Genomic DNA, 113,777 nt, shown 5'->3' with positions numbered 1-113,777 from the left:
ATCGTCGATCGCCAGCGGTTCGTCCAGCATCGGTTGCAGGCGGGCGAACGCCGCGCGGCCACGCTCGATCAGCGACAGCACCCAGCCGGCCGCGAACATCGGCCAGATCAACTGCCCCAGATACATGCTGAAACTGGTCAGCGCGCCGATGGTCAGCTCGCCATTCCACACCAAATAGCTGCCCAGACCCAGGGTCAGGCCGGTGGCCGCCGTCAAGGTCAGGCCGACTGCCGGTTCATAAGCGGCCTCCCAGCGCTGCGCCGTCAGGCTGGCGGCGGCGGCATGGCCGGCCAGGTCCGAGAACTGGGCGCTGCTGCGCTGTTCCAGTCCCAAGGCGCGCAAGGTGCGCACGCCGGACAGCGTTTCCTGCACATGATCGTTTAGCGCGCTAAAGCGCTTGAGGGAATCGGTGGACGCGGTATGGATATGGCTGGAGATGCGCCAGAACGCCAATCCCATCAACGGGAAGGGCAGCAGGGCGATCAACGCCAGGCGCCAATCCACGCCCAGCAGCATCACGCCCAGCACCATCAGCAGCGACAGGCTGCCGTCGAAACCGGCCAGCATTGCCTCGCCGGCCGCCATCTCGATCGCATCGATATCATTGGTCGCCAGCGCCATCAGGTCGCCGGTACGCTGCTTCTGATAAAAGCCCGGACCCTGCAGCGAAAGACGCCGGTAAAAGCGCGTGCGCAATTCCACGCCCAGCTGATAAGCCGCCGCGAACAGCTTCAAACGCCAGCCCACGCGCAAAAAGTAGATCAGCGCGCCGATCAGCAGCAGCTCACCGATTTCCAGCAGCAAGGCCGAACCGGACAGCTCATGCGCCGCCAGGCGGTCGATCATCATACCGATTTTGCGCGGCACCAAAATAGTCAGCACCGCCACGCCCGCCAGCATAGCGCCGGCCGCCGCGTACGCGCGCCATTGCACACGCACGAAGCCGCCAATAAGCCTCGATAAACTCATGAAGTATCCCCGGGAACAAGCCCGCTAGCATACCTCACCCCACAAAATCCCGCAGACCGCCCAACGTTTGCGCAAAATCAAACAATGTCCAACCCTGGTGTCAGGCACCACGGTCGGACATTGTTTGCGCAAAATCAAAGAATGTCCTACCCCGGTGCCTGACACCAGGGTGGACATTGTTTGCGTTAGATCAAAAGGCAGCCGGCTTATTTCTTCGGCTTGGTGCTGACGGATTTCAGGTTGACGGCCGGTTTGACTTCGGGGAAGGAGGCGGCAGCGGGTTTGGCTGGGCTGATGTCTTCCGGCTCGATGGGGGCGGCTTCGAGCGATGGTTTGGAGGCGGCGGGCTTGGCTTTGATGGCGCTCTTGACGGCGGCGGCAATGTCGCTGGGCTCGTCTTGCTCGCCGGTCTCTTGTTCCGGCTGGGCGACGACCAGCGGTTCGGGCGTGACAACCGGGGCGGCCGCTTGCACGGCCTGGGCTACTTGCGCGACCGGTTCACTGATGACTTCGCTCAACTGGGGGACGGCGGCGGTGACGGCGGCGCTGGCGTCCTGGAACTGGTCCTTGGCCGCTTGCAGCAGGCCGGCCTGGGTCTTGCTGACGATGGCGAACAGTTCGCGACCGTAGGCGAAAAGACGGTCAAAGCCGGGGGCTTGCACCAGGCTCAGCAAGTCGCCGCTATCTTTGGCTTCGAGCAATTGCCTGGCGGCGGCGGCGGAGTTTTCGACCGAGGCTTTGGTGGTGCTCAGATTGAGCGCGATCACCTGCTGGGCGCCGTCGAAGGTGGTGCTGGCGATATGGTTCAGAATATTGAGCTGGGATTCCAGCTGCGTTTTGGTTGCTGCAGACAACTGTTCAGTAATCGAAGACATAAGCTCTCCTGAGACGATTGGAATGGTGCGCTGCAATAAACTGATTTTAGCGGTGATTTTCGGTGCTGGGAAGTTATTTTTCTCATCATTAGTAGCTTAATTTATGCAATGCAGCATAGGTTCTTGGCGCTCGGAAATTCGGCTGCCGATTGCCGGGACCGACAGTCTCTGAAACAATCGCCCCATCATTCATTTACAGGGAACAGCCATGGATCTGGTCATCCGCAACGCCAGCTTGCCCGACGGTCGCCGTCAGATCGATCTCGCCATCGCCGATGGCCGCATCGCCGCCGTGGGGCCGGCTTTGCAGGTGCGCGGTGCGCAGGAAATCGATGCCGGCGGCGATCTGCTGGCGCCGCCGTTCGTCGATGCCCACTTCCATATGGATGCGACGCTCAGTTACGGCCTGCCGCGCGTGAACGCGTCCGGCACGCTGCTGGAGGGCATCGCGCTGTGGGGCGAGTTGAAGCCGCAGCTGACACAGGAGGCGCTGGTCGAGCGCGCGCTGCAATACTGCGACTGGGCCGTGGCGCGCGGTCTGCTCGCCATCCGCAGCCATGTCGATATCTGCGACGAGCGCCTGCTGGCGGTGGAGGCGCTGCTCGACGTCAAGCGCCGCGTTGCGCCTTATCTCGACCTGCAACTGGTGGCCTTTCCGCAGGACGGCTTGCTGCGCAGCCCCAGCGCGCTGGCCAATCTGCAGCGCTCCATCGTCATGGGCGTGGACGTGGTGGGCGGCATCCCGCACTTCGAACGCACCATGGCCGAGGGTGCGGAGTCGGTGCGCATCCTGTGCGAGTTTGCCGCCGCCAAGGGCTTGCGCGTCGATATGCATTGCGACGAGTCGGACGATCCGCTGTCGCGCCATATCGAAACCCTGGCCTACGAAACGCAGCGCCTTGGCCTGCAAGGCCGCGTCGCCGGTTCCCACCTGACCTCCATGCATTCGATGGATAACTATTACGTCAGCAAGCTGCTACCGTTGATGCGCGAGGCGGGCGTGGCCGCCATCGCCAATCCGCTCATCAACATCACCCTGCAGGGCCGCCACGACAGCTATCCGAAACGGCGCGGCATGACGCGCGTGCCGGAATTGCTGGCGGCCGGCATCGATGTCGCTTTCGGCCACGACTGCGTGATGGACCCCTGGTACAGCCTGGGCTCGGGCGATATGCTGGAGGTAGCGCATATGGGGCTGCATGTGGCCCAGATGACGGGACAGGATGCCATGCGCGCCTGCTTCGCCGCCGTCACCGAGACGCCGGCGCGCATCCTCGGCCTGGAGGGCTATGGCCTGGAGCCGGGCTGCCATGCCGATCTGGTGCTGCTCGACGCGGGCGATGCGGTGGAGGCGATCCGCCTGCGCGCGGCGCGGCGTCTGGTGCTGCGGCGCGGCAAAGTGGTGGCCGAGTCGCCGCGCGCGCAAGCGCGGCTGAATCTGCCGGGACGTCCGGCCTACAGCGACTTTCGTCTGCGGCACAGTGCTGGACTTGCGCCGGAAAATACCTGAGAATTTATTATCTCCCCGAGCCATGGAGCGACCTTGAACGATATTCAGATCCGCCCGGCCACGCCGGCCGACTCCGAGTCCATCTGGACCATCTTCCAGGAATTGATCGCCAGCGGCGACACCTATTACTTCGCCGCCGACACCAGCCGCGAGGACTGCCACGACTTCTGGTTCGGCCCCGGCGTGCAGACCTGGGCCGCCACGCGCAGCAGCGGCATCGATGGCGAAGAGCGCCTGCTCGGCATGTACCGCATCCTGTCCAACCAGCGTGACCGCGGCGGCCATGTGGCGACGGCCTCGTTGATGGTTTCGCCGGCGGCGCAGGGCGTGGGCATCGGCAAGCTGCTGGGACGCCACTGCCTGGGCCAGGCGCGCGCCGGCGGCTTCCTCGCCATGCAGTTCAATTATGTGGTGAGCACCAATGTCTCGGCCGTGCTGCTGTGGAAGCGGCTCGGCTTCGCCGTGATCGGCACGCTGCCCAAGGCTTACCGCCATCAGCAGCTGGGTTTTGTCGATGTCTACGTCATGTATAAATTCCTGTCCGACCCCAGCGAGTGGCCGGAACAATGAAGATCCTTGCCACCGCGCGCCTCACGCTGCGCACGCTGGAAACCAGCGACGCGCCTTTCTTTCTTCAGATGATCAACGATCCTTCCTGGATCGAGAATATCGGCGACAAAGGCATCCGCACCGTGGCGGAGGCGGAAAAGAATATCGAGCAGGGACCGGTGCTGATGCAGCGCCGGCTGGGCTATTCGCTGTATCTGGTCGAGCGCAGCAGCGACGGCGTGCCGGTCGGCCTGTGCGGCTTGATCAAGCGCGATGCGCTGCCCGATGCCGATATCGGCTACGCCATCTGGCCCGCATACTGGGGCGAGGGCTATGCCTACGAGGCGGCGGCCGCTGTGGTGCTGCATGCGCGCGACAGCGTCGGCCTGGTGCGCCTGCTGGGCATAACTTCTCCGCAAAATTTACGATCGAATAATCTGCTGAAAAAGCTGGGCCTGAGCTTTGTGAGAGTGGTGCGCTTCAAGGATGACGGCAGCGACACCAATTTGTATAGCCTGGAGTTTCCTTCACGCCACGCTTGATACTTGAATGCTAGTTCCTCCTTGGCTTTTGCCCATCTGCGGCGCATGATGTATTACACAGAGACCGCGTATCCATAAGGAGAAAGGCGGCGTTGCAGTCTGTCCAATAGAGACATTTTGCTCACACAAGGGATACATCATGAAACTCGCCAATCTGAAAATCGGCGTGCGTCTGGGGTTGCTCGGCGGCTTCTTCCTGCTCGCTATTCTGGCGGTGGGCTTCGAGGGTTGGAGCGCGCTGAACTTCATCAAGGAACGCAATGCCGAAGGCATGCAGCGCTCGGTGCTGCTGACCAAGGCGGTCGACACCGCGCGCAGTTCGCAGGTCGAGTTCAAGATCCAGGTGCAGGAGTGGAAGAACATCCTGCTGCGCGGCGGCGATCCGGAGCTGCTGGACCGCTACACCAAGGCCTTCGTCAAGAGCGGCAAGCAAACCGCGGGCGAGCTGCAAAAGCTTGGCGCCCTGCTCAATGAGCTGAAGCTCAGTACACCGCTGGTCGACGAAGCCACGCGCGCCCACGATGAACTGGGCAAAAAATATCTGGCCGCCTTGCAGAAATACGACTCGGCCAATCCCGACAGCGCCAAGGTGGTCGATGGTTTGGTGAAGGGCCAGGACCGCGCGCCGACCAAGCTGATTGATGATATCGTCGCCTTCATCGACGAGCAATCGCGCCGCATGATGGCCGAAGTGGCGGCCGACAGCGAGAAGGCCAATCGCAGCGCCACCATCTCGCTGCTGGTCATGCTGCTGGTGACGGTGGTGCTGGGCAGCGTGATCGTGGTATGGCTGGTGCGCGGCATCACCATACCGCTGACGCAGGCCATCGACATCGCCAAGACGGTGGCGGCGGGCGATCTGCGCTGCGACGTCGACGTGAAAAGCAAGGACGAAATAGGCGACCTGCTGCAGGCGCTCAAGCAAATGAGCCAGAACCTGGCGGATATCGTCGGCCGCGTGCGCAGCGGCACCGAAACCATCGCTGGCGCCAGCAGCGAAATCGCCACCGGCAATATGGACCTGTCCTCGCGCACCGAAGAGCAGGCCAGCTCGCTAGAGGAAACCGCTTCCTCGATGGTCGAGCTGACCAGCACCGTGCGCCAGAATAACGAGAACGCCGGTCAGGCCTGCAAGCTGGCCAGCGTGGCCTCCGAAGTGGCTGTCAAAGGCGGCGCCACGGTATCGGAAGTGGTGCAGACCATGGGCGCCATCAATGAATCCTCGCGCAAGATCGTCGACATCATTGGCGTCATTGACGGCATCGCCTTCCAGACCAATATCCTGGCGCTGAACGCCGCGGTGGAAGCGGCGCGCGCCGGTGAACAGGGGCGCGGCTTCGCCGTCGTGGCCGGCGAAGTGCGCAACCTGGCGCACCGCTCCGCCGCCGCCGCCAAGGAAATCAAGGAATTGATCGGCGACTCCGTCGAACGCGTCGAAGCCGGCAGCCGCCTGGTGGGACAAGCCGGCGTCACGATGGAAGAAGTGGTCGCCAGCGTCGAAAGGGTGACCGCCATCATTGGCGAAATCGCCGTCGCCAGCAGCGAGCAGCAGGAAGGCATCGAGCAGATCAGCAACGCCATCAGCCAGATGGACAGCGTCACCCAGCAGAACGCCGCGCTGGTCGAGCAAGCCGCCGCCGCTGCCGACGCCCTGCAACAGCAAGCCAGCAGCCTGGCCGAAGCCGTCTCCATCTTCAAGCTCCACGACGCCCCCAGCCTCCCCGGCATCCGCACCCTGCGCGCCCTCCCGGCTTGATCTAGCTCAAAAAATGTCCCACCCTGGTGTCAGGCACCAGAGTCGGACATTCTTTGATTTTTCGCAAAAAATGTCCAACCGTGGTGCCTGACACCAGGGTGGACATTTTTTGATATTTATCAAAGAGGGTTAGTGGAGCTCGAGGATGAGGGGGCTGCGGGCGGAGAGGGGCAGGGTGCTGTTCAGCGTGTAGTCTTTGCCGCTGATGATGTCGGTGGCGCGGGTCTTGTTGGCCAGCATTTCGTGGAAGCGGCTTAGCTTGAGCTCGACCTCTTTGGCGTTTTTGTTGAGGACGATCATGAGCCTTTTCTGGCCATCGTAGCGGAAGTAGACGTAGACCTCATCCTCGGGGCCGTAGTGCATCATCTTGCCATGGTGGACCAGGGACTGGGTTTTGCGCCAGTTGACCAGCTTCTTGACATAGGCCTGGGCGGCGCGCTGGTCGCCGCTTAAACCGTCACCCGTGAAGGCGTTCACTTTGTCGCCGGGCCAGCCGCCGGGGAAGTCCTGGCGGTAGGAGGGGTCGTCGCGGCCTTTGACGGTGCTGGGCATGAGGATCTCGGTGCCGTAGTAGAACTGGGGAATGCGCGGGACGGTCAGTACATAGGCGATCGCCATGCGGAACAGGGCCGGATCGCTGTTCAGCGCACTGTATAGGCGCGAGAGGTCGTGGTTGCCTTCGAATAGCACCAGCTGGCCGGGATTGGGATACAAGTGGTCCTGCGCCAGGGTTTCGTATAAATCTTTTAGTCCCTTTTCATCTTCAGGTCCCGCGGCGAGCGCTTTGCGCAGGACGTCGTTGAGGGGGAAGTCCATCATGCTGGGCATGTGGGAGCGGTAGCCGTCGGGATTTTGCTTGCCTTCCTGCCAGCGCGCGACAAAGGGGATGTGCGCGCTCCACTCTTCGCCGACCAGATTGAGCTTGGGGTATTCCAGCATCACGCGCTGCGACCATTGGCTGAGGAAGGCATTGTCGGAGTAGCCGAAAGTGTCCACGCGCAGGCCGGACAGGCCCGCATATTCGATCCACCAGATGCTGTTCTGGATCAGGTACGCCGCCACCAGCGGATTGGCCTGGTTCAGGTCCGGCATGGTGTCGACAAACCAGCCGCTGGTGAAGTTGCGCGCATCCTCTTGCGAGCCGTAAGGGTCTTGCACGGCGGCGCGGTGGTGGGCGGTGGGGGCGTACTTACCCTGGTGGGTGATCCAGTCGCTTGCCGGCATATCCTGCATCCACCAGTGGCGGCTGCCGATGTGGTTCAGCACCACGTCCTGGATCACGCCCATGCCTTGCGCGCGCGCCTGCGCGACGTAGCGGCGGTAGTCCTCATTGCTGCCGTAGCGCGGATCGATACGGTAATGGTTGGTGGCGGCGTAGCCGTGATAGCTGTGCTGCGGCATATCGCTTTCGAGTAGGGGCGTGGGCCAGATCTGGGTGAAGCCCATATCGGCGATATAGCCCAGGTGCTCGCCCATGCCTTGCAGATCGCCGCCATGGCGCCCGGAGCCGTCGCGCCGATTGGCCTTGTCGCCCATGCCGGGCAGGCTGTCGTTGGCGGGATTGCCGTTGGCGAAGCGGTCGGGCATCAGCTGATAAATCGTGTCGGCGTTGCTGAAGCCCTGGCGCTGGGCCGATCCGGGCTGGCGCGGCAGCAGGCGGTAGCTGTATGTCAGCGCTGTTTTGCCGGCGTGCTGGAACGCCAGGTCGAAGCTGCCCGGTTGCACGCTGTCGGCCAGTTCCAGGTCAAGGAACAGGTAATTGGGATTGTCGCTGCGCTGCACGCCTTTCAGGCGCACGCCGGGATAGCTGAGCGCCGGTTCCAGTTCGGCGATGCGCGGCCCGTGCACCATCAACTGCAACCGCTTATGCGTCATGCCCGTCCACCAGAACATCGGCTCCAGATGCTGGATGCGGTAATCCGGCGCGGCGCCGGCCAGCAAGGACAGGGTGCTTAAGAAGGCAAGGGCGTGCAATCGCATGTGATCTCCATCGGTGATGCGGCCGCCCGATTGTAGGCCGCCGTACTGGGCTTGTGACGCTAAAGTGGTATTAATAGGTTAATTGTAGTATCACTACATATTTGCCTCGTATTTCATGTAGCTCAAATACAACGCGCATGCCAAGTGCTCAGAGTGGGCTGATGAGTAAATCCTTGATATTGCGTCGTTCTACTGAGCTTCAATTGACATGGTATCTAGTTTTAGTACAAAATTCTTGCGTAACGTCTATAAGAACGTTTTCTTCCTTGGATCCCGTGTAGTCGAATTCAAATGACCTAGGCTTGAGTTGCGGGAAAATTTCGTACTGTTGAGAGGGGACTTTTTGAAAATGGATAAATTCGCAACTGAGCGCCGCCAGCGCGCCTTCCCACTGAGTCCGGTCGCGGCCGGCTGCGCGCTGTTCGTGACGGCCATGGCGACGGTGCCGGCATTTGCCCAGAGCAGCGGCCAGGCGGCGGTCCAGGAGCCGATCACGTCGGTCAAGGTGTCGGGCATCCGCCGCGGCATCGAAGACGCGATCTCCGTGAAAAAAGATTCCACCTCGATCGTCGAAGCCATTTCCGCTGAGGACATCGGCAAGCTGCCCGATGCCTCCATCGCCGAATCCATCGCCCGCCTGCCCGGCCTGGCCGCCCAGCGCGTCGCCGGCCGCGCCCAGGTGATCAGCGTGCGCGGCCTGTCGCCCGACTTCGCGACCACGCTGCTGAATGGCCGCGAACAGGTCAGCACCGGCGACAACCGCAGCGTGGAATTCGACCAGTACCCCTCCGAGCTGCTGAGCGGCGTGACCGTCTACAAAACGCCGGACGCCGGCCTGGTAGGCCAAGGCCTGTCCGGCACGCTGGATATGCAGACCGTGCGTCCGCTCTCCTTCGGCGGCCGCACCGTGGCCATGAATGTGCGCGGCGAAAAGAATTCGCTGGGCCGCATCGCCAACGCCTCCGCGCGCGGCAACCGCTTCAGCGCCAGCTACATCGACCAATTCGCCAACCGCACCATCGGCGTGGCGATCGGCTATGCCCACTTCGAATCGCCCATCCTGCAGCAGGAAACCGGCCTGTATGAGCCATGGAAGAAGGAAGACCGTTCCGGTATCCCGAGCGGCACCTACATCACCGACGGCATCAAGTCCCTGGGCCGCAGCGGCAAGAATGAGCGCGACGGCATCATGGGCGTGCTGCAGTACCGTCCGAACAAGCAGTGGACCAGCATGCTCGACGTCTACGCCTCGCGCTTCAAGCGCGAGGAAACCGCCAACCAGTTCGAAGTGCATGTCGGCGGCTTCAATGGCAATAACAAGCCAGGCCTGAACTTCCAGAACGTGGTGCTGGATAACGGCACCTTCGCCGGCGGCAGCGCCAGCGGCGTGTATCCGCTGGTGCGCGGCATGTACAACAAGCGCAAGGACGATATCAAGGCGGTCGGCTGGAGCAACAACATCAAGTTCGAAAAATGGTCGTTGTTCGCCGACGTGAACTGGTCCAAGGCTACGCGCGATGAACTGAACCTGGAAGCCAATACCCAGCTGACCAACGCCGCCCTCGATCCCTTCCTCGACACCGTCAACTTGACCCTGCGCCAGGGCGGTTTCCCGACCCTGTCCGGCACCCGCAACTACAGCGACGCCAGCAAGCTGTATGTCGGCCCGACCATCTACGGTTCCGGCTACGGTAAGGTGCCGCGCGTGGAAGACGAGCTGAAAGGCTTCAAGCTGGTCGCCAGCCTGCCGATGTTCGACGCGCTGGAAAAAGTCTTCTCCGGCGTGGACGTGGGCGTGAACTACGCCGACCGCAGCAAGGCCAAGCGCCAACCGGAAGGCGCCATGCTGCTGAAGGATAAGCCTTTCATCATCCCATCCGAATTCCTGTACAACTCCGTGGACCTGGGCTTCTCCGGCACCGGCGTGATCCCGGCGTGGAATGTGCCGGGCGTGGTCTCCAAATACATGATCTTCGCCCCGAACGATACCCAGAGCTATCTGATTTCCAAGGGCTGGGACGTGAGCGAGAAGATCACCACCGCCTACGCCAAAGCCAATATCGAAGCCGAAATCGGCGACATCAGCGTGCGCGGCAACGTCGGCATCCAAGCCCAGCATACCAAGCAGGAATCGGACGCCAAGTTCTGGGACGGTACTGCGCCGGCCGGCCAGCAGGTCAAGCCTGTCCACGACGGCAAGACCTACACCGATTATCTGCCTAGCCTGAACCTGTCCTTCGGCCTGGCCCACGACCAGACCGTGCGCTTCGCCGCCGCGAAACAGCTGGCCCGCCCGCGCGTCGACCAGCTGCGTTCCGCGCTCGACTTCAACGTCGCCACCAACACTTTCAAACCGGGCGGCGAAGGCGGCAATGCCCAGCTCGACCCATGGCGCGCAACGGCGCTCGACCTGTCGTACGAGAAGTACTTCGGCAAGAAAGCCTATGTGGCGGCAGCGGCCTACCACAAGAAGCTGAAGACCTACATCTACACGATGACGCAGAACTACGACTTCTCGAAGTTCACGCCAGGCACGCCGGCGATCACCAACTTCGGCGACTACAAGGCGCCGCGCAATGGTCAGGGCGGTTCGCTGAAAGGCGTCGAGCTGTCCGGTTCCCTGCCGCTGAACATGCTGACCCCAATGCTGGACGGCTTCGGCGTGAGCGGCAGCTGGAGCTATGCCGACTCCTCGATCAAGATCGAAGATCCGGACAGCAGCATCGGCAAGAACATCCCGCTGCCAGGCCTGTCCAAGCACTCCTCGAACCTGACGGTGTACTACGAGAAGAATGGTTTCGAGACGCGCGTCAGCCAGCGCAAGCGCTCCGACTTCGTCGGTGAGATCGGCAACTTCGCCAACAACCGCACCCTGCGTTACGTGGTCGGCGAAAACATCATCGACTTCCAGGTCGGCTACACCTTCAACACCGGCAGCCTCAAAGGCCTGGGCCTGCTGCTGCAGGTGAACAACCTGCGCAACGCCGCCTACGAAACCTACGCCGGCAGCCGCAACCAGCCGCTTGAGTACCAGAAATACGGTCGCACCATCCTGCTGGGCGCCAACTACAAATTCTAAAAACTCTCCCGCAACGCTTCAAAACCTCGCCCCGGCGAGGTTTTTTTTTCACCCACAGCCGAGCCCGTGTCCACCCTGGTGCCAGGCACCAGGGTGGACACGGGCTCGGCTGCTGAGCTTAGGCGGCGAGGAAGGTGAGCATGGCGAACGCGGCGGAGAGGAGGGTGCTGCGGCCGGTCAAGCGGGGAGCGTAGGAGAGCAGGAGGACGAGGGCGATGGCGGCAGCCGTCAGTCCGCCCAGCCAGAGCACGATGCCGTGGCCGATGCTCTCGCCGCGCAGGGCTGCGGAGAAGGCGAGCAGCAGCGCCAGTCCACCGCCCATGCGGAGGCTGCGGCAGACGGCGGCGGGCGGTGTGGCGCCGCGGCCGTGGATGTCGGCGTAATGCCGTTCCATCACCAGCGAGAGGGCGGCCAGGCCGGCGAAGCAGAAGGCGAACATGGCCGCCATATTCAGGATGCCGTTCATGCCGCCTCCTGCATCGCTTTGGTATTCGCGGCGGCAGCGGCGGCCGGGCGGGCGGCTTTTGCCTGGCCGCGTCCCAGACGCCATGCGGCGTAGCCAAGTCCCGCGCCAAGCAGCAGTACGGTTAAGTCGAAGCCGGCCAGCGCCCAGGCGCCTTGCGGCAGCGTGACGCCAAGGTGGGCCTGGCTGGTGAAGAGGTTCACCAGCGGCAGCGCCATGAAGGCAAAGGCGCCGGCGCCGAGCTGGATGCGCCACATGGCGCGGTTCGGCATCACCTGCGCCAGCAAGGCCGCAATGCCCCACACGGCGAAGAAGACGGTGATCTCGCTCTCGGCGCGTTCCTCCATCCCCACCGGCAGCAGACGGTTGGCCCAGAAGTAGGCGGCGTAAGCGATCGGCAGGCCGGCGATGGCGCCGATATTCAGCGCTTCCACCAGACGCGTGCCGAAGCCGATGCGGCCTCCCGCTTTCAGCGTCTTGGCCTGGCGCTGGCGGCTCTTGACTGCCCACAGCAGCGCGCCCGTCGCCACCATCGCGCACCCGGCCAGGCCGGAGATGAAGAACAGGGCGCGCAGCAGCGGCCCGGCAAAGCGCGCCAAGTGCAGGCCATACATCACGCCATGCGTGCTGCCGCCGTCAATCAGCTCATCGCCGGAAGTCGAGAGCAGGGCGCCGGTCTTGCCGTCGAACTGCATGGCCGGCTGTTTGTGCGACAGGTTCTTGCCGGCCGCGCGGGTGATCGACACGGTGGCGTTGGCGTCGTTCGGCGCGGTGATGGAGATCGAACCGGCATGCTGGCCTTGCCAATGCTTCTCGGCCTGCTCCAGCATCGGGCGCAGGGGCGCCAGCGGCGCGGCTTCGCCGGAAGCCTTGCGCGGCTTGCCGGCGCTGGGGAAGACTTCGGCGCTGAAGGTGTCGTGGTCGCCCTTGTATGCAACCGTGGAGGCGGCGGGCATGAACATGAACATCAGCGTCACCAGCCCGGTATAGGTAATCATCAGGTGATAGGGCAGGGCCAGCACGGCGGTGGCGTTGTGCGCATCGAGCCAGGAGCGCTGACCTTTGCCGGGACGGAAAGTGAAGAAGTCCTGGAAGATGCGGCGGTGCGTGATGACGCCGCTGATGATCGCCACCAGCATGAACATGGCGCATACGCCAACGATCCAGCGCGCCGTCAGCGGCGACATATAGTGCAGGTCGAAGTGCAGGCGGTAGAGGAATTCGCCGCCGCGCGTTTCGCGCGCTTCGGCCGCTTCCGCGCCGGTGGCCGGGTCGATCAGCACATTCTTGAAGCGGCGCCGGCCTTTCTTTTCGCCGCCGCCTTCCATCTCCTTGGGCGACCAGCCGATGCGGGTGGCCGGCGCGCGTTCGGTCGGCAGCGTGATGAACCAGCGCGATGCGTCCGGTGCCCTTTGCTGCAAGGCCTGGATGGCCGTTTCGGTGGCCTGTGCCACCGGTACTGGCGTCATGGCCGATGCGTGCAGCTCGGGCTTCATCCACAGCGTGATTTCGTCGCGGAAGTAGGTCGCCGTGCCGGCGCTGAAAACAAGAAACAGCACCCAGCAGACCAGCAGACCGGTCCAGGTATGCAGCCATGCCATCGACTGGCGGAATCCTTCTTTCATGGCAGGCTCCGATACAGTGCGTAGGCGATGCCGCCCATGACGGCAGACGGCAGCAGCAGTCCGAGCCAGGCGCGCGCCGCGCTGCGGGCGGCAAAGGCCCACAGCACGGCGCAGGTCAGCAGGGCAAAGGACAGCAGGGTGGAATTGATGACGGCGTCGGCGCGCGAGGCGCCCATGGCGGGCAGCGCGAGCGCCAGCAGCGATGCGGCGGCGGAGGTGGCCAGGTAGCCCCCCAGCACCGCCGCCAGCGTGCGCGAGGCGATGCCGGCGCGGTAGCTGGCGTTTTCCGAAAGTGTCGGCAGACGCATGGGGAACTCCTTGGCTTGGAATAAAAAAAGGACAGAGAGCTGATTGGGGAGTACTCCCTGTCCCGAAAGGGTGGTCTTTACATGCCTTACCAGATGTAGCGGGCGGTAAGGGCGGCGGTGCGGCGCTGTCCGTAGAAGCAGTCGCCGCGGTTCAGACAGGTGGTGATCTGCACCTTGTCCGTCAAATTCGTTACGTTCAGCGCCAGGCGCCATGGGCCGGATTCATACGACAGCATGGCGTCGAGTAGGGTGGCCGACGGCGTTGCCAGCGTATCCATGCCGTCCCACGACGTGCCCACATAGCGCACGCCGCCGCCGGTGCTGAAGCCGGAGCGTCCGGCCAGCGCGAACTTGTGCGTCACCCAGGCGGAGGCGCTGTGCTTTGGCGTGCCGCTTACGCGCTTGCCCAGATCCGGGCCATTGCTGCGCGAAACGGTGGCATCGGTATAGGCATACGATGCGATCCAGTCCCAGCTATGGTTGATGGCGCCCGTGCTTTCCAGCTCCAGGCCGCGCACCTTCACTTCGCCCACCTGGATGCTGTTGTTCGGATTGGCCGGATCGGTGGTCTTGCGGTTCTGGTCGCGCAGATCGTAGACGGCCAGCGTGGTCGTCATATTGCGGCCGGCCGGCTGCCATTTCAGGCCCGCTTCCCATTGCTTGCCGCGCTGCGGCACGAAGGGCTTGTTGTTCAGGTCCACGCCGCCCAGCGGCTGGAAGGATTCCGCGTAGCTGATATATGGCGACCAGCCGCTGTCTGCGATGTAGAGCAGGCCGGCACGGCGCGTATTGGCCTTGTCGTCGGTACGCGCGGTGGGGCGGCCCTCGATATCGTTCTGCACCGAGTCGTGGCGCCAGCCCAGCTGCGCCACCCACTTCTGCGCGATCTTCATCTGGTCCTGCAGGTACAGGCCTTTCTGATGCAGATTGGTGGTCGGCTGATGCAGCATCGGACCGGGACGGGTGAAGTTGCCGTACACCGGCGCATACACGTCGATGGCCGGAGCCAGGGCGCGTGCCGCAGCCTGGCGCGTTTCCGCGCGCTGCACATCGAAGCCCACCAGCAGGGTGTGTTCGACAGGGCCGGTCTTGAAATGCGATTCCAGCTGGGTATCGATCAGCGTCGAGTCCAGCTCGTTGAGCTGCTGGACCAGATCGCGGTTCACGGTGCGCTGGTCGTCATTGAAGACAGGACGCGCCGGCCGGCCGGTTTTCTTGTCGGCGGCGAAGCTGGTGTAAATGCTGCGGTAATCGACCTCGCTCTCGCTGCGGCGCAGGTTCTGGCGCAGCGTGATGTTGTCGTTGAATTTGTGGCTGAACATATAGGCCAGCATTTTCTGCTTGGTGTTGTAGGCGTCCCAACCCGGTTCGCTGATGAAGGTGTCGGTCGGGATCTGGCCGTACTTGGATGGCAACAGCGTGCCTTGATGCGGGAAGAAGCCGATCATGGAGCCGCTTTCATCCTTCTGATACTGGCCCATCACGGTCAGCGAGGTATTCGCATCCGGCGCCCAGGTCAGAGAAGGGGCCAGCACCTTGCGGTCGTCGGCAACGTGCTTGACCTGGGTATCGCTGTCGCGGCCCACGGCCACGATGCGCGCCGTCCAATGTCCTTGCTGGTCCAGCACCTGATTGACGTCGGCAGAAATCTGCTTGCGGTTATGGCTGCCGATCTGCACCTGCACTTCGCGGCGATCCTGCGCCAGCGGGGTTTTCGACACCATATTCACGATGCCGCCAATGCCGCCCTGGCCATACAGCACGGACGAAGGACCGCGCAACACTTCCACGCGCTCCAGCGTGAACGGATCGGGACGGGCATTGTTGTAGAAGCCGAAGTTGGTTTGCAGGCCGTTCAGCATCTGCGTCGAGGAGCCGCCGCGCGCGCTGATGCTGTCGCCCCGGCTGTCGAAATAGCTCGACACCATGCCGGCGCTATAGCCAACGGTCTGGCGCAGCGTCTGCGCGCCCTGCACCTCGAACTGCTCGCGCAGCACCACGCTGATGGCCTGCGGCGTTTCGATCAGCGGCGTATCGGTCTTGGTGGCGGCGCCGGCGCGTTTCGCGTTGAAGCCCACATCGCCTTCCTCGCGGCGTCCCTCGACCTTGATTACGGCCATGGTGGCTTCGGCGGCTTCGCCGTTTGGCGCGGCGTTATCCGCGCCGCGTGCATGGGCAATGCCGCCGCCAGCGGCCAGCAACAGCGCGCAAGCGGTTGCCAGGGGAGTGAGTTTGATCTGATGCGGGTACGCCATTGCCTTGAAGTCCTGTGATGCGAAAAGGCTGGCGATGCGGAGTGCGGCTGGCTATTCGTGAATGAGAATTATTCTCAATTGTAGCTTGGAATTGTTGGGCTGGCAAGGATGTATCATCGACTTCGTCGTGTACGGAAGATTGCCCTTGGTCAAAATTCCAATCTGCGCAGCAGCTAGAGTGAAGTTTTCAGGACGCAAAGGAGACTGCTATGGCGCGTGCGGTGATCTGCAAAGGTGATCCCACCTCGCATGGGGGCAATGTTCTTGAAGGGAATGAGGATGCCACGATCGACGGCCGTCCTATTGCGCAGCGGGGACATCAAACATGGTGCCCGCAATGCAAAGGGAAATTCCCGATCAAGGATGGACTGGACTTCCATACATTTGCAGGGATAGGTACAGCCGTTGAAGGTATGAAGACGGCTTGCGGTGCGATCTTGATCGCCACTCAGCGTCAGATGAGCATCGAGGATCAGTCCGGCACAGGCAGCGTCGCAAATGACGTCTCTGCAAAGAGTCTGGACGAGCCCGAGGGGCAGGAAACTTCGGCTGCATTGTCGGAATGGGATGCGAACGTTCTTCCCGGCGCATCCTCAGTGATCGATGGCCTGAATTATGCGGCATCCGGCAGTGCTCCCCAAATGCTTCATACGGCCCAAGCGGGAGGGCATTACTATCTTCCTTTAATGCTCGGAAAAATGGTTGGGCTTCCAGATGAGCGTGTCAGCGCTATTGCTGCTTATTCGCAGTTCCCCGATCAGGTATCCGCCCTGGATGGCTACACGAATGGAGTTCGACGCCTGATGTCGAAACAGGATTATGAGCCTGCCCAGATTGGAGAATACTCGGAGCGCGCAATTCATGCCTTGAATGGCCGGACGACAGGGGACAACCTAGCCTTCTATCATAACGAAATTGCTATCTATAAAGACGACGATGCGCGAGTTGGCATTGCGATGCACGGCCTGGTTGATTCGATTTTCCATTCTCGCTCAATTAACGGTGTAAACGTTGCTTATGACGCGCCCCTTGGTCATGGCCTACACGGCAGTGACCCGGATTACATTTCGGAAGACCAAGCGCGAACGGTTGCTGGCCAGTTGATGAGCGCATTCGAAACTGTGGGGGGCGTAAAGCTGAGTGATGCCCAGAGAGCGCAAGCTATGGCTTCTGTGAACGCGGCACTTTATCGTGCCCGCGCAGTTACCAACGAAGAAGTTGAAGGATTCAATCGAATAGAGGAGATGTACGGATTTGGTGCCTCGGACTTCCCGCCAAAACCCAATGAACGTATGGAACTGAATTTTCGTAAGGTGGTAAAGGAAATGCTGGGGTCGGAAATGAAGGTTCTATCGCCACCTGAAGATCTGCCAACCCCACTTTGGCGCGACAAAATTACTCATGAAGGAACCTTGGCAGAGACCAGACTTTTTATTGGTGGTAGCGAAGAAGAAGCGCATATCTTTGCAAAAAGAGGAATGCAGGCAGCGCAAGACATTATGCAGGATTTCTCCCAAACGTCCGCTGCGTTTTCCAAATACAAGAACGTGAAAATCGATCAAATCTATGACTCAAAGGTCTGGTCCCTACGAGGCGTCATACCTGGGTATCGGACTAGCACGCCTTCCTCCAGTGCTAAATTTTGATGGATTGTTTTGCTTTTTCGAAGGAGATGCCGGAATGTCATGCTTATACATGAAAATGGTTACTCTGTACTGCCTTATTTGCTTTATTGCTGGATGCGGTTCAACTGCAGGACGGACGTCAAAAACATACGCGCAGTTATGGGAGGAGACGGTCAGACAGGCAGATACCTTGCTTTCGATTCAGAGGGAATTTGAAAAAACGCATCACTTTAATGGGGAAATCACGCAGACGGCAGTGCGCCAGCTAAGCGGCGAGGGATTCGAGTGTTCCTTAAAATACAAAATGCTTCCTACCTTGGCAAAGGGGAGCATAGACCGTTTCACCGTCGAAAACGTGCCCATGATTTACTGTTCAAAGCTTCATATACGGCAAGGCCCAGATGATACATGCCGTACTTTCTGGGCTGCTTTCGAGGTTAATTGGCAAGAACCTACGCTGCCGCCTGAAGTATTAGAAACGCAGTTTGTCAGCAGCACGATAAAGAAAGAAATGTATTTTTGCCGTTCCACTGATCATGGGTAAAGGTTATGACTCTGTCCGGCACCCAGTGCCGGACAGAGTCTGCTTACTCAAGAATCAGCTCTTCTGATACTTCGCCGCCAGTTGGCGGTTCTGCTCATCGAGCCAGGTTTTCAGCGGGGCGAAATAGTCCAGCAGCGCGCCGCCGTCGATGCGGTCTTCGCCGCTGATGGCTTTCAGCGCTTCCGGCCATGGCTTGCTCTGGCCCATTTCCAGCATCGCCTGCAGCTTCTTGCCCGCCTTCTCGTTGCCGTACACGGAGCAGCGGTGCAGCGGGCCGGTGTAGCCGGCTTCGCGGCACAGGGCGCGGTGGAACTGGAACTGCAGCATATTGGCCAGGAAGTAGCGCGCGTATGGCACGTCGGCGGCGACGTGGTATTTAGCGCCGGCGTCAAAGCCGCTTGCTTCGATCGGGGCCGGACGCTTCACGCCCATATACTGCTCGCGCAGCTGCCACCAACTCTTGTCGTAGTCGGCGGGCTTGGTTTTGCCGGAGTAAACATCCCAGCGCCATTTGTCGACCGAGTAGGCGAAGGGCAGGAAGGCGACTTTGCCCAGGGCGCGCTTGAGCAGTTCGCCGACGTCGGCATTGGCGTCCGGCGCCTGGTCCATCAGGCCGACTTTTTTCAGGTAGTCGGGCGTGATCGACAGGGCCACGGTGTCGCCGATGGCTTCGTGGAAGCCGTCGTTGGCGCCGTTGCGGAACAGGTTGGGCTGCTTCTGGTAAGCGAGGAAGTAGTAGATGTGGCCCAGCTCATGGTGGATCACGGTGAACTCTTCGGTGGTCGGCTTGATGCACATCTTGATGCGCACGTCTTCCTTGGCGTCGATCGGCCAGGCCGACGCGTGGCACACCACTTCGCGGTCGCGCGGCTTGGTCAGCAGCGAGCGTTCCCAGAAGGTGGCCGGCAGCTTCTGCATGCCGAGCGAGGTATAGAAGCGTTCCGCGTATTCGGTCATCTCCTTCGCGCTGGTCTTGCGGCTTTCCAGCACATTGCCCAGGTCGAAGCTGCTGGCGCCGCTGGCTGGTTTCAGGATCGGGTACAGATTGTCCCAGGTCTGGCTCCACATATTGCCGAACAGGTGGGCGGGCACGGGGCCGGTCAGCGGCACCACGTCCTTGCCATAGGTTTCATACAGTTTGTAGCGGGTGTAGGTGTGCAGCGAGTCGTACAGCGGCTTGACCTGCTGCCACAGGCGTTCCATTTCGGCGGCGAAGGCATCGGCCGGCATATCGTACTGCGAGCGCCACATGGCGCCGGTATCGGCGAAGCCCATTTCGCGCGCGCCCTTGTTGGACAGGACCACGTAGTCGGCATAGCGCTGTTTGTACGATGGCGACTGCTTGTGCCAGCCCACCCACATTTCCTTCAGCTTGGCCGGGTCGCGGCTGGTGGCCAGCACGCTTTCCATATCGCCCAGTGCGAGGCAGCCTTCCTTGCCGTCGCCGGTTCCGGGCGGGCAGTATTTGGCCTTGCCGTAGGCGCCTTGCAGCGCGGCCTGCGCGCTGGCGTAGGCTTCGCGCTCCTTCGGATCGGACAGCACCAAATTCAGTTGCAGCAGCTTGAGTTTGCGCTCGGCGTCGGCCGACAGGCGCAGGCCGTTGAAGCGGCGCGCGGCCACGGCGGCTTCACCGGTGGCGTTCAGCGTCTTTTCGCCGAAGTAGGTGGCGAGGGCTTCGGTGTCGTCGGTGATGAAGTTGGCAGCGATCCACTGGGCTTGCGACTGCTCCAGATTGAGCTTGTCGAACTTGGCCTCGGTGTCGGCCAAGAAGCGTTCAGCTTCCGCCACGGTGGCTTTGCCTTTCTTGGCTGGCGTGGCGGCTTGCGCGCCGGCTGCGGCCAGGGCCAGCATCACGGCGATGACGGCGGGCTTTTTCAGGATTTGTTTTGGCACTTCTGTCTCCCTTTTTGCGTGAAAATGCCCGCTAATATAACTCAGTTGTCGCGCCGCGCCTCCTTTGCCGCGGGCGCCAGCAGAATGGTGGCGTAGCGGCCCGTGGTCAGCACCTTGCCGCCTTTGACGGTGTAGCTGGCATCCGAGTAGTGGTCGCGCAGCTTTGAGCCGTCCTTGAAGACGCCCGCGACGCTGACTGGCAGCTGCTTGCCGGTTGGCGCTTCAAGGGCGATCACCACCTTGTCGTCGATGGCGCCGCGCTTCAGCGTGCGCTTGAAGGTATAGGGCTGGTCGGCCAGCTTGGCATGTTCGCCGGCGCCGACGGCGGGATGCCGTTGGCGGAACAGTCCCAGCTTGCTCCAGTGCCGGCGCACCTCGGCGATGCGATAGCCGTCGCGCTGGGCGTTTTGCGCCAGCTCCTGCCAGTTCATGTCCGAGCGCAGCTTGGCGTCGCCCCCGGCTTGCGGCCAATCGAGCCGGCGCGCGGTTTCGTCGCCGTAGTAAATTTGCGCCGCGCCGGGCGCCAGCAGCAGTTTGCTGGCCGTTTCAAAAGGCTTGCTGCGCGATGGGTCGAGCGGATTGCCGTCGTCGTGGGAGTCGATGTAGTTCAGTACGGAGTAGCCTTTCAGCGGACCATGCAGCTGGGCCGAATATTTGCTGAACAGGCTTTCGTAATCCTGCTTGGCGTCGTGCACCAGGCCGAAGTTGATCAGGCTGTCGAAGCCGTTGTCGTAGAAATTCCAGTACTCTCCGCCGCCCATATCGAACTTCTGCGCATGCGCGATATTGTAGTTATAGACCTCCGCCACCATGAAGAATTTACCGTCGCCGAGCACGCGGGCAGGGTTGGCGCGCTTCCAGTCGTTATGGGCCGCTTCCGCGACCGCGCGCAGTTCCTTCCATACGCCGGGCTGGGTGTGTTTGACGGTGTCGCCACGGAAGCCGTCGATGCCGAATTTGCGCACCCAGTCGGCGTGCCACTTCATCAGGTAGTAGCGCGGCGCGCGCGGATAGCCGGTACGGGCGAAGAATTCGTCCAGCTCCTTGACTTCGCGCTCGTAGCGGCCTTCGGTCTTCCACTTGGCGGCCAGGAAGTCGGGCAATTCGACCGGCGTATCGCTTTCTGTGCGAACGTCGGGCAGGTTGGGAACGAGGGTGCACAGCGTGGTGGTCGGCGCGTCCTTGTAGGTGCAGGTGGGCCCGGTGCGCACCCAGCCGGGAGGCCAGACGGTGTCGCTATCCGTCACGGGGCCGGTATGGTTCATCACAACATCCAGCAGCACGCGGATGCCGCGCGCGTGGGCCGCGTCCACCATTGCGCGGAAGTCCTGTTCCGTGCCGAGGTTGGCGTCCACCACCGTCCAGTCGCGCGCCCAGTAGCCGTGGAAGCCGTAAGTCTTGCCCGTTCCTTCATCGGTGCCGGCATGGATTTGTTCGACCGGCGGCGTCAGCCACAGCACATTCACACCTAGGCTGTCGAAATAGCCTTCCTTGATCTTGGCGGTGACGCCTTTCAGGTCGCCGCCCATCATGCCGCGCAGCGGTGCGGCGTCGGCTTTGCGGTCGTAGGCCAGGTCGTTGCTGCGGTCTCCGTTGTGGAAACGGTCGGTGATCATGAAGTACACGGTCGCGTTCTCCCACAAGAAGGGCTTGGGAGCGGCCAGCGCCGGATTGCCAATGGCGGCCAGCAGAAGGGAGAAGGCGAGTGCGTGCAGTTTCATGGTTTCCTTGTTGAGATTAAGTGATGACGGAGGGATTGCTCCGCCCCGTGTGCATAACGATGCTGGCCACGCTGTCGGCAATGGCGATCAGGCCGGCCAGCGCCTGCTGGGTGGGGATGCGGTGCTGCGTGGTGTCGGCTTCGTAGCGTTCCAGGTAGACGCGCAGGGTCGCGCCTTCGGTGCCGGTGCCGGACAAGCGGTAGATGATGCGCGACCCATCCGTCATGATGATGCGGATGCCCTGCTGGCGCGCCAGCGAGCCGTCGACCGGATCGGTGTACTCGAAATCGTCGGCGCTGGCGACGGTGTAGTGGCCGAGCTGCTGCCCCGGCAGATAGGGCAGCTTGATGCGCAGGTCTTCCATCAGCATGTGGGCGTTGTCGGCGACGATGTTCTCGTAATCGTGGCGGGAGTAGTAGTGGCGGCCGAAGCGTACCCAGTGTTCGGCCACGATCTGTTCGACCGGTTGGCGCTGTACGGCCAGCAGATTCAGCCAGAACAGCACCGCCCAGAGCCCATCCTTTTCGCGGATATGGGAGGAACCGGTGCCATAGCTCTCCTCGCCGCACAGCGTGGCCTTGCCCGCATCGAGCAGATTGCCGAAGTACTTCCAGCCGGTTGGCGTTTCGTAGCAGGGAATGCCCAGGCTTTCAGCCACGCGGTCGGCGGCGCGCGAAGTGGGCATGGAGCGGGCGATGCCTTTCAAGCCGTCCTTGTAGCCGGGCGCCACATCGGCGTTCGCCGCCAGGATCGCCAGGCTGTCGGAAGGCGTGACTTCGAACTTGCGACCCACGATCATATTGCGGTCGGCATCGCCGTCCGAAGCGGCGCCGAAATGCGGCGCGTCGGGAGCGGCCATCAGCTCAATCAGCTGGGCGGCGTTGACGGGATTCGGATCGGGATGGTGGCCGCCAAAATCTTCCAGCGGCACGGCATTGATGACGGTGCCGGCCGGCGCGCCCAGCATGCCTTCCAGGATCGCCTTGGCATACGGGCCGGAGACGGCGCTCATCGCATCGAAGCACATGCGGAAGCCGCTGCCGAACAGTTGGCGGATGATGGCGAAATCGAAGAGCTGCTGCATCAGTTCCGCGTAGTCGCCGACGGGATCGATCACCTCCACATCCATCTCTTCGATGCGCGTTTTGCCGACGCGGTCGATGTCGATTTCCGGCGCGTCGCTGATGCGGTACTGGGCGATGGATTCGCTGCGGTGGAAGAATTCCTCGGTATAGCTTTCCGGCGCTGGGCCGCCGTTGGCGATGTTGTACTTGATGCCGAAGTCGCCCTCCGGTCCACCCGGATTATGGCTGGCCGAGAGCACGATGCCGCCCAGCGCGCCGTGCTTGCGGATCACGCAGCTGACGGCCGGCGTGGAGAGAATGCCGCCTTGTCCCACCAGCACGCGCGCAAAGCCATGCGCCGCCGCCATGCGCAGGATCACGCGCACCGCCGCGCGGTTGTGAAAACGGCCATCGCCGCCCAGCACCAGCGTCTTGCCCGATGCGTCGCCCAGCGTGTCGAACACGCTCTGCACGAAGTTTTCCAGATAGTTGGGTTGGCTGAACACGGCCACTTTCTTGCGCAGGCCGGAAGTCCCCGGACGCTGGCCGGGGTAGGGGGAGGTTGCTACCGTGTGGATTGCCATGATCGCTCCGCGTTTGCTCAAAATATGCCGGATGGTGGCACAATTGCAACATCGGTGTAGCGCAATACGGGCGGCGCAAAACGCCGCGCAATCAGGCTGCGGGCGCCGCCGTGTCCTTGACGATCATGGTCAGCAGGCCCGCCAATGCCATCGAGGCGCCGCCCAGCGCCAGGGTGCTGATCGTGTGGCCGCCGAAGAAGTGGGTGGTGACGTAACCCAGCAGCAGGCCGCTGACGATCTGCGGAATCACCACGAAGAAGTTGAACACGCCCATATAGTAGCCCATGCGGCGGGCCGGCAAAGCGCCCGCCAGGATCGCATACGGCATGGTCAGGATGCTGGCCCAGGCCACGCCCACGCCGACCATCGGCGCCAGTAGCAGCTGCTTGTCCTGAATGAAGAAGATGCTGACCAGGCTAAGGCCGCCGATCACCAGGCAGCTCATGTGCACGACCTTGCGGCTGGTGGCGCGCGCGAACACCGGCAGGATAAAGGCCGCCAGCGCGGACACGCCGTTATACACCGCGAACATGGTGCCGACCCAGTTGCCCGCATCCTGGAAGGCGGCCGATTGCGCGTCGGTGGTGCCGAACACATTGTCGGCCACCGCCGAGGTGCTGTAGATCCACATGGCGAACAGGCCGATCCAGGTAAAGAACTGCACCACGGCCAATTGCGCCATGGTTTTGGGCATGCGCAGCAGGCCGCCGAAAATTTCGCTCATCGCGTGGCCCATGCCTTTGCTGCGCTGGCGCTCGGCGCGGAATTGTTCCAGATTCTCGGGCGGCAGCTCGTCGGCCGTCAGCACGGTCCACAGCACGGCGAAAAAGAACACCGCGCCGCCGGCATAGAAGGAATAGCGCACGGTATCGGGAATGCCGCCGTTGACGGGCACATTGCTCACGCCCAGCACATCGCCGAACAGCGTAGGCAGCAGCGAAGCGATCACCGCGCCGCAGCCGATGAAGAAGGTCTGCATCGCGAAGCCGGCCGTCTGCTGCGACGCATTCAGCTTGTCGCCGACGAAGGCGCGGAAAGGCTCCATCGATACATTGATGGCGGCGTCCATCATCCACAGCACGGCCACCGCCATCCACAGCGCGGAGGAATTCGGCATCAGGAACAGGGCGATGGAGGCGAGCAGGGCGCCGATGAAGAAGAAGGGACGGCGGCGGCCCCATTTCGGGTGCCAGGTATTGTCGCTCAGGTAGCCGATGATGGGCTGCACCAGCAGGCCGGTGACGGGGGCGGCAAGCCACAGCAAAGGCAGTTCATCCGGGTTGGCGCCGAGCGTGGAGAAGATGCGGCTGGTGTTCGCATTTTGCAGGGCAAAGCCGAACTGGATGCCGAAAAAGCCGAAGCTCATATTCCACAGCTGCCAGAACGACAGCCGCGCCTTGGTGGTTGAAGGATTCATGCCTGCCTGTCCCCGTTATAAGTATGTATGCGTAAATTTGTAGCAAAATAACATGATGGATTTTGCCTGTCAATCGAACATTTCACCGCAATTACGGGCTGCAGTGGAGTGAAATGTAGTCAAACAACAAATAATTTGACGATTGAATTACAGGCTTACAGCCAATTTGGCGGACAGTTGGCGGCGCGCCGGCACACTCACCTGCAGCAGCTTGCGCGCCGCGTTCCAGCTGAATTTCACGGCGCGGCCATCGAGCAGTACGCGCTGCGGCCTGGCTGCCACATTGTGCACGCTGACGTTGTAACCGCGTTCGGCGACTTGTGCGGCGCGGCCGGTTTCCGTCTCCAGCGACAGCAGCAGCTCGCGGCCCTGCAGGCTGCTGGCGAAGCGCACCAACTCATACTTGCCCTGCTCATAGGCTTGCGCGGTGGCGCCGTCGTCGTCATACAGCTTGCCGCTCGATGCGCTCACCGACTGGTCGTGGTAGTAGTGCAGATCGATCTGGCGCGCGGAATAATCGTTGGTGCTCTGCGCCGGCTTTGCCAGCGGCACGAAAGCGCCGGCGCGCACGAAGACCGGGATATGCTCGGGCACCACGCCCAGCGCCTCGGTGATGCCGCCGCCATGGCGCTGGTCGTTATAGAAGTCGAACCACGCGCTGCCGGCCGGGAAGTACAGCTCCTTGCGCGTGGCGCCCGGCTCCACGATCGGCGCGACGAGGAAGTCCTTGCCCCACAGGTAGGCGCCCGAGATGGAACGCGCCGCGTCGTTCTGCGGTTCTTCGAACAGCATGGGGCGCATCAGCGGCATGCCGCTCTGGCTGTTCTCGAAAGCCGTGGTGTAGTTATACGGCAGCATGGCGTAGCGCAGGCGGATCGCTTCGCGCGCCAGCGACTTGGCGCGCTCGCTGCGGAACACCGGTTCGGCCGGCACTTCCTCCTGGGCATGCGGACGGAACACGGGCTGGAATACGCCGTACTGCAGCCAGCGCGTATATAGCTCGTCATCCAGCACGGCGGAAGCGAAGCCGCCCAGGTCGGAGTGCATATAGCCTAGACCCTGCATGCCCATCTGCAGCGCGATTTCCATTTGCGATTGCAGTCCACCCCAGCTGCGGCCCACATCGCCCGACCATGGAATCAGGCCGAAACGCTGGGAGCCGGAATAGCCGGCGCGCATCAGGATGAAGGGGCGCTCGTTGGGGAAGTCCTTGCGGTAGCCTTCCGCGATCAGGCGCGCCCAATCGTGGCCGTAGATATTGTGCACCTGGTCGGCCGAGCCGGTGGCGTGCTGCAGGGCCGATGGATGCACTTCCGGCTCGCCCAGATCGCCCCACCAGCCCGTGACGCCGTCGCGCTTCAGATCCTTGTAGATATTCCAGAACCATTCGCGGCCCTGTGGGCTATACAGGTCGATCAGACCGGTATTCCCGAAGTAGAAATCGTAGGTGTAAGGCGCGCCGTCCTTGGTGGTGGCCAGTACCTTGCGCTGCACGGCTTCCTCCCAGCGCGAAGAAGTGGTCAGCACGAACGGTTCGGTGATGACGACCGTTTTCACCCCCTTGGCCGTCAGATCGGCCATCATCTTTTGCGGATTGGGGAAGCTGTCCTTGTCCCAGGCCAGATTGCCCATCGTGCCTTTCACCGTTTTGCCGAACCAGTAGAGGTCAAGCACGATGGCGTCGAGAGGGATTTTCTCTTCGATGAACTTGTCCACCGTGGCGCGGGTTTCGGCCTCGGTGTGGTAACCGAAGCGGCTGGCGAAATTGCCGAAGGCCCAGCGCGGCGGCAGCGGCTGGCGGCCGGTCAGGCTGGTGTAGCTGGCCATCACGTCTTCCCACTTGTCGCCTGCGATTACCTGATAGGTCTTGCGGCCGCCGATGGTTTCGTAGCTCAGCGTATTGTCCTTTTTGCTGTCGAAGTCCAGATAGCCGATCTGCGGATTGTCGAAGTGGATGGCGTAGCGCTTGGACGACAGCGCCATCGGGATCGTGAAGTTCATCAGCTCCGAGCGATTGCCGTAGCCATAGTGCGCCTTGTTATACAACTGGAAGCGGTTGCCGCGCCGGTTCATGCCCACGGCGCGCGCGCCGGCGCCGTACAGCGCTTCGTCCTGGTCCAGATTGAATTCGATGGCCTGCATGCCATCCTTGCGGGTATAGCCCAGCTTTTCCGACACCAGGGGCTGGCCCCTGTAGGCATAGCTGATGCGGAAGGGCGACTTCTGCACCGTGACCACGATGCCCGGCGTGGCGAATTCAATGCTGGTCACGCTGTCCTTTAGCGTGGTGGCTAGCGCCTCGGGCGCCAACACCACGGCATGCGAGTTCGTGTCGTACTGCTCGCCCTTCGGAATGAAGGCGGTTTCCACCACGGTGGCGGAGTAGGGGCGGATCAGGTATTTACCGTCGCTGGTGTTGATCTCCAGCGTGTTCTGGTTCTGCGCGAAGCTTTCCAGGCGGCGTTCTGCGTTCTGGGCGAAGGCGCTGCTGGCCAGCAGGCACAGGGCGGCAAGGGCAATCGGATTCTTCTTCATGGTGTTTTATTCGACGAAAACAACCGCCGCGCGGGCGGGAACGGTAAAACGGCCGCTGGCGGCATCGTAGCGGGCTTGCGCTGCGCGCTTGTCGGCCGCGCTGGCGCTGCTGTGCACCGGATGCAGGCGGAAGGACTTGCCAGCCTGGTCCGCGATGCTTTGCTCGGACTTGCCAACGTTGATCAGATAAGTCACGGACTTGAAGCCCGCGCCCGCGTAGCCATTGCCATCGATATGGGCGGCGATCACGGTTGGTGCCTGCGAAGGGCCAGTGTTCAGGAAGTGCAGGCGCTGCTTGATGTCTTCCGCTGTGCGCAGGCGGAACAGGGTGCTGCTGGCGCGGATTTTCAGCAAGTCGCGGAAGGCGTCGCGGGTGAACGCGATATCCTCGGGACTTGGTTTGAGCGCGGCATTCGCCAGCAGCGGACGCAGTAGCGCATAGTCCTTGCCATTGTCGGCGGCGGGCGGCAGGCCGGTGCCGAAGTAGTTGTCGCGGTAAGTCCAGTCCAGGCGGTTGAACCAGTCGCCCGATTCGAAGCTGTTGCGGTCCAGCGATTTGGAGCGCAGCACGTCAAAGCCCGCGTGATAATAGGCCACGCCCTGGCTGAAGGCATTGATGGCTGCAGCCAGAACCTGCACGCGGGCGCGGTCGGCGCTGCTGGTGTTCAGCGGCAGCTTCATGGTGTTGGCGTCGTACAGGGTCTGGTTGTCGTGGTTTTCCACATAGTTGACCACTTCGCCGGGCTGGCTGACGTAACCGGCCGGCTGGCCTGCATAATCGATGGCTTGCAGCTCGCGTACCTCGCCGGTATGGGTTTGCAGCGGATAGCTGCGGATCGAGCCGGCCAGCCCCACCTTCACCAGATCGGATGCTTTCAGCAGGTCGGCCAGCGGACGCGGGCCGGCCATGGCATTGGCGTCATACACCAGGCCATTGATATAGCCCTGCTGCGAGAACATGCGCTCGCCGGAATCGCCCGCGCCACCGCCGCGCACGGCATCGCGCGCACGGTCGCTGAAGGTGCCGATACCGCTGCCGTTCAACGACAGCTGCGATGCCTGCACGAAGCGCGCGCCATTTTCCACCTCGCCGAAATTCCAGCCTTCGCCGATCAGATTGATGTGATGACCGGCCGCCTTGTTGACGCGCGCCTGCAGTGTTTCCATCACGGAGCGCGGCTGGTGGCCCATCAGGTCGAAGCGGAAGGAATCGATGCGGTAATGGCGCGTCCACAGCTCGGCCGAATCCACCATCAGCTTGCCCATCATGCGGTTCTCGGTGGCCGTGTTGTAGCAGCAGGTGGAACGTTCGATTTCGCCTTTGAGGTTCAGGCGGTGGTAGTAGCCGGGCACGATGCGGTCCAGCACCGATTTTTCATCCTGGCCCGCGATATAGGTGTGGTTGTACACCACGTCCATGCCCACGCGCAGGCCGGTCTTATGCAGCGCCATCACCATGTCGCGGAACTCGCTGATGCGGCGTGCGCCATCGGCCGGGTCGCTGCTGTAGCTGCCTTCCGGCGCGTTGTAGTGGTAGGGGTCGTAGCCCCAGTTGTAGCAGTCGCTTTTGTGCGCCGCCATGACCGTGGCTTGCTGGGTATCGCTGTCCGGCACACCTTGCGGGGCAGGGACGGCGCAGCCCTTCTCCGGCACGCTGCCGATGTCGTACACGGGCAGCAGGTGGATATCGGTCATACCGGCCTTGCTCAGCGCTGCCAGATGGCGCATGCCGTTCGAGCTGCTTTCCTTGAAGGCTGCATACTTGCCGCGATTCGGCGTGCTCACGCTGGCGTCGTTGATCGAGAAGTCGCGCACATGCAGCTCGTAGATCGACATATCGGGCTGCGCCTGCACGCGGGCGGGGGAGCGGTGCTGGTCCCAGCCTCTCGGTTTCAGCTTCGGATCATCCAGATCGGCGATATAGCTGCGCTTGGAATCCGTGGTCAGGCTGACGGAGTAAGGATCGGTGACGAGATTGCGCACCAGGCCAGCGCTCGGCGCGTGCACATCCACCAGATAGCTGTAGTACTTGCCGGCATGGCGTCCACGTTTGCTGATTGACCAGATGCCGGTCTTGGCGTCGAAGCGCATCGGTTCAATGCGAGCGGCCTTGCCGTAGCCGGTGTCGTAGCTGCACACGGCGACCTGGCGCGCGCTCGGCGCCCACAGGCGGAAGCTGGTGCTGGTCTTATGGACGGTCGCGCCGAGGTCTTGCGCCTGTTGGGCTGCGGCGTACAGGTCGTCCAGCGCGCTGGCCGTTTGCAGGCCGGTGACGTCGCGCACCGTGCCGTCCGCGTTCTCCTGCACGATCAGTACCTGCTGCTTGAGCAGTTCCGGCAGTTTGGCGGCATCGGCCGCTTGCAGGCTTAGAACCGGCGCGTGGCCCAGATATTTAAAGCGCTGCTGAAGTTCGGCGGATAGCGCCGCATCGTGCGCCTTCAGCGTCAGCGCGCCGTCGGCGCCGCCGACCTTGGCGCCAGGCTTCGCATTCAGCAGGCCTTGCGCCGAGTGGTATAGCTTGAACTGCGCCTTGCTGTCCGCGCCAGGCCATTTAATCAGATGGCGGTCGAGCCAGACGGCGCGCGCATCGAAAGTCTGCGAGGCCTGCAGCATCTGCTGGAATGGCGCATCGCAGCTGGCCAGCTGCATGCCATGTGTCTGCGCCTGCGCGCCAAAAGCGGCCAGCACCAGTGATGCTCCCAACGACCATTTCAGAGCGTGCCGACGCCCGCGCAGTACCTTCTCTGCCATAAACCTTGTCTCCAGCGAATTTGGTAGTTTAGCTACATATTGGCGCTCCGATGAGGCCTGAATCACCTGTATGGTAATCCAATTTATGTAGCCGCACTACTAATTCGTCGCAACAGGGCTATTTCCGGCCGGTGCCGATCTGGTACTTCTTGAGTTTGTCGTAGAGGGTTTTGCGGGGGATCATCAGGTTGTCGGCGGCGAGGGCGACGTTGCCTTCGGCGGCGTCGATGGCGCGCAAAATCAGCTTGCGCTCGAACGCATCGACCTGCATGGGCAGGGCGGCATCATTGCAGGCGGCGTCGTTTTCGGACAGGGTGGCTGCGCTTTGCGCTGATGGTTCGGCGGTGACTACGCGTGGTGTGGGGGCGAGCAGCATCGGCGCGAGGCCCAGCGTCAGGCGTTCCGCGAAATTGCGTAGTTCGCGCACATTGCCCGGCCAGTCGGCGGCCTGCCAGCCTTCCATCTCCTGCGTCGTCCATGTTGGCAAGGGGCGCTGATAGCGCAGCGCTGCCTCCTGCACGAAGTGGGCCAGCAGCAGTGGAATATCCTCGCGCCGCTCGCGCAGGCGCGGCAGATCTATGTTGACTACGCCGATGCGGTAATACAGGTCTTCGCGGAACAGCCCCTGCGCGCTTAGTTGCAGCAGATCGGCCTTGGAGGCGGCGACGATGCGGCAATCCAGCTCCACCCCTTCGTTTGCGCCCAGGCGTTCAAGGCGGCGCTCCTGCAGTACGCGCAATAACTTGACCTGCAAGGCTATGGGCATGGTCTCGATTTCGTCGAGGAAGACCGTGCCGCCGTTGGCGTATTCCAGCTTGCCGATGCGGCGCTTCTGAGCGCCGGTGAAAGCGCCCGGCTCATGTCCGAAGATTTCGCTCTCGAATACCGACTCGGGCAGCGCGCCGCAATTGATCGCTACGAAATTGCCCCTGCGCCCACTGGCCGCGTGCAGCAGCCGCGCCGCCACTTCCTTGCCGGTGCCGGTCTGCCCGTTTATCAGCACATCGACGCCGGCTGGCCCGATATTGCGGATCAGGAGCTTGAGACGTTCGATGGCCTCGGAGCGGCCGATCAGATCCGGCGTATCGGGATGCAGGGCGCGCGCCGCGCGCAGTTGGCGGTTCTCCAGCACCAGGCGGCGGCGCTCCTGGGCGCGGCCGACCGCATCCATCAGCCGCTCGGAAGCGAAAGGCTTCTCGATGAAATCGTAAGCGCCGCCGCGCATCGCCATCACCGCCATGCTCACATCGCCATGGCCGGTCACGACGATCACCGGCAACTCCGCATCCAGCGCCACCACCTGAGCCAGCAGCTCCAGGCCGGAACGTCCCGGCAGGCGCACATCGGTCACGATCACGCCAGCATAATCGGCGCGCAGCAGGGACAAGGCCTCCTCCGCGCTGGCGCAGGCTTGCACGGCAAAGCCGCCTAGCTCCAGTGTCTGCGCGGTTGCCATGCGCAGGGTGGCTTCATCCTCTACCAGGATCGCTTGCAGCGCACTCAAATCGTGCCTCCTTCGGTTTGCAGCGGCAGGCGCATCTCGAATTCGGCGCCGCCTTCGGGGCGGTTATACGCCCTCAATTGTCCATTCATCGCCTGCACGATAGACGATGAAATTGCCAGGCCAAGCCCCAGCCCCTTGCCGGACGGTTTGGTTGTGAAAAACGGTTCGAACAGATGGGCCGCCACCTGCTCGGGAATGCCTTCGCCGCTATCGCTGATGCGCACCACGGCCTGACCGTCCTCGCGGCTCAAAATCAGGTGGACGCGCCGCAGCGGCGACGTCTCCACCGCATCGAGCGCATTGCGCAGCAGATTAATCAGCACCTGCTCGATACGCACCGCATCGCCAGCCACGATCATCGCGCCCGCGCCGGTATCGATGTCGAGCAGCGCCTCGCGGCGCTGGAACTCGCTCTCCAGTAGGAAGGCCGAAGCGCGCACCGAATGCGCCAGATCGACCGCCGCCACATTCTGGTCCTTGCGCGCAAAGCCCTTCAACTGGCCGATGATGGCGCCCATGCGCGCACTGGCCGCGCCGATGTGCACCAGATTACTGGCCGCCTGCTCCGGCTGGCCGCGTTCAAGATAAGTGCGCGCATTGTCGGCGAAAGCGCGGATCGCCGCCAAAGGCTGGTTCAATTCATGCGTGATCCCGGCCGCCATCTGGCCCAGCATCGCTAGCTTCCCCGCCTGCACCAGCTCATTTTGCGTCGAACGCAGCATATGCTCCGTCTGTTGCAGCGTGTGGTACTTGGTTTCCAAATGCTGATTCGTCTCGCTCAGCTGCTGCGTGCGTTGCGCGATGCGGCTCTCCAGCTCCTGCGCCGCCTGCTGCAGCGCTTCGCGCGAAGCCAGGCGCTCCTCCATGCGGCGGCGGCGTTGATGCAGCGCCCACAGCGAAGCCGCGGCAAACGCCAGCAGCAAGGCCGTCGCCAGCGCCCACAGCGTACCCACGCGCGTGACGCGCGACTGGTTTGGGAACAACATCAGCTGCCAACCCAGGCGTCCCACCGGCAGGGTGACGAAGGGGCCGGGCGTCTGCTGCAAGGGCGTGAGGTTCTTGCCGGTGTACTGCTGCGTGTGATTCAACTCGGCCAGCGTGGCCTCGCGCAAGGGATGCAGGCTGTGATACTTCCAATCCTCGCGGTTGCTGAGGAAGACCACGCCATGGCGGTCAGCCAGCGCGATTGGATCATCGCTGCTGCTCCAGGTACGTTCAAACTCCGCCAGACTGATTTTGACCGCGATGACGCCTGCCACCGGGCCGCCCGCGCTGCCGTTCGCATACACCGGCTGCGCGATAAAGTAACCCGCCTCCGACGTGCTGGTGCCGATGCCATAAAACAGCCCCGCGTGTCCGCGCAGCGCCGCATGAAAATAAGGACGATAAGAGAAATTCTTCCCGACGAAGCCGAGCGGCTGATCCCAATTGCTCGCACCCAAAGTCAGACCATTACGGTCCATCAGATACAGCGCGCCAACCTTGGCCTGCTGCTGAATAGTTTGCAGCGTACCGTTCAAGCGCGCGATCGCCGCCGGATCGTTGGGATGGGCCAGCGCATTCGCCAGATCCGGCTGCCGCGCCAACACAAAGGGCAGCGTTTCAAAACGCTGCAGCACCGACTGCAAATCCGGCGCCATCAACTGCAGCTGGCGATGGCCCTGCAGCAGCGATTCCTCACGCGCCCGCAGCGTCCCAAACCAGAACGCCGCCGCCACGGCCGCCACGACCCCAAACAGCCCCACCACCAATAAAAATGAGTTTCTCGCGCGCATCCCGAATTCTACAACGCCACCCCACAGTTTGATCTGCCTCAACAAATGTCCCACCCTGGTGTCAGGCACCAGAGTCGGACATTCTTTGATTTTTCGCAAAAAATGTCCTACCCCCGTGCCTGACACCAGGGTGGGACATTGTTTGATATTAATCAACGGCGGCGAGGCGCATTTCGTCGTTGTGGTGGCGCTGCTGCTCTTCCATCACGAGCTGGCCGAGTTCGCGCTTGAGGGCGTTGAATTCGGCTGAGGCGGGGTCGCGCAGGCGGGGCAGGTCGACCAGAATGTCGCGCTTGACCGTGCCGGGACGGTAGGTCATGACGATGATGCGGTCGGCCAGGTAGATCGCTTCTTCGATACTATGGGTGACGAAGATGATGGTCTTTTTCAGCTCGGACCAGATGCGCAGCAGCTCGTCCTGCAGATTGCGGCGGGTCAGCGCATCCAGCGCGCCGAAAGGTTCGTCCATCAGCATGATCGGCGAGTCCAGGGCCAGCACGCGGGCAATCGCTACACGCTGGCGCATGCCGCCTGACAGGTCTTTCGGATAGCGGTGGCGGAAGTCGCTCAGCGACAGCATGCTTAATAACTGCGATACCGTCTGCTCGATCTTGTCCTTGGCCATGCCTTTGACTTCCAGGCCGAAGGCGATGTTCTTCTCCACGGTCATCCATGGGAACAGCGCGTATTCCTGGAACACCATGCCGCGCTCCGGCCCTGGCCCGGTGATCAGTTGCGCATCGGCCGTGATTTCGCCGCTCGAAGGCAGCGAGAAGCCGGCAATCGCATTCAGCAGCGTCGACTTGCCGCAGCCCGATGGGCCGAGCAGGCAGACGAATTGTCCCTGCGGGATATGCAGATTGATGTCCTTCAGCGCGACCACTTCGCGGCTGTCGGTCTTGAATACTTTGTTGACGCCTTTAACGGTGATATGGCTCATCTCAGTTCTCCAGGCCGCGGTGCCAGCGCAGCAGATGGTTATTCAGTTTGTTCATGCCCACGTCGATGATCAGGCCAAGCAGGCCGATCGAAATCATGCCGGCGATGATCTTGTCGGACCAGAAGTATTCGCGCGCTTCGAGGATGCGGAAGCCCAGGCCATTGTTCACGGCGATCATCTCGGACACGATCACCACGATAAACGCGGTGCCGATGCCGATGCGCACGCCGGACAGGATGTAAGGCACGGCCGCCGGCAGCATCACGCGCACGAACATGGTGCGCTGGCTGACGCCCAGATTGCGCGCGGCGCGGATGTAGATGCCGTCGACCTGGCGCACGCCGGCGATGGTGTTCATCAGCACCGGGAAGAAGGCGCCCAGCGCAATCAGGAACACGGCCGGCGCGTTACCCAGGCCGAACCACAGGATCGCCAGCGGAATATAGGCGATCGGCGGGATCGGACGCAGCACCTGCATCAGTGGATTTAGCCAGGCATACATGCGCGGGCTGGAACCCATCAGCAGGCCAAAGGGCAGGGCCAGGCCGGCGCCGACCGCGAAACCGACCACCACGCGGTACATGCTGCTCAGCGTATCGGTCAGCAGCTCGCCCGACAGCGCCCAGCCCAGCCAGGACATGCCGGCCGCTGGATCGTAAGGCGTCAGCGGCAGCAGGTATTCCACCCACTTCTGCACCACCGCCAGCGGCGATGGCAATACCTGCGGATTGATCCAGCCCAGCTGCGCGCTGGCCTGCCACAGGGCGATGACGACAACGGGCACCACGGCGCCCGCGGCGATTTCACGCCAGTTCTGCTTTGCCATGATGTCTCCGTCTTATTTGATGTTCAGGCTTTTCTTGGCTTCGTCCAGCAGATCGGTCTTGACGAATTCCGTGGCGACCGGCGGCTTGCGCATTTTGCCGATGCCGTGTTTGGCCATGACGTCGGTGGTGATCTGGATATGCTGGGCCGAGATATCGTAGGTGTAGGGCGAATTGCTGATCGCGTCTTCGAAATCGTCCTTGGTGATCTGGCCTTTGAAGATCACTTCGCGCACGTATTTTTCAGCGACCGGTTTCTGGTCGATGAAGGTCTTGGTCGCCTGCATGAAGCAGTTCATGAACTTGACGGCGGTGGCGCGGCGCTCCTTGTAGAATTTTTCGCTCATCACCATGGTGCGTACCGGCTCGCCGATCGGCGTGTCGTAAGGCTTCATCACCTCCACGCCGAAGCCCTTGTTGATCGCTTGCGAAGATTGCGGCTCCGACTGCATGATGGCATCCAGGTTCTTGCCCAGCAGCGCCTGATTCAGGTCGGCGAAAGCCAGGAAGATCAGTTGCACGTCCTTGCCCGGCTGGTCGGAAGCGGTCAGGCCGTGCTGCGCCAGTTCCGCCACCAGCAGCACCTCATGGATACCGCCGCGCGTCACGCCGACTTTTTTGCCCTTCAGATCCTTGATCGACTTGATGCCCGCATCGGGACGCGCCACCAGCCGCGCGCCGCCCTTGGCGAAACCGGCCACCACATAAATCGGCGCGCCGTTGGCGCGGCCCGCGATCGCCGCTTCGGATGCCGTCGCGCCCACATCCAGTTCGCCCGCGAGGATGGCCTGCATCACATCCGGCCCCTTGGCGAAGACATGCTCCTCGACCTTGATGCCGCACTTCGGTGCGATTTCCTTGATATACGAGACGGCGCCGTAATGCGCGAATTTCAGATTACCGAGACGCACCACTTCCTGCGCACCGGCGGTGGTGCAGAAAGCGGTGGCGAGGGATAGGGTCAAAAGGTGAAGCTTGTTCATGCTGGTCTCCAAAGCAGGGTTATTGTTCCCAGCCAGAGAGCAGCTTTCATGCCAGTACTTGTGTATTAGCTAAGTCCTTGATTTATTTCACTTACTGCGATGCCGCAAGAAAAACCGTATCAGATACGCCGTGCGGATTCCCGGAATCGGCACGCCCGTCGTGCGGATTTCCGCCTCGAATGTTTGAGCAAAATCAAAAAATGTCTCACCCTGGTGTCAGGCACCACGGTCGGACATTCTTTGAGAAAGATCAAGGAATGTCCGACTCTGGTGCCTGACACCAGGGTGGGACATTCGTTGAGGGAGATCAAAGGATCAGGATTTGGTGGGGACGGTGCCGTAGCAGGTTTGGGTCTGGCCGTCGTCGCTGCGGTAGTTGTCGACCATGCGGTAGCGGGTGGCGTAGAGGCCGAAGGCCAGCGCGGTCAGCAGGGCGAAGCCGGCGAAGAAGAACATCTGGAAGGCGATGACGCTCATGCCGCTGGTGGCGATGTGGCCCAATACGGCTTCGTTCTTGACGCTGGAGTTGACGATCAGTACCCACAGGTTGCCAACCGTGACGGCGAGCGTCCAGAAGCTCATGATCGAGCCTTTCATCGGCGCCGGCGCCTGGCTGTAGGCGAATTCGAGGCCGGTGGCGGAGACCAGCACTTCGCCCATGGTCAGTACGGCATACGGCAGCAGTTGCCACAGGATCGACATCGGCGTGCCGGCATCCATCGAGAGCTGGATCCAGCCGATGATGATCCATGCCAGGCCGCTCAGTGCGATGCCGGCGGTCATACGGCGCAGCGGGGTCGGTTCGATGCCGATCTTGCGCAGCAGCGGGAAGATGGCGAAGTTGTTGAAGGGGATCAGCAGCATCACCAGCAGTGGGTTCACGGCCTGCATCTGCGCCGGCAGCACTTTGAATTCCCAGCCGAACAGCGACAGCATCGGGCTTTGCATATTGTTCGCCTGAAGGATCCAGGTCGATGCCTTCTGGTCGAACAGGGACCAGAATGGCGTCACCAGCGCGAACACCACCAGAATGCGCAGGACGGCGCGCACGCCTTCCACGGCTTCATCCGGGTGCGCGCCGCGCGCGCGTTCCAGCTGCATGGCGGTGCCGATGCCGCCGAAGGCCAGCAGCAGCACCAGCGCGGTACAGGCGGCGATCACGAAGCCCCAGGAGAAGGACATGCACAGCGATGCCACGGCTGCCGCCGCGCCGATCAGCGCCACGGTCAGGCCGGGGCGCGATTGGCCCGGTTTGCGCGCCAGCAGGGCAGTGCGCGCGACGTTGGTGAAGGAGTCGGGGTTGTGCTTTTGCGGCTGCACGTGCACGTACTTCTTGTTCCCGAGCCAGAAGATCATGGTGGCGACGGCCATCAGGATGCCGGGAATGCCGAAGGCGACGGCTGGGCCGTAGTTCTTCAGGAACAGAGGCATCAGCAGCGAGGCGAAGAAGGAGCCGAAGTTGATCATCCAGTAGAAGGCGTCGTACACGACTTTGGCGCGCTTCTTGTTGGTCTGGTCGAACTGGTCGCCGACGAAGGCGGAAACCAGCGGCTTGATGCCGCCCGATCCAAGCGCAATCAGGAACAGGCCGAAATAGAAGCCTTTCAGATTGTCTTCAAAGATGGCGAGACAGGCATGCCCGGCCACGTACACGAGGCTGAGCCAGAAGATGGTGTTGTACTTGCCGAAGAAGCGGTCGGCCAGCCAGCCGCCCAGCAGCGGGAAGAAGTAGACGCCGATGACGAAGGTGTGGAATACGTGTTTGGCTTCGCTGGCGCGGTCTTCCAGTGGGATGAACAGCAGCAGGGTGCTGATCAGGAAGGGCGTCAGGATATTGCGCATCCCGTAAAAACTAAAACGTTCGCAACCTTCGTTTGCGATGATGTACGGGATCTGGCGCGGTAGCGGCCCGTTGCCTGCGTGCTGGTCAGCTTGTGACATGTAGAAGTCTCCTGATTTTGTCAGATCGGGATGCTATGCGAAGCACTTGGGCTTGGCAACTGGTATGCATGAATGCTCACCAGGCAAAAAATACCGATAATTATGTAGTTTAGCTACCTATATTGATGGCGTGAAAATTCATAAGTATTTGAAATATATATGTATTACTCTGAATTTCGAGTCTTGATGGGTGATTGAGTATCGGGTATTCATCATGTATATTGTCTACAAATCCACTCCCATTCCTAAGGAAGCTAACGTGAGCAAAGCATTGTCCCCGACCTGGTGGCGCGAAGCGATCATCTATCAGGTCTATCCGCGCAGTTATCTCGATACCAACGGCGACGGCGTGGGCGACCTGCCCGGCATCACCGATCGCCTGGAATACATTGCGAAACTGGGCGTGGATATCGTCTGGATTTCGCCTTTCTTCAAATCGCCGATGCGCGACTTCGGCTACGACGTGTCCGACTACTGCGACGTTGATCCGCTGTTCGGCACCCTGGACGATTTCGATAAGCTGATCGCCAAGGCGCATAGCCTGGGCTTGAAGATCATGATCGACCAGGTGATGTCGCATACGGCCGAGGAGCATCCGTGGTTCGTGGAGAGCCGCAAGAGCCGCGACAACGCCAAGTCCGACTGGTATGTCTGGGCCGATCCTCTGCCGGACGGCAATCCGCCCAACAACTGGCTGTCGGTGTTCGGCGGCTCGTCGTGGCAATGGGATTCACGCCGCAAGCAGTATTACCTGCACAACTTCCTGGTCAGCCAGCCGGACCTGAACTTCCACCATCCTGAGGTGCAGCAAGCCCACCTCGATTGCCTGCGCTTCTGGCTGGAGCGCGGCGTGGATGGGGTGCGCCTGGATGCGTGCAACTTCCACTTCCACGACCGCTCGCTGCAAAGCAATCCGCCGGCGCTGGTGCGCGACACCGCCACCGTCAGCGACGTGAACCCGTACGGCATGCAGGCCCATATCCACGATAAGAGCCAGCCCGAGAACGTGGCCTTCCTCGAACGCCTGCGCGTGCTGCTGGACGAATTCGGCGCGGTCGCCATCGGCGAAGTGGGGGCCGACGATTCGCTGGCCGTGATGGCCGAGTACACGGCGGGTGGCAACAAGCTGCACATGGCTTACAGCTTCAATCTGCTGACCGCCGTTTGCACCGCCAAGCATATCCGCACCCAGGTCGAGGACTTCAAGGCGCGCGTCAAGGATGGCTGGGCCTCCTGGTCGGTCGGCAACCACGATGCCCAGCGCGTGATGACGCGCTGGGGCGGCGCGCATCCAACGCCGGCTTTCGGCAAGCTGGTGCTGGCGATGCAGCTTTCGCTGAAAGGCACGCCTTGCCTGTATCAGGGCGACGAGCTGGCCTTCACCGAAGCCGATGTGCCCTATGAGTTGATCCAGGACCCTTACGGCAAAACCTTCTGGCCCGAGTTCAAAGGCCGCGATGGCTGCCGCACGCCAATCGCCTGGACCGAAGCGGCCAACGGCGGCTTTAGCAGCGGCCAGCCTTGGCTGCCCGTCGCGCCGGAGCATATCGCGGCGGCCGCCTCGGTGCAGGAGGCGGACGTGGATTCCATGCTGTCCTTCGCGCGCCGCATGATCGCCTGGCGCCGCAGCATGCCGCAGCTGACGCGCGGCGAGATCGTCTTCTTCGATGCACCGGAACCGGTGCTGGCGCTGCGCCGCGACCTGGAAGGGGAGCGCAGCGTGATCGCCATCTTCAACCTGGGCGCGCAGCCGGCCGGCTTCGCCTTGCCCGAGGCGGCCGGCGCCGAGAAGCTGGAGAATCCCGGTTTGCCGGGCGAAGTGGTGGACGGCCAGGTCAGCCTGCCGCCGCATGGCGCCTGGTTCGGCTACGCCCGCTAGGATGGCCGATGGCCTTTCCGGCGGAGCCGCCTAGGGCCGGGTCCACCTGACGCCGGAGGCGGGCGGCCCATGCGGACGGGCGGGCGTACGGTACGGGAAAGAGCGCCGGCCTGCCGCCATTCATGCTATTGTCGGTAACTGGTGGTATTCCCTTACACCAGAAAGAAAGCCTGACGTTTTTGCCTCGCAGCTGGCCAGCAAAGTTTGTTTTTGCATGCCCTTCCAGTCTGGTCGTCAACCCCGTTCCGGCGCCATTCTTGCCTATGCCGCAGGCCTCAGCCGCCGGCCTGCGCTGTCCGGCTATTGCCACCCTGCGGCTGCCTCAGCGGAGATGCGCCACCATGGAAGCAAGCAAACGCAAGGATGAGCAAATGACCCTGGTCGTCAATGCCGGCCTCAATCTCGATATTCTGTGGGGCTGCGTGAATGCCTGGGCGTATATGCGCAGCCGGAATGTTCCGCGTCCAGTGGCCTTGCGCGTGCTGTCGAAAGCGGGACCGCGGCGCGCTGCGGATGAGGAGCATCCCGCCGTGCGTGACAGCCGGCTGGCGCCGTCGCCCATCGCTGCGGCTCCCACCCAAAGAGAGGCGGCGCGCATGGTGGCGCGGCCCTTTCCCTTGCCCCGTACCAACCACGAGCTGGCCGGTCTGATCGACCATGCCATCCAGCTGATGGCGGTGCGCAACCGCCACTACGCCGAGGCGCTGTTGCGCATTTATTCGGTCGATACGCCCACCATCATGCGGGTGTTGTTCGATCTGCGCCACCGGCGCGCGGCCGGCCGTCACCCGCGCCTTGCCTTGCAGTTGCGCGGCATCGCGCCGGGCGAGGATGGGGCGCCGCGCGCCACGGAAACGCAGCATGGATGAGCCTGATGACTGCGCCGCCCCCACCGGCCGGCCGGATTTGCTGGCCCTGGCCCGCCATTTGCTGATGGCGAGCACGGTGCGCGCCGCCCTTGAGGTCACGGGAGCCGCCCTGGCCGGCCTCAACGCGGACGAAGCCATGATTATGTTGCGCCAGAGGGGGAGCACGCAAAATCTGCGTTTTGCCGGCGCCGCGCGGGCGGCGCCCGCCGAGTTGGACTCCGCCCTGTACCAGCTGGCCTTGCACGCGCTGATACACACCCATGGCTCGCCGTCGCGCGTTGGCTATGGGGACCGGCATCCGGACTGCCACGGGACCGTGCTGCAGCGGGCTGGCGGCAGTACGCTGTTGGTGACGTTGCCGTCGGCGGCGTGCGAGGGCGTGCTTTTGCTGAACTGGCAGAGCCGCCAGCCGGCCGCTTGCCTGGAGCAGACGCGCCAGTTGCTGCTGCAGATCGCGCAACTGGCGGGGGCTTGCCTGGCCGGCTTGAACAGCAAGCAGGGGCGGGAAGACCGTCTCAGCGCCCGCGTCGCCACGCTGCGCGAGGCCGGCCGCCACCATGCCGCGGAAATGCGGCGCAGCGTAGCGCAGACGGCCGAAGCGCGCGATCAAGCCAGCCAGGATAGCATGACCGGTCTACTGAACCGGCGCGGCTTTTTTGCGCAGGCCGAACACGGCTTCATGCAGGCGCGGCAGCAGGCCTTGGCCTGCACGGTGGTGTTTGCCGACGTGGATGGGCTGAAGGTGGTGAACGATGAGCTGGGCCATGAACGCGGCGATGAGCTGATCCGCCACGGGGCCGCCGTGTTTCAGAGCGCGTTTCAGGACGCCGACGTCGTGGCCCGGCTCGGCGGCGACGAATTTGCCGCCTTTGCCTTCGGTGACGCGGCGCCGGAAGCCATCCGCGCCCGCCTCCATGCCCGCGTTACCGCATTCAACCGTGCTGGCCGCTTTCCGCAGGCGGTCTCGCTGAGCGTGGGCGTGGTCAGCTGCGACACCTTTTCCAGCGCTTCCCTGGCTGACTATCTGCAAATGGCCGACGCTGAGATGTATCGGCAAAAACACCGGCACGTGCGTTGTGCCCGCTAAGCCCTGCCAGGAGAGTATATGTGCCCCTCCAACGTTCCCATCCCGTCCGCCGACGCGCCGGACGCGGCGCTCGCGGCGCGCCATGAAATCGGCTACGACGGCCGGCACTATCTGTACCGTGAATACCGTTACGAACACTTTGCCGATGCGCTCAGCTATGCCCGCCTCGACCAGGCGCGGCCGGGCTGCCGGCCTGACCCGGCCTTCGTGGCGCGCTGGGACGCGCCCTGGCAGCCCGATCCCGCCCAGCAAGAACAGATGGCGCGCTGGGGCATCGGTTTTGCCGCCGGCTACTATTTGTTGGACGGCTACCGCTATGAGCACCTGGCCGATGCCCTGAGCTATGCCCGGCAGCGCGCCGCGCCGGTTCCGGCGGCCCATTCCGCCTGAACGCCTCATCTGTCTCAGGCGACCGGCGGCGCGGCGCTGCCCGCGCCCAGCACCAGTCGGCGTGCTTTCCCTCCCCGACGGTTTTTCCGGCGAAGCAAGGTCTTTTTGGCACTATCGTGCTAAAAGTCCGACGCCAGGCAGGCTCTTGTTCTTTTTAACATCGTGCATTTCAGGTATGCTGCCGCCTTCTGCCGTGATTGATTGTCCAGAGAATCGACGATGAAACAAGCCGACGCTGATCTTAAACTGAGCCGCACCGCCTTTGCCGACGGCCCCCGTCTGCTGGCCGACATCGGCGCCACGCATGCCCGCTTTGCGCTGCAAACCGCGCCTGACGAATTCCGCTCCGTGCGCGTGCTGCAATGCGACGACTTCAGCGGCATCGTGCCCCTGGTGCGCAGCTATCTGGAAGACCATCCCGGCCTGAACCTGAACCATGCGGCGCTGGCGCTGGCCAACCCGGTGCATGGCGATTACGTCAGCATGACCAACCGCGACTGGCAGTTTTCCACCGACGAGGTGCGGCGCGAACTGGGCCTGCATACGCTGCTGGTGGTGAACGACTTCACGGCGCTGGCCATGTCCATCCCCGGCCTGAAACCGGCCGATCTGATGCAGGTGGGCAGCGGCACGGCGGCGGCGAACTCGGTGATCGGCGTGCTCGGTCCCGGCACGGGCCTGGGCTGCTCGGGCGTGATTCCCACGGTGGACGGTTTCATCACGCTCGGCTCGGAGGGCGGCCATACCAACTTCGCGCCGGCCGACGAGCGCGAATACTTCATCCTGCAATACGCCTGGCAGACCTGGTCCCATGTATCGAACGAGCGCCTGATTTCCGGCCCCGGCATGGAGATCATTTACCGCGCGCTGGCCAAGCGCAACGGCCTGGCGGTGCGCGACCTGACTTCGCAGCAGATCATCGCCGGCGCCCTGAAAGACCAGGACGCGCTGTGCCAGGAAGTGTTGGAATGCTTCTGCGCCATGCTGGGCGGCGCGGCCGCCAACCTGGCGGTGACGCTGGGCGCCTTCGGCGGTATCTTCATCGGCGGCGGCATCGTGCCGCGCATGGGCGAGTGGTTCCTGGAGTCGCCTTTCCGCGCCCGCTTTGAAGCCAAGGGCCGCTTCTCGTCCTATCTGGCGGAGATCCCGACGTATGTGATCACCACGCCGAATCCGGCCTTCTACGGCGTGGCCACCATCCTGTCCGAACATCTGCGCGGCCGCAGCGGCGCGAACACGCTGATGGACCGCGTGCAAAGCCTGCAAAGCGAGCTGACGCCGGCCGAACAGCGTGTGGCGCAGCTGGTGATCGAGCAGCCGCGCCTGGTGCTCAATGAGCCGATTGCCGATATCGCGCGCCTGGCCGAAGTGAGCCAGCCGACCGTGATCCGCTTCTGCCGCTCGCTCGGCTTCCAGGGCTTGGCCGACTTCAAACTGAAATTCGCCAGCAGCCTGACCGGCGCTATTCCGGTGCGCCACAGCCAGGTGCGCGTCAGCGACAGCACCCACGATCTGAGCGCCAAGGTGATCGACAACACCGTGTCGGCCATCCTCAAATTCCGCGACCAGCTCGACGTGCGTTCGCTGGACCGCGCGATTGCGCTGATTAGCAAGGCGAAAAAGGTGGAGTTCTACGCGATGGGCAATTCGCGCGTGGTGGCGCTGGACGGCCAGCACAAGTTCTTCCGCTTCCGCATTCCTACCTCGCTGTATGGCGACGCGCATCTGTTCACGCTGGCGGCCGAGCTGCTGCAGGCGGGCGATGTGGTGATCGCCATTTCCAATTCGGGCAAATTGCCGGAACTGCTGCAGGCGGTGGAGGCGGCGCGCGCGGCGGGCGCCGATGTGATTGCGATTACCAGTAGCCAGTCGCCGCTGGCGAAGAAGGCCACGGTCTGCCTGACCGTCGATCACGCCGAGGACAGCACCACCTTCCTCTCGATGATCTCGCGCATCCTGCAATTGCTGCTGATCGATATTCTTTCGGTCGGCATTTCGCTCGACGAGCAGAACGCCGCCCTGGTGCTGGAACATAAAGGCAATGGCGGCAGCCAGGAAAGCCGCCGCCTGCTGATTTCCCACCTCGACAGCTGATAAGGCTGCCGGCGCGGTTTAATCGAGCCTGGTCAGCTGGATGGGCTCCGTCTTGTCGAAGACGGCGTCGGCATGCTGCGTGAGCAGGGCTTCCATGCTGGCCTTACCCATAATGAGCTCGCGGTACATCGAGCGGTTCCTGGATTCGGCCGGCAGCTGCATTTCCTTCAGCAGCGCTTCCGCCCGCGTTGGGTCGATCATCTGCAGCGTCATATGGCTCGCATCGGCGGCGGCGATGCGCAGCATCATATAACCGCCGGAACGGCCATCATTGACCAGGGCCAGATAGCGCTGGCCGGCGTGCTCATACAGCTCGGCCTTGCCTTCCTTGTCGTCGTCATACCAGCGCAGCACCAGGGTTTCGCCCTCGATGCGGGCCTGGATCGGGCGGTCTTTGCCTCTCCCGCCCAGCTTCAGGGCCACATTCCATTTTCCAGCCATTTCCTGCGGCAGGGGCAGGCGCTTGCCGGCCGGTTGGTCGACATAGACGCAGGCGGCCAGCAGGGCAGCCATCGATAACATTGCGATATAGCGGATCAGATTTTTCATGTTTGACTTATGGGGTAGGGGCAATATTGCTCTGGCGATAATACCACTCGCGTTCGAAAAAACTGCTTGAGTTCTGTAAAAAAGCGTTTAAGATATATCTCAATTCGACATATCTTAAGGAGTAAGACCATGCATCATTTCTTTCGCGGACAGCATCGCCACATGCACGGCCACGGCCACTACCATCGCGGCGGCGGCGGACGCGGTCCCAAAATGTTCGATGCCGGCGCCATGCGCTATGTGGTGCTGCAGCTGATCGCCGAAAAGCCGCGCCACGGTTACGAAATCATCAAGGAACTGGCGCAGCGCGCGGGTGGGGCTTACACGCCCAGCCCCGGCGCCATTTACCCCCTGCTGTCCATGCTGCTGGACATGGGCCACGTGTCGGCCAGCGCCGACGGCAACAAGAAACTGCACACGATCACGCCCGAAGGCGAGGCCTTCCTGGCGGAGAACCGGCAGATGGTCGACGCCGTGATGGCGCGCATCTCGCAGCCGGTCGACGAAAACGAAGACCTGCGTTCACTGATGCATGCCTTGAAAGAGGTCATCATCCTGCGGGCGCGCGACTACACAACCACCGAAACGCGCCTGGCGCAGATCCGCGCTATTCTGAAACGGGTGCGGGCCGAGATCGAAGCTCTCGACTGAGCTTTGCCCGATTTGAAGGAACAAGATGAGTACTAACTTACACCTTACCCCGGCGCGCGAGCGCGCCATTCTCTGGCTGCTGGCCTTCACGCAATTCACCGTCATCATGGACTTCATGGTCATGATGCCGCTGGCGCCGCAGCTGATGCACGCCTTCTCGATCAGCGCCGCCAAGGTATCGAGCGCAGTTTCGGTCTACGCCTGGTGCGCCGGCCTGTCCGGCATTCTGGCCGCCACTTATATCGATCGCTTCGACCGCAAGCGCCTGCTGCTGACAGTCTTCCTGCTGTTTAATGTATCGAACCTGGCCTGCGCCCTGGCGCCCAACTTCGAGGTGCTGGTGCTGTCGCGCGCCATGGCCGGCTTGACCGGCGGCGTGATGGGCGCGATCGGCATGGCCATCATCGGCGACCTTATTCCGCCCCAGCGGCGCGGCTACGCCACGGGCATCGTGATGACTTCCTTCAGCATCGCCGCGATTGCCGGCGTGCCGACGGGCGTCATGCTGTCGGCACACTATGGCTGGGCTTCCACCTTCTATCTGCTGGTGCTGCTGTCGATGGTGGTGTGGCTGGCGGGCGTCAGCCTCCTGCCCTCGCTGCGCGGCCACCTGGGCAAGCCTGTGCCGCTGGCGGCGATTGTGCCGAATCTGCTGGCGCTGTTTACCGTCGGCGCCCACCTGCGCGCTTTCCTGCTGAGCGGCTTGAATGCGATGGCGGGCATGATGGTGATTCCCTTCATCTCGCCCGTATTGGTGAGTAACCTCGGCATCAAGCCGGCCGAGATCACCTGGATTTATCTGGCGGGCGGCATTGCGACCCTGTTCACCGCGCGCCGGCTGGGCAATTGGTCGGACAGCGCGGGCAAGCATAAGGTCTACCGCATCGTGGCGCTGGCTTCCATGATTCCCATGCTGACGATCACGCATATGCCGCCAATGTCGCTGACGGTGATTATTTGTCTCTTCCCCATCTTCATGGTGCTGCTGTCGGGACGGAACATCCCCTTGCAAGCCTTGATGACGACGGTGCCCGATCCTGCGCGGCGCGGCGCCTTCCTCAGCGCGAATATGGCGGTGGTGCAGATGGGTACCGGGATCGGCGCGCTGGTGGGCGGCATGTGCCTGGTCAACGGCGCCGATGGCCATATCTACGGCTACGGCACGGCAGGCTGGATCGCCGTCGGCCTGACCCTGTTCACCAGCTGGTGGGTGAGCAATGTGCGCAGCGCGCCTTCGCAGGAAGTTATCCGTTCGCCTGCCTGACTACCAGGTCGAGCAGCGCCTGCGCCTGTTTCAGCACGGCGCCGCTGGCCGACTTGCCATGCAGTTCGGCGAAGCTGCCTTCGCTGAGATGCAGGCCGTCCGCTGCCAGCACCGTGACGCGCAGCGATCCGGCGGCGGGAGGAGGGCGGCGCAGTTTGCCGCCTTCCTGGCCGGCGTTTTTCGCCAGGCCGCGCGCGGCGCTTTGCACCAGTGCCTTGGCCTGCTGCACCACTTCGGCCGGGCTGCCTTCAAACACGGCCAGGCGGCCGGTCTGGTTGATGTATTGAACCTGGCCGTCGGCATAGGCGGCCAGCACATCCAGGCCATTTTCCAGCGGCACTTCGACCACCACGCCCAGCGCTTCCTTGGGCGGCACGGCGTAGGTGCGTTCGCGCAGCCAGTTGAAGGCGAGCAGGCGCACGCGGCTCTCTTCATTACTGTCCTGCGCGATGGCGCGGATCACCTGCGGGTCGGGATTGTCGCCGAACAGGGGCAGGGTGCTGGCCTTTGGCGCGAACAGCGCGGCTTCGTCGCAGAACATCAGCTTGTAGACGAGGTTCAGCTCATCCTGCCGATACGGCTGGTAGGCCGCGGGATCAAAGCTGGTCGGGGCGGGCGCCGCCTTGGCGCCGAACAGGGATTTCAGTTTGTCGAACATATCTGCCGCTGGCTTCATCAATGCCGCCATGATACGGCATCGCGGCCGGACAGCGGCGATTCGCCGCCCGCGGCCTTTCAATCCAGCAGCGTGATATTGCCGCGATGGGCCACAAAGAAGGTGGCGTCGCTCAGCGCCTGGGCGTCATGCTGCTCGCCCTCTTTGAGCAGCAGGGTGTCCCCGGCGGACAGTTCGATCTCGCCGAAGCGGATGCGGCCGCTCAGCATCAGGATCTGCTCCCAGCCGTCGTGGTCATGCAGGGGGAAGCGCGCACCCTCGTCGAAGCGGACGAAGTAGCTGCCGTCGGCGTTCTCGCTCCAGACGGCGGCGACCCGCATGCCGGGAATGGCGGTTTCCGCCCATTGGCGGTCCTGTTGTCGTTCCAAGATCATTGTTTTTCCTTGATGGCGGTTGCTAATGGACGTCAGGTTGAATCGTCGCCCCATGCACTGTCAAGGAATCCGGGCCTGCCTCGGGCATTCGCCCGATGCGTCAGTTTTTTTCTTTTGTGCTGTCGATGGCGCGTAACAGGCGCTGCACGGCGGCGTTCAGCGCCGTCAACTGCTCCGGCTTCATCCCGGTCGCGCCAAGCAGAACCTCGGTCAGCGAGCAGCGCTGCCGCAGCGCGCGGCCTGCTTCGCTCAGCGTGACCAGTACCTGGCGGTCGTCCAGGGGATTGCGCTGGCGCGTCAGCAAGCCAGCCGCTTCCAGGCGTTTGATCAGCGGCGTGATATTGCTGGATTCGAGCGACAGGCGCTCAGCGATCTCGCCGACGGTGCGGCCATCCTTTTCCCACAGCGAGTTAAGCACGAGGAATTGCGGATACGTGATGCCAAGGGTGTCGAACAAGGGCTGGTAGGCGCGGCCGATTTCCAGGTTGGCGCGGTAGAGCGAGAAACACAACTGGTCTTCCAGCGGGGTGGTGGGCGGCGTTCGCATAGGTCTGGGATGGAAAATACTTATCGTGACATATTTTACTGGACATCGATATTCAAAGCATATATTGTTAACATGTATCGCGATATATATTGCTGTGATATGTATTTATGGATTGAGTCGGCCGCCAATGAACATCTCCACCGCCGCATGCCCTCCGGCCTGGGTCAGCACTTCCGAATGCCTGCGGGCGCTGGCCTTTGTCGGCGACCTGGCCGCTGCGCGGTTGTCTATCCCACGGCATCCATCCTGGTTGGTGGCGGCCTTGAACCACTCTCCGCCGGCATGCGGCGAGCGGCCCAACGGCATGCTGTCGCTGGAAGAGATGGCCGATCTGATCGACCTGCAGCAGCCTTGGCTATGCGGTCATTCCCGCCGCGTTGCCATGGCGGCGCAACGGGCCGCCAGCCAAATGGGGCTTGATGAACAAGTGCGGCAGCGTTGCTACCGTGCCGGCCTGGTACACGGTATCGGCCGTGGCGCCATCCCCAGCGAAATTTGGAGCGTGGCCGGACCACTGTCCTCGGCCGTGCGCGAGCAATTGCGCCTGGCGCCGTATTGGACCTGGCGCGCGCTGCGTGAAGTGGAAGGTTTGGCGCAGGACGCGGAGATCGCCTCCTACGCGGGCGAGCGGCTGGATGGTTCCGGCAATTTTCGCGGCGCCATCGGCGCCGTCACGCCGCTTGAGGGCCAGGTGCTGGCCGCCGCATCGGCCTGGATCGCACTGCAAGCGGCGCGTCCCTGGCGTCCCGCGTATTCAAGCGAGTTGTCTGGAGCGCTGCTTGCTCAGGAAGCGGCCGCCGGGCGCTTTCATCCCGTCGTGGTCGAGGTATTGCGCGGCGCGCAGGACGGCGCGGCGCCATCCGCAAGTGCCGCAGCCAGCATCAGCCTGAGTGAGCGCGAGAGCGAAGTCCTGCGCGCCATCAGCCAAGGCCAGACCAATAAGCAAGTGGCGCGTCAATTGGCGATCAGTCCGCGCACCGTCGGCACCCACGTGGAAAGCGCCTTTCGCAAGTTGGGTTGCACCACCCGCGCGGCGGCGGCGCTCAAGGCCAGGACGCTGCGGCTGATTTGAAGGCGGACAGGATTAACGAATGCGCCGCAGCGGCTGCTTTTCCTTGCGCCAGCGGGCCAGGGACAGCAGCTCGCCGCTGATCTGGTCTTCGATCAGGATTTCGCCGTCGTCGGGGGCGATCAGGAAGTTTTCCCAGCGCTGCACGGCTTCGGGCGTGTTTTCGACGAAGCTGAACTGGTAGTAGGTTTTGCCTTTGTGCTCGAACGGCGCGGCGTCGAATTCGATCAGGGCGCCATGGGATTGGCCCTTGGAGTTCTTTTCGATCCTGTCCGACCAGGCTTTCAGCTCGGGCAGGTCCATCAGCACGCCGATGGCCTGGTCTTTGCTGAGTTTTTTGGCCGGGACCGGTGCGGCGGCCGGCGGCGCCGATGGCGTCGCAGTTTGCGCTGGTACCGAAGCGGAGGCGGATGCCGATGTGCCTGCCGCTAGCGCTTCGGCGCTGCGCGGGGAACAGGCGGCCAGGCCCGTAGCCAGGACGGCGCTCAGCACGGCAAGGGTGCAGCGCGGGAGGGAAAACATGGAAGGGGCGGCCTTTGGCAAAGAAAGAAAAGTTGCCTGCATACTAAACCAAAGGCCCCGGGGCGGCAAGACGCCGCCCGGGGTAGAGCCCTGGCGCCCAGCTTAAGCGGGACGTTTGCGGCGCACGCAGAAGCCCAGCACACCCAGACCCAGAGCCATCAAGGCCATGCTGCCCGGTTCCGGCACGGCCGACGTCACGGACACATTGTCCAGACCGCCGCCGAAGCTGTCGCTGGCGCCGACGGCGCGGAATTCCAATGCCGTCGAGGGGCCGAAGCCCGTCACATTCAAGGAATACTGCTGCCACAGATTGCCGCTGCCGCCGCCGTTGGCGCTGAAGATGCCTTTCGACACGCCATTCCACAGCACTTCGATGCCGTTGGTGGCGCTGCTGGTGAATTCGCGCGGCGAGTAGTAGAAGCTCAGCGTGTACTTGCCGCCGGCCGTGGTGGCCAGGTTCTGGCTGATCGAGCTGTTGCCGTACGTGTCCAGTTCCACGAAATTATTGCCGCCGAAGGCCTTGCCGGCCACGTCGTTGCGGATCTCGATGCCATTGGCGCCCACGGTCCAGCCGCTCAGCGTATTGCCCTGTGTCCAGTTGGAATTGCCGACGATATCGCTTTCGAAGCCGCCATTTTTGACCAGTTGGATCGGTGCGGCGAAGGTACTGGCAGCCGCCAGCAGGGTAGTAGCGCCCAGCAGGGCGACCGACAGTTTTTTCATCTTATTGAACTCTTATAGTTAATGAAAGGAAAGATATATTTCTTTTAATTAAGAGTCATTATATCAGCAGTAAGGTGAAATGCCTGTTTTTTAGGCGCAGCAAAATGAAAAAAGCCTGCAAGGCGCGAACCTTGCAGGCTTTTTTGCGGCGAACCGGAAAGGTTCAGCGCGGCGGCTATTACATCATGCCGTCCATGCCGCCCATACCGCCCATGCCACCCATACCGCCCATGCCGCCGGCAGCTTTGTCTTCGACGATTTCAGCAACCATGCAGTCGGTGGTCAGCATCAGGCCAGCGATCGATGCGGCATTTTGCAGAGCCGAACGGGTCACTTTGGCTGGATCCAGCACGCCCATTTCAACCATGTCGCCGTAGGTGCCGTTGGCGGCGTTGTAGCCGTAGTTGCCTTTGCCGGCCAGCACAGCGTTCACCACCACCGACGATTCTTCGCCGGCGTTCTGCACGATCATGCGCAGAGGCTCTTCCATGGCGCGCAGCACGATCTTGATGCCGGCGTCCTGGTCTGGGTTGTCGCCTTTCAGGGTCAGGGCAGCGCGGGCGCGCAGCAGGGCAACGCCGCCGCCTGGCACAATGCCTTCTTCCACGGCAGCGCGGGTAGCGTGCAGCGCGTCTTCCACGCGGGCTTTCTTCTCTTTCATTTCGACTTCGGTGGCAGCGCCAACCTTGATCACGGCAACGCCGCCAGCCAGTTTGGCCACGCGCTCTTGCAGTTTTTCACGGTCGTAGTCCGAGGTCGCTTCTTCGATCTGAACGCGGATCTGTTTCACGCGGCCTTCGATGGCCGACGCTTCGCCAGCACCGTCGATCACGATGGTGTTTTCCTTGCCCACTTCGATGCGCTTGGCTTGGCCCAGTTCGGCCAGGGACACTTTTTCCAGGGTCAGGCCGACTTCTTCTGCCACCACTTGGCCGCCGGTCAGGATGGCGATGTCTTCCAGCATGGCTTTACGACGGTCGCCGAAGCCTGGCGCTTTCACGGCGCAGGTTTTCAGAATGCCGCGGATATTGTTGACCACCAGGGTCGCCAGCGCTTCGCCTTCGATGTCTTCAGCGATGATCAGCAGCGGACGGCCGGCTTTGGCTACTTGCTCCAGTACCGGCAGCAGGTCGCGGATGTTGGAGATTTTCTTGTCGCACAGCAGGACGAATGGGTTGTCCAGAACGGCAACCTGTTTTTCCTGGTTGTTGATGAAGTATGGGGACAGGTAGCCGCGGTCGAACTGCATGCCTTCCACGATGTCCAGCTCGTCGTTCAGCGACTTGCCGTCTTCCACGGTGATCACGCCTTCCTTGCCGACTTTTTCCATCGCTTCAGCGATGCGCTCGCCGATCGAGGCGTCGGAGTTGGCGGAGATGGCGCCAACCTGGGCGATTTCCTTGGAGGTGGTGCATGGCTTGGCGATGTTTTTCAGCTCTTCCACGGTGGCGGCGACAGCTTTGTCGATGCCGCGTTTCAGGTCCATCGGGTTCATGCCGGCGGCCACGAATTTCATGCCTTCGCGCACGATGGCTTGGGCCAGCACGGTTGCGGTGGTGGTGCCGTCGCCGGCGTTGTCGCTGGTTTTGGAAGCGACTTCTTTGACCATCTGCGCGCCCATGTTCATGAGCTTGTCTTTCAGTTCGATCTCTTTAGCGACCGACACGCCGTCCTTGGTCACGGTCGGGGCGCCGAAGGAGCGCTCCAGCACGACGTTGCGGCCCTTTGGACCCAGGGTGACTTTCACTGCGTTGGCGAGGATGTTGACGCCTTCAACCATTTTGGCGCGCGCTGCGTCGCCGAACACTACTTCTTTAGCTGCCATGTTTATTTCTCCTGAATTCAGTCAAATACGGTTGGGCGTGATTACTTGTTGACCACGGCCATGATGTCTTCTTCGCGCATCACCAGCAGCTCATCGCCGTCAACTTTGACAGCCTGGCCGGAGTATTTGCCGAACAGTACGCGGTCGCCGACTTTGACTTCCAGTGGGCGCACTTTGCCGTCTTCCAGCACTTTGCCATTGCCCACGGCCAGTACTTCGCCTTGATCCGGCTTCTCAGCAGCGGCATCAGGGATGATCAGGCCAGACGCAGTTTTGGTTTCCTGGTCGAGACGTTTGACGATAACGCGATCGTGCAAAGGGCGAAGGTTCATACAAAACTCCTTTTTTCAATGGTTTGTTGCTAAACGGGTAAGAAAAGTCTTTGTTAGCACTCTCTACTAACGAGTGCCAATTATAGGGACGCTTATATGCGATTTCAAGACGGGCTTATAAAAGAAATAGTCTTGTCTAGGGAGTTAGCAACTTTTGCCCAGTATTCGACCTTGTATTTGGGGTGGATTTGTCCAGGACGCATTGATGGGCGCCAGGAATGCCCGCTGTCAGAGCCCGGCGGGGAGGCAGAGGCGGAAGCAGGTGCATTCCTGCGCCGCTTCTACCAGCAGCAGTTCGCCGCCATGGGCGCGGGCGATTTCCCGCGCCAGCGACAGGCCGAGGCCCACGCCGGGGATGCGCCGGTTGTGGGCGTGGTCGGCGCGGTAGAAGCGGTCGAACAGGCGCTCGCGGTGTTCGGCCGCGATGCCCGACGAGGCGTTCGACACGTCGATCTGCCACTGGCCGCCGTGCTGGCGCGCCGAGAGCGCAATCCAACCGCCCGGCAAACCGTATTTGACGGCATTGCTGACCAGATTTTGCAACACCTGGCGCAGCAGATCGGTGTCGCCCTTGACCATCAGCAGCGGCGGCAGGTCCAGCCGCACCGCGCGCCCGGGATCGAGCAATTCGATGTCTTCGGCCAGCTCGTCCAGCACGGGGCGCAGGTCGAAGGGGCTGAGTGGAACCTGCAATTGGCCCGCATCGGCGCGCGAGAGCATGAGCAGCTTGCGCACGATGCTGTCGAGACGGCGCACTTCCTCCAGCATCTCGATCAAGGCCTCCTCCTGTTCCGGCTTGGCGGCGTGGGTGAAAGCGTGTTCGAGCTGGCCTTGCAGGATGGTGAGCGGTGTTTTCAGCTCGTGCGCGGCGTCGCCGGAAAAGCGGATCGCTTGCAGGAAGCTGCGCTGCAGGCGGTCCAGCATGGCGTTGAACACCGTGACCAGCTGGGCGAATTCGACGTCTTCCTCGTCGGCTGCTACGCGCTGATCGAGGTCGCTCGCGTTCAGGCCCAGCATCACGCCGGTCAGATGCTCGACCGGCCGCATGGCCCGTGCCGACAGATACCAGGCCAGCAGCGCGATCAGCGCCCCCAGCACGCCCGCCGCTGCGCCAAAGCGCCACAGGGTCACGCGCAACTGGGCGTTCGACAGGCTGCGATTGACGCCGACCCACACCGTCATATCGCCATGGCGCACCTGTCCCAGCCGCCATTCCAGCGCCCCATCGGCCACCGTATGCAGTCCAGGGCCACGCGGCAAGGCGGCCGTATCCAGTGCCGCCGGCCACGAAGTGCTGCGGTAAACCAGGCTGCCGTCGGCGCGGCTGGCGCGCAGGATCGCATAGCCGCCCTGTGAGCCTTGCGGCGCGAAGGCGCTGAAGCTGGCGTTCAGATGGGCGTCGATGGCGGGCCACAGCGCCGGCGTGGCGACGCCGAAACCGGGGCCGGATAAATGGGCCGAGAGAATATGGTCGAGAATCTGCGCGCGCCGCGCCACGATGGTGGTGCTGGCGGCGACGAACAATATCAGGATGGCCGCCAGCGCGGTGGCGGTGGACATCAGCGTGATGCGCAGACGGAAGGAGCGCAGGCGGAAGCGGCCCGCGCCGCTCTTGTCCGGCCCTGGCTGCGCGGCGCGCTTCACGCTTCGCTGTCCGGCTTGCGCAGGCGGTAGCCGACGCCGCGCACCGCCTCAATGGCCACACTGTCGGGCAGGTTCAGCTTCTTGCGCAGGCGCTGGATGCAGACGTCGACCATATTCGTCTGCGGCTCGAAATCGTAGCCCCACACATGCTCCAGGATCTGGGTGCGCGCATACACGCGCCCCGGGGAGCGCATCAGGTATTCCATCAGGTTGAATTCGCGGCTGGTCAGCTCCACCGGCCGGCCATCGACTTCGGCCACGCGGCTCAGGCGGTCCAGCTTGAGCGGCCCCACGCTGAGCACATTCTGGCGCTCGCCGCTCACGCGCCGCAGCAGGGCGTGGATGCGCGCCACCAGCTCTTCCACGAAAAAGGGTTTGGCCAGGTAATCGTCGGCGCCCAGGTTCAGGCCCTGCAGGCGGTCGTCCAGCTCATTGCGCGCGGTGAGCAGGATCACGGGCGTGTTGCGGCCTTCGCGCCGCAAGCCCTTGAGGATGGACAGGCCATCGCGGCCCGGCACCATCACGTCGAGCAGGATCACGTCGTATTCGCGCGACAGGGCGTAGTCGTAACCGAGATTACCATCTTCGCAATGATCGACAAGGAAGCCTTGCTCGCGCAGGCCGGCGCACACAAAGCTGGCGATGCGCTGTTCATCTTCTACCAGTAAGGCTTTCATAGGGGGGATTGTTGCTGATGGGTCGTAGGGCGTCAACGCGACCTTCGATTACAGGATTGTAATCAATCTGTGGGCCGTTCTGTCATCTTTTGTTGATTTAATGCAAGAGTACTAAAACCCTCAGAAAGAGAAAAAGCCCATGAGCATTGGAAGCTGGTTCAAGAAAAACGTCGTCAAGCCGATCGTGAAAGTGGTCGATAAGGTAGGCGACACCATGAAAGATATCGGCGGCGACCTGAATGGCATCGGCGATGCGTTCGAGTCGGTTGGCAAGGATATCGAAGGTGTGGCCAAGAAAGTGGCGGAGCTGGGCTACACGAAAAAGAATCTCGGCGGCGGCAATGATAATTACACCGCCAGCTCGCTGGGCGCCAACATCATCCACGGCGAAAACGGCAACGATACGATCACGGTGACGGCCGGCGCTTACAACAATATCTACGGCGACGACGGCAACGACACGCTGGTGGTCAAGGTCGGCGGCTACAACCGCATTGACGGCGGCAATGGCGACGACACCATCCGCGTCGACGTGGGCGCCTACAACAAGATCAGCGGCGGTAACGGCAACGACACGGTGACCGTGGCGGCCGGCGCGGCGGCCGATGTGGACCTGGGCCAGGGCAACAATACGCTGACCGTCAACAGCGCCTACAACGAGATCGACGCCGGCGACGGCGACGACCGCGTGACGGCCAACGGCGGCTGGAACGATATCGATCTGGATAACGGCAACAACACCGTCACCGCCAATGGCGGCGCGAATATCGTCAGCACCGGCAATGGCGCTGACAATATCAGCGTGGCCGGCGGCTCGAACAAGGTGGACGCGGGCGACGGCAACAACACCGTCAACACCGGCGGCGCGTCGAACGTCATCAACACCGGCAACAACAACGACGTGGTGACGGCTGATGGCGCCAGCAACGTCATCAACACCAATGGCGGCGACGACCGCATCACGGTGAAGGCAGCCAGCAATGTGATCAACGCGGGCGATGGCAACAACAATGTCAGCGCCGCGGGCGGCAATAACAACATCACGGCGGGCGGCGGCGACGACACCATCCGCGCTGATGGCGCGGCCAACCAGGTGAAGGCGGGCGACGGCAACAACAATATCACCGTCAACGGCGCCTCCAACACCGTCAACGCCGGCCGAGGCAACGACAGCATCACCGCCAACGGTGGCGCCAACATCATCGATGCGGGCGACGGCGGCAATACCGTCACGCTGAACGGCGCGGCCAATAAGCTCAATAGCGGCAGCGGCAACGACAAGGTGACGGCGGCCGGCGGCGCCAACATCATCAGCACCGGCGGCGGCGACGACAATGTGCAGGCCGTCGGCGGCGCCAACGTCATCACCGCAGGTAGTGGCCGCGACACCATCGTCGGCCTGGGCGGCGCCAATGTGATCACCGCCAGCGACGGCAATGACAGCGTGGTCGCTGGCGGCGGCGCCAACGTGGTGGTGGAAGAGGGCGGCAACAGCAGCATCGTGCTGGGCGGCCTGCTGAACGTGGTGTATACCGGAGGCGCCAATAACAAGGTCGGCGCGCTGGGCGACACCAATGCCCTGGTCAGCAACCAGGGCGGCAATATCGAGGCGGCCGTGGGCCTGAACAACGTCATGCTGGCCAACGGCAGCGGCAATACCCTGCTGGGCGTGGGCAGCGGCAATCTGGTGGCGAGCACCGTGGGCGGCAATACCGCCGTTGCCATCGGCGGTGCGAATGTGGTGCTGACGGAACTGGGCGGCATGGTCAAGGCGGCCAGCGGCGGCTTGGGCAAGGTGCTGGCCGACGTCATGCCGAGCAAGGACGCGGCCAAGGCCGTGAGCAATGCCACCGGCAAGCTGACCGCCGCCATCAACAGCGGCGCGGGCAACGACGCCGTGGTGGCGCTGGGCGGCACCAATGTGGTTTACACCGGCGGCGGCAAGGACGTGGTGACGGCTGTGGGCGGCAACAATATCCTGCTGGCGAACGGCGGCGACAATATCACCACCGCCATCGGCAGCAATAATATCGTGGTCAACACGGCCGGCAACAATGTGGTGACGGCGGCCGGTTCCGTGAACGTGATCGTGACCGGCTTGGGCGAAGGGGTGGCCGATGTGGGCGCGAAACTGGGCAGCGCCGCTGGCGGCGTGACCAAGGCCGTCACCACCTTCATCGGCAACAGCCTGGCCAACAGCGCCGGCAACGATGTGGTGACCTCGGTCGGTTCCACCAATGTGATCTACACCGGCGGCGGCAACGACGTGGCGACCGCCATCGGCGCCAACAACGTGGTGTGGAGCGGCACCGGCAACGATACGGCCACCGTGATCGGCGCGCGCAACGTGGTCTGGGCCGATGCCGGCGCGGATACCGTGACGGCGGCTGGCGCCAACAATCTGATCGTGGCCGGCAATTACGCCGAGACGGCGGCCACCGCCGTTGGACTGATCGATTCCATCACCGCCGGCGTGGCGGCCACCAATCTGGTCGGCAAGGCTGGCCTGTCCGGCGCCGCTTCCGGCCAGTCGGGCCGCGACGTGATCACCGCCTTCGGCAAGAACAATGTGCTGGTGGGCGGCAGCGCCGACAGTACCGTGACGGCGGTGGGCGTGAACAACCTGGCCGTGACCGGCGCGGGCAATGATGTGGTGACGTCCGTCGGCAGCAAGTCCGGCATCGCCACCGGCGCCGGGAATGACGTGGTGACGGTGATCGGCCAGTACGATGTGGTGGCGGCAGGCGAAGGCCGCAACGTCGTCACCGCGCTGGGCAAGGGCAATCTGATCGAAGGCGGCAGCGGCGACGATGTGCTGACCGCGCTGGCTTTCGGCACGGCGGCCAAGTCGGTCAACGTCAACGGCAATCTGCTGGCGGCGGGCGATGGCAATAACGTCGCCACCGTGGTCGGCAAGGACAACGCCGTTATCACCGGCAGCGGCAAGGATACGCTGGTGATGGTCAGCTACGGCGGCGGCAACGAGAAAACCAGCACCACCCAGCCGGAAGGCTCGCAGCAGACCACCACCAGCACCACCAAGGGCAGCACCCAGTTCAACCTGGGCTGGACCGGCGCGGGCGACGACACCGCCGTCGTATATGGCGACCATAATGTGGTGCTGGCCGACTCCGGCAACGATTTCCTGCTGGTGGTGAACGCTGGCAGCACCCTGAGCTACGCCAGCAAGACCACCGAAGCCATCGAGGGTTCGGACAAGGTGCAGACCACCAAGGACACGAAGGTCAGCATCGACACCGGCATGAACTTCGTCCACGCCGGCGACGGCAACGACACCATGATCCTGGCCGGCACCACCACCATCGGCATGGGTGGCAACGGCAACGACCTGATCGTCTCCTCCGGCCAGAACAATGTGGCCGTGGGCGGCGCCGGCAACGACACCATCATCGGCCTGGCCGAAATCACCGTGTTCAACGCCGCCGAAGCCATCGTGGAAAACGATTACGAGTCGGCGGGCGACTGGGTGGGCGCGGCCATGAACGCCAACTTTATCCGCTCGCAGTACGGCGCGCTGTCCAAGGGCGAGCTGGGCAAGCTGAACCTGGTCGGCAATGTGATCGTCGGCGGCGACGGCGACGACACCATCTTCGCCACCAACGCCGGCAGCTATGTGGGCGGCGGCAAAGGCAACGACACCATGATGGGACTGGGCTGGGGCGTGATCGACCATCTGCTGGTGGGCAAGGCGAATACCCTGAACGGCGTGTGGAAGGACGCGGGCGCCGGCTTCGACGCCGTGACCAAGTACCTGAACACGGCGCTGGGCGAGGAATTGACCAAGGGCTGGAACAGTATCGCCACCAATATGAAGGCGGAGCTGAACAAGGCCGCCGCCAATGCCGGCTCGCTGGCCGATGGCCTGAACAAGGCGGGCAATGACGCCGTGGCGGGCATCACCAACGCGGCGGGCCTGTCCTCGGCCGATTTCGATATCGCCAATCCGCTGAAGAACGCGCTGAACACGGCCAAGGGCGGCTTGAACTCGGCCATCAACGGCATCGGCAGCGGCGTGGACGCGGTGGCCGACGCCGATGTGGGCACGGCGCTGTCGGATGCGGCGTCCTGGCTGGGCGACGCGGTGAAGACCGCCTCCAACGCCAGCGGCGACGGCGTCGACTGGCTGGGCAAGACCCTGGGCGTGAACCTGCACCTGAGTGAATTCAAAGGAGCGGACTTCTTTATCGCGGGCCTGCTGGCCTACACCCTGGGCTATAAGTATGCAGGCAGCAACCGCCTGTTCGGCGGCGCCGGCGATGACACCTTCTACAGCGGCATGGGCAACGATGACCTGTACGGCGGCGACGGCAAGGACGTGTACGTGATGTCCATGGGCGACGGCAAGGACACCATCCACGAAACGGCCGGCGGCAACGACATTCTCCAGTTCAGCGCCAACAAGCTGTTCTCGAAGGTGGCGATGAGCGCCGACAAGGTGAAGACCAATATCGACGGTTCCGACCTGGTCATCAACTACGTCGACGGCGGCAAGTCCTACGCTCGCCTGACCGTGGCCGATTACGCCAAGGTCAATGTGCAGGAGCTGGACCTGGTGGACGCCAGCGGCAAGATCGTGGCCGCGCTCACCATGGCGCAGCTGGTGGCGCAGGCGCAGCAGGGCGGCGGCGCGTATGAGATGGCGTCCGTCTGGACCGCCGACCGCATGCACGACTTCGCCGACCTGCTGCAAGCTGCCATCACGGGCGGCAGCAGCGCCGTGCAGCTGGTGGGCGTGCAGCATGCCTGACGCGGCGCAAACGGCATAAGCGGCATGGGCAAGCTGGTACAATGTCGGTCTCTTTTGACCGGCGCCGTACCGGCTTGCGCCTCCCGGGCCGTCATAAGAAAAAAATTGTTGACAGGCGCGGGATTCGGTTGACGCGCCTTAACTTGCCGCCCTATAGTTGCGGGATGATTTCAGATTTCCAAGAACTTTCCGATAAAATCGACCAGTTGGCCGAGTTGACCCAGACGCTGCGCCGCGAGAATTCGCAGCTGCGTCAGGCCAATGCCGCCTTGGTCGCGGATAATGTGGGCTATATGCGTCGTCTGAGCGAGGCGCATGAGCGCGTGTCCACGTTGCTGGCGAAAATCCCAGCGCACGACACCGTTGCCGAGGTGGACGCTGCCCCGAAAGGTGAGCAATGATACAGCTGGATGTCAGCATCATGGGCCAGCCCTATCGCCTGGCCTGCAAGGAAGGCGAGGAGCGCGCGCTGCGCGAAGCGGCCAGCCTGCTGGACAAGAAAATGTCGGGCATCCGCGATGCCGGCAAGGTCAAGGGCAACGACCGCATCGCGGTGATGGCGGCCCTCGGCATGGCGGCCGAATTCCTGACGGCGAAATCGCCGCAAGGCCCGCTGTCCGATATGTCGCTGCTGGAAGTGCAGCAGAAGATCGCAGCCATGCAGAAGGTGCTGGACGGCGCCCTGACCCCGCAAGAAAATCTCTTCTAATTGGCCGAAAGGGCTTCCTTTGCGGAAGCGGGAGGAGTAAACTGCTGTCACCCTGCAGTGTTCGCGATTGTCATATATTCCTTGAACCATTTACATGCATCGGTTGCGGGAATTTGCTCGGCGGGCGTGAGCGTCGCTAGTCCGATGAACCCGAAGCTGAACTAACTGCAACCACCTTGAACCGTAAGGTTCGGGATGCCGGCATAGCGGCACAGGCGGGGCACTTATTCCGAAAAACGGTTGCCTGCATCTTGCGATGCGCAACCGTTTTTTTACGTCCACCGTTGCGGGAGGAAGGCTTATGCGATATTGGTTGATGAAGTCCGAGCCGGACGAAATCAGCATCGACGATGTGCTGGCCGCGCCAAAACAGACCATACCCTGGTTCGGCGTGCGCAACTACCAGGCGCGCAACTTCATGCGCGACGGCATGCAGCCGGGCGACGGCGTGCTGTTCTACCATTCGAGTTGCCCGCAGCCGGGCATCGCCGGTATCGCCGAGGTGGTGAGCGCTCCCTATCCCGACGATACGCAGTTCGACCCCCAAAGCCACTACTACGACGCCAAGGCCAAGCGCGAAGAGCCGCGCTGGATTTGCGTGGACGTGAAAGCGCTGCGCAAAACCCGCCTGCTGCCGCTGTCCGAGCTGCGCACCATCGCCCAGCTGGAGGATATGGTCGTGCTGCAGAAAGGCAGCCGCCTGTCGATCACGCCCGTCACGCCGGGACAGTGGAAGACGATCGCCACGCTGCTCAAGGAGTAAATAAAGCCGATGGATTGGGCACTGGTCTTGATCCTGCTCGCCATGGGCGCGGCAGGCGGTTTTGCAGCGGGGCTGCTGGGCATAGGCGGTGGCATGGTGCTGGTGCCTTTCATCACGATGATCTTCACCGCGCGCGGCTTCGCGCCCGAGCTGGTGGTGCATATGGCGATTGCCACGTCGCTGGCGACGATCCTGTTTACCTCCGTATCCTCGGTGCGCGCCCATCACAAGATGAAGGCGGTGCAGTGGCGTATTGTAGCCCTGCTGACGCCGGGGATTTTGCTCGGTTCCTGGCTGGGGCCATGGATCGCCAAGCAGATGAATTCCTCGGCGCTGGCGCTGTTCTTCGGCATCTTCATTACGGTCTCAGCAACCCAGATGCTGCTGGGTAAAAAGCCTTCCGCCGCGCGCGAGCTGCCCGGCACGGGCGGCATGTTCGCCGCCGGCGGCGCGATCGGCGTGGTGGCCGGATTGGTGGGCGCGGGCGGCGGTTTCCTCTCGGTGCCGTTTATGAGCTGGTGCAATGTGAAGATCCACAATGCGGTGGCCACCAGCGCGGCGCTGGGCTTCCCGATCGCGCTGGCCGGCACGCTGTCGAATATCTACTTTGGCTGGGGCGAGCCGGGATTGCCGGAGCATTCGCTGGGTTTCATCTATGTGCCGGCCCTGCTGGTGATCGTTGCCGCCAGCATGAGCATGGCGCCGCTCGGCGCGCGCACCGCGCACCGCCTGCCGGTGGCCACGCTGCGCAAGGTCTTCGCCATCATCCTCTACTTTCTGGCGGCGTATATGTTGTGGAAGGCATTCCACTAAGGTGAAAAAAGGCCGCTTGAAGCGGCCTTTATTTATGCTTTCTCCAGCAGCACCGGCACCTGCTTGAAGGCCGGCGTATTCGAGCCGCGCGCCACCAGTTCGGGCGAGATCAGCGGCGTCAGTTCCGGGAAGTAGCCGATCACATCGTCGCCCTGCAGCGCGTATTCGATCAGGCGTATGCCTTCCACCTTGCGTTCGATGCCGTCCGGCGCGGCGGCGCGCACCGTCACCAGTTCGCCGTCGCTGAAGCCGAGGCGGCGCAGCACCTCAGGGCCGACGAATAGTACCTTGCGCGAGCCGTGCACGCCGCGGTAGCGGTCCACTTCCCCCTTCGGGTCGCGGTAGACGGTGGTGTTGTACTGGCGGTGGGCGCGAATCGTCGCCAGGCAGAGCACCTTATCGCCGTACTGGGCGCGGGCGCGCGACATGATGGTTTCCGCCGGCAGGGCGTGGGCGATGAAGCGCGCCTTGCCGGTGGCGGTTTTCCAGATACGCTCACCGGCCGTATTCGGCAGGCGGAAGCCGCGCTGCTGGCGGATTTTCTCGTTGTAGTTTTCGAAGCCGCTGACGGCGCCTTGCGCCACCTGCTCGATCAGCTTGCGCGTCAGGTCGTAATTGCCGCCCATGCCTTGCCAGTCGATGGAGGAGGCGGGCAGGGTGTGGCGCGCCAGTTCGCTGACGATATACGGCTCGGAGCGCAACTGATCGCTGGCGGGGCGGTTGCGGCCGGTGGAGGAGTGCACCACGCTGGCCGTGTCTTCCACGCTCACGAATTGCGCGTCGCCCGATTGGTCGTCCAGCTCCGTGCGGCCCAGGCAGGGCAGCAGCAGGCCAAGGCGCCCGGGATACAGGTGGGTGCGGTTCAATTTGGTGGCGATATGCACGGTCAGTTCGGTTTTGCCCAGCGCATCCAGTACGCGCGGGCTGTCCGGTCCCGCCACGGCGAAGTTGCCGCCCAGGCCGACGAAGCCCTGCACCGAGCCATCGAGCAGGCCCTTGATGGCGCCCACCGCGTCCAATCCCGGCTGGGCCGGCGGCGTAAAGCCGAACACGCGCTCCAGGCCGGCCAGCCATTCGGCCTTGGGCTTGTTGGTGATGCCCACCGTGCGGTCGCCCTGCACATTCGAGTGGCCGCGCACCGGCATCAGGCCGGCGCCGGGCTTGCCCACATTGCCGCGCAGGAGCGTCAGATTGACCAGCATCTGCAAGGTTTCGATGGCAAATTCGTTCTGCGTCAGCCCCATGCACCAGGCCGAGATGGTGGCGTTGGAAGCGATGTAGTAATCCGCCGCCTCGTTCAATTGGGTGCGCGTCAGGCCGCTGGCCTGTTCGATATCGCTCCAGGACTGCTGCTGCATGACGGCGACGAAAGCATCGAAACCGTCGGTATGCTCTTCGATAAAAGCGCGGTCCAGCGCATCGCGTTCCAGCACGGCCTTGGCGATGCCGGTAATGGCCGCCAGATCGCCGCCCACGCGCACCTGGAAGTAGGCGTCGGCCAATTTGGTGCCGTGGCCGCTCAGCAGTTCGGTGGGCGATTGCGGATCGGCGAATTCCTCCAGCCCGCGCTCGAACATGGGATTGAAGATGACGATCTTGCAGCCGCGTTTTTTCGCTTCGCGCAGATCGCCCAGCATGCGCGGGTGGTTCGAGGCCGGATTGTGGCCGAAGCTGAAAATCGCCTCGGCATGTTCGAAGTCCTCGCGCGTGACGGTGGACTTGCCCACGCCGATGGACATGGTCAGCGCCTGGCCCGACGATTCGTGGCAGTAGTTGGACGAATCGGGCAGATTATTGGTGCCGAAGGCGCGCGCGAACAATTGGTAAGGGAAGGCTGCTTCATTGCTGCTGCGTCCCGAGGTATAGAACACGGTGCGCTGCGGGCCGAGCGCGCGCAGGCGTTCGCCGGCCAGCGCGAAAGCCTGTTCCCAGCTGGTTTCGCGGTAGGTGTCGCTGGCCGCGTCGTACAGCATGGGCGCGGTCAGGCGGCCGGCCGCTTCCAGTTCCCAGTTTTCCTTGCCGCGCAGGACGTCCAGCGTATGCTCGGCGAACCAGGCCGGCGTGGCGCGCGCCTTGCTGCCTTCATGGGCGATGGCCCAGGCACCCTGCTCGCAAAAGTCCACCGATTTGCTGCTGGGCGAATCGGGATAGGCGCAGCCGGGGCAATCCACGCCCTGCGGCTGGTTCAGGCGCGGCAAGGTCGCCAGCGCCGGATACGGTCCGTTGCTGGTCAGGGCCTTGGCCGTGCCGTGCAGCGAGCCGAAACCGCCGGCCGGCTTGTCATAGGCGCGGATGGGAATAGTCTTCTTGCTCATTGTCTCAGGCGTGGGCGGGCTTGGCGCCGGCGCTATATTTATAGGACCACAGCAGCATCAACAGCGCCGCGGCAATCATCGGCAACGACAGCAGCTGGCCAGAGGTGATGGTGAAACCGGCGAAATGCACCTCGTAGTCCGGTGTGCGGAAGTACTCGGTGAAGAAACGCGCGCAGCCATACAGTAGAGTGAACATGGCGCCTACGGCCAGGCGCGGACGCGCCTTGCGCGCGAACGGCCACAGGATGGCGAAGACCAGCAGGCCGTCGATCAGAGCCTGGTAGAGCGGCGAAGGGTGGCGCGGCAGCGCATCCACATTCGGCCAGATCATGGCCCAGGGCAGGGAGGGGTCGGTAACGCGGCCGGGCAGTTCGGCATTGATGAAATTGCCGATGCGGCCGGCGGCGTAGCCGAGCGGCACCAGCGGCGCGATGAAGTCATACACGTCGAGCAGATTGCGCTTGGCCTTGCGCGACCAGAGCCACATGGCCAGCAGCACGCCGAGGAAGCCGCCGTGGAAGCTCATGCCGCCATGCCAGACCTTGAAAATTTCGATCGGATTGGCCAGGAAAAATTCGGGGCGGTAGAAAATCACTTCGCCCAGGCGGCCGCCGACCACCACGCCCAGCATGCCGTAGAACAGCATATCGTCCAGATCCTCGGGCTTCCAGCCCTGGGCGGCGATATGCGGCTGCTTCACGCGCACGCGGCCCAGCGCCAGGAACATGGCAAAGGCCAGCACATACATCAGGCCATACCAGTGGATCTGGACGGGGCCGAGCGAAAAGGCAACCGGATCGGGCATCGGGTGGATCAGCATCTAGACTCTCTTTCTCAGTAATTCCAAAAAGCCGCGCAGCACGGGCGAGGCATTGTCGCGGCGCCAGGCCAGGCCGGTTTCGACCAGCGGCGTGGACTGCGTCAGCGGGCGGTATTCTACCCCGGGGCGGCGCAGGTTCGAGACCGATTGTGGCACAAGTGCGATACCCATGCCAGCCGATACCAGGCTGACAATGGTCTGCATCTGGATCGCTTCCTGGCCGATGGCGGGCGTGATGCCGGCGGCGCGGAACACCGCCAGGATTGCGTCGTGCAAGCCGGGCGAAATGGCGCGCGGGAAGACGATCAGCGGCAGCGGCGGCAGGGCCGCCAGATCGACCGCGCCCTCGGACGGCAGGCCCGCCAGGTCGGCCGGCGCGGCCAGGATCAGCGGCTCGCTGAGCACCGGCAGGTATTCCAGCTCGGCCTTGGCTTTCTCCGGCAGGGGCGGAATCAGCAGACCGGCGTCGATGCGGCCATGCAGCAGCTCATCCAGCTGCAGATCGGAAGTCGCTTCCTGCAGGCGGATCTGCACCTGGGGATAGGCGCTGCGGTAGGCGCGCAGGAAGGGCGGCAGCACGCTGTAATCGGCCGACGAGACGAAGGCCAGCGACAGCCGCCCCGCCTCGCCGGCCGCCGCGCGCTGCACGATGGCGGGCAGCTCCTGCGCCTGGTCGAGCAGGCGGCGCGCCTCGGGCAGCAGGGCATCACCGGCCGGGGTCAAGGCCACGCCGCGCCGGTTGCGCTCAAACAGGCGGGCGCCCAGCAATTCCTCCAAACCCTGGATGGCTTGCGAAAGCGGCGGCTGCGTCATGTGCAGACGCTTGGCGGCACGGCCGAAGTGCAATTCCTCGGCCACGGTAAGAAAATAGCGTAGTTGGCGCAGCTCGATATTCATTCTGTGATATGTATGATGAATCACTGATGTTGAAATGATATATTTGACACTGGGTCCGGCGCAAGGCAATCTGATGGTCTTACCGAGGAGACTGGCATGCCCCAATACCGTTCACGCACCACCACCCACGGCCGCAATATGGCCGGCGCCCGCGCCCTGTGGCGCGCCACCGGCATGAAAGATGGCGACTTCGATAAGCCCATCATCGCCGTGGTCAATTCCTTCACCCAGTTCGTGCCTGGTCACGTCCACCTGAAGGATCTGGGCCAGCTGGTCGCGCGCGAGATCGAAGCGTCCGGCGGCGTGGCGAAAGAATTCAATACCATCGCCGTCGACGACGGCATCGCCATGGGCCACGGCGGCATGCTGTACTCGCTGCCTTCGCGCGACCTGATCGCCGACTCGGTGGAATACATGGTGAATGCCCACTGCGCCGACGCCATGGTCTGCATCTCCAACTGCGACAAGATCACGCCGGGCATGCTGATGGCCGCCATGCGCCTGAACATTCCCGTGGTCTTCGTCTCGGGCGGGCCGATGGAGGCGGGCAAGGTGGTCAAGGTTGTCAACGGCGGCCAGCAAGTCATCAAGCTCGATCTGATCGACGCCATGATCAAGGCGGGCGACGCCAGCGTGTCCGATGCCGATGTGGCGGAGGTGGAGCGTTCCGCCTGTCCCACCTGCGGTTCCTGTTCCGGCATGTTCACCGCCAATTCGATGAATTGCCTGACCGAGGCGCTTGGCCTGTCCCTGCCGGGCAACGGCACCATCGTCGCCACCCATGCCGACCGCAAGGAACTGTTCCTGCAAGCCGGCCGCCTGGTGGTCGACCTGGCGCGCCGCTACTACGAACAGGACGATGCTTCCGTCCTGCCGCGCAGCATCGCCACCAAGGCCGCGTTTGAAAACGCCATGGCGCTCGATGTGTCGATGGGCGGCTCCACCAATACCGTGCTGCACCTGCTGGCTGCCGCGCATGAAGCGCAGGTGGCATTCAGCATGGCGGATATCGACAGCATCTCGCGCAAAGTGCCCTGCCTGTGCAAGGTCGCGCCGATGACCGACAAATACCATATCGAAGACGTGCACCGCGCGGGCGGCATCATTGCCATCCTCGGCGAACTGGCGCGCGCCGGCCTGCTCGACACCTCGCTGCCCACGGTGCACAGCAAGAGTCTGGGCGAGGCCATCGAGAGATACGATATCAAGCGCAGCGACGACGCGGCCGTGCACCAGTTGTTCCGCGCCGCGCCGGGCGGCGTGCCGACCCAGGTCGCTTTCTCGCAGTCGGAGCGCTACGCCTCGCACGACGCCGACCGCAGCGCCGGCTGCATCCGCGACAAGGCCCACGCCTATTCGCAGGATGGCGGCCTGGCTGTCCTGTACGGTAATCTGGCCGAAAACGGCTGCATCGTGAAGACGGCCGGCGTCGACGAAAGCATCCTCAAATTCAGCGGCAAGGCGCGCGTGTTCGAAAGCCAGGACGCGGCGGTGGAAGGCATCCTGGGCGACACCGTGCAGGCCGGCGACGTCGTCATCATCCGCTACGAAGGCCCGAAAGGAGGGCCAGGCATGCAGGAAATGCTGTATCCCACCTCCTACATCAAATCCAAAGGCCTGGGCAAAGCCTGCGCCCTGCTGACGGACGGACGCTTCTCCGGCGGCTCCTCTGGCCTGGTGATCGGCCACGCCTCCCCCGAAGCGGCCGAAGGCGGTGCCATCGGCCTGGTGGAAGAGGGCGACATGATCGATATCGACATCCCCGCCCGCAAAATCAGCCTGCGCATCAGCGACACCGAGCTGGCTGCCCGCCGCGCTGCCATGGAAGCGCGCGGCAAAGACGCCTGGCAGCCCGTGAATCGCGAACGCTTCGTATCGCAAGCCCTGCAAGCCTACGCCGCCCTGACCACCTCCGCCGACCGCGGCGCCGTCCGCGACCTCAGCCAGCTCAAGCGCTAAGCCCTTTGATCTAAATCAACAAATGTCCCACCCTGGTGTCAGGCACCAAGGTCGGACATTTGCTGATCTAAATCAAAGAATGTCCTATTCCAGTGCCTGACACCAGGGTGGGACATTGTTTGATTTGGCGCAAAGGGACTATTTGCGGGTTTTGTCGAAGTTCTTTTTGACGCGGTCTTTGCGGCGCTGTTCGTCGATATTGTGGGCTTTGCGCTTGTCGAGGCCGAGCATGGGTTCGAGGAATTCGAACCAGAGGAAGGCGAGCGCCATCAGCCCAACGATCCACCACCAGGAGAGCTCGGCAAAGCGCCAGACTTCGAAGTAGCGCAGCGCGCACAGCGCGGCAATCATAATGATGATGGGCATGGCAGCTTTCCTCCTGCTTCCATCTTACAAAACATTACGATTTTTCGGGGAGGAAAGCGCTGGCTGCCGTCAACCGCGCACTATCAGAACCCGTTGTCGGAGCATCCTTCGGATTCTGCAAAACACGGTAGAATGGCGTGGGTTTTATTTTGGAGAGAAAGATGAAACGTATTCTGATGGTTGGTGCTGTTGTGGTTTCTGCATTCGCTTCCCAGGCAGCTCTGGCTAACGCCGATCTGGCCAAGGCTAAGAACTGTATGGCTTGCCACGCGGTTGCGAACAAGCTGGTCGGTCCTGCTTACAAGGACGTGGCGGCGAAGTACGCGGGCCAGAAGGACGCTGAAACCAAGCTGGTGCAGAAAGTGTTGAAGGGCGGTTCCGGTACCTGGGGCGCGATCCCGATGCCTGCCAATCCGCAAGTGAGCGAGGCCGAGGCGCGCACGCTGGTGAAATGGATTCTGACTCAAAAATGATCCAGTCAGTTCTAACTGCATGAAAAAAGCCGGGTTTCCCCGGCTTTTGCTTTTTACGGCCGCTATTTACTTCACGACTTCCATCTTGGTCTTCTTGCCGTCCACATAGTGGAACAGGGTCAGGGCGCCATCCTTGATGTCGCCTTTCGGATCGAAGGTGATCGTCCCGGTGACGCCCTGGTATTTGACCTTGGCCAGATAGGGCAGGTATTTGGCCGGCTCGGCCGATTTGGCATCGGCCATGGCGGTGGCCATGGTCATGACGGCGTCGTAGACATAGGGCGCGTACAGCTGCACTTCCTGGCCGTATTTTTGCTTATAGCGGGCGCGGAAGTCATCCATGGCTTTCTGCTGGTCGGGCATCACGCCGCCGGCTTCGGCGCAGGTGACGATGCCGTTGACGGCCTCGGCGCCGGCCAGGCGCGCCAGCGGTTCGGTACAGACGCCGTCGCCGGCCATAAATTTGGCTTTGATGCCGAGCGCCTTGATCTGGCGCAGCATCGGGCCGCCGACCGAGTCCATGCCGCCGAAGAAGATCAGATCGGGGTTTTTCGCCTTGATACTGGTCAGGATGGCGGTGAAATCGCTGGCTTTGTCGGTGGTGAACTGCTTATCGACGATCTGCACGCCGGGCAGGGCTTTTTTCGCGCCTTTGACGAACTCGTCGGCCACGCCCTGGCCGTAGGCGGTGCGGTCGTCGACCACGGCGATTTTCTTGGCGTTCAGCTTTTGCACGGCGTAGGCGCCCAGGGTGCCGCCCAGCTTGTTGTCATTCGCCACCACGCGGAAGGCGGTGTTGAAGTTTTGCTTGGTGTATTGCGGCGAGGTGGCGGCCGGCGAAATCTGCGGGATGCCGGCGTCGAAGTAAATCTTGGAGGCCGGGACGGTGGTGCCGGAGTTCAGGTGGCCGATCACGCCGTTGACCTTGGCGTCGACCAGTTTCTGCGCGACCGAGGTGCCCTGTTTTGGGTCTGCGCCGTCGTCTTCCAGTTGCAGCACAAATTTAACGGCTTTGCCGTTGATCTTGAAGCCTTTGGCGTTCAAATCCTCGACGGCCATTTTGGCGGCGTTTTCATTGTCTTTGCCGAGGTGGGAGGAGGGGCCGGATACCGGGCCCACATGGCCGATCTTCACAACTTCCTGCGCGCCGGCGCCGCCGGCAAACGCCATCGCAATGGCAAACGGAATGAGCTTGGTTTTGAACGACATAAACATTCTCCAGTGTTATGAAATCGGCAGCGTCTCGTGGACAGCTTGTAAAAATTGTACAGGCAACAAGGTACATCAAATCCCCGCCGTCGCAAAGCGGGAACTTGAGCTTATTTCATTCTTGAAGCCGTGCCAATAGCCAACTCTGGCGTGTGGAACGCGGCTATTTTTTGCGCGCTTGCAGATGGGTCAGTTCCTGCGCGACGGCGCGGCTGACCACCTGGTTCAGCGTGCTTTGCAGGCCGCTGTGGATTTCCTGGGTCAGGCCGTGCAGGGCATGGTTGAGCACCTCGGCCATGCTGTCCTTGATGCGCTGTTCCAGCACGAAATCGACGCGCGATTGCAGCTGCTGCAAGATGCGTTCGGCGATGCGGCGTTCCAGCTGTTCCCAGCCGGCGGCGTCCAGCTTGTCCAGCGCCGCGTCCTGCGCGGCGGCGGGATCGGTGCCGTGGCCGCTGGCGCTGGCTGGAGGGGGGATGGCGTCCCCGGCAGCGCTGCTAACGCTGCCGGCAGGGGAGAAGGCGGCAGGGTTGAAAGCGCCTGGCGCCGGGGCACGATCAGGGCCGTGCGCCGGTGCGGCGTGGCTGCCGCTCTCGGTGGCGGTAGGCGCCGTATCGCGCAGAACTTCGGTCAGGACCGGGATGCTGGAATCGAATGGACTGCTCATGTTTGGGCGCCGATGGTCAGGTGGCTGGGCTGGAAGTCCTGTCGTTTATACGCCACGAAACGCTGGCGGCCGGCAGCCGTGTCGGCCTCGTCGCTGGCGACGACTTCGATCAGGCGCGGAAAATTCTCGAACTGGGCCGGAGCGCGCCGCGCCAGATTGACCAGCAGGTTGGCCGCCGGCAGCTCGCTTTCATCGCGGCAGGCCAGCACGATGGGCGTGTCCGGCGCCAGCGGATTGTCCACGCTCACATGGGGCAGGAAGTCGGTGGCCGAAAACGTCCATAGGGCGGCGTCAAGTTCCGCCATCTGGGCTGCATCTTCGGTCATCACCACCACGCGGTTGCGCGCCGCGCTGGCTTTGCGCAGCAGGCGGCAGGCGTAGGCGATCTTGTCGTGGACATTGCTGTGAAAATCGATACGGGTCATGGTGCTCATCTTAAAACTGGAAATCCGGGGGCGCGTTGGCGGGCGGCGGAGGGCGCTTGCCGCGTGCGGCTTCTTCGGCGGCGGCGCGGGCCGCTTCCTGCGCTTGCCGCTCGCGCTCGGCAGCTGAGGGGCGGCGCGGCGCGGCGCTGCCCACGGGCGGATGACGGTAGCCGGGCGGCAGGGCCGAACTGGCGGGATAACCTGCTGAACTCAGCAGTCCATCCCAGGTCGCCGTCTCAAAGCCGATCTGCTTGTTCTGCCCGACCAGCAGCAGCGGCAGCTGGCCGGGGCTGCCGGCCTTCTTCAGCACGGCGTGGTCGTCCGCCGTGCTGACGGTTTTTTCGCTGTAGGGAATGCCGCGCGCCTGCAGCAGCGCGCGCCCTTCGGCGCAGGCGGCGCAATCGGCCGCCGTGTACAGCACCACCGGATGGCTGCGCGCGACCTCGGCCAGCAGGGCCGGCAGGTCCGCGCCCGGCGCGCTATTGAAGTTCTTGACCTCGGCCTGCCTGGCCGAGGCGGGCGGCGGCGTGTCGCTGTAATGGGTGAGGCCCTTGGCATCCTTCCACTTATACATCTGGGCGCCGGCGGTGCCGGCGGCCACAAGCAGCAGAAGGGCGAGGGCGGCGCGCATCACATGCCTCAGGCCGCCATGCCGCTGTGGCGCAGCAGCGCGTCGATGCTCGGTTCGCGGCCGCGGAAGGCGGTGAACGATTCCAGCGCCGGACGCGAGCCGCCCACGGCCAGGATCTCCTTCTGGAAGCGGCGTCCGGTTTCCGTGGTCAGCGCGCCGCCGCCCAGGGCCGCCGCCTCCTCGAAAGCGGCGTAGGCGTCGGCCGACAGCACCTCGGCCCATTTATAGCTGTAATAGCCGGCCGCGTAACCGCCGGCGAAGATGTGGCCGAAGGAATTCTGGAAGCGGTTGAAGGCCGGCGGCACCACGATGGAGAACTGGCGCCGCACGGCATCGATCACGTCCTGCACGGCCTTGCCGCCGGCCGGATCGTAATCGTAGTGCAAGTGCATATCGAGCAGGGAGAACTCAACCTGGCGCAAGGTTTGCAAGCCGGACTGGAAGTTCTTCGCCGCCAGCATTTTTTCGTACAGGCTGCGCGGCAGTGCCTCGCCGGTCCGCACATGGGCCGTCATATGGCTCAGCACGTCCCATTCCCAGCAGAAGTTTTCCATGAACTGGGAAGGTAGTTCCACCGCATCCCATTCGACGCCGGAAATGCCGGACACGCCGAGTTCATCGACCAGGGTCAGCATATGGTGCAGGCCGTGGCCGAACTCGTGGAAGAGCGTGATGACTTCGTCGTGGGTAAACAGCGAAGGCTGGGTTTGACCGTCGATGACGGCCGGTTCGGTGAAATTACAGGTCAGATAAGCGACTGGCGTCTGCAGCTTGCCCTGCTCGACGCGGCGGCCGCGGGCGTCGTCCATCCAGGCGCCGCCGCTCTTGCCGGCGCGCGCATACAGGTCGAGGTAGAACTGGCCGACCAGCTTGCCATCGCGTTCGATGCGGTAAAAGCGCACATCCTGGTGCCAGGTGCTCGCTTCGTCGCGCACAATGCTCACCGCGAACAGGGACTGGACGAGACGGAACAGGCCGTCGATGACCTTGTGCTCGGGGAAGTACTGCTTCACTTCCTGGGCCGAGAAGGCGTAGCGGCGTTCCTGCAGCTTTTCGGAGGCATACGGCAGATCCCAGGCTTGCAGGTCGGCGATGCCCAGCTCTTCCTTGGCGAACTGGCGCAGCTCGGCCAGATCTTGTTCCGCGTAAGGGCGGGCGCGCTTGGCCAGGTCTTCCAGGAAGCCGATCACCTGTTCCGGGCTTTGCGCCATCTTCGGCACCAGGGACACTTCGGCGAAATTGGCATAGCCCAGCAGCTGCGCTTCCTCGGCGCGCAGCTTGAGCAGGGTGACGATGTTTTGGCTGTTATCCCACTTCTCGCGCTCGCTGAACGCTTCGGCCAGCTCGGACGCCTTGGTGGCGTTGGCGCGGTAGACCTGCTCGCGCAGCGCGCGGCTGTCGGCAAATTGCAGCAGCGGGTAGTAGGACGGGAAATGCAGGGTGAACTGGAAGCCTTGCTTGCCGTCTTTCTCGGCCAGCGCCTTGGCGGCGGCCTTCACATCGTCGGGCACGCCGGACAGCTCGGCCTCGTCGGCGACCAGCAATTTCCAGTCATTGGTGGCGTCCAGCACGTTTTCCGAAAAGCGCGTCGAGGTCGCCGCATGTTCTTCCTGGATGGCGGCGAAACGTTCTTTCTTGTCGGCCGGCAGCTCGGCGCCGCCCATGCGGAAATCGCGGATCGCATTCTCGATGATGCGCTGGCGCGCCGGCGACAGGCCGGCAAACGCGGCGCTGGCCTTGATCGCCTTGTATTTGGCAAACAGCGCCTCGTTCTGGGCCAGGGCGGTCCAGAACTCGGTCACTTTCGGCAGATTGTCGTTATAGGCGGCGCGCAGCTCGGGCGTGTCGACCACATTGTTGAGGTGACTGACGATGCCCCAGGCGCGGCCCAGCTGCTCGGTCGCGTTCTCCAGCGGGGCCACGAAGTTCTCCCACGTGACTTGCTCGGCCGGCGCTTCCAGGCGCGCGACGGCGGCCCGGTTCAGCTCCAGCAGGTGCTCGACGGCAGGGGTGACGTGTGCCGGCGTGATCGCATCGAAGCGGGGCAGGCCGGAGAAGTCCAGCAGGGGATTGTTCAGGGCGTCGTTAGTCATGGTTATCCTTTTATATGGCCGGCTGCGCGCGGGCTGCTTAGCCGCGCTCGGCCGACTCGATGGTGTTCATCAGCAGCATGGTAATGGTCATCGGACCCACGCCACCCGGCACCGGCGTGATGTGCGAAGCCACTTCCTTGATATTGGCAAAGTCCACGTCGCCGCACAGCTTGCCGTTCTCGTCGCGGTTCATGCCGACGTCAATCACCAGCGCGCCCGGCTTGACCATGTCGGCGGTCAGCGTGTTGCGGCGGCCGACGGCGGCCACGATCACGTCGGCCTGGCGGGTGTACAGGCCCAGGTCCGGCGTTGCACTATGACAGATGGTGACGGTCGCGTTCGCCTGCAAGAGCAGCAGGGCCATCGGCTTGCCCACGGTATTGCTGCGGCCGATCACCACGGCGTGCTTGCCGCGCAGATCGGTGCCGGTCGCTTCGATCAGCTTCATGCAGCCATACGGCGTGCAGGGACGGAAGCCTTCCAGGCCGGTCATCAGTTCGCCGGCGCTCAGCACCGAGTAGCCGTCCACGTCCTTGCTGGCGGCGATGGCTTCGATCACCTTGTGCGGGTTGATGTGCTTGGGCAGCGGCATCTGCACCAGGATGCCATGGATGCTCGGATCGGCGTTCAGGGCGGCGATGCGCTCCAGCAGGGCCGCTTCGCTCAGGTCGGCATCATACTTTTCCATCACGGAATGGATGCCGACGTCGCCGCAAGCCTTGACCTTGTTGCGCACATAGACCTGGCTGGCCGGGTCTTCGCCGACCAGGATCACGGCCAGGCCGGGCTGGCGGCCTTGGGCGGTGAGGGCGGCGGCGCGTTCAGCGATTTCAGCGCGCAGTTTTTGGGAGAGGGCAATTCCGTCGATCAGTTGTGCAGACATGATTTATGGTGGGTGGGAAGTAAAAACGCCATTATAAAGCCGCCGCCCTCTGAACCGTATGCCGGGCAGAGGGCGCGAGAGGGTCGCATGGGCGAATTTTTACGGCGGCGGTGCGATATTCACGACTGAAAACGTCGTGCTAGGCCGCAGCTCGTAGGGGATGCGCACATTCCTGCCCTTGAAGTCGCGTGTGTTGCGGGTGGCGACGGTTAGGTCATGCACCTTGGCGGTAGCCATGATGATGGCATCGGCCAGGGCGATTTTGGGTGTGGACCGCACGCTGCGGCGGCGAATCTTTGCTGCCTCGGTTGCAATGGCCCGATCCAGTTCCAATATCTGGAAGGTTTGCAGGAACTTGGTGGTTTCCTCTTCCTCTCCAGTTTGTGCCCCGACCACCATTTCAATCCAGCCAATGCTGCTGATGGCCCAGTCCGAGGATGGGTAGTAGGCCAGCTCAGGTATCGAAAAGGATCAGCCCCATTCGTTGCGGATTTTTATTTGATACTCCAGGCCGTCGACATAGTCCTTGCGCTTCTTATACAGACCGAAAAAGGCTTTGAACTCCGGGCTGTTCACTCCTTTGCCCGGCGGATGGTTAACCGACATCAGCTCCGGAAGCGCTTCCTCAGGCTTCTGCGATGCATGTTTCCTTGACTTTTTGCCCATGGCTTGCTCCTCGTGGTGAGTGCAGGCTTCAGTTTAATCCATTGACGCACAGGCGGCGGCCATCAACCCCGGCGCAAGCCTGGCGCCATGCGGCATTGCAGCATTTGTTTCATAATACGGAATTCACTTCCGTAATTTGAAAAAGCGTAAATTCACTGCTAGAATCCTCACACTTAGCCAAAGTCTTAGTAAATAATCACAGCGCCTTCCGACAGTGCGACACAGCGACGGTTTCGGGCGGGGCATCCACTTACATAGGAGACTAGATACATGTCAGCTCAACTAGACCAGGTCACGGCCCAAACCGCCAACGATCCTGACGCCCAGGAAACCAAAGAATGGCTGGAGGCGCTGGAGGCGGTGCTGGAAAAAGAAGGCCCGGCCCGCGCCCACTATCTGATGGAACGCCTGGTCGATCTGGCCCGCCGCCGTGGCGCGCAAATCCCGTTCTCCGCCAATACCGCCTACGTCAACACCATCCCCGCCCACCTCGAAGCCCACTGCCCCGGCAATCTGGAATATGAAGAGCGCCTGCGCTCCTGGATGCGCTGGAACGCCATGGCCATGGTGGTGAAAGCCAACCGCGCCGACGGCGACCTGGGTGGCCACCTGTCCTCCTTCGCCTCGCTGGCGAATATGCTGGGCATCGGCTTCAACCACTTCTGGAAAGCGCCGACCGAAGAACACGGCGGCGATCTGCTGTACATCCAGGGCCACTCTTCGCCCGGCGTGTACGCGCGCGCCTTCCTCGAAGGCCGCCTCACCGAAGAACAATTGGTGAACTTCCGCCGCGAAGTGGACGGCAAAGGCCTGTCCTCCTATCCGCACCCGAAACTGATGCCGGACTTCTGGCAGTTCCCGACCGTGTCCATGGGCTTGGGTCCGCTGATGGCGATCTATCAGGCGCGCTTCCTGAAGTATCTGCACGCGCGTTCCATCGCCAAGACCGACGGCCGTAAAGTGTGGGCCTTCTGCGGCGACGGCGAGATGGATGAACCGGAATCGATGGGCGCCATCGGCATGGCCGCGCGCGAGAAGCTGGACAATCTGGTCATCGTGGTCAACTGCAACCTGCAGCGCCTGGATGGCCCTGTGCGCGGCAACGGCAAGATCATCCAGGAACTGGAAGCCGATTTCCGCGGCGCCGGCTGGAACGTGGTCAAAGTCATCTGGGGTCCGGGCTGGGACAACCTGCTGGCCCAGGACAAGGAAGGCATCCTGCAGCGCGTGATGATGGAAACCGTCGACGGCGAATACCAGAACTACAAGGCCAAGGACGGCGCCTACGTGCGCAAGCACTTCTTCGGCAAGCATCCGAAGCTGCTGGAAATGGTCGCCAATATGAGCGACGACGACATCTGGCGCCTGACCCGCGGCGGCCACGATCCGCACAAGATTTACGCGGCCTTCAAGATCGCCCAGGAACACAAAGGCCAGCCGACCGTGCTGCTGGTGAAAACCATCAAGGGCTTCGGCATGGGCAAATCCGGTGAGGCGCGCAACACCGCCCACCAGACCAAGAAGCTGGACGACGAGGCGATCCGCGAAATGCGCGACCGCTTCAATATTCCTATTCCTGACGACAAACTGGCCGAGATCCCGTTCTTCAAGCCGTCCGACGACGCGCCTGAGATCAAGTACCTGCACGAGCGCCGTAAGGCCCTGGGCGGCTACCTGCCGCAGCGCCGCGTGAAAGCCGACGAGCAACTGACCGTGCCGGGCCTGGACGCCTTCAAGGCCGTGCTGGAGCCGACCGCCGAAGGCCGTGAAATCTCCACCACCCAGTCCTTTGTGCGCATCATCACCGCGCTGCTGCGCGACCCGAGCCTGGGCCAGCGCCTGGTGCCTATCCTGGTCGACGAGTCGCGTACCTTCGGTATGGAAGGCCTGTTCCGCCAGATCGGCATCTTCAACCAGCAAGGCCAGTTGTATGAGCCGGTCGATAAAGACCAGGTGATGTACTACCGCGAAGACAAGGCCGGCCAGATCCTGCAGGAAGGCATCAACGAAGCCGGCGGCATGAGCTCGTGGATCGCTGCGGCGACCTCGTACTCGACCAACAACCGCGTGATGATTCCGTTCTACACCTTCTACTCGATGTTCGGCATGCAGCGTATCGGCGACCTGGCCTGGGCGGCCGGCGACATGCGCGCACGCGGCTTCCTGATGGGCGGCACCGCCGGCCGTACCACGCTGAACGGCGAAGGCCTGCAGCACGAAGATGGCCACAGCCACATCATGGCCGCCACCATCCCGAACTGCGTGCCTTACGACCCGACCTTCGGCCACGAACTGGCCGTGATCGTGCAGGACGGCCTGCGCCGCATGGTGGGCGAACAGGAAGACGTGTTCTACTACATCACCCTGATGAACGAGAACTACGCCCACCCAGGCCTGAAAGCCGGCCAGGAAGAGGGCATCCTGAAGGGCATGTACCTGCTGCAGGAAGGCGACAAGGACGCCAAGCAGCGCGTTCAGCTGATCGGCTCCGGCACCATTCTGCGCGAATCGATCTTCGCCGCCGAACTGCTGAAGAACGATTGGAATATCGCCGCCGACATCTGGTCCGCTCCGTCGCTGACCCTGGTGGCGCGCGAAGGCCAGGACGCCGACCGCTGGAACATGGTCAACCCGACCAAGGAACAGCGCGTGCCATACGTGACCGGCCTGCTGCAGAACACCAGCGGCCCGATCGTGGCGACCACCGACTACATGCGTACCTTCGCTGAACAGATCCGTGCCTTCATGCCGAAAGGCCGCACCTATAAAGTGCTGGGCACCGATGGCTTCGGCCGTTCGGACAGCCGCGCCAAGCTGCGCGAGTTCTTTGAAGTGAACCGCTACTACGTGACCGTCGCCGCGCTGAAAGCGCTGGCCGACGAAGGCAAGATCGACGCTTCCGTGGTCGAGAAGGCGGTTGCCAAGTACGGTATCAACCCGAACAAGCCGAATCCGGTGACCCAATAACGAATACGGAGCGAACGCTATGAGCATTGTGGAAGTAAAAGTCCCGGATATTGGCGACTTCAAGGAAGTTGAAGTCATCGAGCTGATGGTGAAAGTGGGCGACACGATCAAGGTGGACCAGTCCCTGGTCACGGTGGAGTCGGACAAGGCTTCGATGGAGATCCCGTCCTCGCACGCTGGCGTGGTGAAAGAATTGAAGATCAAGGTGGGCGACAAGGTGGCGGAAGGTTCGCTGCTGCTGCTGATCGAAGCGGATGGCGCTGCCGCCGCTCCAGCTGCGGCGCCAGCCGCCGCCCCGGCCGCCGCTGCCCCGGCGCCTGCCGCGGCAGCGCCTGCGCCGGTTGCCGCCCCTGCGGCATTGGCTGGCCCGGTCGAAGTGAAGGTGCCGGACATCGGCGACTTCAAGGAAGTGGAAGTGATCGAGCTGCTGGTCAAGGTCGGCGATACCGTCGCCAAGGACCAGTCCCTGATCACCGTGGAGTCGGATAAGGCTTCGATGGAAATCCCATCGTCGCACGCCGGCGTGGTGAAGGAACTGAAGGTCAAGGTTGGCGACAAGGTGGCTGAAGGCACCCTGGTGCTGATCGTGGAAGCGACCGGCGGCGCAGCGGCTCCAGCCGCCGCGCCAGTGCCTGCCGCCGCCGCACCCGCTGCCGCTCCGGCGCCGGCCGCCGCCGCGCCAGTGGCCGCCGTAGCCCAAGCCTCAGCGCCAGCCGTCAGCGGCGCCCTGGCGCACGCTTCGCCATCCGTACGCAAGTTCGCCCGCGAACTGGGCGTGGATGTCGGCCGCGTGCCGGGTTCCGGTCCAAAAGGCCGCGTCACCCAGCTGGACGTGCAGAACTTCGTCAAGGGCGTGATGTCCGGCGCGGTTGCCGCACCGAACGCCGCTGCCGCCGCCGCTGGTGGTGGCGCGGGTCTGAACCTGCTGCCATGGCCGTCGCTGGACTTCAGCAAGTTCGGCGAAACCGAACTGCAGGCGCTGCCGCGCATCAAGAAGATCAGCGGTCCGAACCTGCACCGCAACTGGGTGATGATCCCGCACGTGACGCAGTTCGAAGACGCCGACGTGACCGACCTGGAAGACTTCCGCGTCGCCTCCAACGCCGCCAACGCCAAGAACAAGGACGCGGTCAAGCTGACCATGCTGGCCTTCGTCATCAAGGCCTCCGTGGCCGCGCTGAAGAAGTACCCGGCTTTCAACGCTTCCCTGGACGAGAAGGGCGAGAACCTGATCCTGAAGAAGTACTACAACATCGGCTTTGCCGCCGACACGCCGAACGGCTTGGTAGTACCGGTGATCAAGGACGCCGACAAGAAGGGCGTGGCGCAGATCGCGCAGGAAATGGGGGAGCTGTCGCTGGCCGCGCGCGACGGCAAGCTGAAGCCGACCGATATGCAGGGCGCCTGCTTCACCATCTCCTCGCTGGGCGGCATCGGCGGTACGGCCTTCACGCCGATCGTCAACGCGCCTGAGGTGGCGATCCTGGGCCTGTCCAAATCGTCGATCAAGCCTGTCTGGGATGGCAAGGCCTTCCAGCCGCGCCTGATGCTGCCGCTGTCGCTGTCCTACGATCACCGCGTGATCGACGGCGCTTCCGGTGCGCGCTTTGCCGTGTATCTGGCCGAGGTTCTGGCCGATATGCGCAAGATCCTGCTGTAAGGAGGCCGCGCTATGATCGAAGTGAAAGTACCGAATATCGGCGACTTCAAGGAAGTGGAAGTCATCGAAGTGATGGTCAAGGTGGGCGACACCATCAAGGTCGACCAGTCCCTGGTCACGGTGGAGTCGGACAAGGCCTCGATGGAAATCCCATCGACCCATGCCGGCGTCGTCAAGGAACTGAAAATCAAGGTCGGCGACAAAGTGGGCGAAGGCTCGCTGCTGCTGATGGTGGAAGAAGGCGCGTCCGCTGGCGCTGCTGCTCCGGCAGCCGCTCCAGCACCGGCAGCCGCTGCCGCCCCTGCACCGGCCGCAGTCGCTACACCCGCTGCGCCTGCCGCGGCTCCGGCCGCCGGTGGCTACAGCGGCCAAGTCGACGTGCAGTGCGACATGATGGTGCTGGGTGGCGGTCCTGGCGGCTACTCGGCCGCCTTCCGCGCCGCCGACCTGGGCATGAACACCGTGATCGTGGAACGCTACGCTACCCTGGGCGGCGTCTGCCTGAACGTGGGCTGCATCCCATCGAAAGCGCTGCTGCACCTGGCGGCCGTGATCGACGAGACGGCCACCATGTCCAAGCATGGCGTCACCTTCGCCAAGCCGCAGATCGATATCGACGAAGTGCGCAAGTACAAGGAAGGCGTGATCGGCAAGATGACCGGCGGCCTGGCCGGCATGGCCAAGGCGCGCAAAGTCAGCGTGGTGCAGGGCGTGGGCCAGTTCGTCAGCCCGAACCACATCGAGGTGACGGCCGCCGACGGCACGAAGAAAGTCGTGCAGTTCAAGCAGGCCATCATCGCCGCCGGTTCGGCCGTGGTGAAACTGCCGTTCGTGCCGGAAGATCCGCGCATTGTCGATTCCACCGGCGCGCTGGAACTGCGCTTCATGCCGAAGCGCATGCTGGTGATCGGCGGCGGCATCATCGGCCTGGAAATGGCCACCGTGTACTCCACTTTCGGCGCGCGCATCGACGTGGTCGAAATGATGGATGGCCTGATGCAGGGGGCGGACCGCGACACCGTCAAGGTCTGGCAGAAGCACAACGAGAAGCGCTTCGACCGCATCATGACCAAGACCAAGACGGTGGGCGTGGAAGCCCTGCCGGAAGGCATCAAGGTCACGTTCGAAGCCGCCGAAGCCGGCGCCACCGCGCCGGAACCGCAGCTCTACGATATGGTGCTGGTGGCCGTGGGCCGCAGCCCGAACGGCAAGAAGATCGCCGCCGATAAGGCTGGCGTGATTGTTGGCGATCGCGGCTTCATTCCGGTCGACAGCCAGATGCGCACCAATGTGCCGCACATCTTCGCCATCGGCGACCTGGTGGGCCAGCCGATGCTGGCGCACAAGGCCGTGCACGAAGCCCACGTGGCGGCGGAAGCCGCTGCCGGCCAGAAGTCGCACTTCGACGTCAAGGTGATTCCATCGGTGGCCTACACCGATCCGGAAGTGGCTTGGGTCGGTCTGACCGAGGACGAGGCGAAAGCCAAGGGCATCAAGCTGGAGAAGGGCGTCTTCCCATGGGCCGCGAGCGGCCGCGCCGTGGCCAATGGCCGCGAGGAAGGCTTCACCAAGCTGCTGTTCGACGCTGAAACCCACCGCATCGTGGGTGGCGCCATCGTCGGCACCCATGCCGGCGATATGATCGGCGAGATCGCCCTGGCGATCGAAATGGGCGCGGACGGCGTGGATATCGGCAAGACCATCCACCCGCACCCGACCCTGGGCGAATCGATCGGCATGGCCGCGGAAGTCTACGAAGGCGTCTGCACCGACCTGCCGCCACCGCGCAAGCGCTAAGCCGCAAGTACGAAGGTGCAATAAAAAAGGGCCAGTTCATCGAACTGGCCCTTTTTCTTTGGCGCTGCCCCGCTTATTGGCCGCCGGTCTGGTACTGCTCGTAATTCTGTTCGTAGTCGGCGACGTTATCGCGCAGCATTTGCTCGAACTGGCCCATGAAGTACTTGATGGCCTCTTCCTTCTGTTCCATGAAATGCTCTTTCGAGGTGCTGGTGCCGGCCAGCAGATAGGCGCAGAAACGCGAGGAGGCGAATTGCAGGCCCGCGCTCACCATTTGCGGCGGCGTGGTCTTGGCCTTGTCGTTGGCCAGCACGACGAAGGCGTCGATGATCTCGGAGAATTGCTTGTCGTTGTCGTTTGCTTCTGGAGTGCTCATGCTTAATTGCCTTTCTGGTGCTGCTCGAAGTTGGTGTCGAAATCGTCGAGGTTATCGCTCAACATTTTATTGAATTGCTCGCGCAGATAGTGCCCGGCTTCTTCCTTGCGCCCGGCGAAGACTTCGCGCGTGCCGCTGCCGGCGGCCAGCAGGTAGGAATTGAAACGGGCGGCGGCAAACAGCATGGCCGCGCCGACGATATTGGCGCGCGCTGGATCGTTTTGCAGCTGCTCGTTGGCCAGCAGGATGTGGGCGTCGATGAACTTCCAGAATTGCTGGTCTTCGGTTTGCTGCTCTGCGCTTGGCTTGTCGGTCATGGTGAATTCTCGGTGGAGTCCGTCCGGCCGGCGCCGGAGCAAAGACTAGGCGGCTATGCTGCCATGAATGCTTGTGGCCTGCAAGGGTGGCCGCCCAGGCCACTGCGCTGGTGGGGCGCGCAGCAGGGGGATGTCAGGCCCGCCCGCTGGCTTTAGAGGAGATCGCCTAGATGGCGATGAAATGCGCGGGAATTTCGATGCCGCCGCTGCTGGCCGCTTCCGCATAGGCGCGCAGCTGCGTGATCGCCTGCTCCAGCCGGTCCGGGCTGGGGTCGCCCTGGAAATCGCGGATGCGCTCATTCAGCGCGGTGACTTGTTTGCTCCATTCGAGCCTTTCCCAGTTACTCATGATGCCTCCCTACCTATTAAAGCTGTTCTTGGACAGCCAGTATCGGACAGGCGCGACGGTGGCTCTGTGCGTTGGCGCACGCTCCAGCTTAGCGCAGGGTGCCGCGCAGGAAGAGATCGATGGCCGCTTCCAGATGCTGCCGCACCTGCTCCAGCGTGTCATGGGTTTCCACATCGAAGAGGTAACGCTTCATATGGTCGCCCATCACCAGGTTCAGCAGGTAAATGGTCAGCATATGGGGCGGGATATCGTCGCGCATCTGGCTGCGGATGTCGGGGCGCGAAAAGAAGCGCGTCAGCATTTCGCGCGTCTGTTTCGGGCCGCCCTCGAAAAACGCTTCGGCCAGCTCGGGATTGGAGCGCGCTTCGGCGATCACCATGCGGTGCAGACGCAGCGCGGCGGAGGAGGTGATCAGCTCCGTAAAGCGCTGGCTGAAGTCGAGCAGGATGTCGCGCAGCGGTTGCACCGTCGTGTCCAGATCGTCGAGCGAGGCCATGAAGTCTTCGCGCTTATAGGTCAGGATGGCGTGGAACAGGCCGGCCTTGCCGCCAAACTTCACGTAAATCGTGCGCACCGCCACATGGGCCTCGCGCGCAATCATTTCCAGGCTGACCTTGCTATAGCCTTTTTCCATGAACAGGCGGGCGGCCGTGTTCATCAATTCGAGCTGGCGCGCCTCGGCTTCGCTGGCGCGCGGGCGGCCGGCCTTGCATTGGATGCAAGGCTCGCTGTCGGTTGGTGGCTGGGCGGTGGTGGGGAGGTCGGGCATTGTTGATGACATGGCAAGAAGTATACGCGAAGCCTATCAGAAGCCGGCACTTTATTCCAAATTCAAATGAAATGCAATCGTTTCATTTCTTGACTTCAACAGCGCTTTGTCGAATAATGCACAGACACAATTTCATTTTGGAGCCTCACCATGTCCAATCAGGCAGAACAAAAAGTGCTAAGCGCCGTCCCCCATTCCCCGGCGCCGGCCGCAGCGGCCGCGCCGGCCGGCAAGAACCCGCCGAACCCGCGCGTCATGGTCGTGGCCGGCCTGATCGCCCTGGCCGCCATTGGCGCCGGCGGCCGCATGTGGTATCGCAGCCATTACTTCGTCGAGACCGAGAACGCCTATGTGGCCGGCCACGTCCATCCGGTGTCCTCGCGCATCGCCGGCGTGGTGAGCAAGGTGCTGATCGAAGATAACCAGCTGGTCAAGGAAGGCCAGGTCATCGCCGAACTCGATCCTTTCGACCAGCATGTGAAAGTGGAGCAGATCCAGGCCCAGATCGAAACGGCCGAACAGCAGGTGCTGCAATCGGAAGCGCAGATCGCCCAGGTCAACGCCCAGGCCAGCGCCGCCGCCGCCCAAGTGGCCCAGTCCGAAGCCCAACTGCTGCGCGCCAAGCAGGACGCCGAGCGCTATGGCCAGCTGTACACCAGCCAGATGAAGGCCGTGTCGAAAGCCGAACTCGATGCCGCCACCGCCGCCCGCACCAGCGCCGCCGCCGACCTGGCCGCGCGTAAGGACAGCGCCGCCGCCGCCAAGGCCCAGATCACCGCCGCCACCTCGGCGCGCGAAGTGCAGAAAGCCCAGATCAAGGTGCTGCGCGTGCAGCTCAAGGACGCCCAGCAGCAACTGGCCTACAACCAGGTGCTGGCGCCGGTCACCGGCCGTATCGGCAAGCGCACCATCGAAGTGGGCCAGCGCGTGCAGGCCGGCCAGCAGTTGACCGCCATCGTGCAGGACAATGTCTGGGTCACCGCCAACTTCAAGGAAACCCAGCTCGCCGAAATGCATGTGGGCCAGCAGGTGCACGTGACGGTGGATGCCTTCCCCGGCAAGGAACTGGTCGGCCGCGTGGACAGCTTCGCGCCCGCCTCCGGCGCCCAATTCGCGCTGCTGCCGGCCGATAACGCCACCGGCAACTTCACCAAGATCGTGCAGCGCGTGCCGGTCAAGATCACGCTCAAGGCCGAAGACATCAAAGCCATGGGCGGCCGTCTGGCGCCCGGCATGTCGGCCATCGCCGAAGTGGCGCTGAAAGAAGGCGACCTGAAAGAGGGCGGCCTGAAAGTCGCGGCCCACTAAGGAGAGCAGCAATGAGCGCTACGCAAACCCTGTCCGCGGCGGACCCGCATGCACTCGGCAAGGTCGATGCCCGTACCTGGATCGCCGTCGCCGCCGGCATGCTGGGCGCCTTCATGGCGGTGCTGGACATCCAGATCACCAACAGCTCGCTGAAGGACATCCTCGGTTCGCTGTCGGCCACCCAGGAAGAGGGTTCGTGGATCTCCACCGCCTATCTGGTGGCCGAGATCATCGTCATTCCGCTGACCGGCCTGTTGACCCGCGTCTTCGGCCTGCGCGCCTATATGATGGGCACCACCGCCCTGTTCCTGGTGTTCTCCACCATGTGCGGCATGGCCTGGAACCTGGAGAGCATGATCGTGTTCCGCATGCTGCAAGGTTTCACCGGCGGCGCCCTGATTCCGATGGCGATGACCCTGGTGATGGCCAAGCTGCCGCCGTCCAAGCGCGCCACCGGCATGGCCATCTTCGGCCTGACCGCCACGCTGGCGCCGGCCATGGGGCCGACCTTTGGCGGCTACTTGAGCGAAATCTACGGCTGGCCGTCGATCTTCTACATCAACTGGGCGCCCGGCATCCTGCTGATGATGGGCATGGCCTACGGCCTGGACAAGGAAAAGGCCAAGCTCGATCAACTGTTCAACGCCGACTGGCTAGGCATCGGTTTCATGGCCATGGGCCTGGGCTGCCTGACCATCTTCCTGGAAGAAGGCAATAGCAAGGACTGGTTCGACTCGCTCTTCATCATTGCCTTCGCCACGATGGCGGTAATCGGCATCCTGGGTTGGGTCATCACCAGCAATACGCGCGCCCAGCCCTTCGTCAACCTGGGCCTGTACAGCCACCGCAACTTCCTGGTGGCGACCACGCTGTCGGCCGTGATGGGCATGGGTTTGTACGGCTCGTCCTTCCTGCTGCCGCTGTTCCTGGGCCAGATCGCCGGCTACTCGCCGATGCAGATCGGCGAAGTGATCATGTGGGTGGGCTTGCCGCAGTTGTTCATCATGCCCTTTGTGGCCAAGCTCTCGTCGAAGATCGACAACCGCCTGCTGTGTTCCTTCGGCCTGCTGCTGTTCGGCGGCTCTTGCCTGATGAACGCGTATATGGACGCCACCACCGGCTACGACCAGCTGCTGTGGTCCCAGGTGCTGCGCGCCCTGGGCCAGCCCTTCATCATGCTGACCCTGTCGAACTTCGCCATGAACGGCATCGGCCCGAAAGACATGCCGTCGGCATCGAGCCTGTTCAATATGACCCGCAACCTGGGCGGCTCCATCGGCATCGCGCTACTGGCCACCGCGCTGACCAAGCGCGAGCAATTCCACTCCGCGCGGCTGGGCGAATCGATCACGGCGTTTTCCAGCGAAGTGGTGCAGCGCCTGGACGTGCTCACGCAATCGTTCATCAACCGCGGCATGGACCCCGGCACGGCGTCGAATATGGCGATGAAGGCCATCGACAACCTGGTGCGGCGCGAAGCCTTTGTGATGGGCTACAACGACGGCTTCCTGCTGGTCGGCTGGATCCTGCTGGCCTGTATCCCCATCCTGTGGCTGTCCGACAAAGTCAAGTCGCCTTCAGGCGGCGGCGGTGGCGCGCACTAAGCGGCGCGCAAACTAGAAAGAGGAAAAGAATATGTTCGCAATTACGCTCCAAAGCACCAAACGCCTGGCGCTGGCCGCCGCCGTAGGCCTGGCCCTGTCGGCCTGCGGCACGGTCGGCAGCGATTTCAAGGCGCCGAAAAATGTCGGTGACAGCGCCTTCCGCCATGCGCCGCAAGGCAGCGCCGCCGAAGCGCGCCTGCCGCAGCAATGGTGGACCGTCTTCGGCGACGAGACCCTGAACCGCTTGGAACAGCAAGCCCTGCGCGACAACCCCTCGGTGCAGGCCGCCGCCCAGCGCCTGCTGCAGGCGGAAGCCCAGCTGGGCGTGGCGCGCGCCAACCAGCAACCGTCGCTGAGCGTGAACACCTCGGTGTCGAACTCGCGCACCTCGGCCAATACGTCGCAAGGCATCGCGCTGGGCCACCGCTCCATCAGCGGCAACCAGTACGCGCTGGGCGCCGCGATGTCCTATGAGCTGGACCTGCTGGGCCGCGTGCGCCGCGCTGTCGAAGCGGCCGACGCGCAAGCCCTGGCCGCCCAGGCCGACCGCGACGGCGTGCTGCTGCTCCTGTCCTCGCAAGTGGCCAGCAGCTACTGGCAATTGCGCGGCCTGGACGCCGAACTGGCCATCCTGAACAATGCGCTGGGCACCCGCCGCGAAAGCGAAGAACTGGTCAACGCCCGCTTCAACGCCGGCCTGTCGAATGAGCTGGACACCTCGCGCGCCCGCATCGAACGCGCCAACGCCGAAGCCGACCTGCAGGAAGTGCAGCGGCAGCGCAACCAGATCGAACACGGCCTGGCCGTGCTGCTCGGCGCCTCGCCCTCGGCCAGCGTGCTGCCTGCCGTTGCCGGCAGCACGATGCCGCAGCCGCCCGTGATCCCGGCCGGCCTGCCGGCGAGCCTGCTGGGCCAGCGTCCTGATTTGGCAGGCAGCGTCGCCACCCTGCGCGCCGCCAACGCGCAGATCGGCGTGGCCGAAGGCGCGTTCTATCCTGCACTGACGCTGACCGGCAACTTCGGCTTCGCCTCTGAAAAACTCAGCGATACGCTGAAGAGTGGTTCGCGCGTCTTCAGCGCCGGTCCGCTCGGCCTGTCCCTGCCCATCTTCGACGGCGGCCGCAACAAGGCCAATCTGGCCTTTGCCAAAGCCCGCTACGAAGAAGCCATCGCCAACCACCAAGGCAAGCTCCTGACCGCCCTGCGCGAAGTGGAAGACGCCCTGTCCGACGCCCAGCAGCGCAAACAGCAAGGCGAGTTGCAGACCGTCTCGCGCGACGCCGCCGCCCGCGCCTACCAGGTCGCGCTGGCCCGCTACGAGCGCGGCATCTCCACCTATCTGGACGTAACCGACGCCCAGCGCAGTGCCTTGTCCGCCGAGCGCGCCGCCGCCCAGATCGGCACCCAGCGTCTGCTGGCAGCGGTCGCCGTTGCCCGCGCCCTCGGCGCCGGCTGGCAAGCCGACGCCCGCCTCGCCACCGTCACCCAATAACGTTTGCACCAGATCAAACAATGTCCACCCTGGTGTCAGGCGGGGCCGCCGAGGCACCAGAACGGGACATTTTTTTGAGAAAAATCAAACGTTGCACCTTACGCGGAAGAGGCCGGCAGTCATGGGACTTGCCGGCCCGAAGCGTAGATTCCTAATCGTTGCTTAGGAGTCTTGTTCGCCCCACCGCGTTTATTCCTTTTGCTTGGTAATCGATACTGGCTGCACTTTGCAACCTGTATAGGAGAACCAAATGAAAGCAGTAGTAATCGGCGCCAGCGGTACCATCGGGCAAGCCATTGTGGAGGCTTTGGGCCAGCGCCATGAAATCATCACCGTGGGCAGCCATAGCGGCCAATACCAGGCGGACTTGAAGGACATCGCCCAAGTGCGCGCCCTGTTCGCGCAAATCGGCAAGGTGGATGCGGTGCTGGTGGCGGCCGGCATCCTGCATATCGGCCCGCTGGACGAGATGACACCCGAGCAGTTCCACATTGGCCTGAACAGCAAGCTGATGGGCCAGGTCAATGTGGCCCTGGTCGCCCAGCACTATCTGAACGATGGCGGTTCCATCACCCTGACCAGCGGCGTCGATGCGCACCAGCCGATCCGCCATGGCGCCAACGCCAGCACCTCGAATTCCGCCGTAGAAGGCTTCGTTCGCGCCGCTGCGGCTGAACTGAAGCGCGGCCTACGCATCAACGTGGTCAATCCTACGCTCCTCACCGAATCCGCATCCAAATACGGCCATCTGTTCCCCGGCTTCGAAACCGTCCCCGTCAAGCGCGTCGCGCTCGCCTATATGCGTAGCGCCGAAGGCATCGAAACCGGCCAAACCTACAAAGTCTGGCACTAACCCGCAAGGCCTTTGCGCCAAATCAAAGAATGTCCCACCCTGGTGTCAGGCACTAAGGTCGGACATTGTTTGATTTTTCTCAAAAAATGTCCGGGTCTGGTGCCTGACACCAGGGTGGGACATTCTTTGATGCAGATCAAAGGCAGTGGGCGGTGGGGGGCCAGGGTGCGTTGGGGCCGAAGCGTTCGAGCAGGAACTCGATCAGGGTGGTGAGCTTGGGTGTGGGCTGGCGGTCGCGTGAGTACAGCAGGTGCATGGGGCGCGGCTGGGGAATGTGCTCCTGCAGCAGCGGCACGAGGCGGCCGGCGGCGATATCCCTTGCGAGCATCAGGTCGGCCTGCATGATGATGCCGAAGCCGCTCAGCGCGGCCATGCGCAGCGATTGGCTGTTGTTGGAACGGAAGCGGCTCGGCGGCACGGCGTTACCGTTCTTTTGTCCGCGCAGCCGCCAGCGCGCCTGGGGATTCCAGTTGAGGAAGTCGAGGCATTCGTGCTGCACCAGGTCTTCGGGTGTCTGCGGCGTGCCGCGCTGCGCCAGATATTCCGGTGCGGCGCAGATCACCACGCCATAGGGCCGCAGCGGCCGCGCCACCATGCTCGAATCCTGCAGGGTGCCGATGCGCAGGCCGATGTCGAAGCCTTCATCGACCAGGTCGACCACGCGGTCGCTCAGATTCAGGTCGACGCTCACTTCGGGATACAGGTCGAGATACTCGGTCAGCGCGGGACTGAGCCACTCGGCGCCGAATGAAACCGGCGCCGTGACCTTCAGCCGCCCGCGCGGCACGGCGCGCATGGCTTCGGCCACCGATTCGGCGCTCTGGATCTGCGCCAGGATAAGCCGGCATTGCTCGGCGTACTGGCGCCCGATCTCGGTCAGCGACTGGCGCCGCGTGGTGCGCGAGAGCAGGGCGGCGCCGAGGCGCTGCTCCAGCGCGCGGATATGCTTGCCCACCATGACCGGCGAGATCTCGAAGCGCTCCGCCGCCGCCGTGAAACTGCCGGCATCGACCACGGCGACGAAAATCTCCATGCTGCGTAACTTGTCCATCGATTGCTAACTGCTGGTTAGTAATGTTATTCATCTTAGCGTATTTATTCCTCGCGCGCGCTGGCCGATACTGGCTGCACTTCACAACCGAACAGGAGAGCAGGAATGAAAGTCGTCATCATTGGGGCAAATGGGGAAGTCGGCAAGGCCGTGGCAAAAGAGCTGGGACAGCGCCATGAGATCGTCAGCGTCGGCAGCAGCAGCGGCCAGTATCAGGCCGATATCACGGACATCGCCCAGGTGCGGGAGCTGTTCGACAAGATCGGCAAGGTGGATGCGGTGGTTGTCACCGCCGGCGCCCTGCATTTCGGCCCGCTGTCGGAAATGACGCCCGAGCAGTTCCACATTGGCTTGAACAGCAAGTTGATGGGCCAGGTGAACGTGGCCTTGGTCGCCCAGGAATACCTGAACGATGGCGGCTCCATCACGCTGACCAGCGGCATCGTCGGCGAGAATCCGATCCGCAACGGCGCCAATGCCAGCGCGGTGAATGCGGCGGTGGACGGCTTCGCGCGCGGCGCGGCGATCGAACTGAAACGCGGCCTGCGCATCAACTCCATCAGCCCGACCCTGCTGACCGAGTCGCAGCCGAAATACGGCCCTTATTTCTACGGCTTCGAAACCGTACCTGCCGCCCGCGTCGCACTGGCTTACAGCCGCAGTGTTGAGGGTGCGGAAACGGGCAAGACTTACCGCATCTGGTAAGCCGTTCTGGGATTACAATGTGGCCTCTTTTTCATCTCAATCGAAGGCCACATGAAAAAACTCCTGATCCCGCTGCTGCTGGCCATGGCCGGCAGCACCGCATCCGCCGCTCCCGCCAGCGTCGCCGACTTGAACAAGATGAGCAAGCGCTTCGCGCCGGTCGAACTGAAGGCCGACGCGTCGAAGCTGTCGCCAGGCGACAAGAAGGCCATCGCCAAGCTGATCGAAGCTGCCAAGATCGTCGATGTGCTGCAGCTGCGCCAGCGCTGGTCCGGCAACGAGGCGCTGTGGGCCGCGCTGCAAAAGGACAAGTCGGCGCTGGGCAAGGCGCGTCTGGATTACTTCTGGCTCAACAAGGGGCCGTGGTCCATCATCGACGGCCACCAGTCCTTCCTGCCGGCCGAATACGCGGGCATCAGCATCCCGGCCAAGAAGCCGGAGGCGGGCAATTTCTATCCCGCTGGCGCGTCGAAAGAGACGGTGGAAGCGTGGATCAATTCCCAGTCCGCCGAAGCGAAGAAGGATGCGCAGTGGTTCTTCACCACCATCCGCGCGGGCGCCGACGGAAAATTCAAGACCGTGAAGTATTCGGAGGAATACGCGGCCGAGATGCAGAAGCTGTCCTCCTTGCTGAAGGAAGCGGCGGCAGCCACCGATAACGCCTCGCTGAAAAAATTCCTCAGCCTGCGCGCGGAAGCCTTCCTGTCCAACGACTACCTGGCCTCCGACTTTGCGTGGATGGATCTGGATTCGCCGGTCGACGTCACCATCGGCCCATACGAAACCTATAACGACGAGCTGTTTGGCTACAAGGCCGCCTTTGAGGCGTATGTGAGCATCCGCGACCAGAAGGAGACCAGCAAGCTCGATTTCTTCGCCAAGCATATGCAGGAGCTGGAAGACAATCTACCGCTCGACGCGCAATACCGCAATCCGAAAGTCGGCGCGGTGGCGCCGATGGTGGTGGTAAACCAAGTGTATGGCGCGGGCGACGGCAATATGGGCGTGCAGACCGCCGCCTACAATCTGCCGAACGATGAGCGCATCATCAGCCAACGCGGCTCCAAGCGCGTGATGCTGAAGAATGTGCAGGAAGCGAAATTCAAGTCCACGCTGACGCCGATCGCCAAGCTGGTGCTGCGTCCCGCCGACCAGAAGGATCTCGACTTCAACTCCTTCTTCACGCATATTCTCGCGCATGAAATCACCCACGGCCTGGGCCCGCACATCACCAAGGTGAACGGCCAGGAATCGACGCCGCGCCAGGATCTGAAGGAAGCCTACTCCACGATTGAAGAAGCGAAAGCCGACGTCACCGGCCTGTTCGCCCTGATGTACATGATGGAGAAGGGCCAGTTGAAAGGCGTGCTGGGAGAGGGCGAAGCGGCCGAGCGCAAGCTGCACACCACCTTCCTCGCCTCCGCCTTCCGCACCCTGCACTTCGGCCTGACCGACTCGCACGCGCGCGGCATGGCGATCCAGGTCAACTACCTGCTCGACCAAGGCGGCTTCGTCTCGCACGGCGACGGCACCTTCTCGGTCGACTTCAAGAAGATTCGCCAAGCCGTGATCGACCTCGACCGTGAATTCCTCACGATCGAAGCCACCGGCGACTACGCCCGCGCCAAGCAGATGATGGACAAATATGTCGTCATCCGTCCCGACGTGCAAAAGGCGTTGGACAAGATGAAGACCGTCCCCAACGACATCCGCCCGAGCTTCCCCACCGCCAAAGCCCTGCTCGCCCACTGAGCCTTTGATCTTCCTCAACAAATGTCCCACCCTGGTGCCTGACACCAAGGTGGGACATTGTTTGCGGAAGATCAAAGTTGGTGCTTGTCTCACGGAAATATTTTGTAACACCTGCGGGATAGCAACCGTTAATTGATGCAAGGCATGTATAGTTGGATTTCGTTATTGGAGTCCGCCATGCTGAAGCTTGCCTTGCCCCTCTTACTTTCCCTTGCGGCTGCTTCTGCCGGGGCGGCTCAGCTTACCGAGGTGGAGACGCGCTGGCTCAGCGCTTCGGCATCGGTGCTGTCGTATGCGAAGCAGCTCAAGCTGCCGGTCGATATTGTGGTGCAGCCGGAGGCCGGGCCGAACGATGTGCCGCTGGCGATGGGCTTTGCGGACGGCCGCTGCAAGCTGGTTTTGTCGATGCGTGGCAACCCGCAGGCCGAGGCTGTGCTGGCGGGCGTGCCATCCGATCAGCAAGCCTTGCTGATCGAGGCGATGGCGGCGCATGAAATCGGCCATTGCTGGCGTTATGCGGAGGGTGTCTGGCATGCGCTGCCGGCCGGCTTTGTGGAGGCGCCCGACGATGCTTCCACGCCTGAGCTGCGCAAGCTGGCGCGCGAGCTGCGCGATACGCGCCGCGAAGAGGGCTTCTCCGACCTGCTGGCGCTGGCCTGGACGCAACGCCAGCATCCGGCGCAATACGCCGTCGTGCACTCCTGGCTGCTGCGGCTGCGCAGCGAACAACCCACCGAATATGGCTCGCACGATACGCGTGCATGGCTGAAGCTGGCCGCCGATGGCCAGGCTTTTGCGGCCGGCCAAATGCCCTTCGAACAGGCGCGTGCCTTGTGGAGCTTGGGACTGCTGAGCGATTGATTCCCCCGTATATGTACGGTCGCGCACAGAGCGATTCAACGCGACAGCGTTTAATCGCTCTTGCCTATCAACCGAAAGGGGACACATCATGAAAAAACTCGCATTGATCACCGTGGCCATGATGGCCAGCGCAAGTATTGCAGTTGCTCAGAATGCCGATAGCTCCGCCTACAAGGCCGCGCACGATAAAGCCACCAGCGACTATAAGGCCGCCAAGGATAGATGCAGTGACACCTTGAGCGGCAACGCCAAGGACGTTTGCCAGGAAGAGGCGAAAGTGGCTCGCGCCCGTGCTGAATCCGATGCCGTGGCTCAGCACAAAAACAATAAGCGCGATCTGGAAAAAGCCCATAAAAAAGTTGCGGAGGCCGAGTACGACCTGGCCAAGGAAAAATGCGACGACTTGAGCGGCGACGCCAAATCCGCCTGCGTCAGCCAGGCGAAAAGCGTGAGGGATACCTCGCTGGCGTCGATCAAATCCGGCAGCTATAGCACCACCGCCGCCGCGACCGATACCGTGCGCGAGAAAACCGCCGCTGCCGCCGACACCATGCGCGATAAAACCGCCGGCGCCGGCGAGGTGATGTCGGATTCGATGATCACCGCCAAAGTCAAAGCCGATATGGCGGCCGATTCGCAAGTGAAGGCAATGGACGTTCACGTTGAAACGCAAAAAGGCGTGGTGATGCTGAGCGGCTTCGTGCCGAGCAAAGCGGAAGCCGACCGCGCCGTGCAGCTGGCACGCGGCGTGAAAGGCGTGAACGAAGTGAAAAGCTCGATTCAGATCAAGAAGTAATGCCGCTGTGATGCGATAAACGCGGCCCGCCTTGCGCGGGCCGTTTTCATTCGTCCATCACGATGGGCATTGCTCGGCTTTCTCTCTGCGCGCGGAGGGTTCGCTATCGAAGCGGCCCTGCTCGCCGCGGCTGACGATGGTCGCCGCGCAGCCATTCCCGCTGTCCTGGAAAAGGATGTAGTAGTCCTTGCCCGGCTCCGCCACGAAGCTGAGCGGGATGGTGCATTTGCGGCCGTAACCGAGTCCCAGCGAGGAGGCGCCGGCCTCGACCCAGAGCCGGGTGTTGGCCGGGATCGTGGTCGCGTTGCCGTTGTGGTCGACCGATGTTTTGGGACAGCGCGCTTCGCTGGTCAGATACACGAAAGCCGGTTTGCCTTCGCCCACGCGGATGGTGGCGGTTGGCGTCCCTTGCTCGGGATGGTATTCATAGCTTTTGCCGACGCATCCGGACAGCAGCGCCAAGCCCAGGGCGCAGATGGTGAAGAGTTTCATTATTTTCGTTGACCTTTTCGCAGGCCAACAGTGCATTCATGAACCAAATTTTAACATGTGCTAATAAACTATAAACACTTGGTAGATAAAAGAAAGTTTTGTTGTTATTTGGTAAAACGGCCCCGGAAGCTTGCGCATCCGGGGCCGTTTTAGTAGGGACGGGCTGGTTTACTTCAGGTACTTGGCCAGCCAGCCGTGCACTTCGTTATAGAAGTAGCGGCTGTTTTCGCCCTTGAGAATCCAGTGGTTCTCGTCGGGGAAGACCACCAGCTTGCTCGGCACGTTAAGGCGCTGCTGGGCGGCGAAGTTCATCAGCGCGTTGTTGATGGGGACGCGGTAATCGAGTTCGCCGATGGTGATCAGGATCGGCGTCTTGAAGCCGGTGCCTTTCTCGTGGTTCCCGCCCTGCATGATGGGGCTTTGCTCGCGCCATACCGGCAGATTGCTCCATACCGGGCCGCCGCTGTTTACTTCGCGGCCATACACGCTGTCGCTGGTGCCCCACTGCATGATCAAGTCCATCTCGCCGGCATGCGAGACGATGGCCTTGTAGCGCGTGGTGGTAGCTTGCAGCCAGTTGGCCAGGTGGCCGCCGTAGCTGGCGCCGCCGGCGGCCAGTTTGTCGCCGTCGATGAAGGTATATTTTTTGACCGCTTCATCCACCGCCTGGTTCACATCGTCGCCCGGACCTTTGAGCGGGTCGAACTGGATGGCGCGCGCGAATTCCTCGCCGTAGCCGGTGGAGCCTTTGTAATCGGTCAGCAGAACGACATAGCCTGGCTTGGCCAGCAGGTGGTAGTTCCAGCGCAGCACAAAGCCGTCGCGCCACATATTGTGGGCACCGCCGTGGATCACGGAGAACAGCGGGTACTTCTTGCTCGGGTCGAAGTTGGCCGGCTTGATGAGCATATTGTGGACCTGGCGTCCGTCGGCGGCCTTGAACCAGAAGTGCTCGGGTGCTTGCCAGTCGATGGCGCCGGCTTTCTCCACATTGAAGGAGGTCAGGCGTTTTGGCGTGCCGTTGAAGGCGTAGATTTCCGGCGGATTGACCGAGGACTCCCATACGCCGACCATGGCCTTGCCGCCCGCGTTGAGCGAGTTGATGACGCCCGTGGGCAGCGAGGTTTCCTGGCGCTGGTCGCCGCCCGCGTAATTCATCGAATGCAGCTGTTCCAAACCCGCGTGCTCGTAAGTGAAGTAGATGCGCTTGCTGTCCGAGGGCAGGGCGATGCGCGAGATGGAGCGGTCCAGCGTGGCGGTGAGGATTTTCGGCTGGGCGTTCGTCATCGGCCAGGCGAAGCTGGCGAGGCGGCTCAGGTCATAGACCTTGCCTGGCGCTTCTTCTTCCGTCAGCGTGAGCAGGGTTTTGCCGTCGGGGGAGAATTTCAGGCCGTGGTAGCTGCGCGCATCCTTGGTCAGTTGTTGCGGCTCGCCGCCGCCCAGCGGCAGCGCGTAGATCTGCGTGAAGCTGGAGGCGCGCGCCGCTTCGTGGCGGTTGGTGGAAGCGGCAAAGACGATGGACTTGCCGTCCGGCGCCCAGACCGCATCCAGCGACTGTCCTTCGTCGCCCTGCGCGCCGCCGAAGCCCGGCAGGTCGACCAGCTTGCTGCCGCTGAGCAGGTCGCGCGGCTTGGCACCGGCCTCCGCGTTCATCACGAACAGGCGGGCCTTTTTGTCGTCCAGCCATTTGTCGAAGAAGCGCGGCGGGAAGGATTCGTAGGCGCGGGCGCTGTATTTGCGGTCCTTGCGTTCCTTGGCCGCCTTCTTGACCGCTTCCTCGTCGGCAGTGTCGGGATAGACGTCGCTGATGAAGAGGATCTGTTTGCCGTCCGGGCTGTACTTGGGCTGGCGCGCACCCAGGGTCAGGGTGGTCAGGCGCTGCGCTTCGCCGCCGGCGGCGATGTCGATGCGGTAGATCTGGCCAGCGTCGTCGCCATCGCGCTTGGCGACGAAGATCAGGTGCTTGCTGTCGGGCGACCAGTTCAAGGCGCCTTCGCCGCCTTTGCTGAAGGTCAGGCGGCGCGCCGGCGTGTCGTCGGTCAGGGATTTGATCCACAGGTCGGACCATTGTTCCTTGCTGTCGTAGGCGCTGTCGGTGACGGAGAAGACCGCCCACTTGCCGTCCGGGCTGGGTTGCGGCGCGCCGACGCGCTTCATCAGCCACACATCTTCGTGGGTGATGGCGTGTTTGGCGATGGCTTGAGCCGGCGCGATGTCGGCGGCTTGGGCGGCCGGCAGGGCGGCGCCCAGGATCAGCAAGGCAGTGAGGGGATGCGGCAGGCGGGATGGTTTCATTATGCGGTTCTGATGGTGTCTCGAAGCGCATGATAGTGGCCAAAAGCCTTGTTACTGTCAATCGGCCCGCCCGCCAATTTACATTTCAATACATGGGCCGTTGCGCTGGCTAGCCGCGCTCCTTGAGCCGCATGCGCAGCTGGCCCGGTCCCATCACGAAGCCGAGGATCTCGCTGACCTCACCTCGCTCGTCCGGCTTTACCGCATCGACCGACAGGATATCGAAGCGGCCCAGCAAGGATGCGATGGCAACCTTGATCTCCAGCAGCGAGAGGTAGCGGCCGGGGCATAGGCGCGGGCCGCCGCCGAAGGGCATGCCGAGCTGCTTGGGCGCATCCGGCCGCAGCCAGCGCTCCGGCAGGAATTCGCCGGCTTTGCGCACGTACTCGTCATCCATGCTTTCGCGTCGCAGCACGCACCAGACCACGGTATCGGCCGGCACCTGCACGTCGCCGATGACGGTGTCGCGGATGGTTTCCAAAGGCATGAAGGGGGCGGGCGGTTTGAGGCGAATGGCTTCGTGGGCGCAGGCTTCCACATAGTCCAGCGCGTCCATCTGCTCGATGCTGAAGGCGGCGGGATCGGGGGCGATGCGCCTCACCTCTTCCTGCGCCTTGCGCAGCGCCTCGGGATGGCGGCCGAACAGCCAGACCAGCCATGCCAGCGCGCTCGAGGTGGTGTCCTCGCCCGCCATCAGCATGGTCGAGACATTGCCGACCACCGTGTTGTCGTCGATGCCGCTGCCTTCCTGGTCGGCTGCCGCCAGCATGGCTTCCAGCATATTGCTGGGCCGTTCCGCCAGCGCCGGGTTTTCGCGCAGGCGCCGGCGCGAACCGGCGATGAAGCCGTCCACCGCGGCGCGCAGCTCCTTCATGCTGCGGTCGAGGCGATGGTCTGCGGGCAGCTTCACATAGCGCCAGTATGGAACGGGGAACATGGAGCGCCATGAAGCCGCGTTCAATACCCGCTCGATATGCTGTTGAATCAGGTCGTCGCCGTTCTCGATGGTGTTCACTTCGGTGCCGAAAGCCAGGCCGGCGATCACGTCCACCGTATAGCGTTTCAGATCGCTGTTCAGCTCTATGGGCTGGCCGGCTTGCGCGGCGCGCAGCCAGCGCGCCTGCAAACGCGCGCCGACGCGCGCCAGCAGCGGAAAGTAAGCTTTGACCGCGTGCGGCGCCAAGGCCTGCATTACCATGCGCCGCTGGTTTTTCCAGTCCGCGCCCTCGGCCAGGAAGATGCCGCGCTCACCACCCATCTCATCGCTGACGCGCGCCATCACGGAAGGGCGGCGGAAGCCGTCCGGGCGGTCGCGCAGAATGGCGTTGATGAGTTCATGGTCCGCTACCACCAGCGCCGTGGTGCGGCCCAGGCGGATGGTAAACAGCGGACCATGGATGGCGGCCCAGGCCTCCACATCGCGGTGGATGCGTTCGGCGCGTACCTGCAGGGCGTTGCCCAGCAGCGGCAGTCCGCGCGGGTGGGGCAGCTCGCCGATACGGCGCAGGGTCTGGGTAGATGTATGGGCGACGGGATTCAGTATTGATTCGGTCATGGCTTCCTCATTGCTTGCGATTGTCACGGCCATTCTCGCGCCGGAACGCACGGCCGGTCTTGAAGATTTGCGACATGGCCGTTTGTCCGCTGCGCTACAATCCGGAGCATTCCACCTGGAGTTTCCGATGCCGGCAGCCAGTCCCGATACCCGCCTAGTGGCGCCCAGCCTTGCGCTGGCCTCCTGCATCCGCGCCATTGTGCTGCGCGATACCTTACGGCGCCCGCCGATGGCCGAGCGCGACCGGATGAACCACCATCCTGCCACGCCGTTCTGCAGCATCTATTGGCTGTTCGACGGCGATGCGCGGATTCTTGAGCCGGCGCTCGATCCGAGTCCGGTGGCCGCCGCCGGTTCGGCGATTTTCTGCGGCCCACAGCAGCAGCCCACGGTCAGCTTCAATTCCGGGCCGGTGCACTTCATGACGGTCTTGTTCTTCCCCGATGCCTGGCACCGGCTGACGGGCATGGATATGAACGATCAGATGAACCGCCTGGCGGATCTGAACGAGGCGCTGGGGGAGGATTGGCAGGAACTGTCGCGCCAGGTGCTGGCGGCGCCCGGCGACGAAGCGCGCATCGCCCTGATCGAAGCCTTCCTGGAGCCGCGCTGGCGCGCGGCGCGCAGCGGCAGCGGGGACGGCTTGATGACGGATTGGGTGAACCGTCTAGGCTCACAGGCGGCAGCCGCCGGTATCGGCCGCAGCATGCGCATGGTGGAACGCCGCGTGCGCGAATGGGCCGGGCGGCCCTTGCGCTCCTTGCGCCGCATGCGGCGCGCCGAGCAGTCTTTTCTGGAGGCGCGCAGCGACTTCCTGGAGGGACGGGTATCGCTCAGCGACGTGGCGGCGCGCGGCGGTTATGCCGACCAGGCGCATATGAGCCGCGAGGCGCGCGAAATCACCGGCATCAGCCCCAGCGAGCTGCTGCGCCGCATCCGGGAGGAAGAAAGCTACTGGATGTACCGCATCTGGTCCTAAGCCGGTTGCAGCACGCTGAATTCGACCATGACGGTCAAGCCCTGTCCCTGCAAGCCATCGGTGAGGGTGATGGTGGCGCCGTTGCGCGCGGCGGCCTGGCGGGCGATGGCCAGGCCCAGGCCGCTGCCCGGCTGCTGCTGGCCCGGCAGGCGGAAGAAGCGTTCGAAGACCTTGTCGCGCAGGGCGGCCGGTATGCCCGCGCCCTGATCGCTGACGGTCAGGCGGATATGCTGTCCATCGTTCTGCAGGCTGAGGGTGACGCGCGCCTTGTCGGGCGAGTACTTGATGGCGTTGTCGATGATATTGTCCAGCAGCGAGGCCGCCGATTCGCGGTGCAGCAGCAAGGGGCAGGGCGTGCTGGCATCGAGTTCGATCTCGATGCCGCGCTGCATCGCGACCGGCGCGGCCTGGGCCAGGCGGTCGCGCAGGAAGCGGGTCAGGTCCATTTCGAGCATGGCGCCGTCTTCCTGGTCGCTGCGGGCGCGCTCCAGCGCCAGGAGCTGGTGCACGGTATGCGTGGCGCGCGCCACTCCCTGGCGCAGTCCGGCGTCGGCTTGCTGCAGGCGCTGCAAGTCGTCCTGCTGATTCAGCAGGAGGTGGGCGTTCAGCTGGATTACCGAGAGCGGTGTTTTCAGCTCGTGCGCGGCATCGGTGAGAAATTCCTTGTCGCGCTCGACGCGGGCGATCAGGCGTTCCATCAGGCTGTTGACCGAGGCCACCAGCGGGGACAGCTCGCGGTAGGGCGAGGGCGGCAGCGGCGACAGATCGCTGGCCGAGCGCTCTTCGATGGCGTTGACGATGCGGCTCACCGGCTGCAAGCCGCGCCGCACGATAATCCATGCGGGCAGAATCAGGAAGGGCAGGCTGTAAAGCAGAGGCGCCAGATAGTAGCTGGCGCCCGCGCCGGTAAACAGCCAGCGGCTATCATGCATGGCGTCGCGCCGCACGGTGATGCCGGTGGCCGGATCGCTGGCGCTGAAACTGACCCAGTGATCGCCCAGCGTGCCACCGTTCTGCTGCGGCACCGCCACGCCGGCCGGCAGGTAGTATTGCGAGAGATGGATGCGCTGCTCGCCCTGCCAGACCTGCAGCAGCGCTGGCCGCGGCATGCGGTCCATCTCCTTGATGGTGGCGCGGCGCAGCTCCTCGATACCCTCGGCGGCGCGCGCCATTTCATCCGGCTTGCCGGAGAGCGCCACCATGTTCAGCAGCATCTGTTTGGCCAGTCCCTTGTTTTCGGCATCCGTATTGCGCGCCTGAACCACGGTATTGTCGTAAATCGCCATGGCGACGATGACCAGCCAGATCGCCAGCATCACCAGCAGCAGGCCGCCCAGCAGGCGTTGGAAGAGGGACTTGGGCGCTTTCATTGCTGGATCATGTAGCCGACGCCGCGCACGGTGCGAATGCGGCGCTCGCCGATCTTCTTGCGCAGGTTGGAGATGTGCACGTCGAGCGTCTGGCTCTCGCTGCAGCTGAGGGCGCGGTCTTCCAGCTCGCCGCGCGTGACCACGCGGTCGGATTTCTGCAGCAGCGCGAGCAAGATGGTGAATTCGGTGCGCGACACCATCACCGCGCGGCCGGCGCAGTTGATCGCCATGCGCTTCTCGTCCAGCTGCAGTTCGCCGCAATGCCAGACGCCGGTGCTGCTGCCGCCCTGCACGCGGCGCAGCACGGCGCGCAGGCGGGCAAGCAGCTCGGGGATGTCGAAGGGCTTGATCAGGTAGTCGTCGGCGCCCAGGTCGAAGCCGTTCAAACGGTCTTCCAGGCTGTCGCGCGAGGTAATCAGCAGAATGGGCCGCTCCACGCCGCTGGCGCGCGCATGGTGCAGCAGGTCGATGCCGTCGCCGTCGGGAAGGCCGAGATCGAGCAGCATGGCGTCCGGTTGCGCCTCGGCCAGCAGGCGGCGCGCATCGGCCGCCATGCGCACCCATACCACGGCGAAGCCTTCGTCCTGTAGCACGGACTGAAGGGCGCGTCCCAGTTCCAGATCGTCTTCCACCAGCAGGATTTTCATGCCGAAGAGTGTAGCAGCCCCTTGCCGGAGCGGCTGAATATTTTCTGAATCCATGCTGAAGGAAGCGTGAAGCTTGGCGGAAGCGTGGCTGCCTAGAATCGACGTCTCTCTTTCCCAACCGACGAAAGGACGCCATGTTTTACTTCCGAATCCTGCCCTGCCTGGTGCTGGTCTTTTGCTTTGCGCTGACGCTGCCCTGTCGTGCCGCTGCCGTCCCCGATGTGAGCCGCCTGAAGCTGGATGGACAGATCGACTTGCATGCGCAAATTGTCGCAACGCCTGCGATTGCGCAAGGCATCCTGTATGTGGGTGCGGAAGACGGTAATCTGTATGTCATCGATCTGGCCAGCCGCAAGCTGCTGTGGCTTTTCCACTGCCATGGCGGCATCGCCTCCACGCCTGCCGTGGCGGATGGCAGGGTGTACTTTCTGAGCCGCGACGGGCGCTTTCACGCGCTCGATGCGCAAAACGGCGTGCAGCTTTGGGAGTTCGCCACCATGGGCGAATCGCTGTATTCCGCGTTCGGCCTGTACGGCAGCCCCAAGACCGCCACGCCAAGCCGCGATGCCTGGGATTTCTACTTGTCCTCCCCGCTGGTACATGAAGGCAGGGTGTATTTCGGCAGCAGCGACGAACGTCTGTATGCGCTGGATGCCCTCAGCGGCGCCCTGCAATGGGCGTTCAAGACGGGTGGCATCGTGCATTCTTCACCCGCGCTTTCAGGCCGCAGCCTGGTCTTCGGCAGCTGGGACGGCGCGGTGTACGCCGTCGACGCCGTCAGCGGCAAGCAGCAGTGGCGCTATCAAACGCGGATGGAGCACGGCACCAGCACCATGCTGGGCGTGCAGGCTTCACCCCTGATCGAGGGCGGCACCGTGTATATCGGTTCGCGCGACGGCTATTTCTATGCGCTGAACCTGGCCGACGGCAGCATGCTGTGGCGTCACAATGTGGGCGGTTCCTGGGTGGTGTCGGGGGCGGCGGTGGATGCGCAGCGCGTCTACTTCGGCACCTCGGATACCAACCGACTGGTAGCGTTGGAGCGCGACAGCGGCAAGCCGGCGTATCAGCACGACAGCAAGGTCTGGGTCTACGCCACGCCCGTGCTGCTGGGCGATGCCGTGCTCGGGGCCAGCATGCGCGGCGAGCTGTTTGCGCTGCATGCGGCCAGCGGTAAGCCGCTCTGGTCCTGGCGCACGCCGGAAAGCCTGGCAGACAGCTATGGTGTGCTGGACTTCGCCAGCGGCAAACTGGATGAAAAGCGCCTCCTCGCCGGCAGCATGAGCAACCATACGGCGCTGGAGCATATCAAGCGCCTCGGCGCTTTCCTCGCCACGCCGCTATGGCATGCGGGACAACTGATCGCCGCCACCGCCAACGGCAAGCTGCTGTTCTTCCGCTGACGCTGAAGGGGGATGGCTGCATTCTCATACTAGCAATACGATACTGAATGCCGCCTTGCCGGCAAAGGCGTCCCTTTGTTTTGTTGTTCAAATGAGGCTTGCGGCTAGCATGATGGGGCCATTTGGCGATAACCATGGTCCGCAAGGCCATCTTCGAAGGGATGTTTGCATGATAGGGAAAGCAGTGCGACTTACTGTCCTGGCGCTGGCCGGGATATTGATATCGTTTGCCTTGCCGGCGGCGGCGCAAACGCCGGCCACGCTGGCCGACTATTGGAACGGCAATGCGCAATGGGACTTCGTCCGCAAATGGACTACGGCCACGGTGGGCGACAAGCTTGCCAACACCTCTTCGCGCATCAAGGTGGTCAACGGGAATTGGTATCTGTTCCAACGCGAATTTTCCGGAGGCCAGTGCGCGGTCGGCGGCGCCAACGCGCCATGGAAGCTCGGTATCCGCGTCTATAAATCCACCAACCAGGGCGAGACTTGGACTGCTGCTCCTGAGCTGAGCGTGCAACCGCTCGCGGGCAGCGATTTCTCCTGCGAGGCCACCGACGGCGATGCCGTTTATGACGCGGCCAATAACAAATGGCGCATCCTGTTCCAATGCCTGAACGATGCCGGAACCAGGCAAGGCTGCTATGCGGAACGCAGTGGCGCCGATCCCATGGGCGCTTTCGACTACACGTCCGCAGCGCGCAGCCGCGCCGTGATTACGCGGGGTTCCCTGTGGCGGCAAATCTGCAATACGGGTTCAGATGTTTGCTATGGCAAGAACGTGGTCGATGAAGGCACGTTCAATATCTTCCGCCAGGACGCTGCAGGCTACTTCTGGGTAAGCTTCCATGGCTTCGACGGAAAGTACGGTTACCGCGGCATCGCCAAGACCACCGACTTCAAGACCTGGATAGCGGGCAATCCAGCTTATGGCGTGCCGGCCGACGCCACGCTGAGTGCGCGCGATGGCGCCAATTGGCGCGAGAGCTGGAACGGCGGCACGATCGGCCCCGGCAACGGCAGCATGCTGGAAGAGGGCGGCTACAGCTACGAGCTGACCGAGTTCACCGACCGCAATCTGGCTTGCACCGATAACCAGCGTTGGGACCACGGCCTGTTCCGCACTTCCAATATCGCCGGCAACCAGTGGTCGCAACTGCCGCAGGGGAATCCCATCGTCTATTCCAGCCTGGCGCTTGAAAACGGCAAGCCGCGGATCTGCAATCTCGCGTATGGCGATATTTTCCGCGACACTAGCGTGACGCCGAATGTAATCTACCTGAAGTTCGGACGCGAGAGCGGCGACCCGCAATACGCCGGCAATTATCTCTATCGGCTGAACAAGAGCAGCAATGTGCTGAAGAACGGCAATCTGTGGATGGCCGACACCACCGGCTGGCAGCGTTTGCCAAGCGGCGCCGGCACACCGAATTTGGTGGCCTACCGCTATCCGGACATGTCGCCCGATGGCACGCAATTCCTGGCCACGAACTGCGGCAGCTTCACGGCCCCTTGCATCCCTGGTTCATCCTTCTTCCAGGATGTGGACGCCAGCGCGTATGTTGGCCGCAGCTTCAGGTTTGGCGGAAAATTTGCAACCGCCGGCGGCAATGGCGGCACGCCAAGTCTGGTGGTATTCCAGCTCGACGCGAATTTTGCCGTACTGCGTTCGGATACGGTCGCGCTGACGCTGCCCGATACGACGTATAGGCCTTTTGCCAGCGCACCGATTCAGATCATGGCCAATACCAAGACCTTGCGCTACCAGTTCTATCACGCCACCAACGGCATCACGTACTTCGCGGCGAATATGTACCTGAACCTGGAATAATCCAAGCGCCGCGCTTCGTACCCGCCGCAGTACGGCGGGTAGTGGCCCAAAATGGGCAAAGGCCATCATCAGGCTGACCCAGCAAAAAAGAAAAAGCCGGACGGCTGTCCGGCTTTTTCAATCTGCGCTGCCGCCCTTACGGAATCTGGAAGCGCGCGGCCATGACCTTGCCCATGTATTTTTCGATATCGGACTTGCGGTTGAACTGGCCCCACAGGACCAGCTTCGCGTTGTCGAAAGCGCGTTCGCGGGCGTCGGCCGAACCGGTATTGGTGGAAACGCGCACCCACGGATTATTGCGGCTGGTATCGAGCGACCAGATCGCATAGTCGCCGGTAACCGTGACGAAGGCCGATTCCGGCGCGCCGCGGTCGACTGCGATCTTGCGCACATTGCCGCCGGAAGGCGTGTAACGGATGAACAGGCCGAACCAGGCTGCCGGCTCCATGAAGTACCATTTTGCCAGGCCGCGCACCTCATCCTGCTGTGCCTTGCTCAGAGATGGGTAGACCTTCATATCCATGGTTGAATTTACCGCGCCCTGGCCGCCGCGTCCCGTGTACTCGCCGAAGATCTGGTAGTTGAAATCCTGGCTTGGATAGATCACGTTCGGCAGTACCGCATAGCTCTGGTTCACCACCAGGAACATGCCGTCCACCGGCAGGCTTTCTTGCGGGCCGTTCTGCAGATAGGCTTCGCGCGCCGTTTGCAGCTCATAGAACAGCGTGCACTGCGTCTTGTAATTGACGCCTGCGACCGGCGTCAGTGGACAGGAGGCGAAGCGGATGCCGTTTTCCTGATCCAGCGCGTTGTAGTACTCGATCAGCAGGTAGTAGGACAGAATATTGATGTCATCGTAATAGCGCACGAAGTTCTGAATCGAGTCGATGACTTTGGGACCGAAGAAGACATCCTTGGACATATCGAGGATGGCCGGTTTCGGGAACTCGGAATCGACCACGCTGGCGATCAGGGATGGATTGCCGGCGGTGCCGGCGAGCGTGGCCGAGATCAGGGAGCGTTTGCTGATCAGGTTTTCGATGGCCGTCTTCAAGCGCTTGCGCTCACTGGCCTGGATGGCCAGCGGCTGCGTGCCGGCGCGGCGCAGGTCCATGGTGATGTTCTTTACTTCCTCCACGTAGGAGACCAGGGCCGTGGTCTGCGTCAGCACGCGTTGGGCCAGCTGGCGGCGTGCCAGATCGTCCAGTTTGATGTCGATCTGTTCCAGGCGGCGCAGGGTTTGCTTCATGCCGGTCTCGATCACATCGAGCTGGCGGCTCATGTTGTCCAGGCGACGGTTGACGTCGGCCAACTGGCCTTTGATCTCCTGCAGATCGCGGCTCATGGAATCGTCGCTCATGCCCAGCAGGCTCATCGCCTTGCCGGCCAGCTCGCCGCCAATGGCGCCGATCGCACCCTTGGCCAGCTCGACGCCGACCGTTTTCACGATTGGATTGAGCGCCAGCAGGGGCGTGTATTTGCGCTGCAGGGTGGGATCGGCGGCCAGCTTGTCGACCAGCGCATCGATCTGCTTATCCAGGCTGATGCCGCTGGCTTGCGCTTCCTTGAAGGTCTCGCTCACAAAGCGGGCCGGGTTGAACAGGTTCGGATCGACCATGTCCTGGGCCAGGATGCCCTCGTCCAGGCCCAGGTAGCTGGTGACGCGCTTCTCCGCATCGGCGCGTTTCATCTGCTTATTACGCACCAGGCGGTCCACCAGGGTGCTGCGCACGCCGACGTGGGCGATGCCGGACAGCGGCGCGCCTTCCAGCGACGCCGACAAGGTGGCGCAGCTCAGGATATTGGCCGCGTCGATGCAGGCTTGCTGCTCCACGCGCAGCGCCTTCAGCGCCTGCTCGGTCAGCGGAATGGTGGTCAGCGCAAAGCTGCCGTTGTCGATGGTGGTGTCGGCGCCCACTTCGCTGGCGCCGCTCAGGATGCGGACCTTGGCGCCGGCGACCGGCGCGCCCAACGTCACTTCGCCGCGCAGCAGCTGCGCCGATTTCGGCTGTTCCACGACAGGAGGCGGCTGTTCGACATGGCTGCTGCTGCCGGAGCAGCCCAGCAGGGAGGTGGCGGCCAGCGCGGCCAGCAGCGCGTACATGGGGCGCGGCTGCGCGGCCATGGTCAGGGAGCGGAGGTGCATTGCGGTTTCCTTATGGGGTGGAGGCGCCGCGATTATCCCCAAGGCGGAAAACGGGACTTGACCGTATGTCTCACTTTTTGCGAAAAGCCGCAAAAAATGCGACATTTTCCAGTGTTAAATTATTAATTTAACTTTACATGGTTCAATTTTTTCACTAAAGTGGCGCACTCCACGCCGCGCCGCGCCAAGGCGCATTCCTGCTTGTTTTTGCGCTGCTCGCACCATGGTCAACGGCTACTCCGAGATTGTTAAAGCTGCAATCTCCAACCAACACGGACGCTATCTCTATCCCGGCCCTGCGCCGTCCGCACCGCCCTTCGTCCATCGGCGTTTTTCCGTCGCCAAGGAAAAGACCGAACTGCAAAGACTGGCCTGGCGCGACTACGTTGGCCGCAGCATGGACGCGCCGCTGTCGCGCACCCATCTGGCCGCCGGTTTTCAAGCCCAGGTGGACAGCTATGTGCTGAAGGATATGGTGTATATGGATTGCCGCACCGATCCTGTCTCGCAGATCCGCACGGCGGCGCGCATCTCCACCGACAATATCCGCGACTACGTCTTCCATGTGGCGGTGGAAGGCATCATCGAAACCGCGACGACGGCAGGCGGCAGCGGCAAGGCGACCCAGTTCATTCCCGGCATCCTGGCATTGGATATGGGCCAGCCCTTTCACATGGAGCGTCCAACGTATGCCCACCTGCTGGCCTTCTTCCTGCCGCGCGCCATGGTGGAAGCGGCGCTTCCCGATGCGGAGGCGATCCACGGCCGCGTCATCAGCTACAGCTCGCCGCTCACGCGCCTGATCTTCGACCATCTGCTGGCGCTGTGCCGCAGCCTGCCCACGCTGGACGAACGCGAAGTGGAACAGACCATCCGCAACTGCGCCCACCTGATCCTGGCCGCATTCGGCAAGCAGCAGCGCCTGAATGGACAGGCGCGCGCCGCCGCCAAGTCCGTGCTGCTGGCGCAGGTGCGCAGCCATGTGCAAGCCAATCTGCATATGAAGGAACTGACGCCGGACAGCGTGCTGCAGGCGTTTCGCTTGCCGCGTCCCACGCTCTACCGCATGTTCGAGGCGGAGGGGGGACTGGGTACGTATATCCGCAATCTGCGTCTGCGCGAAGCGGCGCATGAGCTGACCAGTTTCCCGCATCTGCCGGTGGCGGCGATCGCCTATGGCCTATGCTTCAACAGCGCCTCCGACTTCACCCGCGCCTTCCGCCGCGCCTACGGCAGCTCGCCGCAGGACTTCCGTGCCATGTCGCTTGATATGCGTTATCTGGAATCGATACACCGCGGCTGAGATGGCGTTTGAGCTACCATGTGCAGCTGACTTGCACTTGCTCCCTTCTGCTGCTAACGGTGCAGGCGGAGGTATTGTCGTGCAGTTTTTTTGATAGCGTAATTTCACCGCGCTCGCCGTAGCGGCATACGATCCACTTGCCGGTAGGTCCGGATCCGCTTAGCTCCAGCCAGCTATCAATAGAGCCTCCTTTTATCGATTTTGTGCTGCCAGGTTTGAGAAAGGCCTTTTCTTCGGGAGGACCAAGCGCCGGTTCAGCGGATCGTAATCTGAGTCCTTCTTGCGCGTAGGCAGACCATCCTTCCGGCGCATTGATTGCCAAAGCAGCTGCTGAAATTTCAGTAGGACATTCGATCTCATGCGAAGTGGATGCATAAGCATGGCAAAGGCCTGTAGCCCAGATTGCAAAGACAAAGATGGTTGGCTTCAGTTTCATCCCGAGTCTCCGGCTTATTCGATGATTTGGTAGGCATCGGCATTGTTGCTGGCATCGGGCCAACTGCCATTACGCGATTGCGCCAGGCCGCGAGATCGAATGCGTGAGGAGATGCGGGGCTTCTTATTGATGCCAGGAGGGCGGTCATCCTTCCATTGATCCATTACCCAAAATCCATTCACTCCATGCCTGAGAAAGAGTGCGGCGTGGTTGCCGGATGGCTTGCTTGGGTAGTGGCCTTTCACGAAGGTTGCGATTGCGGTGCCAGTCCTGATGTTTTTGTTTCCAAGTACCTCCGTGCCAGCTCTCCATGCCCGGTGATTCGGGACTCCGGCGTAAGATTGGAGCAAGGCGACACACTGCGTCGTACCAACCTTGGGCTTGCCCTCGAGGGCTGAAACCTGCGGATAGACGAATGACATAGCGATACCTCCGGAGAAATGAGTTGAACACTCATTTTTGTCCGGCAAGCGAGGAAGGTATTGCGAAGCCTCAAGCGGCTTGAGAGGGGCGAAACAAAAACGCCAACCCGAAGGTTGGCGTCTCTGTTGTATTCGTGGTAGGCCGTGCGGGATTCGAACCTGCGACCAACGGATTAAAAGTCCGCTGCTCTACCAGCTGAGCTAACGACCCGAAAGAGGCCGTATTATATACAGGCCCAGGGCCGTCTGCCAAGAGGCTTTTCATAAAAATGTCATATGCCGCCTCACACCAGGGCGGCGGTCACCTTCAGCACCTCGTCCACCGTGGTCACGCCTTCGTGCACCTTGTAGGCGCCGGCCACGCGCAGCGGTTTCATGCCGTCAGCGATGGCTTGCTTGCGCAGGGCGGCCAGCTCGGTTTCTTCCTGCACCAGCTGGTTGAAGCTCTCCGTCACGGTCAGCAGTTCATAGATGCCGGTGCGGCCGCGATAGCCGGTCTGGCGGCATTCGGGACAGCCCACGGGACGGTAGACCTTGTCCGGCTTGGCGATATGCCATGCGCCGCCCAGGCCGCGCCACAGATCGTCGGCGATTTCGCCGTCGTCGCTCTTGCAGTCCACGCACAGCGTGCGCACCAGGCGCTGGGCCATGATGCCGATCAGCGTCGCTTCCAGCAGGTAGTAGGGCACGCCCAGTTCCAGCAGGCGCATCACGGCCGATGGCGCGTCGTTGGTGTGCAGGGTCGAGAGCACCAGATGGCCCGTCAGTGCGGCCTGGATCGCCATTTCGGCCGTCGCCAGGTCGCGGATCTCGCCCACCATGATGATGTCCGGGTCTTGCCGCATCAGGGCGCGCACGCCGTCGGCAAAAGAGAGGTCGATGCCCGGCTGGACCTGCATCTGGTTGAAGGAGGCTTCCACCATCTCGATCGGGTCTTCCACCGTGCAGACATTGACCTCCGACGTCGCCAGCGCCTTCAGCGTGGTGTACAGCGTGGTGGTTTTGCCTGAACCGGTAGGGCCGGTGACGAGGATGATGCCGTGCGGACGGTTGGTCAGCGCATCCCAGCGCGCCGCGTCGTCAGGCGGGAAGCCCAGTTCCGGCAAGGTCTTCACCACCACATCGGGATCGAAGATGCGCATCACCAGCTTCTCGCCGAAGGCGGTGGGCAGGGTGGACAGGCGCAGCTCGATCTCCTGGCCGCCCGCCGTACGCGTCTTGATGCGGCCATCCTGCGGACGGCGCTTCTCGATCACGTCCATGCGGCCCAGCAGCTTGATGCGCGCCGTCATGGCGATCATCACCACGGCCGGCACCTGGTAGACCTGGTGCAGCACGCCGTCGATGCGGAAACGGATGGCGCCGATCTCGCGCTTCGGTTCAAGGTGGATGTCCGAGGCGCGCTGCTCGAAGGCGTACTGCCACAGCCAGTCCACGATATTGATTACATGCTGGTCGTTGGCGTCGACTTGCTTGTTGGTCTTGCCCATCTCCACCAACTGCTCGAAGTTGTTGCGCAGCGCCAGATCCTGGCCGGTGGATTTGTTCGCCTTCTTGATCGACTTGGCGAGGCTGAAGAACTGCGCCGTGTACTGGGCGATGTCGAGCGGATTGGCGATCACGCGGCGGATCACGCGGCGCGCCACCTTGGCGATTTCCGCCTCCCACTCCAGCGCGAAAGGATCGGCGGTGGCCACCACCAGCGTATCCATATTCATTTCGACCGGCAGGATATTGAAGCGCGCCGCGTAACTGGCCGACATCACGTCGGCCACACGGGTGAAGTCGATCTTCAGCGGATCGATGCGGTAGAAGGGCAGGTGGACGCGGTTGGCCAGCCACTCGGTGAGCAGGTCGAGCGTGAGCAGCTTGTGTGGCGGCTGGTGCGAGAGCAGCTTGCAGTGCGCCACGGCGCACAGAGGGTGCATGGAGCCGGCCGTGTTTTTGAGGATGGCCTGGGCCTGCGCGTAATAGGATTTGGCCTGGGATTTCTCCACCATGCCGTCCGCCAGCAGCCAGCTGAAAATCTGTTGCAGATCAAGCGCTTTGCTCATGGCGTTTTCCTCTGGCGTTTTCAGCGGCTTGCGATGGCGGCGGAACTAGCTTTGCTGCTGTTTCAATCCTTTGACCCAGGACTTGGCCGGCAGCTTGGTTTCGGCCACGATCTGCGCGGCGCGCGCCGTCAATGCCTCGTAATCGACCTGGCGGCCGCGCTTGAAGGCGATGGCCACCACATTGCCGTCATGGACCTGGGGCAGACACAGGACCTCATCGAAGGCGAACTTCATCGCTTTCAGATTCTTCGCATAGCTCGGATGATCGCCGAACAGATTCACCGTCATGATGCCATCGTCGTTCAGGCAGGCGGCGCAAGCCTTGTAGAAGTCGGGCGTATCGAGCACGGGACCGCGCGCGGTGGCGTCGTACAGATCGACCTGCAAGGCATCGAGCGTACCGTGGCGCTCGGCGTCGCCGACGAAATCGAGGGCATCCATTTCCAGCACCTGCAGGCGCGCATCGTTCTCCGGCAGCTTGAACATCGAAGCGCAGATCGCGATCACCGATGGATTCAATTCCACCGCCGTCACCTCGGCCTGCGGGAACTGCTTGTAGCAGAACTTGGTCAGCGCCGCCGTGCCCAGGCCCAGCTGGGCGATGCGCTGCGGCGCTGCGATCCACAGCATCCACGCCATCATTTGCTGGGCGTATTCCAGCTCCGGCCAGTCCGGTTTGCGGATGCGCATGGCGCCCTGCACCCACTCGGTGCCGAAATGCAGATAGCGCACGCCATCCTGTTCCGACAGCGTGACAGGAGCGTACTTCGGCTTGCGCGTCGCCGGACGCGAAGATTCTTCTTTTTCGATGGATTTGCGTTTGATAAGCATAAGAGAAGCCTGAATTGATCGGTCAATTATCCCGCGCCGGCTTACCGCAAAGCAAGCTGATGACGCAAAAAAGCCGGCCTGAAGCCGGCTTTGGTACAGCGCGGGGCGCTGGCTTACTGCTGCATCGGTTCCACGGACACGCGCAGGCGCACGCGCTGGCCGGGGTCGTAGGACATGACGCTGGTGTAGTTGCGGCCGCGGTAGTCGTAGACGACTTCGTAGCCGTTGGCGCGCGATTCCCAGTGGTCGACGGTGCGGCACTGTTTCACGGCTTGTTCGGTCACGCCGGCAGGCTGGGCGTTCTGGTTGTCGATGCGGTCGCCGACCACGGCGCCGGCAATCGCGCCCGCTGCGGTAGCGGCGGTGCGGCCGCTGCCGCCGCCGACCTGGCTGCCCAGCAGGGCGCCGGCGACGCCGCCGATGATGGAGCCGCCAACGCTACGCTGCTGCGGCTGTTGGACTTGGACGTATTCGGTGCGGCATTCCTGGCGCGGACGGTTCACTTGTTCCATTTGCGGGGTCACGCGGATTACGCGGCCGAAATCTTCGAAGTCGGTGGCTTGTGCCAGCGGCAGGGCGCTCAGGCACAGGGCGGACAGCATCAGTTTCGCTTGCAAGTTCATAGGGTACCTCGTTCTGGTTTGTGTGTTGGATGCTGCATTGGCGGCAGTTCTCTGGGTATTTGGAATTGCACACGCTTATGGTAACGCCCGCAAGCGACAAAAAACGAGCCGCATGGCAACAAATTGTAACCTTCTGGCGGTGGGCGGCGAGGCGGGCGCTGTGTCAGCCGGGGCCATCTTAAAATGGCTTTAATATGTTCTGTTTTTAACAAAACTTGCGTAAGACATCATATACGTGTTGATTCATAGTGTACAACACGCTACCCTAATAGCCGTATGGGATCAGATTGACAGAGAGAAATGCGACTTCCAGTACTGTTCGCGCCTTGACCCGCGAGTAGTGCCAAAGTGTATAGGTGTAATCACTATAGCAAAAAGCAGAAACCGTACATAACAGGTCGATTTGAGGGAAAAATGAGTTTGTTGATAACTGTGCCGCCCAATCTTGTCCAGTCGATTCGCGCCTTCCGGGTGCTTGAATTGCAAGAGGAAGCGGCGCGTCTGGGGCAGCATTTTTTGTACGCGCATTGCAATGCCGGCCTGACCAAGCAGCAAGTACTGGGCATCATCGCCGAATCGTTTCACTTTCCGAAGCCCTGCGGTAAAAATTTCGATGCCCTGCGCACCACGCTGACCGACACCTTGCACGCGGCCGGCCCCCAGCCGGGTTTTCTGACGGTGCTGGAGCAATTGCCAAATACGCAAAAATTCGACCGCGAAGCGCGCGAAACCCTGCTCGATGTCTTCCGCGACGCCGCCGACTACTGGGCCGAGAAAAAAGTGCCGTTCCGCGTGTTCTATTCCTTCGAATAGCCCGGCCCGCCTAGCTTTGCCTCCTGCTGCGCCGCAGCAAAATCAGCGTCTTTCTTGGTTCGCTCAGCCGTAGCGGGTACAATGGCGGCCATGAAAAATATCGTCATCCTCATTTCTGGCCGCGGCAGCAATATGGAAGCCGTGGTGCGCGCCGCCCAGGCCGAGCAGTGGCCCGCCCGCATCGCCGCCGTCATCAGCAACAAGGCCGATGCCAAAGGCCTCGCGTTCGCCGCCAGCCATGGGATTGCGACCGCCGTCGTCGCCAACAAGGATTATCCG

96 protein-coding genes, 1 tRNA gene and 1 other RNA gene (2 of these 98 only partly in view) are annotated in these 113,777 nt (G+C 62.7%); 40 read left to right on the top strand and 58 right to left on the bottom strand.

Features of this window, described 5'->3' with window-relative positions; genetic code table 11:
- Together FHS03_RS04870 and phaP are read right to left on the bottom strand one after the other, a co-directional pair.
- Positions 1-969: the 5' portion of an ABC transporter transmembrane domain-containing protein gene (locus FHS03_RS04870; RefSeq protein WP_183439873.1), read on the bottom strand. Its footprint begins 783 nt before the window's first position; the window shows 969 of its 1,752 coding nt (coding positions 1-969); the start codon lies at positions 967-969; its stop codon lies beyond the left edge, outside the window.
- 206 nt (positions 970-1,175) lie between these two features.
- Positions 1,176-1,844 (bottom strand): TIGR01841 family phasin, encoded by a 669-nt coding sequence (gene phaP, locus FHS03_RS04865; protein ID WP_183439872.1) that lies wholly within the window; start codon positions 1,842-1,844, stop codon positions 1,176-1,178.
- A 208-nt stretch (positions 1,845-2,052) separates the two neighbouring features.
- On the opposite strand from phaP, the gene FHS03_RS04860 reads away from it, so the two are divergent.
- The 4 genes from FHS03_RS04860 to FHS03_RS04845 all read left to right on the top strand — a co-directional run bounded on the left by FHS03_RS04860 (position 2,053) and on the right by FHS03_RS04845 (position 6,201).
- Positions 2,053-3,354, top strand: coding sequence for an amidohydrolase family protein (locus FHS03_RS04860; RefSeq protein ID WP_183439871.1), 1,302 nt, complete (start codon positions 2,053-2,055; stop codon positions 3,352-3,354).
- Between the two features lie 33 nt (positions 3,355-3,387).
- On the top strand, positions 3,388-3,924 hold the full coding sequence (locus tag FHS03_RS04855) for a GNAT family N-acetyltransferase (RefSeq protein WP_221208043.1): 537 nt from the start codon (positions 3,388-3,390) through the stop codon (positions 3,922-3,924).
- Entirely contained in the window at positions 3,921-4,445 is a 525-nt protein-coding gene (locus FHS03_RS04850) for a GNAT family N-acetyltransferase (protein ID WP_183439870.1), read from the top strand. The genes FHS03_RS04855 and FHS03_RS04850 overlap by 4 nt, the downstream gene beginning before the upstream one ends.
- A 139-nt stretch (positions 4,446-4,584) precedes the next feature.
- Entirely contained in the window at positions 4,585-6,201 is a 1,617-nt protein-coding gene (locus tag FHS03_RS04845; protein WP_183439869.1) for a methyl-accepting chemotaxis protein, read from the top strand.
- Between the two features lie 129 nt (positions 6,202-6,330).
- Here FHS03_RS04845 and FHS03_RS04840 read toward each other — a convergent pair whose 3' ends face one another.
- Entirely contained in the window at positions 6,331-8,181 is a 1,851-nt protein-coding gene (locus FHS03_RS04840) for a glycoside hydrolase family 13 protein (protein ID WP_183439868.1), read from the bottom strand.
- Between the two features lie 349 nt (positions 8,182-8,530).
- Between FHS03_RS04840 and FHS03_RS04835 the strand changes: the two genes are divergently transcribed.
- Complete coding sequence (locus tag FHS03_RS04835; RefSeq protein ID WP_183439867.1) at positions 8,531-11,260, top strand: TonB-dependent receptor; 2,730 nt, start codon at positions 8,531-8,533, stop codon at positions 11,258-11,260.
- A gap of 118 nt (positions 11,261-11,378) precedes the next feature.
- Here the strand turns inward: FHS03_RS04835 and FHS03_RS04830 are convergent, their stop codons facing one another.
- The 4 genes from FHS03_RS04830 to FHS03_RS04815 all read right to left on the bottom strand — a co-directional run bounded on the left by FHS03_RS04830 (position 11,379) and on the right by FHS03_RS04815 (position 15,911).
- On the bottom strand, positions 11,379-11,726 hold the full coding sequence (locus FHS03_RS04830) for a DUF3325 domain-containing protein (RefSeq protein ID WP_183439866.1): 348 nt from the start codon (positions 11,724-11,726) through the stop codon (positions 11,379-11,381).
- Positions 11,723-13,348, bottom strand: a complete 1,626-nt coding sequence (locus FHS03_RS04825; RefSeq protein ID WP_183439865.1) for a PepSY-associated TM helix domain-containing protein — start codon at positions 13,346-13,348, stop codon at positions 11,723-11,725. Before FHS03_RS04825 ends, FHS03_RS04830 begins: the two co-directional genes overlap by 4 nt.
- Positions 13,345-13,656, bottom strand: coding sequence for a DUF3649 domain-containing protein (locus FHS03_RS04820; RefSeq protein ID WP_183439864.1), 312 nt, complete (start codon positions 13,654-13,656; stop codon positions 13,345-13,347). The genes FHS03_RS04825 and FHS03_RS04820 overlap by 4 nt, the downstream gene beginning before the upstream one ends.
- 86 nt (positions 13,657-13,742) lie before the next feature.
- Positions 13,743-15,911, bottom strand: a complete 2,169-nt coding sequence (locus tag FHS03_RS04815) for a TonB-dependent siderophore receptor (RefSeq protein ID WP_183439863.1) — start codon at positions 15,909-15,911, stop codon at positions 13,743-13,745.
- A 209-nt stretch (positions 15,912-16,120) separates the two neighbouring features.
- On the opposite strand from FHS03_RS04815, the gene FHS03_RS04810 reads away from it, so the two are divergent.
- A complete protein-coding gene (locus FHS03_RS04810; protein ID WP_183439862.1) occupies positions 16,121-17,557 on the top strand; it encodes a PAAR domain-containing protein in 1,437 nt (478 codons plus the stop codon).
- A gap of 49 nt (positions 17,558-17,606) precedes the next feature.
- The gene (locus tag FHS03_RS04805; protein WP_183439861.1) at positions 17,607-18,080 is read left to right on the top strand and encodes a hypothetical protein; all 474 of its coding nucleotides are present in this window, start codon (positions 17,607-17,609) and stop codon (positions 18,078-18,080) included.
- 54 nt (positions 18,081-18,134) lie between these two features.
- Here FHS03_RS04805 and FHS03_RS04800 read toward each other — a convergent pair whose 3' ends face one another.
- The 12 genes from FHS03_RS04800 to FHS03_RS04745 form a co-directional block, all read right to left on the bottom strand.
- On the bottom strand, positions 18,135-19,973 hold the full coding sequence (locus tag FHS03_RS04800) for a M2 family metallopeptidase (protein ID WP_371871590.1): 1,839 nt from the start codon (positions 19,971-19,973) through the stop codon (positions 18,135-18,137).
- 41 nt (positions 19,974-20,014) lie between these two features.
- Positions 20,015-21,694: an alpha-amylase family glycosyl hydrolase gene (locus FHS03_RS04795; RefSeq protein WP_183439860.1), complete on the bottom strand. Its 1,680-nt coding sequence runs from the start codon at positions 21,692-21,694 to the stop codon at positions 20,015-20,017.
- A gap of 16 nt (positions 21,695-21,710) precedes the next feature.
- Positions 21,711-23,342, bottom strand: a complete 1,632-nt coding sequence (locus FHS03_RS04790) for an alpha-D-glucose phosphate-specific phosphoglucomutase (protein WP_183439859.1) — start codon at positions 23,340-23,342, stop codon at positions 21,711-21,713.
- A gap of 91 nt (positions 23,343-23,433) precedes the next feature.
- Entirely contained in the window at positions 23,434-24,759 is a 1,326-nt protein-coding gene (locus FHS03_RS04785) for an MFS transporter (protein WP_183439858.1), read from the bottom strand.
- A 147-nt stretch (positions 24,760-24,906) separates the two neighbouring features.
- On the bottom strand, positions 24,907-27,294 hold the full coding sequence (locus FHS03_RS04780) for a TIM-barrel domain-containing protein (RefSeq protein WP_183439857.1): 2,388 nt from the start codon (positions 27,292-27,294) through the stop codon (positions 24,907-24,909).
- A 6-nt stretch (positions 27,295-27,300) separates the two neighbouring features.
- On the bottom strand, positions 27,301-29,997 hold the full coding sequence (locus tag FHS03_RS04775; RefSeq protein ID WP_371871589.1) for an alpha-1,6-glucosidase domain-containing protein: 2,697 nt from the start codon (positions 29,995-29,997) through the stop codon (positions 27,301-27,303).
- Between the two features lie 166 nt (positions 29,998-30,163).
- Complete coding sequence (locus tag FHS03_RS04770) at positions 30,164-31,501, bottom strand: sigma-54-dependent transcriptional regulator (RefSeq protein ID WP_229426081.1); 1,338 nt, start codon at positions 31,499-31,501, stop codon at positions 30,164-30,166.
- Positions 31,502-31,545: 44 nt separating this feature from the next.
- Positions 31,546-33,324: a sensor histidine kinase gene (locus FHS03_RS04765; protein ID WP_183439856.1), complete on the bottom strand. Its 1,779-nt coding sequence runs from the start codon at positions 33,322-33,324 to the stop codon at positions 31,546-31,548.
- Positions 33,325-33,472: 148 nt separating this feature from the next.
- Positions 33,473-34,264, bottom strand: coding sequence for an ABC transporter ATP-binding protein (locus tag FHS03_RS04760; RefSeq protein ID WP_183439855.1), 792 nt, complete (start codon positions 34,262-34,264; stop codon positions 33,473-33,475).
- A 1-nt stretch (position 34,265) separates the two neighbouring features.
- Complete coding sequence (locus FHS03_RS04755) at positions 34,266-35,090, bottom strand: ABC transporter permease (RefSeq protein ID WP_050411787.1); 825 nt, start codon at positions 35,088-35,090, stop codon at positions 34,266-34,268.
- A gap of 12 nt (positions 35,091-35,102) precedes the next feature.
- A complete protein-coding gene (locus FHS03_RS04750) occupies positions 35,103-36,071 on the bottom strand; it encodes an ABC transporter substrate-binding protein (protein WP_183439854.1) in 969 nt (322 codons plus the stop codon).
- Between the two features lie 315 nt (positions 36,072-36,386).
- Positions 36,387-38,012 (bottom strand): POT-type proton-dependent oligopeptide transporter, encoded by a 1,626-nt coding sequence (locus FHS03_RS04745; RefSeq protein ID WP_183439853.1) that lies wholly within the window; start codon positions 38,010-38,012, stop codon positions 36,387-36,389.
- 214 nt (positions 38,013-38,226) lie between these two features.
- On the opposite strand from FHS03_RS04745, the gene FHS03_RS04740 reads away from it, so the two are divergent.
- The 5 genes from FHS03_RS04740 to FHS03_RS04720 all read left to right on the top strand — a co-directional run bounded on the left by FHS03_RS04740 (position 38,227) and on the right by FHS03_RS04720 (position 44,331).
- Positions 38,227-39,891 carry an alpha-glucosidase gene (locus FHS03_RS04740; RefSeq protein ID WP_183439852.1) on the top strand — a complete coding sequence of 555 codons (1,665 nt, stop codon included), beginning with the start codon at positions 38,227-38,229 and terminating at the stop codon, positions 39,889-39,891.
- Positions 39,892-40,232: 341 nt separating this feature from the next.
- Positions 40,233-40,760: a hypothetical protein gene (locus FHS03_RS04735; RefSeq protein WP_183439851.1), complete on the top strand. Its 528-nt coding sequence runs from the start codon at positions 40,233-40,235 to the stop codon at positions 40,758-40,760.
- Positions 40,753-41,847, top strand: coding sequence for a GGDEF domain-containing protein (locus FHS03_RS04730; protein ID WP_183439850.1), 1,095 nt, complete (start codon positions 40,753-40,755; stop codon positions 41,845-41,847). The genes FHS03_RS04735 and FHS03_RS04730 overlap by 8 nt, the downstream gene beginning before the upstream one ends.
- An 18-nt stretch (positions 41,848-41,865) precedes the next feature.
- The gene (locus tag FHS03_RS04725) at positions 41,866-42,237 is read left to right on the top strand and encodes a hypothetical protein (RefSeq protein WP_183439849.1); all 372 of its coding nucleotides are present in this window, start codon (positions 41,866-41,868) and stop codon (positions 42,235-42,237) included.
- 219 nt (positions 42,238-42,456) lie between these two features.
- Complete coding sequence (locus FHS03_RS04720; protein WP_183439848.1) at positions 42,457-44,331, top strand: glucokinase; 1,875 nt, start codon at positions 42,457-42,459, stop codon at positions 44,329-44,331.
- Between the two features lie 18 nt (positions 44,332-44,349).
- Here FHS03_RS04720 and FHS03_RS04715 read toward each other — a convergent pair whose 3' ends face one another.
- Entirely contained in the window at positions 44,350-44,880 is a 531-nt protein-coding gene (locus FHS03_RS04715; RefSeq protein ID WP_183439847.1) for a hypothetical protein, read from the bottom strand.
- A gap of 129 nt (positions 44,881-45,009) precedes the next feature.
- On the opposite strand from FHS03_RS04715, the gene FHS03_RS04710 reads away from it, so the two are divergent.
- Together FHS03_RS04710 and FHS03_RS04705 are read left to right on the top strand one after the other, a co-directional pair.
- Positions 45,010-45,531 (top strand): PadR family transcriptional regulator, encoded by a 522-nt coding sequence (locus FHS03_RS04710; protein ID WP_229426060.1) that lies wholly within the window; start codon positions 45,010-45,012, stop codon positions 45,529-45,531.
- A 25-nt stretch (positions 45,532-45,556) separates the two neighbouring features.
- A complete protein-coding gene (locus tag FHS03_RS04705) occupies positions 45,557-46,795 on the top strand; it encodes an MFS transporter (RefSeq protein ID WP_183439846.1) in 1,239 nt (412 codons plus the stop codon).
- On the opposite strand, the gene FHS03_RS04700 is transcribed toward FHS03_RS04705, so the two are convergent.
- The 3 genes from FHS03_RS04700 to FHS03_RS04690 form a co-directional block, all read right to left on the bottom strand.
- On the bottom strand, positions 46,776-47,471 hold the full coding sequence (locus FHS03_RS04700) for a hypothetical protein (RefSeq protein WP_183439845.1): 696 nt from the start codon (positions 47,469-47,471) through the stop codon (positions 46,776-46,778). The two genes, FHS03_RS04705 and FHS03_RS04700, sit on opposite strands and share 20 nt — an antisense overlap.
- A 59-nt stretch (positions 47,472-47,530) precedes the next feature.
- The gene (locus FHS03_RS04695; protein WP_183439844.1) at positions 47,531-47,845 is read right to left on the bottom strand and encodes a cupin domain-containing protein; all 315 of its coding nucleotides are present in this window, start codon (positions 47,843-47,845) and stop codon (positions 47,531-47,533) included.
- Between the two features lie 100 nt (positions 47,846-47,945).
- Positions 47,946-48,392, bottom strand: coding sequence for a MarR family winged helix-turn-helix transcriptional regulator (locus FHS03_RS04690; protein WP_183439843.1), 447 nt, complete (start codon positions 48,390-48,392; stop codon positions 47,946-47,948).
- 127 nt (positions 48,393-48,519) lie between these two features.
- Here FHS03_RS04690 and FHS03_RS04685 point away from each other — a divergent pair, with 127 nt between their 5' ends.
- Positions 48,520-49,464 (top strand): HD domain-containing phosphohydrolase, encoded by a 945-nt coding sequence (locus tag FHS03_RS04685; protein WP_183439842.1) that lies wholly within the window; start codon positions 48,520-48,522, stop codon positions 49,462-49,464.
- Positions 49,465-49,476: 12 nt separating this feature from the next.
- Here FHS03_RS04685 and FHS03_RS27895 read toward each other — a convergent pair whose 3' ends face one another.
- From FHS03_RS27895 to FHS03_RS04655, 6 genes are all read right to left on the bottom strand, one after another.
- Positions 49,477-49,983: a hypothetical protein gene (locus FHS03_RS27895; RefSeq protein WP_221208042.1), complete on the bottom strand. Its 507-nt coding sequence runs from the start codon at positions 49,981-49,983 to the stop codon at positions 49,477-49,479.
- Between the two features lie 102 nt (positions 49,984-50,085).
- Positions 50,086-50,706 (bottom strand): PEP-CTERM sorting domain-containing protein, encoded by a 621-nt coding sequence (locus tag FHS03_RS04675; protein WP_183440048.1) that lies wholly within the window; start codon positions 50,704-50,706, stop codon positions 50,086-50,088.
- Between the two features lie 178 nt (positions 50,707-50,884).
- On the bottom strand, positions 50,885-52,531 hold the full coding sequence (gene groL, locus FHS03_RS04670) for a chaperonin GroEL (protein ID WP_183439841.1): 1,647 nt from the start codon (positions 52,529-52,531) through the stop codon (positions 50,885-50,887).
- A 41-nt stretch (positions 52,532-52,572) separates the two neighbouring features.
- A complete protein-coding gene (gene groES, locus FHS03_RS04665) occupies positions 52,573-52,863 on the bottom strand; it encodes a co-chaperone GroES (RefSeq protein ID WP_093553132.1) in 291 nt (96 codons plus the stop codon).
- A 228-nt stretch (positions 52,864-53,091) separates the two neighbouring features.
- Positions 53,092-54,507 (bottom strand): sensor histidine kinase, encoded by a 1,416-nt coding sequence (locus FHS03_RS04660; RefSeq protein ID WP_371871588.1) that lies wholly within the window; start codon positions 54,505-54,507, stop codon positions 53,092-53,094.
- The gene (locus tag FHS03_RS04655; protein ID WP_183439840.1) at positions 54,504-55,184 is read right to left on the bottom strand and encodes a response regulator transcription factor; all 681 of its coding nucleotides are present in this window, start codon (positions 55,182-55,184) and stop codon (positions 54,504-54,506) included. Before FHS03_RS04655 ends, FHS03_RS04660 begins: the two co-directional genes overlap by 4 nt.
- Before the next feature lie 139 nt (positions 55,185-55,323).
- Here FHS03_RS04655 and FHS03_RS04650 point away from each other — a divergent pair, with 139 nt between their 5' ends.
- The 6 genes from FHS03_RS04650 (at position 55,324) to FHS03_RS04625 (ending at position 62,237) form a co-directional block, all read left to right on the top strand.
- Complete coding sequence (locus FHS03_RS04650) at positions 55,324-59,952, top strand: beta strand repeat-containing protein (protein ID WP_183439839.1); 4,629 nt, start codon at positions 55,324-55,326, stop codon at positions 59,950-59,952.
- Between the two features lie 41 nt (positions 59,953-59,993).
- Positions 59,994-60,353, top strand: coding sequence for a hypothetical protein (locus FHS03_RS04645; RefSeq protein ID WP_307729522.1), 360 nt, complete (start codon positions 59,994-59,996; stop codon positions 60,351-60,353).
- Positions 60,350-60,661: a cell division protein ZapA gene (locus FHS03_RS04640; RefSeq protein ID WP_183439838.1), complete on the top strand. Its 312-nt coding sequence runs from the start codon at positions 60,350-60,352 to the stop codon at positions 60,659-60,661. The genes FHS03_RS04645 and FHS03_RS04640 overlap by 4 nt, the downstream gene beginning before the upstream one ends.
- A gap of 46 nt (positions 60,662-60,707) precedes the next feature.
- Positions 60,708-60,887, top strand: a non-coding RNA gene (gene ssrS / locus FHS03_RS04635) — 6S RNA.
- A gap of 75 nt (positions 60,888-60,962) precedes the next feature.
- Entirely contained in the window at positions 60,963-61,424 is a 462-nt protein-coding gene (locus tag FHS03_RS04630) for an EVE domain-containing protein (RefSeq protein ID WP_183439837.1), read from the top strand.
- Positions 61,425-61,433: 9 nt separating this feature from the next.
- Positions 61,434-62,237, top strand: coding sequence for a sulfite exporter TauE/SafE family protein (locus FHS03_RS04625; RefSeq protein ID WP_183439836.1), 804 nt, complete (start codon positions 61,434-61,436; stop codon positions 62,235-62,237).
- Between the two features lie 32 nt (positions 62,238-62,269).
- On the opposite strand, the gene FHS03_RS04620 is transcribed toward FHS03_RS04625, so the two are convergent.
- From FHS03_RS04620 to FHS03_RS04610, 3 genes are read right to left on the bottom strand one after another with little or no spacing between them, the layout of a single operon-like run.
- Positions 62,270-64,552, bottom strand: a complete 2,283-nt coding sequence (locus tag FHS03_RS04620) for an FdhF/YdeP family oxidoreductase (protein ID WP_183439835.1) — start codon at positions 64,550-64,552, stop codon at positions 62,270-62,272.
- 4 nt (positions 64,553-64,556) lie between these two features.
- The gene (lgt, locus tag FHS03_RS04615; RefSeq protein ID WP_183439834.1) at positions 64,557-65,372 is read right to left on the bottom strand and encodes a prolipoprotein diacylglyceryl transferase; all 816 of its coding nucleotides are present in this window, start codon (positions 65,370-65,372) and stop codon (positions 64,557-64,559) included.
- The gene (locus FHS03_RS04610; protein ID WP_183439833.1) at positions 65,373-66,269 is read right to left on the bottom strand and encodes a LysR family transcriptional regulator; all 897 of its coding nucleotides are present in this window, start codon (positions 66,267-66,269) and stop codon (positions 65,373-65,375) included.
- Between the two features lie 96 nt (positions 66,270-66,365).
- Here FHS03_RS04610 and ilvD point away from each other — a divergent pair, with 96 nt between their 5' ends.
- Positions 66,366-68,228 carry a dihydroxy-acid dehydratase gene (gene ilvD, locus FHS03_RS04605; RefSeq protein WP_183439832.1) on the top strand — a complete coding sequence of 621 codons (1,863 nt, stop codon included), beginning with the start codon at positions 66,366-66,368 and terminating at the stop codon, positions 68,226-68,228.
- A 138-nt stretch (positions 68,229-68,366) separates the two neighbouring features.
- Here the strand turns inward: ilvD and FHS03_RS04600 are convergent, their stop codons facing one another.
- Complete coding sequence (locus FHS03_RS04600) at positions 68,367-68,594, bottom strand: TIGR04438 family Trp-rich protein (RefSeq protein WP_183439831.1); 228 nt, start codon at positions 68,592-68,594, stop codon at positions 68,367-68,369.
- A gap of 161 nt (positions 68,595-68,755) precedes the next feature.
- Here FHS03_RS04600 and FHS03_RS04595 point away from each other — a divergent pair, with 161 nt between their 5' ends.
- Positions 68,756-69,067 (top strand): c-type cytochrome, encoded by a 312-nt coding sequence (locus tag FHS03_RS04595; protein ID WP_183439830.1) that lies wholly within the window; start codon positions 68,756-68,758, stop codon positions 69,065-69,067.
- 66 nt (positions 69,068-69,133) lie between these two features.
- Here the strand turns inward: FHS03_RS04595 and FHS03_RS04590 are convergent, their stop codons facing one another.
- The 8 genes from FHS03_RS04590 to FHS03_RS04555 all read right to left on the bottom strand — a co-directional run bounded on the left by FHS03_RS04590 (position 69,134) and on the right by FHS03_RS04555 (position 75,641).
- Complete coding sequence (locus FHS03_RS04590; protein WP_183439829.1) at positions 69,134-70,276, bottom strand: branched-chain amino acid ABC transporter substrate-binding protein; 1,143 nt, start codon at positions 70,274-70,276, stop codon at positions 69,134-69,136.
- 163 nt (positions 70,277-70,439) lie between these two features.
- The gene (locus tag FHS03_RS04585) at positions 70,440-70,943 is read right to left on the bottom strand and encodes a DUF2486 family protein (protein WP_183439828.1); all 504 of its coding nucleotides are present in this window, start codon (positions 70,941-70,943) and stop codon (positions 70,440-70,442) included.
- On the bottom strand, positions 70,940-71,377 hold the full coding sequence (locus tag FHS03_RS04580; RefSeq protein WP_307729519.1) for a DNA polymerase III subunit chi: 438 nt from the start codon (positions 71,375-71,377) through the stop codon (positions 70,940-70,942). Before FHS03_RS04580 ends, FHS03_RS04585 begins: the two co-directional genes overlap by 4 nt.
- Before the next feature lies 1 nt (position 71,378).
- Positions 71,379-71,999 (bottom strand): glutaredoxin family protein, encoded by a 621-nt coding sequence (locus FHS03_RS04575; RefSeq protein ID WP_183439827.1) that lies wholly within the window; start codon positions 71,997-71,999, stop codon positions 71,379-71,381.
- Positions 72,000-72,007: 8 nt separating this feature from the next.
- Positions 72,008-74,092, bottom strand: a complete 2,085-nt coding sequence (locus tag FHS03_RS04570) for a M3 family metallopeptidase (protein WP_183439826.1) — start codon at positions 74,090-74,092, stop codon at positions 72,008-72,010.
- A gap of 37 nt (positions 74,093-74,129) precedes the next feature.
- Positions 74,130-74,975, bottom strand: coding sequence for a bifunctional methylenetetrahydrofolate dehydrogenase/methenyltetrahydrofolate cyclohydrolase FolD (folD, locus tag FHS03_RS04565; RefSeq protein WP_183439825.1), 846 nt, complete (start codon positions 74,973-74,975; stop codon positions 74,130-74,132).
- Positions 74,976-75,074: 99 nt separating this feature from the next.
- Positions 75,075-75,398, bottom strand: a complete 324-nt coding sequence (locus FHS03_RS04560) for a PIN domain-containing protein (RefSeq protein WP_371871599.1) — start codon at positions 75,396-75,398, stop codon at positions 75,075-75,077.
- Between the two features lie 48 nt (positions 75,399-75,446).
- Positions 75,447-75,641 carry a hypothetical protein gene (locus tag FHS03_RS04555; protein WP_183439823.1) on the bottom strand — a complete coding sequence of 65 codons (195 nt, stop codon included), beginning with the start codon at positions 75,639-75,641 and terminating at the stop codon, positions 75,447-75,449.
- A 270-nt stretch (positions 75,642-75,911) separates the two neighbouring features.
- Here FHS03_RS04555 and aceE point away from each other — a divergent pair, with 270 nt between their 5' ends.
- Genes aceE through lpdA form a run of 3 tightly spaced genes read left to right on the top strand, consistent with a single transcriptional unit; the run spans position 75,912 to position 82,065 of the window.
- The gene (gene aceE, locus FHS03_RS04550; protein WP_183439822.1) at positions 75,912-78,608 is read left to right on the top strand and encodes a pyruvate dehydrogenase (acetyl-transferring), homodimeric type; all 2,697 of its coding nucleotides are present in this window, start codon (positions 75,912-75,914) and stop codon (positions 78,606-78,608) included.
- 19 nt (positions 78,609-78,627) lie between these two features.
- On the top strand, positions 78,628-80,268 hold the full coding sequence (gene aceF / locus FHS03_RS04545; RefSeq protein WP_183439821.1) for a dihydrolipoyllysine-residue acetyltransferase: 1,641 nt from the start codon (positions 78,628-78,630) through the stop codon (positions 80,266-80,268).
- 12 nt (positions 80,269-80,280) lie between these two features.
- Entirely contained in the window at positions 80,281-82,065 is a 1,785-nt protein-coding gene (gene lpdA / locus FHS03_RS04540) for a dihydrolipoyl dehydrogenase (RefSeq protein WP_183439820.1), read from the top strand.
- Between the two features lie 73 nt (positions 82,066-82,138).
- Here lpdA and FHS03_RS04535 read toward each other — a convergent pair whose 3' ends face one another.
- From FHS03_RS04535 to FHS03_RS04520, 4 genes are all read right to left on the bottom strand, one after another.
- Positions 82,139-82,441: a DUF3144 domain-containing protein gene (locus tag FHS03_RS04535; protein ID WP_183439819.1), complete on the bottom strand. Its 303-nt coding sequence runs from the start codon at positions 82,439-82,441 to the stop codon at positions 82,139-82,141.
- A gap of 2 nt (positions 82,442-82,443) precedes the next feature.
- A complete protein-coding gene (locus tag FHS03_RS04530; protein WP_183439818.1) occupies positions 82,444-82,758 on the bottom strand; it encodes a DUF3144 domain-containing protein in 315 nt (104 codons plus the stop codon).
- A gap of 166 nt (positions 82,759-82,924) precedes the next feature.
- On the bottom strand, positions 82,925-83,107 hold the full coding sequence (locus FHS03_RS04525) for a hypothetical protein (RefSeq protein ID WP_183440076.1): 183 nt from the start codon (positions 83,105-83,107) through the stop codon (positions 82,925-82,927).
- Positions 83,108-83,195: 88 nt separating this feature from the next.
- Complete coding sequence (locus FHS03_RS04520) at positions 83,196-83,876, bottom strand: TetR/AcrR family transcriptional regulator (protein WP_183439817.1); 681 nt, start codon at positions 83,874-83,876, stop codon at positions 83,196-83,198.
- 150 nt (positions 83,877-84,026) lie between these two features.
- On the opposite strand from FHS03_RS04520, the gene FHS03_RS04515 reads away from it, so the two are divergent.
- The 4 genes from FHS03_RS04515 to FHS03_RS04500 all read left to right on the top strand — a co-directional run bounded on the left by FHS03_RS04515 (position 84,027) and on the right by FHS03_RS04500 (position 89,133).
- Positions 84,027-85,184, top strand: coding sequence for an HlyD family secretion protein (locus FHS03_RS04515; protein ID WP_183439816.1), 1,158 nt, complete (start codon positions 84,027-84,029; stop codon positions 85,182-85,184).
- Between the two features lie 11 nt (positions 85,185-85,195).
- The gene (locus FHS03_RS04510) at positions 85,196-86,788 is read left to right on the top strand and encodes a DHA2 family efflux MFS transporter permease subunit (protein ID WP_183439815.1); all 1,593 of its coding nucleotides are present in this window, start codon (positions 85,196-85,198) and stop codon (positions 86,786-86,788) included.
- A 31-nt stretch (positions 86,789-86,819) separates the two neighbouring features.
- Positions 86,820-88,280 (top strand): efflux transporter outer membrane subunit, encoded by a 1,461-nt coding sequence (locus FHS03_RS04505; RefSeq protein ID WP_183439814.1) that lies wholly within the window; start codon positions 86,820-86,822, stop codon positions 88,278-88,280.
- 250 nt (positions 88,281-88,530) lie between these two features.
- On the top strand, positions 88,531-89,133 hold the full coding sequence (locus tag FHS03_RS04500; protein ID WP_183439813.1) for a short chain dehydrogenase: 603 nt from the start codon (positions 88,531-88,533) through the stop codon (positions 89,131-89,133).
- A 136-nt stretch (positions 89,134-89,269) separates the two neighbouring features.
- On the opposite strand, the gene FHS03_RS04495 is transcribed toward FHS03_RS04500, so the two are convergent.
- Complete coding sequence (locus tag FHS03_RS04495; protein ID WP_183439812.1) at positions 89,270-90,184, bottom strand: LysR family transcriptional regulator; 915 nt, start codon at positions 90,182-90,184, stop codon at positions 89,270-89,272.
- Positions 90,185-90,289: 105 nt separating this feature from the next.
- On the opposite strand from FHS03_RS04495, the gene FHS03_RS04490 reads away from it, so the two are divergent.
- The 4 genes from FHS03_RS04490 (at position 90,290) to FHS03_RS28035 (ending at position 94,298) form a co-directional block, all read left to right on the top strand.
- The gene (locus FHS03_RS04490) at positions 90,290-90,889 is read left to right on the top strand and encodes a short chain dehydrogenase (RefSeq protein WP_183439811.1); all 600 of its coding nucleotides are present in this window, start codon (positions 90,290-90,292) and stop codon (positions 90,887-90,889) included.
- Positions 90,890-90,940: 51 nt separating this feature from the next.
- The gene (locus tag FHS03_RS04485; RefSeq protein WP_183439810.1) at positions 90,941-92,641 is read left to right on the top strand and encodes a dipeptidyl-peptidase 3 family protein; all 1,701 of its coding nucleotides are present in this window, start codon (positions 90,941-90,943) and stop codon (positions 92,639-92,641) included.
- A gap of 177 nt (positions 92,642-92,818) precedes the next feature.
- Entirely contained in the window at positions 92,819-93,502 is a 684-nt protein-coding gene (locus FHS03_RS04480; protein ID WP_183439809.1) for a hypothetical protein, read from the top strand.
- A gap of 88 nt (positions 93,503-93,590) precedes the next feature.
- Complete coding sequence (locus FHS03_RS28035; protein ID WP_229426059.1) at positions 93,591-94,298, top strand: BON domain-containing protein; 708 nt, start codon at positions 93,591-93,593, stop codon at positions 94,296-94,298.
- 57 nt (positions 94,299-94,355) lie between these two features.
- On the opposite strand, the gene FHS03_RS04470 is transcribed toward FHS03_RS28035, so the two are convergent.
- The 3 genes from FHS03_RS04470 to FHS03_RS04460 form a co-directional block, all read right to left on the bottom strand.
- Complete coding sequence (locus FHS03_RS04470) at positions 94,356-94,790, bottom strand: hypothetical protein (protein ID WP_183439808.1); 435 nt, start codon at positions 94,788-94,790, stop codon at positions 94,356-94,358.
- A 168-nt stretch (positions 94,791-94,958) separates the two neighbouring features.
- Positions 94,959-97,085: a S9 family peptidase gene (locus FHS03_RS04465; protein ID WP_183439807.1), complete on the bottom strand. Its 2,127-nt coding sequence runs from the start codon at positions 97,083-97,085 to the stop codon at positions 94,959-94,961.
- Between the two features lie 109 nt (positions 97,086-97,194).
- Positions 97,195-98,640 (bottom strand): cytochrome P450, encoded by a 1,446-nt coding sequence (locus tag FHS03_RS04460; protein ID WP_183439806.1) that lies wholly within the window; start codon positions 98,638-98,640, stop codon positions 97,195-97,197.
- 127 nt (positions 98,641-98,767) lie between these two features.
- Here FHS03_RS04460 and FHS03_RS04455 point away from each other — a divergent pair, with 127 nt between their 5' ends.
- Positions 98,768-99,619 (top strand): AraC family transcriptional regulator, encoded by an 852-nt coding sequence (locus FHS03_RS04455; RefSeq protein WP_183439805.1) that lies wholly within the window; start codon positions 98,768-98,770, stop codon positions 99,617-99,619.
- Here FHS03_RS04455 and FHS03_RS04450 read toward each other — a convergent pair.
- Together FHS03_RS04450 and FHS03_RS04445 are read right to left on the bottom strand one after the other, a co-directional pair.
- Positions 99,616-100,989 carry a sensor histidine kinase gene (locus tag FHS03_RS04450; RefSeq protein WP_183439804.1) on the bottom strand — a complete coding sequence of 458 codons (1,374 nt, stop codon included), beginning with the start codon at positions 100,987-100,989 and terminating at the stop codon, positions 99,616-99,618. The genes FHS03_RS04455 and FHS03_RS04450 overlap by 4 nt on opposite strands.
- Complete coding sequence (locus FHS03_RS04445; RefSeq protein WP_183439803.1) at positions 100,986-101,636, bottom strand: response regulator; 651 nt, start codon at positions 101,634-101,636, stop codon at positions 100,986-100,988. Before FHS03_RS04445 ends, FHS03_RS04450 begins: the two co-directional genes overlap by 4 nt.
- A gap of 134 nt (positions 101,637-101,770) precedes the next feature.
- On the opposite strand from FHS03_RS04445, the gene FHS03_RS04440 reads away from it, so the two are divergent.
- Both FHS03_RS04440 and FHS03_RS04435 read left to right on the top strand, forming a co-directional pair.
- The gene (locus FHS03_RS04440) at positions 101,771-103,039 is read left to right on the top strand and encodes an outer membrane protein assembly factor BamB family protein (protein WP_183439802.1); all 1,269 of its coding nucleotides are present in this window, start codon (positions 101,771-101,773) and stop codon (positions 103,037-103,039) included.
- Positions 103,040-103,223: 184 nt separating this feature from the next.
- On the top strand, positions 103,224-104,870 hold the full coding sequence (locus tag FHS03_RS04435) for a hypothetical protein (RefSeq protein WP_183439801.1): 1,647 nt from the start codon (positions 103,224-103,226) through the stop codon (positions 104,868-104,870).
- A gap of 136 nt (positions 104,871-105,006) precedes the next feature.
- Here FHS03_RS04435 and FHS03_RS04430 read toward each other — a convergent pair whose 3' ends face one another.
- A complete protein-coding gene (locus tag FHS03_RS04430; RefSeq protein ID WP_183439800.1) occupies positions 105,007-107,016 on the bottom strand; it encodes a carboxypeptidase-like regulatory domain-containing protein in 2,010 nt (669 codons plus the stop codon).
- A 223-nt stretch (positions 107,017-107,239) separates the two neighbouring features.
- Between FHS03_RS04430 and FHS03_RS04425 the strand changes: the two genes are divergently transcribed.
- Positions 107,240-108,319, top strand: a complete 1,080-nt coding sequence (locus tag FHS03_RS04425) for a helix-turn-helix domain-containing protein (protein WP_183439799.1) — start codon at positions 107,240-107,242, stop codon at positions 108,317-108,319.
- Between the two features lie 13 nt (positions 108,320-108,332).
- On the opposite strand, the gene FHS03_RS04420 is transcribed toward FHS03_RS04425, so the two are convergent.
- From FHS03_RS04420 to FHS03_RS04395, 6 genes are all read right to left on the bottom strand, one after another.
- The gene (locus tag FHS03_RS04420; RefSeq protein ID WP_183439798.1) at positions 108,333-108,755 is read right to left on the bottom strand and encodes an STY0301 family protein; all 423 of its coding nucleotides are present in this window, start codon (positions 108,753-108,755) and stop codon (positions 108,333-108,335) included.
- Between the two features lie 14 nt (positions 108,756-108,769).
- Positions 108,770-109,177: a BPSL0067 family protein gene (locus tag FHS03_RS04415; protein WP_183439797.1), complete on the bottom strand. Its 408-nt coding sequence runs from the start codon at positions 109,175-109,177 to the stop codon at positions 108,770-108,772.
- 135 nt (positions 109,178-109,312) lie between these two features.
- Positions 109,313-109,388: transfer RNA gene (locus FHS03_RS04410), tRNA-Lys, on the bottom strand.
- 73 nt (positions 109,389-109,461) lie between these two features.
- Entirely contained in the window at positions 109,462-111,231 is a 1,770-nt protein-coding gene (gene tfpB, locus FHS03_RS04405; protein WP_183439796.1) for a type IV pilus assembly ATPase TfpB, read from the bottom strand.
- 45 nt (positions 111,232-111,276) lie between these two features.
- On the bottom strand, positions 111,277-112,062 hold the full coding sequence (locus FHS03_RS04400) for a spermine/spermidine synthase domain-containing protein (protein ID WP_183439795.1): 786 nt from the start codon (positions 112,060-112,062) through the stop codon (positions 111,277-111,279).
- A 113-nt stretch (positions 112,063-112,175) separates the two neighbouring features.
- Positions 112,176-112,685, bottom strand: a complete 510-nt coding sequence (locus tag FHS03_RS04395) for a glycine zipper 2TM domain-containing protein (RefSeq protein WP_183439794.1) — start codon at positions 112,683-112,685, stop codon at positions 112,176-112,178.
- 414 nt (positions 112,686-113,099) lie between these two features.
- On the opposite strand from FHS03_RS04395, the gene FHS03_RS04390 reads away from it, so the two are divergent.
- Positions 113,100-113,498 (top strand): barstar family protein, encoded by a 399-nt coding sequence (locus FHS03_RS04390; protein WP_183439793.1) that lies wholly within the window; start codon positions 113,100-113,102, stop codon positions 113,496-113,498.
- Positions 113,499-113,588: 90 nt separating this feature from the next.
- Positions 113,589-113,777, top strand: partial view of a phosphoribosylglycinamide formyltransferase gene (purN, locus tag FHS03_RS04385; RefSeq protein WP_183439792.1) — the beginning only. The gene runs 426 nt beyond the window's last position; the window shows 189 of its 615 coding nt (coding positions 1-189); the start codon lies at positions 113,589-113,591; its stop codon lies off the right edge, out of view.

Source organism: Pseudoduganella violacea, assembly GCF_014191875.1.
Lineage (GTDB): Bacteria > Pseudomonadota > Gammaproteobacteria > Burkholderiales > Burkholderiaceae_D > Rugamonas > Rugamonas violacea_A.
The sequence above is the reverse complement of the archived record's forward strand: the minus strand, read 5'-3'. Positions and strand labels throughout refer to the sequence as shown.

What these genes read in the sequence shown, in the direction of transcription:
- aceE (WP_183439822.1), top strand. Translation starts at nt 75,912, where the DNA reads ATGTCAGCTCAACTAGACCAGGTCACGGCCCAAACCGCCAACGATCCT.
- FHS03_RS04795 (WP_183439860.1), bottom strand. Translation starts at nt 21,694, where the DNA reads ATGAAACTGCACGCACTCGCCTTCTCCCTTCTGCTGGCCGCCATTGGC.
- FHS03_RS04645 (WP_307729522.1), top strand. Translation starts at nt 59,994, where the DNA reads ATGTCGGTCTCTTTTGACCGGCGCCGTACCGGCTTGCGCCTCCCGGGC.
- FHS03_RS04420 (WP_183439798.1), bottom strand. Translation starts at nt 108,755, where the DNA reads ATGAAACTGAAGCCAACCATCTTTGTCTTTGCAATCTGGGCTACAGGC.
- FHS03_RS04840 (WP_183439868.1), bottom strand. Translation starts at nt 8,181, where the DNA reads ATGCGATTGCACGCCCTTGCCTTCTTAAGCACCCTGTCCTTGCTGGCC.
- FHS03_RS04500 (WP_183439813.1), top strand. Translation starts at nt 88,531, where the DNA reads ATGAAAGCAGTAGTAATCGGCGCCAGCGGTACCATCGGGCAAGCCATT.
- FHS03_RS04720 (WP_183439848.1), top strand. Translation starts at nt 42,457, where the DNA reads ATGAAACAAGCCGACGCTGATCTTAAACTGAGCCGCACCGCCTTTGCC.
- FHS03_RS04685 (WP_183439842.1), top strand. Translation starts at nt 48,520, where the DNA reads ATGAACATCTCCACCGCCGCATGCCCTCCGGCCTGGGTCAGCACTTCC.
- FHS03_RS04450 (WP_183439804.1), bottom strand. Translation starts at nt 100,989, where the DNA reads ATGAAAGCGCCCAAGTCCCTCTTCCAACGCCTGCTGGGCGGCCTGCTG.
- folD (WP_183439825.1), bottom strand. Translation starts at nt 74,975, where the DNA reads ATGTCTGCACAACTGATCGACGGAATTGCCCTCTCCCAAAAACTGCGC.
- FHS03_RS04700 (WP_183439845.1), bottom strand. Translation starts at nt 47,471, where the DNA reads ATGAAGCCAGCGGCAGATATGTTCGACAAACTGAAATCCCTGTTCGGC.
- FHS03_RS04455 (WP_183439805.1), top strand. Translation starts at nt 98,768, where the DNA reads ATGCCGGCAGCCAGTCCCGATACCCGCCTAGTGGCGCCCAGCCTTGCG.
- FHS03_RS04465 (WP_183439807.1), bottom strand. Translation starts at nt 97,085, where the DNA reads ATGAAACCATCCCGCCTGCCGCATCCCCTCACTGCCTTGCTGATCCTG.
- FHS03_RS04495 (WP_183439812.1), bottom strand. Translation starts at nt 90,184, where the DNA reads ATGGACAAGTTACGCAGCATGGAGATTTTCGTCGCCGTGGTCGATGCC.
- lpdA (WP_183439820.1), top strand. Translation starts at nt 80,281, where the DNA reads ATGATCGAAGTGAAAGTACCGAATATCGGCGACTTCAAGGAAGTGGAA.
- FHS03_RS04470 (WP_183439808.1), bottom strand. Translation starts at nt 94,790, where the DNA reads ATGAAACTCTTCACCATCTGCGCCCTGGGCTTGGCGCTGCTGTCCGGA.
- FHS03_RS04690 (WP_183439843.1), bottom strand. Translation starts at nt 48,392, where the DNA reads ATGCGAACGCCGCCCACCACCCCGCTGGAAGACCAGTTGTGTTTCTCG.
- phaP (WP_183439872.1), bottom strand. Translation starts at nt 1,844, where the DNA reads ATGTCTTCGATTACTGAACAGTTGTCTGCAGCAACCAAAACGCAGCTG.
- ilvD (WP_183439832.1), top strand. Translation starts at nt 66,366, where the DNA reads ATGCCCCAATACCGTTCACGCACCACCACCCACGGCCGCAATATGGCC.
- FHS03_RS04630 (WP_183439837.1), top strand. Translation starts at nt 60,963, where the DNA reads ATGCGATATTGGTTGATGAAGTCCGAGCCGGACGAAATCAGCATCGAC.
- FHS03_RS04525 (WP_183440076.1), bottom strand. Translation starts at nt 83,107, where the DNA reads ATGAGTAACTGGGAAAGGCTCGAATGGAGCAAACAAGTCACCGCGCTG.
- FHS03_RS04400 (WP_183439795.1), bottom strand. Translation starts at nt 112,062, where the DNA reads ATGCTTATCAAACGCAAATCCATCGAAAAAGAAGAATCTTCGCGTCCG.
- FHS03_RS04415 (WP_183439797.1), bottom strand. Translation starts at nt 109,177, where the DNA reads ATGTCATTCGTCTATCCGCAGGTTTCAGCCCTCGAGGGCAAGCCCAAG.
- FHS03_RS04730 (WP_183439850.1), top strand. Translation starts at nt 40,753, where the DNA reads ATGGATGAGCCTGATGACTGCGCCGCCCCCACCGGCCGGCCGGATTTG.
- FHS03_RS04820 (WP_183439864.1), bottom strand. Translation starts at nt 13,656, where the DNA reads ATGCGTCTGCCGACACTTTCGGAAAACGCCAGCTACCGCGCCGGCATC.
- FHS03_RS04810 (WP_183439862.1), top strand. Translation starts at nt 16,121, where the DNA reads ATGGCGCGTGCGGTGATCTGCAAAGGTGATCCCACCTCGCATGGGGGC.
- FHS03_RS04535 (WP_183439819.1), bottom strand. Translation starts at nt 82,441, where the DNA reads ATGAGCACTCCAGAAGCAAACGACAACGACAAGCAATTCTCCGAGATC.
- FHS03_RS04610 (WP_183439833.1), bottom strand. Translation starts at nt 66,269, where the DNA reads ATGAATATCGAGCTGCGCCAACTACGCTATTTTCTTACCGTGGCCGAG.
- FHS03_RS04620 (WP_183439835.1), bottom strand. Translation starts at nt 64,552, where the DNA reads ATGAGCAAGAAGACTATTCCCATCCGCGCCTATGACAAGCCGGCCGGC.
- FHS03_RS04790 (WP_183439859.1), bottom strand. Translation starts at nt 23,342, where the DNA reads ATGGCAATCCACACGGTAGCAACCTCCCCCTACCCCGGCCAGCGTCCG.
- FHS03_RS04595 (WP_183439830.1), top strand. Translation starts at nt 68,756, where the DNA reads ATGAAACGTATTCTGATGGTTGGTGCTGTTGTGGTTTCTGCATTCGCT.
- FHS03_RS28035 (WP_229426059.1), top strand. Translation starts at nt 93,591, where the DNA reads ATGAAAAAACTCGCATTGATCACCGTGGCCATGATGGCCAGCGCAAGT.
- FHS03_RS04600 (WP_183439831.1), bottom strand. Translation starts at nt 68,594, where the DNA reads ATGCCCATCATCATTATGATTGCCGCGCTGTGCGCGCTGCGCTACTTC.
- FHS03_RS04515 (WP_183439816.1), top strand. Translation starts at nt 84,027, where the DNA reads ATGTCCAATCAGGCAGAACAAAAAGTGCTAAGCGCCGTCCCCCATTCC.
- FHS03_RS04740 (WP_183439852.1), top strand. Translation starts at nt 38,227, where the DNA reads ATGTATATTGTCTACAAATCCACTCCCATTCCTAAGGAAGCTAACGTG.
- groES (WP_093553132.1), bottom strand. Translation starts at nt 52,863, where the DNA reads ATGAACCTTCGCCCTTTGCACGATCGCGTTATCGTCAAACGTCTCGAC.
- FHS03_RS04755 (WP_050411787.1), bottom strand. Translation starts at nt 35,090, where the DNA reads ATGGCAAAGCAGAACTGGCGTGAAATCGCCGCGGGCGCCGTGGTGCCC.
- FHS03_RS04835 (WP_183439867.1), top strand. Translation starts at nt 8,531, where the DNA reads ATGGATAAATTCGCAACTGAGCGCCGCCAGCGCGCCTTCCCACTGAGT.
- tfpB (WP_183439796.1), bottom strand. Translation starts at nt 111,231, where the DNA reads ATGAGCAAAGCGCTTGATCTGCAACAGATTTTCAGCTGGCTGCTGGCG.
- FHS03_RS04460 (WP_183439806.1), bottom strand. Translation starts at nt 98,640, where the DNA reads ATGACCGAATCAATACTGAATCCCGTCGCCCATACATCTACCCAGACC.
- aceF (WP_183439821.1), top strand. Translation starts at nt 78,628, where the DNA reads ATGAGCATTGTGGAAGTAAAAGTCCCGGATATTGGCGACTTCAAGGAA.
- FHS03_RS04735 (WP_183439851.1), top strand. Translation starts at nt 40,233, where the DNA reads ATGGAAGCAAGCAAACGCAAGGATGAGCAAATGACCCTGGTCGTCAAT.
- FHS03_RS04590 (WP_183439829.1), bottom strand. Translation starts at nt 70,276, where the DNA reads ATGTCGTTCAAAACCAAGCTCATTCCGTTTGCCATTGCGATGGCGTTT.
- FHS03_RS04520 (WP_183439817.1), bottom strand. Translation starts at nt 83,876, where the DNA reads ATGCCCGACCTCCCCACCACCGCCCAGCCACCAACCGACAGCGAGCCT.
- FHS03_RS04485 (WP_183439810.1), top strand. Translation starts at nt 90,941, where the DNA reads ATGAAAAAACTCCTGATCCCGCTGCTGCTGGCCATGGCCGGCAGCACC.
- FHS03_RS04430 (WP_183439800.1), bottom strand. Translation starts at nt 107,016, where the DNA reads ATGCACCTCCGCTCCCTGACCATGGCCGCGCAGCCGCGCCCCATGTAC.
- FHS03_RS04695 (WP_183439844.1), bottom strand. Translation starts at nt 47,845, where the DNA reads ATGATCTTGGAACGACAACAGGACCGCCAATGGGCGGAAACCGCCATT.
- FHS03_RS04625 (WP_183439836.1), top strand. Translation starts at nt 61,434, where the DNA reads ATGGATTGGGCACTGGTCTTGATCCTGCTCGCCATGGGCGCGGCAGGC.
- FHS03_RS04425 (WP_183439799.1), top strand. Translation starts at nt 107,240, where the DNA reads ATGGTCAACGGCTACTCCGAGATTGTTAAAGCTGCAATCTCCAACCAA.
- FHS03_RS27895 (WP_221208042.1), bottom strand. Translation starts at nt 49,983, where the DNA reads ATGTTTTCCCTCCCGCGCTGCACCCTTGCCGTGCTGAGCGCCGTCCTG.
- FHS03_RS04570 (WP_183439826.1), bottom strand. Translation starts at nt 74,092, where the DNA reads ATGACTAACGACGCCCTGAACAATCCCCTGCTGGACTTCTCCGGCCTG.
- FHS03_RS04480 (WP_183439809.1), top strand. Translation starts at nt 92,819, where the DNA reads ATGCTGAAGCTTGCCTTGCCCCTCTTACTTTCCCTTGCGGCTGCTTCT.
- lgt (WP_183439834.1), bottom strand. Translation starts at nt 65,372, where the DNA reads ATGCTGATCCACCCGATGCCCGATCCGGTTGCCTTTTCGCTCGGCCCC.
- FHS03_RS04805 (WP_183439861.1), top strand. Translation starts at nt 17,607, where the DNA reads ATGAAAATGGTTACTCTGTACTGCCTTATTTGCTTTATTGCTGGATGC.
- FHS03_RS04530 (WP_183439818.1), bottom strand. Translation starts at nt 82,758, where the DNA reads ATGACCGACAAGCCAAGCGCAGAGCAGCAAACCGAAGACCAGCAATTC.
- FHS03_RS04780 (WP_183439857.1), bottom strand. Translation starts at nt 27,294, where the DNA reads ATGAAGAAGAATCCGATTGCCCTTGCCGCCCTGTGCCTGCTGGCCAGC.
- FHS03_RS04745 (WP_183439853.1), bottom strand. Translation starts at nt 38,012, where the DNA reads ATGTCACAAGCTGACCAGCACGCAGGCAACGGGCCGCTACCGCGCCAG.
- FHS03_RS04575 (WP_183439827.1), bottom strand. Translation starts at nt 71,999, where the DNA reads ATGCGCGCCGCCCTCGCCCTTCTGCTGCTTGTGGCCGCCGGCACCGCC.
- FHS03_RS04395 (WP_183439794.1), bottom strand. Translation starts at nt 112,685, where the DNA reads ATGAACTTGCAAGCGAAACTGATGCTGTCCGCCCTGTGCCTGAGCGCC.
- FHS03_RS04750 (WP_183439854.1), bottom strand. Translation starts at nt 36,071, where the DNA reads ATGAACAAGCTTCACCTTTTGACCCTATCCCTCGCCACCGCTTTCTGC.
- FHS03_RS04710 (WP_229426060.1), top strand. Translation starts at nt 45,010, where the DNA reads ATGCATCATTTCTTTCGCGGACAGCATCGCCACATGCACGGCCACGGC.
- FHS03_RS04845 (WP_183439869.1), top strand. Translation starts at nt 4,585, where the DNA reads ATGAAACTCGCCAATCTGAAAATCGGCGTGCGTCTGGGGTTGCTCGGC.
- FHS03_RS04445 (WP_183439803.1), bottom strand. Translation starts at nt 101,636, where the DNA reads ATGAAAATCCTGCTGGTGGAAGACGATCTGGAACTGGGACGCGCCCTT.
- FHS03_RS04785 (WP_183439858.1), bottom strand. Translation starts at nt 24,759, where the DNA reads ATGAATCCTTCAACCACCAAGGCGCGGCTGTCGTTCTGGCAGCTGTGG.
- FHS03_RS04760 (WP_183439855.1), bottom strand. Translation starts at nt 34,264, where the DNA reads ATGAGCCATATCACCGTTAAAGGCGTCAACAAAGTATTCAAGACCGAC.
- FHS03_RS04675 (WP_183440048.1), bottom strand. Translation starts at nt 50,706, where the DNA reads ATGAAAAAACTGTCGGTCGCCCTGCTGGGCGCTACTACCCTGCTGGCG.
- FHS03_RS04585 (WP_183439828.1), bottom strand. Translation starts at nt 70,943, where the DNA reads ATGAGCAGTCCATTCGATTCCAGCATCCCGGTCCTGACCGAAGTTCTG.
- groL (WP_183439841.1), bottom strand. Translation starts at nt 52,531, where the DNA reads ATGGCAGCTAAAGAAGTAGTGTTCGGCGACGCAGCGCGCGCCAAAATG.
- FHS03_RS04815 (WP_183439863.1), bottom strand. Translation starts at nt 15,911, where the DNA reads ATGGCGTACCCGCATCAGATCAAACTCACTCCCCTGGCAACCGCTTGC.
- FHS03_RS04850 (WP_183439870.1), top strand. Translation starts at nt 3,921, where the DNA reads ATGAAGATCCTTGCCACCGCGCGCCTCACGCTGCGCACGCTGGAAACC.
- FHS03_RS04580 (WP_307729519.1), bottom strand. Translation starts at nt 71,377, where the DNA reads ATGAGCACCATGACCCGTATCGATTTTCACAGCAATGTCCACGACAAG.
- FHS03_RS04440 (WP_183439802.1), top strand. Translation starts at nt 101,771, where the DNA reads ATGTTTTACTTCCGAATCCTGCCCTGCCTGGTGCTGGTCTTTTGCTTT.
- FHS03_RS04825 (WP_183439865.1), bottom strand. Translation starts at nt 13,348, where the DNA reads ATGAAAGAAGGATTCCGCCAGTCGATGGCATGGCTGCATACCTGGACC.
- FHS03_RS04650 (WP_183439839.1), top strand. Translation starts at nt 55,324, where the DNA reads ATGAGCATTGGAAGCTGGTTCAAGAAAAACGTCGTCAAGCCGATCGTG.
- FHS03_RS04555 (WP_183439823.1), bottom strand. Translation starts at nt 75,641, where the DNA reads ATGGGCAAAAAGTCAAGGAAACATGCATCGCAGAAGCCTGAGGAAGCG.
- FHS03_RS04725 (WP_183439849.1), top strand. Translation starts at nt 41,866, where the DNA reads ATGTGCCCCTCCAACGTTCCCATCCCGTCCGCCGACGCGCCGGACGCG.
- FHS03_RS04640 (WP_183439838.1), top strand. Translation starts at nt 60,350, where the DNA reads ATGATACAGCTGGATGTCAGCATCATGGGCCAGCCCTATCGCCTGGCC.
- FHS03_RS04830 (WP_183439866.1), bottom strand. Translation starts at nt 11,726, where the DNA reads ATGAACGGCATCCTGAATATGGCGGCCATGTTCGCCTTCTGCTTCGCC.
- FHS03_RS04490 (WP_183439811.1), top strand. Translation starts at nt 90,290, where the DNA reads ATGAAAGTCGTCATCATTGGGGCAAATGGGGAAGTCGGCAAGGCCGTG.
- FHS03_RS04715 (WP_183439847.1), bottom strand. Translation starts at nt 44,880, where the DNA reads ATGAAAAATCTGATCCGCTATATCGCAATGTTATCGATGGCTGCCCTG.
- FHS03_RS04505 (WP_183439814.1), top strand. Translation starts at nt 86,820, where the DNA reads ATGTTCGCAATTACGCTCCAAAGCACCAAACGCCTGGCGCTGGCCGCC.
- FHS03_RS04765 (WP_183439856.1), bottom strand. Translation starts at nt 33,324, where the DNA reads ATGCGCGCGAGAAACTCATTTTTATTGGTGGTGGGGCTGTTTGGGGTC.
- FHS03_RS04860 (WP_183439871.1), top strand. Translation starts at nt 2,053, where the DNA reads ATGGATCTGGTCATCCGCAACGCCAGCTTGCCCGACGGTCGCCGTCAG.
- FHS03_RS04655 (WP_183439840.1), bottom strand. Translation starts at nt 55,184, where the DNA reads ATGAAAGCCTTACTGGTAGAAGATGAACAGCGCATCGCCAGCTTTGTG.
- FHS03_RS04770 (WP_229426081.1), bottom strand. Translation starts at nt 31,501, where the DNA reads ATGGCAACCGCGCAGACACTGGAGCTAGGCGGCTTTGCCGTGCAAGCC.
- FHS03_RS04705 (WP_183439846.1), top strand. Translation starts at nt 45,557, where the DNA reads ATGAGTACTAACTTACACCTTACCCCGGCGCGCGAGCGCGCCATTCTC.
- FHS03_RS04510 (WP_183439815.1), top strand. Translation starts at nt 85,196, where the DNA reads ATGAGCGCTACGCAAACCCTGTCCGCGGCGGACCCGCATGCACTCGGC.
- FHS03_RS04390 (WP_183439793.1), top strand. Translation starts at nt 113,100, where the DNA reads ATGAGTTTGTTGATAACTGTGCCGCCCAATCTTGTCCAGTCGATTCGC.